A 112422-nucleotide genomic window follows, 5' to 3' on the forward strand; every position below is an offset into this window, starting at 1 on the left:
GGCGGCAGCGTGCGGGACGCGGGCACCGAGGTGAACACCGAACAGGATGCCGCCTTCATCAATCAGACAGCGCCGAATACCGGCATCACCGAAGGCGGCGTGGTGACCGTGCATCCCGGCTTCAACGGCTCGCTCGGCAATCCCGGCGGCGATCAGATCATTCTGGGCGGCACCAATGCCTTTGGCGAAACGGTCGATCCCATCGCCGCCGATTTCACCCGCCCCGACAGTGATCTGGCCACCGTGCATGTGAACACCGTGGCGCGCCAGACCGGCAGCGATCGCTCGGACATCCTGATCGGCGGGCGGGATGATGACTTCATCGATGGCGGCGCGGGTCGCGATATCATTTTCGGCGGGCGCGGCTGGGACGTGCTCAATGGCGAGGATGGCCGCGACTTCATTCGCGGCGGTCGTGGTAATGACCTGATTGATGGCGGTTCGGGCCGCGACATCCTGCTTGGCGGCAGCGGCAATGACGACATCGCGGGCGGTTCGGGCCGCGATCTGATCAAGGGCGGAGCCGATGATGACAACCTGTTTGGCGGCGACGGGCGCGATGTGATCGCTGGCGGTACCGGGAATGACCTGATCGCTGGCGGCACTGGCCGTGACACGCTCAAGGGCAATGCCGGTGACGACATCTTTGTCTTTGCCACCGGAGACGGGCGCGACGTGATCGGAGATTTCGACAGTCGCGGTGACGACCGGCTGGCGCTGAATGTGGAAGCCATCGAGGATTTCGATTCCGTGTTGCACAGCGCGCGCGACAGCTATTACGGCGTCGCGCTGAACTTTGGCGGCGGCGATTCGCTGTTTCTGGCCGGTGTACATTCCGAGGATCTGACGCAGGAAGACTTCCTGTTCCAGTAATTTCGGTCCTGACGGCCTCCCCCGGGCCGCAGGCCACCCAAGAATCGCGTCGGGTCATTCTTCCGGCGCGATTCAGTTTTTGTTCACCAATGGCCGCCAAGATGCTCCTGCAAGGCTGGAGGTGAGCATGACGAAGTCCGATGTGCTAAAGCAATGGTATGATCAGGTCTGGGTGCAGGGGGATCTGGACGCGATAGATCAGTTTTTTGCCCCTGAAACCGCGGCTGAGGGGATCATTCCCGAGATGCAGGTGGGGGCCGACGATTTTCGCGATCTGGTCACCGCGTTCCGGTTCCATGTGGGGGACATCCGTGTAGACATGCCCAAAACCATCGAAAATGGCGACTGGGTGGCCGCGATCCTGCATGTGAACACCTCGCGGGCGGATAATGGCGCGCCGATCGAGGTGACCGGTCAGGTGATGGCGCGATTCAAGGACGATAAGGTGGTCGAAGCCTATAACCAGTTCGACTTCGTCTCGCTGTTCGAACAATTGGGGCAGTTCCCCGCCGATACGCTGCCGGTTTGCATGACGGGTCAACGGCTCGACTGGGCCTGAGGCGCGGGCAGCGGGCGGATCGCTTGACAAGGATGGGCCAATTGCCTTTTGCTATGCGCAGGGGGCCGGCGAACGCCCCGTGAGGCGCCAGCTCAAGTTTCGCATGTTTCCAGAAGCGCAAGGATACATGCCATGGCTGCACCCAATGAAATCACCGTCCCGCAACTTCTGCGCCTGATTGGCACGCCTCAGGCCCCGGTGATCGTGGATATCTGCCTCGATCCTGATTTCGAGGCTGATCCCTACCTGATCCCCGGCGCGATCCGCCATCCCCACGATGATATCGAGGGGTTGAAACAGCGCCTGAACGGGCGTCCTTGCGTTATCCTCTGCCAGAAGGGGCTAAAACTCAGCCAGGGGCTGGCAGCCTGGCTGCGCAATGACGGCTTGGCTGCCGAATACCTCAAGGGCGGCATGTTTGCCTGGCGCGATCACGACGGCGCACCACGTATCCCGGCGGGCAAATGCCCGGATCCGGTGGGGGGCAGCACGCTCTGGGTGACCCGTCACCGGCCCAAGATCGACCGCATCGCCTGCCCCTGGCTGATCCGCCGCTTCATCGACGCCCAGGCAAGGTTCCTCTTTGTTGCACCAAGCGAGGTTGCGGGCGTGGCCCAACGCTTTGGCGCGACGCCCTTCGATATGGAGGATGTGTTCTGGAGCCATCGCGGCCCCAACTGCACCTTCGACACGATGCTGGACGAATTCCAGCTTCGCACCGACGCGCTGGATCGCCTCGCAACCGTGGTGCGCGGGGCCGATACAAACCGCCATGACCTCGCGCCCGAGGCGGCGGGGCTGCTGGCGCTGTCGGTGGGCCTGTCGCGCCAGTATCGCGACGATCACCAGCAGCTTAATGCGGGAATGGCGTTTTATGACGCGCTCTATCGCTGGGCGCGGGATGGTCAGGGCGAAAGCCATGACTGGCCTGCGGACCGCCGCTCATGACATTGCCGACATATGCTGAAATGGTCCGGGTGTTTGGCCGCATCGGCGTGCTGTCCTTCGGCGGTCCCGCCGCACAGATCGCTCTGATGGAACGCGAACTGGTCGAGGAACGCCCCTGGCTGGAAGAACGCAGTTTTCTGCGCGCGCTTTCGCTCTGCATGCTGCTGCCGGGGCCGGAAGCGATGCAGCTTGCCACTTATTGCGGCTGGCGGCTGCGCGGCGTGCCGGGCGGGCTGCTGGCCGGGTTGCTGTTCGTGCTGCCCGGCGCGCTCGTCATCGCCTGCCTGGTCGGGCTTTATGCGGCATATGGCGACTTGCCACTGGTGCAGTCGGTCTTTCTGGGCGTGAAAGCAGCGGTGGTGGTGATCGTGCTGCAGGCGCTGCGCAATCTGGCGCGGCGGGCGCTGTCGGGCCGGACAGATTACGTGATCGCCGGGCTGGGGTTTCTGGCACTTTTTGCGCTCAACCTGCCCTTCCCGCTTGTCATCGCCGCAGCCGCTCTTTGGGGGCTGGTGACGGCCAGAGCGGAGCCGCAGCCCGACCGGCCGCCCAGGCAGGCCGCACGCCCGCTGCAAACGCTTTGCCTCTGGTCCGCGATCTGGCTGCTGCCCCTGATCGCGCTCAGCCTCAGCGGTCAAATCCTGCTGTCTGAGATCGGCTGGTTCTTTGCAAAACTTGCGGTGGTCACCTTTGGCGGCGCTTATGCGGTGCTGGCCTATATGACCCAGGCTGTGGTGCAGGAGTTTAACTGGATTTCAACCGCGCAGATGATCGACGCGCTGGGGCTGGCGGAGACCACCCCCGGCCCCCTGATCCTGGTCACCCAGTTCGTGGCCATGCTGACCGGCCAGCTACAGGGCGGTGCGGGGCTGGCGCTGCTGGCGGGTCTGGTGGCGCTCTGGGCCACTTTTGCGCCCTGCTTCCTGTGGATATTCCTCGCCGCCCCTTATCTGGACCGGATTGCCGCACAGCCACGCCTTGCCTCTGCCCTGCGCGCCATCAGTGCGGCGGTGGTGGGCGTGATCCTGAACCTGTCGGTCTGGTTTGCGCTGCATGTCCTGTTCGACAACGTCAACACGGACAGCACGGCGCTGATCAGCCTGCCCCTGCCCGACCCCGCCACGTTCAACCCGCGCGCGGCGGTGATGATCCTTGCTGCGATGGCAATCATGTGGGGGTTGAAACAGGGATTGGGCCGCACCCTGTCGCTGCTCGCGCTGGCCGGGGCCGCAAGCCACTATATTTGATGGCTTAACACCGTGCATGCCCTTTTGTTTCCCTCCGAATCCCGTATGTTGGGCATAACACCAGTCGGGAATGGAACATGTCGCAAACCATTGACTATGGGAACCTGATGCACACCGCCATGCGCGGCCTCATCAAATCGGTGCTGGAGGACGTGGCCGAGCGGGGCCTGCCCGGCGCGCATCACTTCTTCATCACCTTCGACACCACCCATCCCGACGCACAGCTGGCCGACTGGCTCAGCGACCGCTATCCCGGTGAAATGACCGTTGTCATGCAGCATTGGTATGAGAACCTGCTGGTGGGGGATGAGGGGTTTGGCGTCACGCTGAATTTCGGCGACTCGCCCGAGCCGCTCTATATCCCCTATGACGCCATCAAGACCTTCGTTGATCCCTCGGTAGAGTTTGGCCTGCGCTTCGAATCGCCCTCTGACGAGGAAGACGAAGACGATGACGGAGAGATCGTGCTCGCCGCTGAGGAAGTGGAGGAGGCTGACGCGCCCGAGGTCAAGCCCGATGCAGAGATCGTCTCGCTGGACAGTTTCCGCAAATAACGACGCCCGGCGCTATTTCTTCTCCAGCATGGTGTTGATCGAGCGCTCGGGCACCCCGTCGCGCACCCGCGAGAAATTCAGGTCCAGCCCGTCCTTGGTCAGGGTGCGGTCAAACTGCTGCATCTCATAGCCGCCCGCGTCGTCGATGAACAGGGAATAGACCGTCAGCGTATCCCCCCAGATGCGGCCCCAGACAAAGGGTTCGCCTTTCATCGGGTCAAGCTGCACCTCATGGCCAAAGACATTGCGTTTCATAGCGGCGGAAAAGACGTCACTGCGGTCTGTCGGGATGAAATCGATGGAAAAGGTCTGCTCCTTGACCCGGCCATCATGTTTGAAGGCGATGGTTTTCCAGCTCACGTTGAAACCATTGCTGGTTTCGGAAATCGAAACGCTCATATCTCGGGATTCCAGCGTCCCATCGCTGCGCAGCATTTCCGCCGATCCGGTAAAATCTCCGACAAAATCAGCAATATCCGCCGCAAGCGCGGGGCGTGCCAGCAGCATCAGCACGACAAGCATGAAACCCGTCAGGGACAGCATTCGGGATAGGGCAGATACACGCATGACGGTCCTCCGGTCGCTCACCTGTTCATCTTACCGCTCTGCGCGCCTTCGGCAATCGAAAGCAGGGTTATTTTGGCTTAATCTGCAGCCAACGCCACCTATACCTCGGATCGGGTTACAACTAAGGTGCGCGCGACTGACCCGTTGTTTTTGGCCTCCGGGCCGGGTACACGGCATGCAACGGCATACAATACGGAGTGACGAGATGTCTCAAACGCGCACCGAAACCGACAGCTTTGGCCCGCTAGAGGTTCCCGCGGATAAGTACTGGGGCGCGCAGACGCAGCGGTCGATCATGAACTTCCCCATCGGCTGGGAACAGCAGCCCGTGGCCATCGTGCGGGCGCTGGGTGTGATCAAACAGGCCTGCGCCATGGCCAACAAGGCCAGCGGCAAGCTGGACGCGACGCGCGGTGTTGCCATCATTCAGGCCGCCGGAGAAGTCATCGAGGGCAAGTTTGACGACAACTTCCCGCTGGTCGTCTGGCAGACCGGTTCGGGCACGCAATCGAACATGAATTCCAACGAGGTCATCGCCAACCGCGCTATCGAAATCCTTGGCGGCGTGATCGGGTCGAAAGACCCGGTGCACCCGAACGATCATTGCAATATGGGGCAAAGCTCGAACGATACCTTCCCCACAGCGATGCATATCGCCACCGCGATGAGCGTGCGCGACGTGCTGCTTCCGGGGTTGAATAAACTCGCCGAAGGCCTTGAAAAGAAATCGGAAGAATTCCGCGACATCATCAAGATCGGCCGCACCCATACGCAGGATGCCACACCGCTGACGCTGGGCCAGGAATTTGGCGGTTACGCCCATCAGATCCGTCAGGGCATCGCCCGGGTCGAGGCCGCCATGCCTGGTATCTATGAGCTGGCGCAGGGCGGCACCGCCGTGGGCACCGGGCTGAATACCCAGAAAGGCTGGGGTGAAACAGTTGCGGCCAACATGGCCAAGATCACCGGCCTGCCCTTCGTCACCGCCCCCAACAAGTTCGAGGCGCTCGCCGCCCATGACGCGATGGTTTTCCTGTCGGGCGCCTTGGCGACCATCGCTGGGTCCTGCTACAAGATCGCCAACGATATTCGCTTTCTGGGCTCCGGCCCGCGCTCGGGTCTGGGTGAGTTGATCCTGCCGGAGAACGAGCCGGGTTCCTCGATCATGCCCGGCAAGGTGAACCCCACCCAGGCCGAGGCGCTGACGCAGGTGGCCGCCCATGTGATGGGCAATGACGCGGCGATCAAATTCGCAGGGTCTCAGGGCCATTTCGAACTGAACGTCTATAACCCGATGATGTCCTATAACCTGCTCCAATCCATCCAGCTTCTGGGCGACGCCACCGACAGCTTCACCGAACGGATGCTGAACGGCATTCAGGCCAACGAGCCCCGCATCGATAAGCTGATGAAGGAAAGCCTGATGCTGGTGACTGCTCTGGCCCCCACCATCGGCTACGACAACGCTACCACGGTGGCCAAGACCGCGCATAAGAACGGCACAACCCTCAAGGAAGAGGCCATCGCGCTTGGCTTTGTTGATGAAGCCACCTTTGATGCCGTCGTCCGCCCCGAGCAGATGATCGGCCCGGAAGACTAAGGGCCCAAAGGCAAGACCCGATCACATCGGGTCTTGCCGGATCGATCTGCCAAACGCGGCAGATCGATAAAACTCTCGTGAGTTGCCCCAATGCTGACAGGATTCAGTATTCCTCACCATAATTTGGCGATAATTCCCTGTTAGCGTCCGCGAAACGACGAATTTGTGCAGTTTAAAGAGTACATGTGATGCCCGTTACGACCTATGAAGTCTATACGCCTACCGATCTTGTCTTTGCCGGAAACACCGTGGCCCTTGTTGGCGGATATACCGGCGACAATGATGTGATCCTGACCGTTGACGATGATGACAATGTCCTGAACGGCGACCGTTTCCGCAACGAAGACGGTAATGACACCAACCAGTTCGGCACGGCGGTGCTGGCCGATGGTTCCGTTATCGGTGGACCCGCTGTTACGGTCTATTCCGAACAACAATTCTCGCTGACCGCCCCGGGTCAGGATTCGATCACGCTCTATCAGATCGAGATTGATTCGAACCCTGCCTCGACCGCTGGCGCCGGTATACTTGTTGGCTATTTGCCATCGGTGCCGCTAGTGCCGGGCGTGACCTACACCTTCACCACCTCCAACACGGTGGCAAGCAATGCGCCCGAATATCCCACGATTGACGGCGCAATCTGTTTCACCAGCGACAGCATGATCGACACCGACGCCGGCCCCTGCCGCGCCGGCGCGTTGACCCCTGGCACGAAGGTCAGAACCCGCGACAACGGCTATCAGCCGCTGCGCTGGATTGCCCGCCGCAAACTGGACCGCCGCGACCTCGAACAGGCCCCGGCGCTGCGCCCGATCCTGTTCGAACCGCATGCGCTGGGTCCGTTGCAGCCCGAGCGCGCCATGCACCTGTCGCCCCAGCACCGCGTGCTGGTCGACACCGCTGCAAATGAGCTGCTCTTCGGGTCCGGGCCGGTGCTGGTTCCGGCCAAGGGTCTAACCAACGGCACCACAGTCCGCGTTGATGACGCGGTGGACGGGGTCGAATACATACACCTGATGTTCGACCAGCATGAGATTGTCTTTGCCGACGGGGTCGAGGCTGAAAGCTTCGTGCCCGGCGCATGGGCTCTGCAGGTTCTGCCGCCCGAGGCACGCGCCGAATTCGACGCGCTTTTCCCGCAATTCAGCACCGATGGCGTCCCTGGCAGCTACAACGCCTATCCCGCGATCAGCGTCCGCGAGGCGGCGCTGCTGAGCCAGCCCGCCGCCTGTACAGACAGCCCGGCCTCGCCTAGGCTCTGAATGACCCCTCAAGCCGAGAGTCGTGACATGGCCAAAGTGATCAACCTGCGCCGCGCCCGCAAAGCCGCCGAACGCTCGGCCAAGAAGACCCGCGCAGAGCATAACGCCGCGAAATTCGGCCGCAGCAAGGCGGAGAAAGAGCTTGCACGGGCTGAGCAGGACAAGGCCAGACGCGATCTGGACGGTCACGAGATCGAGGAATGAATCCGCGCCCCGTCAAGCGGTCACTGACCCTGCAGGGCCATCGCACTTCGGTCTCTCTGGAAGATGCGTTCTGGCAGGCATTTCGCGAGATAGCGCGTGAAAAGGACAAACCGATCAACGTCTTGGCCTCGGAAATTGATGCTGAAAGAGACCCCGATACCGGCCTCGCCTCGGCCATTCGCCTCTATATTCTGGCCTGGTATCGCGACCGGTGCTGAGCGGCGGGCGTCATCGCGCTTGACCGAATTAGGACAAATGACCTAATCTCTAGGACAATTGTCCCAGAGGTGTCACATGAGTCAGCCCCCGACCGATCAGATCACCGCCAAAGACCGTCTCTCCACCAAAGAGCGGATCGTCGCCATGGCGGACGAGATGTTCTATCACCATGGTTTCGCGCAAACCTCTTTTGCCGATATCGCTGCCCGTGTCGGCATTTCGCGCGGCAATTTCTATCATCATTTCAAGACCAAGGATGACATCCTGCGTGCGGTGATCGCCCTGCGCCTGACGCGCACCCAGGCGATGCTGGATGCGTGGGAAAGCCGCGCCGCCACGCCCCGCGCGCGCATTGAGCGTTTCATAGATATCCTGATCATGAACCGGGCCAAGATCAGCCGCCATGGCTGCCCCGTCGGCACGCTCTGCACCGAACTTACCAAGCTGGATCATAGCGCGCAGGGTGAGGCAAATGCGCTGTTCACCCTGTTTCGCAACTGGCTGCGCATCCAGTTTGAGGGGCTTGGCCGGATCGAGGAGGCCGACGCGCTGGCCCTGCACCTTCTGGCCCGCAGCCAGGGGGCAGCGACGATGGCCCAAGCCTTCGGAGAGGAACGTTTCCTCTACCGCGAGGTCGACCACATGTGCGAGTGGCTGGATCAGATTGCCGCGTGAACTCACCCAAACAGAGGATCATATGTTTATAATATTGCTGAGGTTTTCCGAAAACCGCGCCCAGGCTGGTGACCATATGGACGGACATCGTGACTGGTTGAAACAAGGTTTTGACGAAGGGGTGTTCCTGCTGGCAGGGTCGCTGAAACAGGATCAGGGCGGCGGGATATTGGCCCAGGCCGGATCGCGGGAGGAGATCGTCGCGCGCGTGCAGGCCGACCCCTTTGTCGTGGCGAATGTCGTGACCGCGGAAATCCTGGAGCTCGACCCGGCCCACGCCGATGACCGCCTGTCCTTCCTGATGAAGTGAGCCTAGCCGATGACCCAGACGATCCCGGGCCCCGATGGCCTGCAGCGCTGCAAATGGTGTCAGTCGGCGCCGGAATTCTTCGACTATCATGACAATGAATGGGGCTATCCGGTCGACAATGACCAGCGCCTCTTTGAGAAGATTTGCCTGGAGAGTTTCCAGTCCGGGCTGAGCTGGCGCACCATTCTGGCCAAGCGCGAGAACTTCCGGGCGGCTTTTGCCGGGTTCGATTTCAACGAGATGGCCAAGTTTGACGCGGGCGATGTTGAACGTCTGCTGGGCGACAAAGGCATCATACGTCATCGCGGCAAGATCGAGGCGGTGATCAACAATGCCGCACGGGCGCAGGAATTGGTGGCCGAAAAAGGATCAATCGCCGCCCATGTCTGGAGCTTTGAACCTGATCCGATCACCCTGCCCGAACCGCAAACCGCGTCGACCTCACCCGAGTCGCATGCCTTGTCGAAGGACCTGCGCAAGCGGGGCTGGAAATTCGTCGGCCCCACCACGGTCTATGCGTTCATGCAGGCGATGGGGTTGATCAACGACCACGCGACGGGCTGCGTGATGCGCGAAAAAGCCGCCTCGGAGCGGCAATCCTTCACAAAACCCACCTGAGGCGCACGAAAAAACCGCGCCCTCTAGGGCGCGGTCAAAACGGTTTGCGAACCCGTTAAAGCGTTTCCAGATGCCTTGCCCGGTCTCAGACCGAGGCGCGGTAAATCTTGTCGATATTGCTGCCCAGGGCCGCGTTGAATTCCGCGTCCGACATTTGTTTCGACAAGCCTTCGGCCAGCGCGCGCGAGAACGACGCGATCATGTTGTCATTCTGGTCCAGAAGGTCACAGGCCTCATCGGTTGAATACCCGCCCGACAGCGCCACCACGCGCAGCACACGTGGATGGGCGGCCACGTCGGCATAGAGGTTGGACTTGCTCGGCAGGGTCAGCTTGAGCATCACCTCCTGCCCTTCACCCAGCGTATCAAGGTTTTTCAGCAGTTCCGCCTTCAGAATATCCTCGGACTCGGCCTTGGTTTCGGAGTGGATATTCACCTCGGGCTCGATGATCGGAACCATGCCAGCTTCAAGCACGGTGCGCCCAACCTCGAATTGCTGTGCAACAATGGCTGCAATGCCATCGGCATTGGCCTCGTGGATCACCGAGCGTTCCTTGGTGCCGAACACGCCCAGCGGCGCCGCCTTTGCCAGCGTGTCGGCCAGGCCGGCGATCGGTTTCATCATCTGAACGCCGTTGGCCTGATCCTCAAGCCCCTTGTCGATCTTCAGAAACGGCACCACGCCGCGCTCGGACCACATATACTCGGCCACCTTGCGGCCATCGATCTCTTCGCCCAGCGTGCGCTCGAACAGGATCGCGCCGATCACTTTCTCGCTGGTGAAGTCATCGGCCAGAATGATCCGCGCGCGCATGCGCTGGATCTCGTCGAACATCTCTTCTTCGGAGTCGTATTCCGCCGCGTCCACGCCATAGAGCGCCAGCGCTTTCGGGGTCGATCCCCCACTCTGGTCCAGCGCGGCAATGAAACCGGCACCTTTTGTCATCTGTTCGCGCTGCGCTTGATTGGACATGTCACTTACCCGTCATCTTGATTCCACTTACAAATCGCATACCCGATGAACTGCGTCGATGGTAGGTTGTTAGCGTCGGACAACCCGCAACCAGATGCCATCTTTCGCCCGAACGGTCAGATGCGCAACCGGAACCGGGTCTTTGCCCGGCACAATCTCAAACCGGAAGCGCTGCAGCAGCACCGACAGGATCAACGGCCCCTCGACCATGGCAAAGCCCGCCCCGGTGCAGACACGCGGCCCGGCAGAGAACGGGATATAGGCCTCGCGTTTGCAGGTCTTGCCGTTCTCTGTGGCCCATCGGGCCGGATCGAACCCGTCGGGATTGTCCCAGAGTCGGTTTTGGCGATGCAGATGCCAGGGGCTGATCACCACCTGCGCGCCTTTGGGCACATCGCGGTCGCGGAATTGATGCGGGCAGTGCGCCTCGCGCACCATCATCGGCACCGGTGGATATAGCCGCAGCGCCTCGCGGAACACATCGCGGCTGATTTTCAACTGCGATACGGTGCTGAAATCGCTGTTGCCGTCCAGCGCCTGCGCCTCTTCGGCCACCCTCTCCTGCCAGTCGGGATAGAGCGCCAGCAGGTAGAGCGCCCAAGCCAGCGCCGAGGCGCTGGTTTCGTGACCGGCGAGGAAAAAGATCGCCACCTGATCCACCATCTCAGCCATGTCAAAGCGCGCGCCGGTCTGCGGGTCCGCTGTGGTCATGATCTTGGTGGCCAGATCGTCAGGCGCGCTGCCCGCCTCGATCGCGCGCATCCGCTCTGCCGTCAACGCGGTGATCAGCGCCCGGATGCGCGCCGCATTGCGCCGTGTGGCGCGCGAATGGAAGCGGGGCAGCCAGCGCGGCAAGGGCACGAAAGCCGCAAGGTTCAGGATCGGCTGCGCACGCTGATAGGCGCGGAAGCGGGTGAATACCTCTGCCGCGATGTCATGTTCGATGGGGATCGAGAACAGCGTGCGAAAGATCACATCTGCGGCTGCATGGCTGGTCACTTCTTCGATCTCGGTCACCTGCCCAGCCTGCGCCTCCAGCCGCTGCGCTGCGGCCTGTGCTGCAGCCAGCATCGCCGGGAAGGTGTCGCGCAGACGTCCACCCTCGAAGGCCGGATCGATGATCCGGCGCTGCCGTTTCCAGGTCTCGCCATTGGTCAGAAACACCGAATTGCCCAGAAGCGGGCGCAGCCCTTCGCCGATCCGGTCGGATTTCGGGAAATCCTCGGGGCTTTCTTTCAGGACCCTGTTCACCAGTTCGGGCTGATTGATCAGGAAAGAGCGGAAAAACGGCGTGCGGAACTCGGCCATCCACGCGCGATAAAGCCGCTCGGGTTGGGCCGACAGAATATCACGCCGGAACAGCCGCAGATAACGCAGGAGCGAGACCTTGTCGGGCCGTGCGGGGGGCTTGGGCGGGATCATGCGGCGTCCATCGAGGTGTATTTGGACACAGGTATATCGATGCGTGATTTTGACGGCGCGCGGGCGGCATAACGCTCGGCCAATGTCAGCGGCCCGGCAGTGATGCGGAAATAGTCGTAATCGCCGGGTTGATCAAAAGCGCAGAGATACTGGAAATGCAGCCGGAAGAAGCGCCAGCGCAACGCCCGCCAGCGCTCGGGGCTGAGCGTCTGGCTGAAGGCCGCCGAGAAGACCAGCGGCCAGCGCTTGCCCTCCGGGGCCACGCCGCTCACCGTCACTGGGTCACAGAGCGCAAAGGCGCAGCCATCACCGGGGGCCGAAACATCGACCCAAGCCAGCGCGTCACTGGTGCTGAGCGCGTTCAGATCCGCCCGCAGACGCTGCGCGCGCGGCAGGAAAGACACCATCGGCACCACCTGCCCCAGGGAAAGAAACCCCAGCGCCGGGCCATCCTCGGGCACATCCTCCACGCGGATCAGATCGGCCAGAACCGACACGCCCAGATGCGCGCCGGAGCTATGGCCGACCACCAGAACCTCATCCACATCCGTGAATAGCGCCGCGCGAATCGTCGCCCTGAATTCGGCCATCCGCGCCTCAAGCTCGGGTGTGTTGGCCCCGCGAAGCTGCGCCGAATAGGCATAATCATGCATCAGATAATAGGCAAAGAATCGGCTATCCCGCGCCCGAAACCAGCGCAGCAGGGCTATGCCCGCCGCCATACCACCAACCGCCCCCAGCAGCGCGACAATCCCGCCGGGCAGCAAGGTGGCCGCCCGATAGACCAGCCAGCCCAGCCCCACCGCCAGCAGCAATTGCCCCAGCAGCATCACCACCGGATAGAGCGCCGCAATCACCGGTCCCTTGCGCAATCGCATCAGCCGCCAGAGGGTGCCAGACCCGATATAGATCCACGCCGTGCGCAGCATCTGCAGATAGGTCGCCGGGATCGTGTTTGACATGCTGTCGCGCACAATATCGGACCAGACCATCACCTCGACCTCAGCCTCGATCTCTCGCCCGTCCTGTGTCGAGCTCAGATTCCACCCATAGGGGCCGGTCCCGGTCTTGCCCGTCAGCGCGATCTCATACCCCGAGATCGCGGCCTGCGCCGCACCTTCCTTACGATACAGCTCGCGATAGCGGCGCGGATGGATAGGGTCATAACCGGGGATGTAGAACACCCGGCGTCGAAAGGGTTTATCTGGCCGTTCACTGCTCATATCGGACCTCTTGCGGTCAGATTAGCGCAGCGCGCGGGCAAGAGTAAGGCCCTGAAAGGGCGCTTGCTTTTGTGGCTCAGCCCAGATTGGCCAGCGGCGGGAAGGCCTCAAGCAGCCAATAGGAGAAATCCGAGAACCCACCCGTCAGCATCAGCAGCCCGATGGTCCAGAGCAGCAGGCCCATCACCCGTTCAATCCGGTCCATATGGCGCTTCATCCAGCCCATGAGCCCTTTCAGGCGCGGCAGGAAGGCGGCCACCAGCAGGAACGGAATGCCCAGCCCCAGCGCATAAATCGCCAGCAGCATCGTGCCCCGTGTCAGCGAGGCCTCGGAGGCGGCCAGGGACAGGATCGCACCAAGCTGCGGCCCGATGCAGGGCGTCCAGCCAAAGGCGAAGGCCAGACCCAGCACATAGGCGCCAAAAGAGCTGCCACCACGATCGCCCACGTCGATGCGTGCCTCACGGTCCAGAAACCCGATCCGGTAAACACCTACGAAATGCGCGCCAAACACCATTACGATCAGACCCGCGATCAGGTTGAACGTCTCCTGATGTTGCAAAAACACCGTTCCGATGGCCGAGGCCGTGAAGCCCAGAAAGAGGAAGACGGTCGACAGCCCCAGCACAAAGAACAGCGCCGGCAGCATCACCTTGTTGCGCCCTTCGCTCTCTTCGCTCAGATCGGTGACCGACACGCCGCTCATATAGGCCAGATAGGGTGGCACGATGGGCAGCACGCAGGGCGACAGAAAGCTGATCACCCCCGCCATGAGGGCAATGGTCATCGCCGGAATCAGACTGGCGTCTATGATGGAAAACTCGAACATGCCCGTGACATAGGCGATCTGACCCGGAAGGTCACGATGCCATTGGGTCACATCCTTGTGGTGTCCATCCGGACACGGGCTTGTGGTGATCTTCTGGACACGGACCACACGGCGCAATAAGTGCGTCGCATGAGCGATGATACCGATACGCTGGATGCGCTGGGGCTGCTCTGCCCCCTGCCCGTCCTCAAGGCCCGCAAACGGCTTAAATCCCTGCCCGCAGGGGCCACATTAAGGATATTGGCAGACGATCCCGCCGCAGTGGTGGATGTGCCGCATTTCTGCGCGGAGGCCGGTCACGCGCTGATTTCGCAGAGCGATGAGCAGGGGCATCAGATTTACGTGATCCGCAAGGGCGGATGAAAAAAGGCGGGCCCTGAGACCCGCCTTTATCGATTCTACAACCGGTTGCGTCTTAGCTGCCCAGCGACCACCAACCACGCCGTTTCGGCTTGGCAGGTTTCGCCTCTGGCTCCGGCGTCTCAGCGACCGCTTCCAGCACCGGCTCGGGCGCAGCTTCAACCACAGGCTCGGGCGCCGGTTCGGCAGTTTCGGGTTCGCCAACCTCTTCTGCAACTTCAGCAGCGACGCTGGGCGTTTCCGGCTCCGCCGCGGCCTCTCCGGGCGCAGCGGCGATCTCGGGCTCTGAGACAGGCGCATCATCATCGGCCACCGGGGCCTCCTCGGCCGCCTCAGTCACAACCTCTGCGGCGGGTGCGTCATCGCTCTGTTCGACCGGTGCCTCGTCCTTCTTGGCCGCCCGTTTGCGGGTGCGGCGCTTGGGCTTCTCGACCACGGCATCAGGCGTTTCCGCCTCCACAGCAACCGCATCATCGCTGACAGGGGCATCACCAGCGGCCTCCGCCGCGTCAGTTTCGGCGCCGGCCTCTGGTGCCGCCTCCTGCACCTCGTCATCGGTCTTTTTCTTGCGGCTACGCGATCTGCGGGTCCGCTTCGGCTTGGCACTTTCCTCGCCCTCACCCGCGTCAGGAGCCGTCTCTGCCTCCGCTTCGGCGGGTTCACCCTCAGCAGGCTGGTCGTCGCTCGAGTCCGCGCTGGCCTCCTGCGCCTCGGTGCTCTCTGCGCCGTCGTCGGACCGGTTGCCTTTCCGCTTGCGCCGACGCCGACGTTTGCGCTTGGGCTTGGCTTCGCTTTCAGCATCGACCGCCTCGGCATCGGATTGCGCCTCAGCCTCGGTCGGCGCTTCCGCCTCATCCGCGTCGATCTGATCCATCAGCGAGGTGTCGACCGACACAACGGGTGCCGCCACTTCGGCCACGATACGCGTCGCCGTCTTGAACTTCTCGATCGAGAAATCGGGGCTGACCAGATGGGCATCCCCCTCAAGACGGACCGACAGACCATAGCGGGACTCGATCTGGGCAATATGCTCGCGCTTCTGGTTCATCAGAAAGTTGGCGATATTGACCGGACAACGCACCAGAACCTCGCGGGTACGGCGGCGCGTGCCCTCTTCCTCGATCTGGCGCAGGATGGCCAGCGCCATGTTGTCGTCGGAGCGGATCAGGCCGGTGCCGTGACAGGACGGGCACGGCTGCGTCGTCGCCTCGATCATACCGGGGCGCAGGCGCTGGCGGCTCATCTCCATCAGGCCAAAGCCCGAGATGCGACCCACCTGAATGCGCGCGCGGTCGGTCTTGAGCCGGTCCTTCATGCGTTTTTCAACGGCCGAGTTGTTCTTGCGCTCGTCCATGTCGATGAAGTCGATGACGATCAGACCGGCCAGATCGCGCAGACGTAGCTGGCGTGCCACCTCATCGGCGGCTTCAAGGTTGGTCTTGAGCGCGGTTTCCTCGATCGAAGCCTCTTTGGTGGCCCGGCCGGAGTTCACGTCGATCGCTACCAGCGCCTCGGTCACGCCGATCACGATGTAACCGCCGGATTTCAGCTGCACCACCGGGTTGAACATGCCCGCCAGATAGGTTTCCACCTGATAGCGCGCAAAAAGCGGCAAGGCATCCTCATACCGCTGCACGTTCTTGGCGTGGCTCGGCATGATCATCTTCATGAAGTCCTTGGCGGTGCGATAGCCCGCCTCGCCCTCGACCAGAACCTCATCGATATCGCGATTATAGAGGTCGCGGATCGAGCGTTTGACCAGATCGCCCTCTTCATAGATCTTGGCGGGCGCGATGGATTTCAACGTCAGCTCGCGGATCTGCTCCCAGAGCCGCTGCAGATATTCATAGTCGCGCTTGATCTCGGCCTTGGTGCGTTTTGCACCTGCGGTGCGCACGATCAGACCGGCGCCGGACGGCACATCAATTTCGGCGGCGATATCCTTGAGTTTCTTGCGATCCGTGGCGTTGGTGATCTTGCGGCTGATGCCGCCGCCACGAGCGGTATTGGGCATCAAGACGCAGTAGCGACCCGCCAGCGACAGATAGGTTGTCAGCGCCGCACCCTTGTTGCCACGCTCTTCCTTGACCACCTGCACCAGCATGACCTGACGCACCTTGACCACTTCCTGGATCTTGTAGCGGCGCGGGCGCGGTTTGCGCGGCGGGCGAATATCCTCGCTGTCATCGTCATCAGCGACGGATTCGATGCTCTCGTCTTTCTTGGACGCGTCGGAGCCTTTTGCCTTTGGCGTGTCGTCAGCCTCATCGTCGGCATCATCCGTATCCTCAGACGCATCATCGGCGGCTGCCTCGGGCGCGGCCTCCGGTGTTTCATCTACCGGAGTTTCATCCGCTGGGTTTTCGCCCTCAGAAACATCCGCTTCCGCTGCTGCTTCTTCTACCTCAGCAGTCTCTTCCGTTGCGATTTCGGCCTCTGCCGCTTCAGCAGCGTCGGCGCCGTCATCCTCGGCCTCCGGTTCAGGCTCGGCAACCGGCGTTTCCGCAACCGTCTCCATCGGAGAGCTGCCTTCGGGAACGATATCGGCGTCCGTCTCGGTCTCGTCGCTCAGATCGATGGTTTCCATCCCGTCGATCTCGACCTCCTTGGTCTCGACGGCATCCTCGCTCACAACGTCCTCGGCCTTGGTTTTTGAGCGCGAGCGGCGGCGCGGTTTCGACGATTTCGCCACTTCGGCCTCGTCGCGGGCGCGCAGCGCCTCGGCATAGGCGCGCTCTTCCTCCATCAGCGCCTCACGGTCAGCGACGGGGATCTGGTAATAGTCAGGATGAATTTCAGAGAACGCCAGAAAGCCATGGCGATTGCCGCCATAATCCACAAAGGCGGCCTGCAGCGAGGGTTCGACCCGCGTTACCTTGGCGAGATAGATATTGCCGGCAAGCTGCCGGCGGCTTTCGGCCTCGAAATCAAATTCCTCGACCTTGTTTCCGTCAACCACCACGACGCGGGTCTCTTCCGCGTGGGTGGCATCGATAAGCATTTTCTTTCCCATGTTTCCTTGGTGCACCGCGCCAATGGCACGCGTCGCCTGAGACCAGGCGGTCCGGCATGTCTGGGGGGGTGTCTTGTCAGGGCGATTTCAGACGCAGCGCGGCAGGGTCCGGCCAACTGGCCCCCTGCCCGATTTCTCAATCCTTGCGCGCGCGTCATCGCGGTTCTTCTCCGACAGACGCGGGTGTTCCGCCGCCTGCCCACTTATTTCCTTTCTTCCAACGCATCGGAAGAAGGCACTCCACTGCCCCTCATGCGGGGCAATTATCTATCTGCAATGTCCTGCGGGTATCTCGTCCAACCTGGACAAAGCAGCGAATCTCTAAACGGGGTTTAAGGACCAAAATTGGGGTCCGACCCGTTCGGTTAGCATAAAGGCAGTCCTGCGGAAAAGACAATGGGCAAACGTGGCACGCCTGGGTCAATGCTGCTCAGAGGCCGATTTTGCACCGTCATCTCGCGCCCGTATATGAAAATCCAAGATCATCGCCCGATGATCCGAGACGATGGGTACAGCAGGCAGATCAAAGCGCGCGACGCCAATTTCCGCCCCGACCAGGGTATAGTCGGCAAACCGTTGCGCCTTCTCATAAAGGCGCGTTCTGGTGTCAGTATGTCCATTGGCCATGACCAAGTCGGTCAGACCAAGACCGGACAAATCCGCAAAGAACGGATTGTCGGGCAACAAGTTGAAATCTCCGGCCAGAATCATTCGATCTATCGGCTGAAAGACCGAGAGCGCAGAAACCACGGCCTGCGTCTGCGCCGCACGGGCTGGTGTTTGGCCCTTGCCGGACGGGTCGCGCAGACCGTGAAAATGCCCAAAGACAAAGCTGTCGCCAGCCTCGGGGGGCGTAACGCGCGCCATTTGTATGGCACGCGGCACCGGTTCCGCGCCCCATCCCTTCGGCCTGTATTGGCCATGAATGAAGCCTTGCCGCAGTTCCGTGACAGCCAGACGCCGGTGCACCCAGATGGCAATCCCGTGTTCGGACTGAACCTCTCGCCGCTGGTCATCCCATAAAGGACCGCGCGCGGCGGCGGCGAAATAGCCAATATGATCCGGCAGCAGTGCTGAGATATCCCGGAACAGGTCCGCGCGCTGATCCAAGCGGCGATAGGCATCCTCGTAGATCAGCCAATCGGAGCCGGGCACTGGCGCGCGTGTTACTTCCTGCAGGCAGAGAATATCCGCGCCGACCTCAGGCACCCAGCCCGCCATGGCATCCCAGAGCTTACCGCCCCAAGCGTTGAGCGAGACAAAACGCAAGATCCTAGAGGTAATCCGACCGCTGCAGGCCGTATTTGGCCATCTTTTCGTTCAGCGTCCGGCGCGGCAGGCACAGCTCGTCCATGACGGATGCGATCGAGCCCTTGTGGCGGCGCATGGTGTTGTCGATCAGCATCCGTTCGAACGCTTCGACATACTCCTTGAGCGGCTTGCCCTCGGTGGTCATCACCGGCTGCATCTCTTCGTGATCCGACATCAGCAGGGATGCGATCGTGCCCGAGCCGCGCCGCGCCTGCAGCACCGCGCGTTCGGCGATATTGATCAGTTGACGCACATTGCCCGGCCAGGGTGCCTGCAGCAGCTGCGCGGCCTCCTGCGCGCTGACTTGCGGCGCGTCGCAGCCATATTCCTCTGCAAACTGTTCGCTAAGACGCGTGAACAGCGTTAGGATATCCTCGCCGCGCTGGCGCAGCGGTGGCATGGTGATGCGCAAGGCGGCCAGCCGGTAGAACAGGTCGGGCCGCAGCGCGTCCTCGCAGGTCTTGCCCGCCTCTTGCAGGTTCGAGATCGCCACGATCCGGGTCTCGGCGGGCGTGCCCTGCTGGTTCATCACGCTCAGAAGCTTGGCCTGCAACGTGTCGCTCAGCGCTTCGATATCCTCCAGCACCAGCGTGCCGCCCCGCGCCTCTTCGATGGCGGGCAGTTCAGCATCCTCGGGGTTCATCGGACCAAAGAGCCGCTTGGCCAGCGCCTCTTCCTCAAGTGCGGCGCAGGAGATCAGCACGAACTTCTTGCCCGCCCGACTGCCCACCGCATGCAGCGCATGGGCCGCCAGCGTCTTACCGGTGCCGGTTTCGCCATCGATCAGCACGTGACCGTCGGCCTGGCCCAGATCGAGAATATCCTCGCGCAACCGCTCCATCACCGGGCTGGCGCCGATCAGCTTCTTCATCAGTTGGGAGCCATCGCTCAACTCGCGCCGCAGCGCCCGGTTGTCCAGCGTCAGGCGGCGGTTCACCGTGGCGCGTTTGGCCAGTTCCGACATCCGGTCCGGGTTGAATGGCTTTTCGAGGAAATCGAACGCCCCTACCCGCATTGCCTCGACCGCCATGGGCACATCGCCATGGCCGGTGATCATGATCACCGGCAGCGTGCTGTCCGATCCCATCAGCTTCTTCAGGAACTGCATCCCGTCCATGCCGGGCATCCGGATGTCAGAGATCACGATACCGGGATATTCCGGCCCCAAAACCTTGAGCGCATCCTCGGCGCTGGCAAATGTTTCGGTGTCATAACCGGACAGAGCCAGCCACTGGCTGATCGACTGCCGCATGTCCTGTTCGTCATCCACAATCGCAATTTTCATGGCCTGTGCCATTGATGTACCTCTTACTCTGCGGCCTCTATGCCGTCTTCCAGTATGGGCAGGCGCATTTCGAACACCGCGCCCCCGTGTTGTCCGTTGCGCGCCGTCAGACGCCCGCCATGGTCGTTGACGATCCCCGACGAGATGGCAAGCCCCAGCCCGACACCATCCCCCGGCCGCTTGGTGGTGTAGAACGGCTCGAACAGCGCATCGAAATCCTCGATCCCGTCGCCATTGTCGCGCACCGTCAGGATCGCGGTTTCGCCCGCCGCGAGGATAATCTCGACCTCGGGATCCGCCACCGTTTTGGTGGCATCCAGCGCATTTCTGAGCAAGTTTACCATAACCTGTTCAATTCGCATACGATCCCCCATCACAAGGACCGGAGTGTCGGGCAGAATTTGGGTGATCTTAACCTGCCGATGGCGCAGCTGCGGCTCCATCATCGCCAGCGACGCGGCCAGCGCATCGCCCATATTTACGGGCGAAAACGCATCCGCGCCTTTACGTGCATAAGATTTCAGCTGCCGCGTGATCGCGCCCATCCGCTCGATCAGATCGTCGATCCGCCCGAAAGACGACAGCGCCTCCTCCGGACGGTTGCGGCGCAGCAGAAGCCGCGCACCGGCCAGATAGGTTTTCATCGCCGCCAGCGGTTGGTTCAACTCGTGGCTCACCGCCGCCGACATCTCGCCCAAAGCCGCCAGTTTCGAGCTTTGCTCCAGCGTCTGTTCGGCCACGGCAAGCGTTTCCTGCACCCGCTGACGCTCAGCAATTTCCCGCTGTAGCCTGCTGTTCAATGCGCGAAGCTCTGCCGACTCGCGCTGGAACAGCGCCATGCGCAACGCGGTTTTCCGGCTCAGCCCATAGAAGACCAGCGCCAGCAGAATCGCGAATCCCATGATTTCCAACGCCAAAACACCGTTCACACGTTCGCGGACCGAGGCGTATGTGGTGAAGGATGTCATCTGCCAGCCGCGGAACGGGATGCGGTTTTCCATCCGGATCACCGCCTCGCCCTGCAGATAGGCATCGGCGGGCAATGCGGTCCAACCGGCGGTGGCGCGGATGGCGCGTTCGATCGCCCCTTGCGGGGTCTGGCGCTGCAGCGCCTCTTCCTCGTTCAGCCCGCGCCAGCGCGGCTCGGTTGACAGGATGATCGTGCCGGTGCTGTCAGTCACCAGAACCGCATCTGATATCCCCGCCCAGGCGCGCTCGAATTTCTGCAGATCGACCTCGACCACGATGACGCCCAGCAGCTCGCCATTGGCTTCGATCTTACGCGAATAGCTGAAACTGTACCCGCCAGACTCGCGCCGGATGACCGTGAAGATGGTGGCGTTGGAACGGATCGCCTCAATAAAATTAGGGGCTGTTCGGTGTTGTTCACCGATCCGGTTGCGGTCAGTTGCGGCCACCGCGCGCCCGTCCTGATCCAGCAGCATCAGCGAGGCCGCGCCGATTTCCTCGACAAATGAGATCAGCCGCTGGGTCGACAGCGAAAAGTCATTCGATTGCAGCGCTGAGATCAGCGTCGGATCGCGCGCAAGCAATTGCGGCACAATCGCGTTACGGCGAAGCTCGCTCAGCAGGTTGCCAGAATAGAGCGCCAGCCGCAGCTCGGCACGATTGCGCGTGCTCTGGGTAAAGCGGTCGGTAAGCAGCCGGTTGGTTACCCAGACCGTGGCCGCCACCGCAACCAGCAGCACCAGCAAAATACCGCGAACCCGCCAGGACACCGCCCCCGAGTCAGACACCGCCGGGGCAGAGTCCCGCGCATTGGAAATGTCACCATTCATGAGGCAACGCTACTTGGGCGCGGAGTTCTGCTCAAGTCATGCTGGCGTGAGCACACCCGCCAATGCGCGGAAGAGCGCCACCCCGTCCGTGCCGCCATGGCCTTCATCAGCGGCGCGCTCGGGATGGGGCATCATCCCCAACACCCTGCGGTTCTCCGACAGGATCCCCGCAATATCGGCCACCGAGCCGTTGGGGTTCTGGTCATAGGTAAAGGCCACGCGATCCTGATCGTGCAGCATCGCCACGGTGTCGTCATCGGCGAAATAATTGCCGTCGTGATGGGCAATCGGGATGCCGATCACGTCGCCTGCGTTATAGCCTTCGGTGAAGGCGCTGTCGCTGGTGGCAACTTTCAGCCCAACGGTCTTGCAGATATATTTCAGCCCCGCGTTGCGCAACAATGCGCCGGGCAGAATGCCGGTCTCGGTCAGAATCTGGAAGCCGTTGCAGATGCCCATCGCATAGCCGCCGCGCTCGGTATGCGCCTTAACCGCGCGCACGATGGGCGACTGTGCCGCAATCGCGCCACAGCGCAGATAGTCACCATAAGAAAAGCCACCGGGCACGCCGACGATATCGACGCCCTCGGGCAGGTCCGCATCCTTGTGCCAGACCATGGCAACATCAAACCCCGCGCGCTCGAACGCTACCGCCAGATCGCGGTCGCAATTGGAGCCAGGAAAGACAATGACCGCCGCCTTCATCCCTGCATCTCGATGCTGTAGGATTCGATCACGGTGTTGGCCAGCAGCTTTTCGCACATGGCGGTGACATCCGCCTCGCTGGCGCCCTCGGCCAGTTGCAGATCGATCACCTTGCCCTGGCGCACGCCCTCGACCTTGTCGAAGCCCATCGCGCCAAGCGCGTGGCGCACCGCCTCGCCCTGCGGATCGAGAACCCCGTTCTTGAGCATCACATGCACCCGTGCCTTCATCTGTCGCAACTCCCAGCGCGGCCCGGACTGTCCGAGGCCCTTGTTCCGTTGCGCGTCGCAATAGCGCGCCTGCCGGATTTGAACAACCCTTCCCGCACAGTGATCTCAACTGCCAGCCGCACCGGACATCAGTTGCGGGTAATGCGCGTCGATGGACGAGAATATGCCGGTCAGCACCATCTCGACCGAGATGGCGACCAGAATGATTGCCATGATCCGGGTGATCACGCTGATCATCGTCTTTCCCAGAAGGTTCGAGATCTGATCGGCGAAGATCAGCCCCACCCCCACAATCGCGCAGGCGATCAGCGCGGCCGACCCAAGCGTCACAACCTCGGCTCCGTCCGACAACTGATGAGAGAACACGATCGTCGTGGTGATCATGCCCGGCCCGATGGTCAGTGGAATAGCTAGTGGCACCACTGCAAAGTTCATCTTGCGTTCATGCCCGTCCGCAGCAGCGGTCTGATCGCCTTTCGCCCGGTCTTCGGCATTGAGCATCGACATTCCGATCCCAAAGATGATGATCCCGCCGGCGACCCGGAACGAGGGTACATCAATGCCGAAAATCGCGAGTATCTCTTCACCCGTCACCACAGCAATCATTGCGATGATGGTGATCGCAATGGTCACAATGATCGCAACACGAAGCCGCTCGGCCTTCGTACAGCCCGATGTCATGCTCAGAAAGATCGGGATGTTGAACAACGGGTTGAAGATCGCCAGCGCCGCGCCGAGAAATTTCAGAAACACCGCCTGATCAAAAAGCTCCGCCATTGTTCCCTGCCCTTCGCGCCGCCCCGCTGCGCCTATGAGAACAATAGTTCAGGACAAAAATAAAGGCCGCTCTGGAACGATCCGGAGCGGCCATATTTCTATAAGCGTTCTTTTAGTTGATCAGCGTCGGCTTGCTCACCGGGGCCGATTTCGGCATCACGCCCAGACGGCGGGCCACTTCGGAATATGCGTCGGTCAGATTGCCCAGATCACGGCGGAACACGTCCTTGTCCAGCTTCTGGCCGGTCTCGATATCCCACAGGCGGCAGCTGTCGGGGCTGATCTCGTCAGCGATGATCAGGCGCTGGAAATCGCCATCATAGACCCGCCCGATCTCGATCTTGAAATCGATCAGCTTGATGCCGACGCCATACATAAGCCCCGACATGTAATCGTTGACCCGCAAAGCAAGGCTCAGGATATCGTCCATGTCCTGCTGGCTGGCCCAGCCGAAGGCGGCGATATGCTCCTCGGTGACCAGCGGGTCGCCCAGCCCATCATCCTTGTAGCAATATTCCACGATCGGGCGCGGCAGTTGCGTGCCCTCTTCGATGCCCAGCCGTTTCGACATGGTCCCGGCGGCAAAGTTGCGCACGATCACTTCCAGCGGCACGATCTCGCAGGCGCGCACCAGTTGCTCGCGCATGTTCAGCCGCTTGAGGAAATGGGTCGGCACGCCAATATGGTTGAGGCCGGTCATGAAGAACTCGGACAGGCGGTTGTTCAGCACCCCCTTGCCTTCGATCACGTCCTTCTTTTCGGCGTTGAAGGCGGTGGCGTCATCCTTGAAGTATTGCACGATGGTGCCCGGCTCGGGGCCTTCATACAGAATCTTCGCCTTGCCTTCGTATATTTTCTTGCGACGTGCCATTGCCGACCTTTCGGGGTGAGGACGGAGGATCGACCCTCCACCGCGCCCTCATAGTGCAAGTGCGTCGGTGCCGCAAGCGAGCTGCTTAACAGCCGAGAAACAGTAATCGGAAACCGAAACCAACCCGCGTCTCACGCTGCGATGCAAGACTGTTACAGTGTCACTGCCGTTCAGTTAACCGCACCCAAAAGGTTCTCCTCTACCATGATGATGCGCACCCGCACCGGATCGTTCAGACCAAACAGACTGCGTGTGGTTTGATCAAGGGTCTCGGCCAGCGCCTGTAGTATCTCGGGCGTTCGGTTCGCCTTGTGCCGACAAGTAAGTTCGACATAACAGCCGGAGAGGTTCACTTTTGCATCGGGAATAACGGCAACCACTGCGTGTTCGCCATGTGCCTCCAACCCTTTGATGACCACATCATTCAGCGTTTCCAGAACCGCGTCCGAGACCGGATCTTTCGTATCTACAAAAACTTTCAAGCTGGGCATCGGCTCACTCCGGCTTTATCGCGCGAAAAATGCGATTTGGGACTTTCATCGAAATACTGTCGCCCTCGTCCTTGTAGTCGACTTCGGTTCGGATGGCGTCGGGCGTGCAGCGCCGTACAAACGCATTGAGGTCATCAAGCTTGTGGTGATCGCCACCAAGTTCGCTATCCAGACGGCCAAGGGTGCTTTGGTGGAAGTTGGCCTCAAAAACCTGCTTCACCCCAGCAAACCCGGCCTCTTCGTAAAGCCACGGCATCTGCTCGCCACGGGTAAAGTAACGGTCAACAACGATGGATTCGTATCCGGCCAGCTCATTCTTCTTCTGCATCTGCTCGGTAAACGCATCCTGCTGCTCGCCGGTATCCGGCATGACCTCCCAGATGACAAATCGCCCGCCGGGTTTCAGCACCCGAAAAACCTGCTGAAACACCAGAGGCTGGTCGATATGAGGCACCTCATGCAGCCCCATTTTGATGACCACGGCGTCAAAACTGGCATCCTCGTAGGGAAGGTTGCGTGCATCACCAACTGTCACATCGGCCGCCGCCTCGCGCACCTCATCTGGTATCCGGTCAAGCTGGACCTTGTGCAGATCGCACATGCTGAGTTCGATGCTATGCCCCTCATTTGCTGCCCGATTCAATATGTGTGCGCTCACGGCGCCATATCCGCACATCAGGTCAAGCACGCGGGCGCCATCGGGTATCTCCATGGCGTCAGCAAGTTTGCCGAGGTCGTTTCCGGCGACGCCGTGTATCTTTGAGAAATCGACTTTGCGGATGTTGTAGCCATCCGCAATTAGCTCGCCCCGGAACTGCAGCTTCATCGCTTGGGAAAGTTCAAGCAATTCTGGATCAGCCTCCAGTGTCGAAGACAGCACGCCTTGATCATCTACTTCGATCACCACGCGCATCTTCTTGCCCGCCCCTCCTACTTCTGCAAGGAACTTCTGCGCCTGTTCACTGACGGAAAGCAGAGTGGGTATCTTGTCGGCGTGTTCTTCAGCAAAGTTCGCAGACAGCATCTTACGGGCTTGTCTCATATGGTCGATCTCCCTCGGTCTTTAGTTACAGGCTGCCAGCTCATTTTCTGGTCGCGCCGTCTGGTTATCTGTGACGCGGCTCCAACAAATCAAATTTGATCGCAGGCGCCCTTCAGTTTTTCATAACCCGCGCAGGCAGGCGGAACCTGCATCCCTCGCTTTTCCTCATCACTGGGCGCACAACGATCAATCGCTCGATGTTGACCTGCAAACCCTGCAGGCTACGGTCAGAGGAGTGGCGATAGAGGACATATCTATGAAACACTTGACCCTTGGCTTGCTCGCCTGCCTGCTGGCGGCACCCTCGGTGCAGGCACAGATGACAGCGGATGTGAAATTCGCACCGGGCAATTACGGGACGATGGTCAATGGCACCATCACCGGCGACGAGTATTTCGACTACAGGCTCGGGGCGAATGCTGGTCAGAAGATGTTTGTTGAACTGCAAGCGACCGACACCAATGGCAATGGCACGATCTATTTCAACATTCTGCCGCCGGGCAGCGACGGAGAGGCCATCTATATCGGCTCGATCAACGGCAATTCGACAACGATCGACCTGCCCGACAGCGGAGATTACACGATCCGCGTCTACCTGATGGGCAATGATCGGGATACCGATAAAACCGTGGGCTACAATATCGACCTGTCGATTCAATAAGCTTCGAGACCGCCGATCCGATCCGGGACAGACATAAAGGCGCAAAAGCGTGGCTTTGCCGCATGCCAACCCTCTTGCGAACGGGGTTTTGCGGGGGCATATCACTGGTAACAGTCTCAACCTGATAAGGGTCCCCATCCATGACCACGTTCGATGAACGCGAAAACGCATTTGAAGCCAAGTTTGCTCATGACGAGGAAATGCAGTTCAAGGCAGAAGCCCGTTGCAACAAGATGCTGGGGCTTTGGGCCGCAGAATTCTTGGGCAAGACCGGTGCCGCCGCAGACGAATACGCCCAAACCGTCGTGAAGGCCGATTTCGAGGAACCCGGCCACGAGGATGTCCTGCGCAAGGTCACCGCTGATCTGGAAGGCCGTGTGCCCACCGATGAGATCCGCGCCAAACGCGCCGAGTTGATGGTCGAGGCAAGAAGGCAGATTCTGAACGAAGCCGCTGGCTGACCGGAGCCTGCTGCGACCCTCATGATCTTCATGAGTTTTATGAATTTGATTTGACACCCCGCTCGTGAGAGACGGGGTGTCTCAGCTCAAGACCGCCCTTTTGGCGGCAAGACCGGTATGACCCCATGACAAATGCTTTGACCCGCCTGCTCACCACCAAGGACACTCTATTGGCCGACGGGGCCACGGGTACCAACCTGTTTGCCATGGGCCTGCAATCGGGTGATGCGCCCGAGCTGTGGAACGCCGATGCGCCCGAGAAGATCACTGCACTCTATCAGGGCGCGGTTGATGCGGGTAGCGATCTATTCCTGACCAACACATTCGGCGGCACCGCCGCCCGCCTGAAACTGCACGAGGCGCAGAATCGCGTGGGTGAGTTGAACCGCCTGGGGGCTGAGATCGGCCGCGAGGTGGCCGACAAGTCGGGGCGTGAGGTCGTGGTCGCAGGCTCGGTCGGCCCCACGGGTGAGATTTTCGAGCCCGTCGGCACGTTCAGCCATGCCGAGGCGGTCGAGATGTTTCACGAACAGGCCGACGCCCTGAAAGCGGGCGGTGCAGATGTGCTCTGGCTGGAAACCATCAGTGCGCCCGAGGAATTCCGCGCCGCTGCTGATGGTTTCGCGCTGGCCGATATGCCCTGGTGCGGCACGATGAGCTTTGACACTGCCGGGCGGACCATGATGGGTGTGACCTCCTCCGATCTGGCGCAGCTGGTCGAGACGCTCCCCAACCCGCCGATTGCCTTTGGCGCCAATTGCGGCACCGGCGCGTCCGATATCCTGCGCACCGTGCTGGGCTTTGTCGCACAAGGAACAGAGCGGCCCATCATCTCCAAGGGCAATGCGGGCATCCCGAAATATGTCGATGGCCATATCCATTATGACGGCACGCCGGAACTGATGGGGCAATATGCCGGGATGGCGCGGGATGCGGGCGCGCGTATCGTTGGTGGCTGCTGCGGCACCATGCCCGAGCATCTGCGCCACATGCGTGCCATACTGGATCAGGGCACGCGCGGCGCACCTCCGACGCTTGACCAGATCACCGCAGCGCTTGGCCCCTTCACCTCGGCTTCGGACGGCACCGGGGACGAGGCGGTGCCCGAGCGTCGCATGCGCCGCCGCCGCCGCGCCTGAGCGCCCGGCCCGCGGGGCTGTTTCGAATTGACATGAGCGGCATATTCGCCGACCTGTCGGGGTGGGCGGAGTTGCATTGGGCAGGTGCCGCGACAATATCGGGCATTTCGTGGCACCCCTGATCGCAACCGACCGTCGGGCCAATCTGATCGGCAGTCTCTGGATGGTTGCGGCCATGGCCGGGTTTGCCATCGAGGACGCGCTGCTCAAGGCCTCTCACAGCAGCCTGCCCATTGGCCTAATCATGATCTATTTTGGTCTGGGCGGCACCTGCGTCTTTGCCGCTCTTGCGGGGATCCGGAACGAGCCGATCTTCACCCGCGACGTGGTCTCGCGCCCGATGTGCATCCGCGCTGTCTTTGAGGTGTTCGGGCGATTATTCTACGTGCTAGCCATCACGCTCACGCCGCTTTCTTCGGCGACCGTGATCCTGCAGGCGACCCCGATCGTGGTCGTTGCGGGCGCAGCGCTGGTCTTTGGCGAGCAGGTGGGCTGGCGCAGATGGGCGGCGATCCTGATCGGGCTGGCGGGGGTTGTCGTCATCATCCAGCCCGGTGCCGAGAGCTTTTCGGCGCTCTCCATCCTCGCGGTGCTGGGCATGTTGGGCTTTGCCGGACGAGACCTCGCCAGCCGCGCCGCCCCGGCCACATTGGGCACGGCGGTTCTCGGCTTCTACGGCTTCCTCTCCATTATTCTGGCGGGTGTGATCTATTCGATGTGGGAAGGCACGCGCCTCCAACTGCCGGATGCGGTTACGACGCTTATTCTCGGTGGCGCGGTGCTGGCCGGGGTTCTGGCCTATTCGAGCCTCATGAAGGCGATGCGCACCGGTGAGGTTTCGGCGGTCACGCCGTTCCGCTATACGCGGCTGTTATTCGGCATCGGTCTGGGTGTGTTCGTCTTTGCCGAACAGCTCAACGCGGCGACGCTGCTGGGCTGCGGGCTGATTGTGCTGTCAGGGTTGTTCATCCTGTGGCGAGGACAACAGAAAGCCAACTGAGGCTCAGTCCGTCATAACAAACAGGGAATCATCCGGTGTTTCGGCCACGAAACCCGGTCAGGCGGCAATAGGCTGTTTCAGTTGCCGCTTTTGATCTTCAGATCATTATGCACCCGGTGATAGGGTGCCGATTTCACGATGTCGCTGACATCAGCGTTCTCGGTCGCGGGTCGAGCCCGATAGAACATATAGGCCCCTGCCCCTAGGCCGAGCGCACTGAACCCGATCGCTGCCCAGAGCATCGTTGTGTCCAGTCCAATCCCTTCCAGCATGACAGTCTCCTTTCACATCCCCAATATAGGCCCATTGGGATAAAATTTCCACATCAGAGCGACATTAGAGCGATGGCGCGGTCTTTATTGCCTCCAGAAGGTGCCGCGACAGGGCTTCGGCCTCCTCCCGGTTGCGGGCGATCTGGTTACGTTTGGACCGTCCGCGCAGCCGACCCGCCGCGGCAAAAGCGCCCGCTGACATGGCCAGAAGCACCAGCGCGATCGCAACGCCGCCGCTCAACGTGCCCGGAATCGCCGCGCCCATCGCCGCCAGCATCGCGCCAACGGTCAGGCGCTGGCCCCAGACGCCAGTCACCTGATCGGCATCGAGCAGCCCGTTTTCCTGCTGGCGCAGCTCGGCCACATGGGCCGCAAGCAGATGCGAGACGATCAACGCGGTATGGGGGTTGTTGGTCAGCCCCAGACCGGTGATCAGCGCGGCCTGTTCGGCCTTTTTGCTCAGCACCGCGCGGATCAGGCGGCGCAGCACTTCTTCGTCGACATCGTCATCCATCGCCATGGAACTGGCAAAGGCGATCAATGCCGTCGCCGGGCGGCGGCTGAGTTCGGGAGGCTCTTCGAGCCCGTTGTTTCCGCTCTTTACCAAACCGGTCAGCGCCCTTCGAAGACCGCCGGGCGTTTTTCCATGAAGGCCACGACACCTTCCTTGAAATCCCGGCTGCGGCCACATTCGCCCTGCAGATGCGCCTCGGTGGCAAGCTGATCCGGCAGGGTAGCGCTATAGGTGCCCCGGATCGCCTTCTTGATTGCGCCGAAAGCCTGGGTCGGACCATTTACCAGATAGGCAGCCCGGTCGCGCCAATGGGTCTCGAAGGCGTCATCCGACACGGCTTCCCAGATCATGCCCCATTGCTCGGCCTGGGTGGCGGTGATCTTGTCGGCGAAAAGCGCCGCGCCCATCGCTTTGGCCATGCCCATCTGGCGCGGCAGGAACCAGGTACCGCCCGCATCGGGCAGCAGGCCGATCCGGGCAAAAGCCTGCAGGAAATAGGCACTTTCGGTCGCGATCACCACATCGGCGGCCAGTGCCAGATTGGCCCCGGCCCCCGCCGCCGGGCCATTCACCGCTGCGATGGTGGGCAGCGGGCAATCATAGATCGCCTCCAGCATGGGGCCATATTCGTCGCGCAGCGTGCGTTCCAGATCGATCCGCCCGGCACCGCCCGCATCACCCAGATCCTGCCCGGTACAGAACGCGTTACCTGCACCGGTCAGCACAATGGCGCGCGCTGATTTGGCGGCTTCGTGCATCGCATAAGGAATCTCGGCCCGCATCTGGCTGTTCAGCGCGTTCATCTTCTCTGGGCGGTTCAGGGTAAGAACCGCGAGATTGTCCGCAATCTCAAGCGTGATGGTGTCGTATTCCATGAAAGGCTCCGGTCAGAGGGTTTGGCGCATAGAACACCGGTCAGGGCCGGTTGGCAAAGGCAAATGGCAGGTCCCGTGGCGACAAGCGCCAGATCAGACGGGGCTCATTCGTCCAGCAACTCGCTCAGCCGCTTGCGCTCTGCCGGTGTCAGCGCCGTCTCTTCGGGTGCGGTGGCGGTCGCGCGTTTTCGCAGGTAGAAGAACCCGGTCAGCGCCGCCAGCAACAGCATGAGCGGCCCCGCCGCCCAGAGCATCAGATTGGCCCCATCCGCCGTAGGGCGCAGCAGCACATACTCGCCATAGCGGTCGACCACAAAGGCGATCACCTCATCATCGCTATCGCCCGCCACCAGCCGTTCACGCACCAGAATGCGCAGGTCGCGGGCCAGCCCCGCGTTGCTTTCATCGATGCTCTCATTGCGGCAGACAAGGCAGCGCAGCCCCTTGCTCAACTCGCGGGCGCGTTCTTCGAGCACCGGATCATCCAGAACCTCATCGGGTTGCACCGCCGCGACGGGCAGCGCCATCAGAAACATCAGCACAACAAGTTTCACGCGTCTGAGGATAGCCATCATTCTGCCGGCACCCCACCCGCAGGCGCCTTGCGCGCACCTGCCGCGACCCGGAAACGCCGGTCGCTCAGGCTCAGCGCCCCCCCCAGCGACATCAACAGGCATCCGGCCCAGATCCAGTTGGCGAAGGGCTTGATATAGGTGCGTACCGTCCAGCCGCCATTCGCCTGCTCATCGCCCAGCACCACATAGACGTCGCGCATGATCCGGTAGTCGATCGCCGCCTCGGTGGTGGGCATCCGCGCCACCGGATAGTCGCGTTTTTCGGGGTGCAACATGGCAATCTCACGCCCGTCGCGCGACAATTGCACCGAACCCATCGTGGAGAAGTAATTAGGCCCGGCCAGACGCTCGACCTTGTCCAGCCTTACGGTAAAGGCCCCGACCTCAAAAGGCTCGCCAAATTGCGCAACCCGGATATCCTCATGCTCCCAAGCGGTCAGACCCGCAACGGCGAAGATTGTGATACCCAGACCCGAATGCGCCACCGCCTTGCCCCAATCAGCACGCGGCAGGCGGAACAGGCGGCCAAGGCTGCCTTTGCGCCCCGTCCGGCTCCACAGATCGACAATCGCGCCGGAGGTGACCCAGACGCCGAGGAACACGCCAGCTGGACCCAGCGCGCTGCGCCCGGTCTGCATCGCCCAGACCAGCAGCGTCACCGCCACCGCCAGCCCGAACGCATAGCGCATCGACCAGGTAGCGCGGCCCAGCTTGCCACGCTTCCACGGCAGGATCGACCCAAGCGGCAGCGCCAGCCCCAGAGCCACCATGAACGGCGTGAAGGCCGCGTTGAAGAAGGGCGGCCCGACCGAGAGTTTCCGGTCGAAGAACATCTCGGCCACCATCGGCCACATGGTGCCGAAGAAGACCACGAAACAACTGACCGCCAGCAGGATATTGTTCAGCACCAGCGCGCTTTCGCGGCTGACCATGCCAAAGACGCCCTTGGCCTCCATCGCTTGCGCGCGCGCAGCGTAAAGCGTCAGCGCCCCGCCGGTGAAAAACGCCAGAATGGCCAGAATGAACACGCCGCGCTCAGGGTCATTGGCAAAGGCATGGACCGAGGTCAGCAGGCCCGAGCGCACGATAAACGTCCCGATCAGCGAAAAGCCGAAGGCCAGGATCGCCAAAAGGATGGTCCAGCTTTTTAAGGCTTCGCGTTTTTCCACCACGATAGCGGAATGCAACAAGGCGGCGGCCAGCAGCCAGGGCATGAAACTGGCATTCTCAACCGGATCCCAGAACCAGAAGCCGCCCCAGCCAAGCTCGTAATAGGCCCACCAGGACCCCAGCGCGATGCCGATGGTCAGGAAAATCCACGCCGCCAGCGTCCAGGGCCGCACCCAACGACCCCAAGCGGCATTCACGCGCCCTTCGATCAGGGCGGCAACGGCGAAGCTGAACGCCATGCTCAGTCCCACGTAGCCGAGATAAAGAAACGGCGGATGGAAGGCCAAGCCTGGATCCTGCAACAGCGGGTTCAGGTCCTGTCCGTCAAAGGGCGGCACGGCCAGCCGGATGAACGGATTCGAGGTAAAGAGGATGAAGGCAAAAAACGCCACCGCGATCGCCGATTGAACCGCCAGCACCCGCGCTTTCAAGGTGGGCGGCAACCCACCGCCAAACCACGCCGCCATAGCGCCGAACAGAGTCACGATCAGCACCCATAGCAACATCGAGCCCTCGTGGTTTCCCCATGTGCCGCTGATCTTGTAGAGCATGGGCTTGGCCGAGTGACTGTTGACCGTCACCAGCTTCAGCGAGAAATCCGAGGTGACAAAGGCCCACATCAGCGCGCCGAAGGAAAAAGCCGTCAGCAGGAACTGCGCTGTGGCCGCCGGTTCGGCCATGGCCATCCAGCCAGGCCAGCGCCGATGCGCGCCAACCAGCGGAACAACCATCTGCACAATGGCCACCAGAAAGGCGAGGATGAGGGCGAAATGTCCAAGTTCTGCTGTCATGGGCCTTGGTATAAACCCGGCCCTGTCCGCGTCCAATCACAATCGACTGGGCGCGGCGCGCATAGTGTCGCGGATCAGGCCCTTTGCAGCTGCCGCCAATCCTCCAACGCCGGGTTCGGATCGGTGGTTTCAAGCTCCAAGGCGAGCGCCGCATCAGGTCCGGGATCGGCACTACCGGGGTTGTCGGCGCGCAAATCCCGCAGCCTATCGATATTGGCTTTGAACTGCGGCGCGCGGGTAAGGGTACGGGCCAGATCGCGCTGCAAATCCTGGGTCTTGGCCTGATAGCGCGCCCCGAAATAGAACGACACGATCACGCCCAGAAGCCACCAGAGCGGCTCGGGCACCAGCGCGATGCCCTGCATGCGTTCGGCAAACCACAAAGGGTCGACCATCGCCGCCACAAACAGGCCCAGCGTGCCAAAAGCCAGCGCCGGGCGCGGCAAGCGGTTGAGCCCGTCGACAAAGCGGTCAAAGCCCCCCTGCCGGGGTTGCGCAAATTCCGCCCGGAACTGCGTCAAGGCCTGCTGCCGGGCTTCCGCCCCGCGCACTGCACCAGCCTCGGCGTTTTCGCGAAACACCTCCGCCGTTTCACGCACCACATTGCGCCCGCCTCCAAACAGCAGGGCCATCACCCCGTCGATCAACCCCATGTCGCCACCCTTTGCTGAAATGCCGCCTGATCCAGATGATAGCGTTGCGACAGAAACTCTTCGGCGCGCTTGATCCAGCCGCCCTTGCCGCCTGCCCGCGTGCGCGCATATTTGCGGCTGGCGGGGCGGCGATCCGCGAGCCGGAAGTAATAATTCCGCCGCGCCACGCCATAAGCGTCGCGCAAGGCAAGCGCATCCGGCTCCGCCGCCCGATGCGCAGCGCCTGCGGTTTTTGGACCGATCACGCCATCCACCGCCACCCCAAACCCCATTTCGCGCAACAGGCGCTGCAGGATTTTCACCGCCTGCGCGCCGGCATTCACATACATATCGAATACCGTTGCGTGCAGGATCTGCGGCAGATCGTCGATCCGGGGACGTTCGAAATAATGGGCGACGAAAATCTCCACTGCGCGCGCCCGGCTCAGCGCCCGCACATCGCTTGTGTCCACATCGCCGTCGCGATCCAGATCGAGGCCGAGACGGCGCATCGTGTGAATGGTGACGCCATATTTGGTGGCCCCGCCCGGATCGTCCGGATCATCCACGAAGCCGCCCTCGCGCGCTACAATGCCTTGTGCAATTTGTTTGACTGTCTGCATCACCTACCCTCTGCAATCTCAAGCAAACGGTGCGGCTCAGGTCTTTAAGCGGCGCAAACAAGAAGGGCGCTGCCTGCGCAACGCCCCGCTTTCCTTCTTCCTGAATACGCACCGTGCAAGCGGATCAGCTTTCGCCCGGCTCCTGATAAACGCCCTGTTCCTTCAGCGCGTCCACCACTTCCTTGGGCATGTAGGTCTCATCATGTTTGGCAAGAATTTCAGAGGCTTCGAAGACGCCATTCACGTAGCTTCCGGTCCCCACCATCCCCTGGTTCTCGGCAAAGAGATCGGGCAGCACTCCAGCAAATACCACCTTCACGCTCTCACCACCATCGGTCACCAGAAACTCAACCGTCTCGCCTTGTCCACGGATCAGGCTGCCTTCTTCGACCAGCCCGCCAATGCGGAAAACCTCGCTGGGCTGGGGCGGTTCGGCGACCACCTGGCTGGGGGAGCGGAAGAAATTGATGCCGTCGCGCATCGCATAACCGATCAGCCCGGTAGCGATGACCAAAGCAACCGTGGCCAGCACGATCACCTGTATGCGACGACGTTTCTTCAGCGACTTCATGTCATCCTCACGGGAACAGGGGGGCCATCATCAGCCCCGTTGTTTCAGGTTCACCTAACATCAGGTTGGCGTTCTGCAAGGCCTGCCCGCTGCTACCTTTTGTCAGGTTATCCAGCGCGCCGATCACAATAGCGCGCCGTTCGATCCTGTCGGCAGACACGCCGATATGGCAGAAATTCGAGCCGCGCACATGATGGGTTGAGGGGGCCTCGCCGAAGGGCAGAACCTCAACAAACGGCTCGTTTTCATAGGCCCAGCAGAGCGCCTCATAAACGCTTTGCGGATCGCCCTTCACATATGTGGTGGCCAGAATGCCTCGGTTGGCCGGGATCAGATGCGGGGTGAACTGCACGTGGACGGGCCGCCCGGCGAGCTTGGTGAATTCCTGATCGAACTCGCCCAGATGCCGGTGGGTGCCGCCAATGGCATAGGCGTTGTAGCCTTCGCTCAACTCGGCATGCAGCAGGTTCTCTTTGAGCGAGCGCCCTGCACCAGAAACCGCGCATTTCAGATCCATGATGATATCATCTAGATCGATCACCCCGGAGGTGATCAGCGGGCGTAGCACATATTGGCCGGTGGCCGCATTGCAGCCCGTGCCTGCCACCAACCGCGCCGCCTTGATCTCTTCACGGTAGAACTCAGTCAGGCCATAGACCGCCTCTTCCTGATGGGTAAGCGCCGCATGCGCATTACCATACCATTTCTCGTAATCCTCGGGATCGCGCAGCCGGAAATCCGCCGATAGGTCAACGATTTTGAGCGTATTCGGCAACTCCCGGATTACTTCCTGCGAAGTCTTGTGCGGTAAGGCGCAGAAACACAGATCGATCTGGCTGAAATCGATCTCGGAAATCTTGCAGAGCTCGGGCAGGTCAAGATGCCGCAAATGCGGAAAGACCTGCGCCATGCTCTGGCCCGCCTTGCGTTCAGCCGCCAGCGCCACGATCTCCAGCGCGGGGTGTTCGGCGATCAGCCGCACCAGTTCCGCGCCGGTATAGCCGCTGGCGCCAAGGATTGCGATTTTATGGGTCATGTCAGACCTCTTTCATTCGATGTCATGGGGTCGGGCCGCCCATGGACGGCCAATTTACTACAAATCAGGGAGGTTGCCGACATTGACTTATGTCAGGCTGCCTGAAAGCTGATCTGTCGTCGGAGGAACTGCGTCGCCCGGTCGCTGACGCTCGACGGATTGCCGGTGGTCAGATATCCACCGCCGCCATCACCCAGCATATCAGGGTGCCGCGCCAGGTAGTCGGCAAGGCTTTCGGCCACCAAATCGCCTTGCGAATAAACCTTGACCTCCGGGCCCAGCGCCGCCTGAAACGCCTCTTCCATCAGCGGGTAATGGGTGCAGCCCAGAATGGCAGCCTGCGGCTCCGGCATCTTACGTTTCAGCGCATCCACATGAGAGCGCACCAGCGCCTCGGCCAGGATCATGTCGCCATCCTCGATCGCATCGACCACGCCGCCACAGGCCTGCGCCTCGACATCGACACCGATAGCGCGGAATGCAAGCTCGCGCTGAAAGGCACGGCTGGAGACGGTGGCAGGCGTGGCAAACAGCGCCACATGTTTGACCTCGACCTCGCGCGGCGGAGAGTTATCGCCCCATTGCCGTTCGGTCAGCGCCTCGATCAGCGGCACGAAGACGCCCAGCACGCGCTTGCCCTGTGGCACGCCCTCTTCCTGCATCCGGCGCAGAGCGGCGGCGCTGGCGGTATTGCAGGCCAGAATCACCAGGTTGCAGCCCGCACCCCACAGCTCATTCACGGCTTTGCGGGTCAGTTGATAGATATCTTCGGCATCCCGCACCCCGTAAGGCGCATGGGCGCTGTCGGCGAAATACAGGAAATCCAGCTCCGGCAGACGGGTCTGCGCGGCGTTGAGGACGGTCAGGCCGCCCAATCCGGAATCAAAAATACCTACTGCCATGGTCCCTGTCAGGCGCGATGCTGTTCCTCGAACTCGAAGCCGTAGTCATAAGACTTCAACGGCTTTGGGGAAAGCTCATATGTGGCTTTGCGCAGGAAATCCATCATCTTGCGCGTATCCGTCGCCATCGGGTTCAGAACGTCGCGCTTTATGGGCTCTCCGATCACGACGCGCACGGGCGTGTCGACGCGCTTCTTGAACTCCTTGATCAGCAGCCCCATGCGCAGAGTAACATGCAGATGGCTGGCAATCTGGAACAGGCGCGAGGTATGGCCGTCGAAGAAAACCGGCACCACAACAGCGTTCGACTTGCCCACCATCCGCGCGGTGAAGCCCCGCCAGCCCGGGTCCATCGGGTGGGCGAACGGCTTTGCCGCGGTGCTGACAGTGCCGCCCGGAAAGATGCCGATCGCGCCGCCATCATCGAGATAGGAAAGTGCGGTCTTGCGGGTCTCGATATTCAGGCGCATCGCCTCTTTGGTTTGATCGAACGAGATCGGCAGCACGATCCGGTTGATATCATCGGCCTTGCGAAACACCTGATTGGCAAGAATACGGAAATCGCCACGTGTTTTCGACAGGATATGCCCCATCATCAACCCATCAAGGATGCCATAGGGATGGTTGGCAATCAGGATCAGCGGGCCGTCCTGCGGGATGTTCGAGAGCGATCCCCCCACCACATCCAGGGTCAGCCCGTAGCGTTCGACCATGACCTCCCAGAAATCGCGCCCTGCGGCCACTTCTTTTTCATAGCCATCCGCCCGTTTGATCAGCCGCATCCGCCCGGTGGTGTTTTCCATCAGCCGGATCAGCGCGCGCCCGCCCTTGGTTTCGGCGGAATAGGCATAGCTGATGTCACGGGCGATATGACGGCGGGCAGGCATTGGGGTCTCCGGGCTCAATGCGCGCTAGATAAGCGCGAACACTGATTCTGCATAGGTCTGGTTACACCAATGTGACGCCTATTCCGCAGCTTCGCGCACCTCAGGGCCGCCCTGACGGATCGTGGCCAGCAATTCCTCTCGCCGCTTGGCGGCCTTGACTTCATTGGCCTGTTTGACCGGACCAAAGCCACGAATGTCGAGTGGCAGCCGCGCCAGTGCGATCACCGCATCCCGCGTTTCCGGGCCGGTTTTGGGCAGCACCTCTTTGAGATCCTTCTCATATTGCCGGATCAGCGCCCGCTCCATCCGGCGCTCGGCGCTATAGCCGAAAATGTCCAGCGGCGTGCCGCGCAGGCTCTTGAAACGCGTTAGCAGTTTCAGCGGCCCAAGCATCCACTCGCTGAATTCCCGCTTCGTCGGGCGCCCGTCCGAGCCGGTGCCGCCCAGGATCGGCGGCGCCAGATGGAAGGTCATTTTCAGATCCCCATCAAACTCGGCGGCGGCCTTCTCCCGGCTGTCCAGCAACAACCGCGCGACCTCATATTCGTCCTTATAGGCCAGCAGCTTGTGGTACCCCTTCGCAACCGCCTCTTTCAGATCGGCATCTTCGATCCCCTCAAGCAGCTTCAGATAACGCTTCGCCAGTCGCTGCCCCTGATAGGCCACCAGATGCGCCGCGCGGTAGGAGATCTTCTCGTCCAGCGTCCGGGGCATCTCGACCACATTCGGCTGCAGGATTCCAGCCACCTCGGAGGGATGCAGCACCGCCCAGCGGCCAATCTCAAAGGCGCGCTTGTTGCGTTCCACCGCCGTGCCGTTCAACTCGATAGCCTGCGTAATGGCCTCATGGGTGATCGGCAGCAACCCGCGCTGCCAGGCCGCGCCAAAGACCATCATATTGGAATAGATCGCATCCCCCATCACCGCGCGGGCCAGATCATAGGCATCAAACAGGTCGAGCCGATCTTTCAGCCGCGCCTGAAGCGCCAGTTCAAGTCGGTCCGAGGGGATCTGGAACTCGGTATCACGGGTGAAATCGCCGGTGATGATTTCATGATTGTTGACCACTGCGCCGGTCTGGCCGGTGCGCGTCAGACCCAGCGTCTTGGCCCCGGCGCTCACCACCAGATCGCCACCGATCAGCGCATGCGCCTCGCCGGTTGCTACGCGGATCGCGCTGATATCCTCGGGATCATTGGCAAGACGACAATGGATATGCACCGCGCCGCCCTTCTGGGCCAGCCCCGCCATCTCCATCATGCCCGCGCCCTTACCGTCGATCTGCGCCGCCTGCGCCAGCACCGCGCCGATGGTGACAACGCCGGTGCCGCCCACGCCGGTAATGACCACGTTATGGGTGCCGGTGATCTCGGGCAGGTCGGGCATCGGCAGGTCGGGCAAATCGATCTCGGTCGTCGCTTCCTTGCGAATCTGCGCGCCTTCCAAGGTTACAAACGACGGGCAAAACCCTTTGAGGCAAGAGAAATCCTTGTTGCAGCTTGACTGGTCAATCGCCCGTTTGCGGCCCAGCTCGGTCTCTTTCGGTACGATCGATACGCAGTTCGACTGCACCCCGCAATCTCCACACCCTTCGCAGATATCGGTGTTGATGAAGACCCGCTTGTCAGGGTCCGGGAAGCTGCCGCGCTTGCGGCGACGGCGTTTCTCGGCAGCGCAGGTCTGGATATAGACAATGGCCGAGACACCCTCGATCTCGCGATAGCGTTCCTGCACCGCCATCAGGTCGGAGCGCTCATGGGTTTCGACGCCCGCAGGCAGCACCTTGAAATTCACGTCTTCCTTTTCGTCATAGACGACCGCAACCTGCTGCACGCCCATCGCCTTCAACTCATTGACGATGCGTTCTGCCGTCAGATCGCCCTCATTGCCCTGCCCGCCGGTCATCGCGACGGCGTCATTGTAGAGGATCTTGTAGGTGATGTTTGTCCCGGCAGCCAAAGCCGCCCGGATCGCCTGCACGCCGGAATGGTTATAGGTGCCGTCGCCCAGATTCTGGAACACATGCTTGGTGGTAGAAAAGGGCGCTTCACCGATCCAGTTGGCCCCTTCCCCGCCCATATGGGTGTAGCCATCGGTTTCACGGTCCATCCATTTGACCATGAAGTGACAGCCAATCCCGGCATAGGCGATGCTGCCATCGGGCAGTTTGGTGCTGGTGTTATGTGGACAACCGGAACAGAAATAGGGCAGCCGCGCCGCAATCTCCTGCGCGTTATCAGCGCGACGCGCCTCTGAAAGTGCGGCCAGACCAGCGCGGACACCCTCGGTCTCGCGCCCTTCCTCGATCAGAATCTCGCCCAGTTTCTCCGCGATCATGATCGGGTCCAGCGCGCCACGGGTCGGGAACAGTTCCTCGCGGTGCATCGCACCAGCCCCGCCCTTGTACCAGCCATAGACCCGGCGGCCCCGCCGGTCGTCAAAGATCGCCTCCTTGACCTGCACCTCGATCAGCTTGCGCTTTTCCTCAACGATGACGATCAGGTCCAGCCCTTCGGCCCAGTCATGGAAGCCCTGCATGTCGAGCGGAAAGACCTGCCCGATCTTGTAGGTGGTGATGCCCAGCCGCTCGGCCTCTTCACCGTCGATATTCAAGAGTGACATCGCATGCGCCAGATCAAGCCAGTTCTTGCCCGCGGCCACGAAGCCGATCTTGGCGCCGCGCTTGCCCCAAATACGCTTGTCAATCTTGTTGGCGCGGGAAAACGCCTCAGCGGCGAAGCGTTTGTAGTCGATGATGCGCGCCTCCTGCGGGGTGCGGTCATCCATCAGCCGGATATTCAGCCCGCCCTCGGGCATGTCGAATTCGGGCGTGACGATGTTCATCCGGTCAGTGCGGCCATCGACGACCGAGGTCACCTCAATGGTGTCCTTCATAGTCTTGAGGCCGACCCAGAGCCCGGAAAACCGCGATAGCGCAAAGCCATAAAGCCCGTAGTCGAGGATTTCCTGCACACCTGCCGGGCTGACAATCGGCATATAGGCATCCATCAGCGCCCATTCCGACTGATGCAGTACGGTCGAGCTTTCGCCGGTATGATCATCGCCCATCGCCATGACGACACCCCCATGGGCCGCAGTGCCCGCCATATTGGCATGGCGGATCGCATCGCCAGAGCGGTCCACCCCCGGCCCCTTGCCATACCAGAGGCCAAAGACGCCGTCATATTTGCCATCGCCGCGCAACCCGGCCTGCTGACTGCCCCACAGCGCCGTGGCGGCGAGATCCTCGTTCAATCCATATTGAAACGTGACATCAGCAGCGGCCAGTTCCTTGGCGGCGCGGTTCATCTGCATGTCCACCGCACCCAGGGGCGAGCCGCGATAGCCGGTGACCAGCCCCGCCGTGTTCAGCCCGGCAGCCTCATCGCGCGCCTTTTGCATCAGCATCAGGCGCACCAATGCCTGCGTCCCGTTCAGCAGAACAGGGCTTTTGTCCAGATCGAACCGGTCGTTGAGCGAGATCATGTGCTTACTCATCAGACGCCTCCCACGTCAGATTAGTTTGCGAATTATATAAGCAATATTAGGTCAAAATTACTGACCTTACTAGGTGTTTTTTCCCGCTCCCTGCGGCGAAGCGTCCAATACTAATGGAGCTTTTGCATTCTTTCATATAGGTCGTACCCAAAAGAACGGAAGTTTCGGGGATGGATTGGGATAAACTCAGAATATTTCATGCGGTGGCCGATGCGGGCAGCCTGACCCATGCGGGCGACAAGCTGAATCTGTCGCAATCGGCGGTCAGCCGACAGATCAGGGCGCTTGAGGAATCGCTGAATGCGACCCTGTTTCACCGCCATGCGCGGGGACTGATTCTCACCGAACAGGGCGAGTTGCTGTTTGACGCCACCTCGTCGATGTCCAAACGTCTGGACGCGGCGGCTGCGCGCATCCGCGACAGCGAAGAAGAGGTGTTTGGCGAGTTGCGGGTGACCACCACCTTCGGCTTCGGCACGCTCTGGCTCGCCCCGCGCCTGCCCAAACTTTATGAAAAATACCCCGACCTCAAGATCGATCTGATGCTGGAGGAACGCGTGCTGGACCTGCCCATGCGCGAGGCGGATGTGGCGATCCGGATGAAGGAGCCCAGTCAGGCAGACCTGATCCGCAAACGGCTGATGACAATCCGGATGCAGCTTTTCGTCTCGGATGCCTATTACAAAGCGCATGATGCACCGGTAACTCCTCCCGATCTGTCCCAGCACCGTCTGATCTGCCAGAACACCACGGCTGCGCAGGTCGGCGCGGGCGCGTCGCTGGTTGTGCAGCTGATGGAACACAACCCGGCATCGCTTCTGACGGTGAACAATTACTTCGGTGTACTCCAGGGCGTGCTGCACAACCTAGGGATCGGCGTATTGCCCGATTACGTCGCGCAGGAAGTGCCCGATCTGGTGCATGTCCTGCCCGAGATCGAGTCCTCCGACGTGCCCGTCTATCTCGCCTATCCGGAAGAATTGCGCCATTCGCAACGTATTGCAGCGTTTCGTGATTTCGTGCAGGAGGAAATCACCGCAAGCCGCAAACAGCTGAAAATGCAAGGCAAAGTATGAGATATGCGGCATTCGCATAGCGGCAATACCAAAAATGCGACATTATTAACCTTGATAACTCATGAAGCGCTGATTAAATCAACTCTCGAAGGAGGCGACGCCTTCTTCATACCTCCCTGTTGGACTTCGGCCGAGCTTATTGCTCGGCCTTTTTTTTCGCGCCACACGCGGGGCGTGCCAACCAATGGTGGAATATACCAGATCGCTATCGCGAATAACATGAGTTCACCCTGAGACTCCGAACCGGATTACGCGGTCAATCCTCTCGCTGCGTATCTTTGGTCGGCAACATGATCTGGCGGATGGCGGCATCGGGGATCGCGTCTCCGGCATAGGTAAAGGTGCCGTGCTGCCGTACCTCGCGCGCCGCGCGCACCATCGCGCCGATTGCCGCACGCGCAAATGACCCGCCAACGCTGATCCGGGCAACGCCCGCCTCAGAGAGGTCGGCAACCGAACAGGTAAGGCTGCTCAGCCCCATCACAACATTGACCGGCTTGCTTACCGCCCGGCAAACCGTGCGGATCGCCTCAAGGTCGGGCAGACCCGGTGCATAGAGCACGTCGGCGCCCGCCGCCTCGAACGCCTGCAGGCGTCGGATCGTGTCCGCAAGATCCGTTCGCCCACAGATGAAGTTCTCGGCCCGTGCCGTCAGCAGGAAATTCCGGTCGCGCGCGGCCTCAACGGCGGCCTCGATGCGCTCAACGGCATGGGACATCTCGAAGATCGGCGCATCAGTATTGCCGGTTGCATCCTCGATCGTGCCACCGACCAGCCCGATCTGCGATGCCATCTCAATGGTCTTGGCGCAGGCCTCGGGGCTGGCCCCGAACCCATCCTCCAGATCGCCGGATACTGGCAGATCGGTAACCGCAACGATCTGCGAAGCGTTTTCCAGAATCTCGTCGCGGCTGAGCCCGGTGGACGAATCGCGCTTGCCAACGGAAAAAGCATAGCCCGCGCTGGTGGTGGCCAGCGCCTCAAAGCCCAGACTGGCCAGCAAAAGCGCCGACCCCGCATCCCAGGCGTTGGGAAGAACGAAGGCCTCACTGCTGGTATGAAGCGCTCTGAGGCGCTGAAACTTCTCCGTTTGGTTCATGATGTCAGCCCCGATCTGTTTCACCCAACTCTAGCCATGCGAGGGCGCAAGGAAAGCGTCGTGGTGCCGGATGGCTCATCGCGTGCCCAGCAGATCGCGCGCGATGCGTTCGAATATCGCAGTGCCCAACGGGATCAGATCATCAGGGAAATCATAGCCGGGGCTGTGCAGCACCGGGTGATCCTCGCCTGGCCCCAGACACAACATCGCAGCCTTTGCCCCCCAGCCAAAGACACCAAAATCTTCCGACGCACGCATCGGCAGGCCTGTGTCACCATGGGGCACATTGATCGCCTCCATCGCCCGAACCGCCACTGCGGTTGCTTCCGCATCGTTGATTGAGGCGGCGAATTCATCCTGCACCTCGAACTGCACGGTCAGGCCCGCCTCCTCGGCCGCCGCGCGCGCCAGCGCTTGCGCCGACGCAACCAGTTCTGCCATCATGTCGTCCCGCGTGGTGCGCAGCGTGGCGTGGATCACACCCTCGCCCGGCGCGATGCCAAAGACCGGCTCGCCCATGCGCAGATGGGTGAGCGTCACCAATCGAAACCCGTCATCCAGATTACCGCCCTGCCCCAGCGCCTCCAGCGCCGGGACCAGATGGGCGATGGCGCGCCCGGGTGAGACGCCTTCCTCGGGCTCTGCCGCATGGGCGGTCCGCCCGGTCAGCGTGATCTTTAGCCCCTGAGAGGCGCAGTTGATCAGGCCCGCACGGGTCGAGACATAGCCGAAGGGCCGCCCAGGCTCATTATGGATCGCAAAGGCCCAATTGGGCCGGAGCGACTCAAAGCCCGGGTCCGCGACCACAGCGCGCGCGCCGCTGCCATCCTCTTCGGCGGGCTGGAACATCAGCACCACCCGCCCGCGCGCCACCGGCTTGCGCGACAACAAGCGCCCCAGCCCCAGCAACATGGTCATATGCCCATCATGGCCGCAAAGATGCCCTTTGCCCGGCACCTGCGAGGACCAGGGAACACCGGACAGCTCTTCGATGGGCAAAGCGTCCAGTTCGGCCCGAAACAGCACGGTGTCGCCCGGCGTACCGCTGTCAAACACTGCCGCGACACCATACCCGCCCAGCCCGGTCACGATGCGGGTCGGAGTCAGCGCCTCAAGCGCCGCAGTGACAGTAAGCGCGGTTTCCACCTCTTCGCCGGACACTTCCGGGTGCCGGTGCAGGTCGCGGCGAAAAGCGGTCAAGGCAACCAGATCCGAGTTCGTGAGCATTGCAATTCCGTTGCTGAAGACAGGCTTGTCAGCTCTTAGCCGAACCCAACACGGTTTTGCAGCCCCCTCACCACCAACGCCAGCGATCCCACATCTCACAGAGCGGCACGCAAGACACATGCAGGCACCGAACCCGTGCCATAATCCAAGACACCTAGCGCAAGGGCACAACCTCCAGTAAGTTCAGGAAAAACAAGACTCATATATTGACGAGGGTTTCTCATGCTCCGGTTGACGCAACTGGTTTTAGTGCTTTGCTCAGCAATTCTGTTCAGTTCCCCCACATTCGCACAAACGTCCTCCTCACCCTCAAGTGGTAGCACCGCTGCCGCCCCTGTGGTTCCGACCGATCTGACACCGGAACAGGTGGACGACCTGGTGGCCCGCATGAGTGACGATCAGGTCCGCGCCCTGCTGCTGGAGCGTCTGGATGCCGTGGCCGAGGCCCATGCCGCCAAGACCGAGGGCCAGGAAGACCCGCTGACGGAAATCAATGAAATCTGGGCCGAGATGGTGGCCTCCTGGACGCATGTTCTGGTGACATTGCCCAATATTTTCAGCGCACAGGCTGAGGCATTCGGCAATTTCGGATCAACCTTCGGCACCACCGGCGTATTTGTCCTGCTGGGGCTGGTCCTGACCGTTTTGGTCTTGGGATATGCCGCGGAAAAGCTCTTTGGCCTGCTCACCCGCAAATGGCATGCCCAGTCCAGCGAGGGAGAGGATGGCGATCTTTGGGGTGCAGTGCGATATCTGTTCACCCGCTTCTGCCATGAGATTGCCGGGCTTATCGTCTTTTATGTCGTCATTCGTGCCGCCGGGCGCGCCATCCTGACGACAGAACAGATCACCTATGCGGCGCCATTCGTGTTCTTCCTGATCTGGATTCCGCGCCTGGGCGCGGCGGTATCGCGATTTGTTCTCGCCCCAAACAAGCCCCGCCTGCGGCTGGTCAATGTCGACGATCACTGGGCAAAATACCTGCATCGCAACCTGATCGGCCTGCTTATCCTGATCGGGCTCACATTGTTCACGTTGCGCTTCAATGCGCTCAACGGCATCACCGGCGGTGAAACACGCATCGGTTTCTGGCTCAATACCGCGATCCACATTTACATCGGCTTCATTGCCTGGACGGCCCGCGAAGGTCTCACACAAATGATGCTGGGCACCGATCCCGATCGCACCAAGTTCGACGAAGAGGTCGCCCGATACTATCCCTATTTCGCCATCGCAGTCTCGGCTGTGATCTGGCTTCTGGTGGAATTCCTCGCCGCACAGCGCGATCCATCGATCCGCGCTCTGCTGGTCAAGGGACCGCATTTCACAACCATGTTCTGGCTGTTGATCGCACCGGCCCTGGACACGTTGATACGTGGGCTGGTGCGCCACCTGCAGCCGCCAATGTCCGGCGAAGGCCCACTGGCCGAAAAAGCCTATAAATCAACCAAGCGCAGCTATATCCGCATCGGTCGCGTGTTGGCCGGGCTGTTTGTGGTGATGATGATCGCGCGGGCCTGGGAGCTTGATCTGCGCCATGTCGCCTCTGCCGGTATCGGTGCCGAGGTTGGCGGTGCGGTGATCGAATTCCTGCTGATTGTCGCGGCAGGCTATATCATCAACGAAGTCGTCTCTCTCTGGATCAACCGCAGACTCGCAAAAGAGCAGACCGCAGCAGAATCGGTAGACGAAGAGGCCGGTGGTGAAGGCGGAGGATCAGGCGGATCGCGCCTTGCAACCGTGTTGCCGCTGATCCGGGTTACCGCGCAGATCACCATCGCGGTGCTGTTTGGCCTGCTGGCGCTCAGCTCTTTGGGCATCAACATCACGCCCCTTCTGGCTGGTGCCGGTGTTCTGGGTCTGGCCATTGGCTTTGGCGCGCAGAAACTGGTGGCCGATATCGTGGGTGGTGTGTTCTTCCTGATCGACGATGCGTTCCGCGTGGGCGAATATGTTGATGTAGGCGGCACCACCGGCACGGTCGAAAAGATCTCGATCCGGTCGATGCAGCTGCGCCACCATCGCGGTCCGGTGCATACGATCCCCTATGGCGAGATTCAGAAGCTGACCAATTACAGCCGCGACTGGGTCATCATGAAGCTGAAATTCACCGTGCCCTTTGACACCGACCCCAACAAGGTGAAGAAGATTTTCAAAAAGATTGGCGCCGAGATGATGGCCGACGAAATCCACAAGGACGGTTTCCTGGAGCCCTTCAAGTCACAGGGCGTGTTTGATTTCGATGATGTCGGCATGATCATCCGGGGCAAGTTCATGGCGATCCCCGGCAAGCAATTCACCCTGCGCAAGGAGATCTATAACCGCGTCAAGGCTGCCTTCAAGGAGAACGGCATCGACTTTGCCCGCCGCGAGGTGCGCGTCGCGATCCCTGGTTTGGACGAGGCCGAACACGTCACCGACGAGCAGAAAGCCACCATTGGCGCTGCGGCGGGCGAAGCGGTGAACCAGCAACTGGCCAAAGATCAGGGCGGCCAATAGTCCTAAGAAGCCGGGTAGCCTGAGCCTATGGTCAGGCTACCCGTGCTGTTCTCAAATCTCGCGCAATGCGGCGATATCCGCCTCAACACCGGATGACAGACTTGGCGAAACATGCGCGAGTATCTTCTCCCGGTTGGCAAAGAGATCAATACCCCCGTCATTGAACATGACCCCTTCGGGATGGTCCGACCGCCACTGCGCCACCACACTCTCCATCTCGGAAAAGTAAGCGGCCTGCGCTGCGTCAGAGCGGAACTTCACCCCGCGCACCAGCGTGATGTGAAACGGGTTGCCATAGTCTCCGCAGGGACAGGCCAGCGCGGTGCTGAATATGCCCAGAAGTTGACCAATCACCGAGCCCGGATCGTATTCCAGCAGCAGTTCCAGCTCGTTTGACGGCGTCAGATTCACCCGCGATGGTATGACCCGGATCGGTGCAAATTTGATCGCGCGCATAACAGCCTCAACATAATCGAAGGGCAGCCCCCCATCCGCCTTGTTGTCCGGTCCGAACCGCCAAATCTCCGCATGCGCGGTGTCGGGACGCTCCAGCTTGGTGTTGTCCCCGCCCCCGATCAGCCAGCCATCATCGCTCGTCTCGCATAAATGAGTATAGCTGCGGTCGGTCAACAGGTTCAGGTCGATCTGAGGGCTGACCTCCGCCCGGCAATCAAGTCCGATATTGGCAAGCCGGTTCAACTTGCACGCCGGATGCATATGCCCGCTGGGGGTCAGATGATCATATCTCGCCATGAACTCAGGCGTGACAACGTTGGGGCGATCCGCTTCATCTTGCATCCGGTCCTCCAGGGTTTGTTACAAATCTAGCGTATTTACATCTGCTCAATACGAAGGTCGCAATTGTCGTTAGTGCCCTCACCAACCGGAGGTAGACCAGTAGGTACATGACGATCAGAAGTATCGCAACGTCACTCTCTCCAACCCAAAGTTCTGACCGAATGGTGCATCTTACTTGCCCCATACGATATTCACATCTTCGGCGAGCGATATGGCCGCGACGATTGCAATGGCGCTGCAGGTTAGGCCTACCAAGTCAAACGCGAATACTTCAGTAACACCTCAAGTCCGGAAAGTTGTGAACCGTTCTTCCGCACAACCAACATCAATTCAGCTGATAGCGACCCTACGCCACGGCTTTGTCCGATCAATATCAGACGTCTACCGAGGGGAAGAGCATCCTTCGCTTCGCCCTTCTTAAACGTCCGATTGCAAATGAATAGGCTGTATGGCATCTGCGGCTGATGATCAGGAGACCCAGCCTTGAATACCGGCAAAAGAGAATACCTTTGGACAGTTGCCCCGTTGGCTTTGGGTGCTTTGTTGGCGATTCCCGTTTTTCTGGCCGGGCTCGTTGACGACGCCTATATCCACGCCCGGATCGTAGAGGCCCTGGTCCAAACCGGCCAACCAACTTTCAACCTTGGCGATACTTTCAAGGCCAGTTCTTCGACCGGGTATATCTTTCTACTGGCTGCTATGGGAACTGTGTTTGATACAATCTTCGCGATGCGTTTGGTCGAAGCAGCAGTGATCGTATCAGTATTCGTGCTCGGCGCACAACTTGTCCGGCAGCTTGAGGCCCACCAAGCGTTCGCTGCATTCGCGCTGTTGTCAGGAGTTCCGTTTGTTTTGCTGGCGGCATACGGGGGCATGGAAACGCCTATCTTCGTAGCGCTCATGTTGGGGACAGCTCTTGCGTTGCGCCAAGATCGTTTCGGACTGGCGGTATTCTTGGTAGCTGTGGCCGTCTGGTTTCGAATTGAGACCCTGCTACTTCTATTGCTGCTGTTGGTTTGGGTCCTCAGGCAAGGGCAACGCATTGCGGTTCTCTGGAATGCCTGGCCAATACTGGTCCTGTTTGCGATCGAATTTGTGCTCTATGGAAGCATCTTGCCTCACGCGGCGGGAGCTAAGTCCCTTGCCTACGGTCATTCTTACGAGGCCTCGGCCAAGTTGGCCTTGCGATTCGGGACCGGAAAGTTGTGGGCTGGAATTCTACTATTCGGACTGTTGATCGCGAGACTTGTCGGGGTGCTGAAATCGCGCGATTTCAACGGTTATGCTGACGTCTTTTTCGCTTTCTCCGGTGGAGTACTTTGCGCCTGGATGATTGGACGGTCGAATTTATTCACGTGGTACTATCCACTTGTATTTATACCATTCGCAATTGGGCTCGCGACCATGCCCTCTGCAGGCCGCGTGTTTCGTGGTGTCGCGCTATTGGTTTTGGCAACATATCTGGTTTTGGGTGGGCGCACGCTTCTGAACGGTCTGGGCGTTACGGATACGACAGCAAACTTCAGGGTGGCCAAATATCTCGACATTGGCCGTACCCTCTACACAGCCTGTCCCGATTGCAGCCTGGTGACATCCGAAATCGGCGGGTTGGGCTATGGATTTCGTGGTCGGGTCTATGATGGCTTCGGGTTGGCTGACCCTGAGGCCCTGCAGTTTCACCCCATGAGCGTGCCCAAGCAGCGCGCGTCTGCCTTCATTGGTGCAATCCCACCAGAGTATATTAAGTTCCGCAATCCAGATTTCGTCGTGTCAATGCCAGTCTTCACCGCTGCTGCCCGCGAGTCAGGCGTACTCGGCGGGTATACAAAACATCATTGCCCGTTCAGCGCGGACGGCTCGATTTCGATCTTTGGTGATGAGGGAATCGACATCTTTTCGAAACAGCCACTCCCGGCTTTGACAATCACTCAGCTGAACTGCTCAGGCGACTCCCCGACATAAACGAAGGGCCAAGCTTGGCGAAGAACACTACTCAGGTCGCCAAGTGCTCTCATACGCACTTGCAGAGCCTTCCCTCTTTCCCCCGCGCGCGGCTTCCCCTAAAAGGCGCGAAACTTTGCCATCTCGGGGACCCAGACAGGATGCAAGAGCCAGCCATCACGCCGGAACTGATCGAAAGCCACGGGCTGAAACCCGACGAATACGATATGATCCTCGACATCATTGGCCGCGAACCGAGCTTTACCGAGTTGGGTATTTTCTCGGCCATGTGGAACGAACATTGCTCCTACAAATCCTCCAAGAAGTGGCTGCGCACCCTGCCCACCTCCGGCCCGCAGGTGATTTGCGGCCCCGGCGAGAATGCCGGTGTGGTCGATATCGGTGACGGTCAGGCGGTCGTGTTCAAGATGGAGAGCCACAACCACCCCTCTTATATCGAGCCCTATCAGGGCGCGGCGACCGGCGTGGGCGGCATCCTGCGCGATGTGTTCACCATGGGCGCGCGTCCCATCGCCTCGATGAATGCGCTGAGCTTCGGCGAGCCTGATCACCCAAAGACGCGGCAACTGGTCAATGGCGTGGTTGAAGGCATCGGCGGCTATGGCAACTGTTTCGGCGTGCCTTGCGTGGGTGGCGAGGTGCGGTTCCACCCTGCCTATAACGGCAACTGCCTCGTGAACGCCTTTGCCGCAGGTCTTGCTGACAGCGACAAGATTTTCTACTCGGCGGCCTCCGGCGTCGGCATGCCGGTGGTTTACCTGGGCGCAAAGACCGGGCGCGACGGCGTCGGTGGTGCAACCATGGCCAGCGCGGAATTCGACGAAACGATCGAGGAAAAGCGCCCCACCGTTCAGGTTGGTGACCCCTTCACCGAGAAGCGCCTGATGGAGGCGACGCTGGAACTGATGCAGACCGGGGCCGTGATCTCGATCCAGGATATGGGCGCGGCCGGCCTGACCTGCTCGGCCGTTGAAATGGGCGACAAGGGCGGTCTGGGCGTGCGGCTCGATCTGGAAAACGTGCCCCAGCGCGAAGACAACATGACCGCCTATGAGATGATGCTGTCGGAATCCCAGGAACGCATGCTGATGGTGCTCAAGCCCGAGCTTGAGGCCGAGGCCCGCGCCGTGTTCGAGAAATGGGATCTGGATTTCGCCATCGTCGGTGAAACAATCGCCGAGGACCGCTTCCTGATCGTCCATAACGGCGAGGTCAAAGCTGATCTGGTTCTGTCCAAACTCTCCTCGACCGCCCCGGAATATGACCGCCCGTGGGAACCGACCCCCGAGGCCGAAACCTTGGCCGAGGTGCCCCAGATTGACCCGATCGACGGGCTGCGCGCCCTGCTCGCCTCGCCCAATTACGCGGGCAAGCAGTGGGTTTATGAGCAATACGACACCATGGTCATGGCGGACAGCGCCCGCACACCGGGGCTGGGGGCTGGCATGATCCGGGTGCATGGCACCGACAAGCTGCTGGCCTTCACCTCTGACGTGACCCCGCGCTATGTGCGCGCCAACCCGGTTGAGGGCGGCAAACAGGCGGTGGCCGAGGCCTATCGCAACCTGACCGCCGTGGGCGCGACGCCGCTGGCCTCGACCGACAACCTAAATTTCGGCAACCCCGAAAAGCCCGAAATCATGGGTCAGTTCGTCGGCGCGATCAAAGGCATCGGGGCCGCCTGCGCCGCCCTCGACATGCCGATCGTCTCGGGCAATGTCTCGCTTTATAATGAAACCGATGGTCAGGGCATCCTGCCCACCCCTACCATGGGCGCGGTCGGGTTGCTCAGCCATACCGACGATATCATCGGCAACGAGGTACGTGAGGGCCATGTGGCGCTGCTGATCGGCGAGACCGCAGGCCATCTGGGCCAATCCGCCCTGCTGGCCGAGGTGTTCAACCGCGAAGACGGTGACGCACCCCATGTCGATCTGGAAGCGGAAAAGCGTAACGGCGATTTCATCCGCGCCAATCGCGCCCTGATTAAGACCTGCACCGATCTCAGCGATGGCGGGCTGGCCCTGGCCGCGTTTGAACTGGCCGAGGCTGCTGGCGTCGGCGTGCAACTTGATGATGCGCCCACCGAGAAACTGTTTGGCGAGGATCAGGCGCGCTATCTGGTGGCCTGCAATTTCGATCAGGTCGAGGCGCTGATGATCGCCGCCGGACAGGCGGGTGTGGCCATCGAAACCGTGGGCCGCTTCACCGGCAGCAGCGTGCGTATCGGCGGCGCTGAGGCGGCGCTGGACGATCTGGCCGGCACCTATCGCGAGAGCTTTGCCGCAGCGGTCGCCTGAGATTGGGAAAACAGGCAAATCCGGCACCCCGGATGGGTGCCGTGTTTTGCGCGATCCGGCTGCGTGCCTCCCTTGCACGCGCCCGCACTCCGCTCTACTTCTTGAATAGTGACCATCAGGAGACGACCCACATGCCAATGAGCGCCCATGAAATCGAACATCTGCTGCGCGAGGCGTTCCCGGATGCCGACATCCAGGTCGGCGGCAGCGACGGCGTTCACATGTCCGCCATGGTGGTGGATGAGAGCTTTCGCGGCAAGAACCGCGTTCAGCAGCAACGCGCCGTCTATGCCGCGCTGAAGGGCAAAATGGACGGGCCGGATGGCGAATTGCACGCGCTGGCGCTGACGACCAAAGCGCCGGAGTGACTATCTCGGGCTGGATATGGGCTGTAGCGTTCATTCTGATCGTAGTCGGAGCGTTCCTCGCAATCAGATTGAGCTTTTCAAAGCGCCAGCCGAAGTCGCGACAAGGTGTGAAACCCGGTCAGGGCGATACGTTAGTAACTGGCGGAGAAACCGCCGGGCGTGGTCACACGACACCTGTAAGGATAAGCAAAGATCCGCAACTCTACGCTAAATCAATGGCGCCGAAGAAATGACACCCTGGTTCATCTGGACCGCAGGCGGAATTGCCGCTCTTGTGGTTGCCGCCGCACTGACAGAGGCCTATGTGAAGCGGAACAGAAAACGACGCCTGTCGGATATGCGCCCCGATCCGGACAAGATCAGCAAGATCGCGGGTATCGAACGACACGGGCTTGATCCGGTGGCTCTGGCGCAGGCCGAACATCGGCGATTGGAAGAAGAAGGCTGGGTCAAGGACCAGCCGAACACGGACATAACACGCGCGCGCGCGCGAAGAGGGAAAGCAAGATGAGCGACGTTAAGACCCAGATCGACGAAACCGTCAAAGCCAATGATGTGGTGCTCTATATGAAAGGCACCAAAGAGATGCCGCAATGCGGGTTCTCGTCCCGTGTGGCGGGGGTGCTGAATTATATGGGCGTGGATTACTCCGACGTGAACGTGCTGGCCGATGAAGCGATCCGTCAGGGCATCAAGGACTATTCCGACTGGCCCACCGTCCCCCAGCTTTATGTCAAAGGCGAATTCGTCGGTGGTTGCGACATCATCACCGAGATGACGCTGTCGGGCGAATTGGACACGCTTTTTGACGAAAACGGCGTCACCTATGACAAGGACGCCGCCGACAAGATCCGCGAAGCCAACGCCTGATCCAAGGCTACGGCGCGGGATACTCCGACTGACAGTCCGAATAGATCGCCTGGGTGGTGTCCCCCTCCTCCCAGAGCAGCAGCGCGCTGCGGCCTTTTTCGTGCCAGACATATCCGCCACCGGGTTCGGCATAGCGCACGCCCGAGCCTGAGCGGGTCACCGGCAGGCCGATCTGGTTGCCTTCGATCAGCAACACCACCGCCGCGTCGGAATCCTTGCCGACATGGGTGGCCGTGACCTCGGCACCCCGCTCACAGGTATAATAGGACGTCTCGATCCAGACCTCTGCAACGGCGGGCGCTGCCAGCATCGCAAGCGCGCAGACAAGTGATACGCGCCTCAAGAGGCCTGCGCCTTTTCCTCAACCTCAGCGGCCAGGGATTCCGCGCGCGCGGCAAGCTCGGCCAGCGTGTCGGTGACAAAGGGCGGCACCACGGCCACCTCGATCTGTTCCGGTTCCGGCAGAGGCATGTTGCGCAGTTGCGCCAATTCGTGCCCTTGCTCGGCCAGTTGCGCCTCAAGCTCTTTGACCCGGTCGCCCAGCCCGGCGGTCTTGTCCGCCAGCATCAGCCCCGCCATCAGCAGCATCCGCCCCTCGGGCATGCGACCGATCTGATCCGACAGCACCTGAGCCTCGTCATCCAGCATCGCGGCGGCGGAGTGCAGGAACTGCTCTTCACCGGGCTGGCAGGCAACCTCGAAGGCGCGACTGCCGATGGTGATGGTAATATTGGGCATTACGCTTCCTCTCCCTCGACCAGTTCCGCTTTCGCCAGCAGCGGCTCAAGTAGCGCCAGCACCGCCTGCGCCTCGGCCATGTCGGTGGCGCGCGCCGAGCGCAGCGCCTCAAGCTCGGCCTGCAGTGCCTGATTGATCAGGGATGGATCGCCAATCCCGGCGGCATTGGCCTCGCGCAGCGCGCCATTGACCTCACGCAATTGCGCATTGGCCTTGCGCAACCGCTGCAGATCATCGTCCAGCCGCGCCATCGCCGCGCCGTGGCTGACCCGCTCGGCGCGCAGCATGTCATTTTCAGAGCGCAGATCACCCGCCTGCTCGGTTTCGTTCAGGGCCGCGCGCAGCCTGTCGATCTCGGCTCTCAGCGGCTCGGCATCCTCAACGCTCTGCAACCGGACCCGCATCACTTCATTCTCTGCACGCAGCTCTTCGACCGTGTTTGCAGCAAATGCGGCGGCCTCTTCGGCCCCGGCCCGCTCACCCAGCAGCGCCTGCGCATCATCCAGCTGCGCGCGCAGGGCAGCAATCTCTTCATCGCCGCCGCCGGCCCGTTGCGCCATCTCGACCTCGTGGCGCGCCTTCAGGGTCTTGATCCGCTCCTCAAGCTGGGCGTTGGCCAGCTTTTCGTCCTCCAGAGCGGCCAGCAGATCCGTATCGAGCGCGCCCTCTGCCTCGGCATATCCTGCCGCCGGTTCGGGCAATCTTGACAATGTTTCAACTCCGGCACCGATCCGATCCATCGCGGCGGCAATACGGCGTTGCAATTCCTCAATCTGGCTCATGCCCCTCACCCAATCTTCCTGCGGTTCTTGTTCTTCATCCCGGCTGCCCCCGCATCAAAAACCACACGAATCGGGCACCGGTTCGATTGAAATTACTCTAGCGAAAGCGGGGCGAAAATACCCCCCTTTTGCTTTCAACCACTTGAGACCTGCTCTTCATGCGCGGAAAGACGCAAATCCCGGTTCTGCTTGCACTTCGGGGGCTGGATGGTATTGAGCCCCGCAACCGCCCGTAACCCAAAGGAACAAGCCTCGTGGACCTGACTGCGCTGCGCAAAGCGAACCCTGAACATTGGGCCAAGGCAACGGCCATCCGGACCCTGACCCTCGATGCCGTCGCCGCCGCCAATTCCGGCCATTCCGGCATGCCCATGGGGATGGCCGATGTCGCGACCGTGCTGTTTGAAAAGCACCTGAAATTCGACGCCGCCAACCCGACCTGGCCCGACCGCGACCGGTTCATCCTGTCGGCAGGCCATGGCTCGATGCTGATCTATTCGCTGCTCTATCTCACCGGCAACGTGCATATCACGCTGGAAGAGATCAAGAACTTCCGCCAGTTGGGCGCCAAGACCGCAGGCCATCCGGAAAACTTCCTGGCCGACGGGATCGAAACCACCACCGGCCCGCTGGGCCAGGGCATCGCCAATGCGGTGGGTTTCGCCATCGCCGAAGAGGTGCAGCGGGCTCACTATGGCAAGAAGGTCGTCGATCACTACACCTATGTGATCGCGGGCGACGGCTGCCTGATGGAAGGCGTCAGCCAGGAGGCGATCGGCCTCGCGGGTCGTCTGGAACTGAGCAAGCTGATCGTGTTCTGGGATGACAACAACATCACCATCGATGGCACCGTCGATATGGCCGACCGCACCGATCAGGTCGAACGCTTCCGCGCCTCGAACTGGCATGTGATTGAGATTGACGGCCATGATCCCGCCGCCATCGACGCCGCGATCATCGGGGCCAAGAAATCCGACCTGCCCACCATGATCGCCTGCGAAAGCCATATCGCACTGGGACATGCGGCGCAGGACACCTCCAAAGGCCATGGCGCGCTGACCGATCAGGAACAGCTTGAAGCAGCAAAAGAGGCTTATGGCTGGCCGCACGGGTCGTTCGAAATCCCGGCGGATGTGAAATCGGCGTGGGAAGAGATCGGCGCGCGCGGCGCAGAGGCGCGTGCGGAATGGGAAGACCGCTTCGCCCAGCTTTCCGAGCGCAAACAGGGCGAGTTCACCCGCGCCTATGCCGGGGACGCCCCCAAGAAACTGACCAGCGCCATCCGCGCGCTGAAGAAACAGATCTCCGAGGATCAACCCAAACTCGCCACCCGCGCCGCCTCCGAAAAGGTGCTGGGTGTCGTAAACCCGATCGTGACTGAGACCGTGGGCGGCTCGGCGGACCTGACCGGCTCGAACAACACCAAGACCGCCGATCTGGGCGTGTTCTTGCCGGAAAACCGCAAGGGCCGGTATATCCATTACGGCATCCGCGAACACGGTATGGCCTCGGCGATGAACGGTATGGCGCTGCATGGCGGCATCCGCCCCTATGGCGGCACCTTCATGGCCTTCACCGACTATGCCCGCCCGGCCATGCGCCTGGCCGCGCTGATGAAGATCCCGACCACCTTCGTGATGACTCACGATTCCATCGGTCTGGGCGAGGATGGCCCGACCCACCAGCCGGTCGAGCATCTGGCGATTTCCCGTGCGACCCCCAACACCCATGTGTTCCGCCCCGCCGATATGGTGGAAACGGCCGAGGCCTGGGAACTGGCGCTTTCATCGAAGGAGACGCCCTCGGTCTTGTCCCTGACCCGTCAGGGCCTGCCCACCGTGCGGACCGAGCACAAGACCAAGAACCTGACCGCCCAGGGCGCCTATGTGCTGGCTGATGCCGACGCCAAACGCCAGGCCATCCTGATCGCCACCGGCTCCGAGGTCGCCATCGCGCTGGAGGCCAAGGCCAAGCTGGAAGCCGAAGGCATCGGCACCCGCGTCGTCTCCATGCCTTGTATGGAGCTGTTTGCAGCCCAAGACGAAGCCTATCGCAAGCGAGTCCTGCCCGGCGGGCCAGTCCGCGTCGGCATCGAAGCCGCCGTGCGTCTGGGCGGCTGGGACCGTTGGCTGCTGGGCGAGCGCGGTCGCGAGGCCAAGGCCGGTTTCATCGGCATGTCCAGCTTCGGCGCCTCCGCCCCCGCCGGCCACCTCTACGAACATTTCGGCATCACGGCGGAGGCCACCGTGGCGAAGGTCAAGGAATTGCTGGGCTGATCCAAACTCCGATCAGAACGGCAGAAAGGGCGCTCTGATGAGCGCCCTTTGTTGTTCGGGTGTATCGAAGTTGTTCGGGTGTATCGAAACTCGATTGACCGAATTGCAGACCTTCTTGCGGTTCGTCTTACGACCGCAAAGTCAGGTTTCGACAGTATGCAAATTCCATGACAATGGCGATGGTAACTCAGATGACGAAAAGTCAATTCGCAATACCCTTCGTCCAGATTGGATTAGCGCGGGTTTTGATGAATGCAGTGTCAACATTTTGAGCACTAGAATGTCGCCACGCTTTGCCTCGCACACCTCAATTGGATATGCGAGTGCCGTCTTTTCAGCCATTGCCGTTGGAACAATCCCTTCCTTGTGGCTACCAACAGCAATTTCCATAGCACCATTAGTTTGATCGGTGTCATCTAAGTGCAAGCGAACAAAGAGCATTTCATCCAAGATGGACTGGCGTGGTTCACAATGCCAAGTCCCTGACTTTTTGGTCCAATTGTGAAAGCCAGTAACTTCAACCTTATCTGCAACTGCGATGACCCTATCTTGGTGCCATGGCACCCCCCAGTTTGCCTTCTCCGACTTGTTGAACGCAACTATGCGGACGGGCACCGCCTTTGGGTCGAGCCTCCGGATGACTTCCAGCAACGAGCTGTCATTCGAAATCGCGGCAGCCAAGGCCATCGAAGAGCTCAACCTTTGTCCTGCTTTCGTTGTGTCTACAGCGGCCTTGTCAAACAGTTCTAGGTCAGCATTCGACACGGCTCCTCGAATCCAAACGCGTCCGCATTTTTCGAGCTCATTCTTTAGGGTCTCATCGGTTCCATTGCTGTCCATATCCTTGTCACCCAGCCAAGCGACACTAGCTGAGTCGCGAAAAGAAGCCACTCTGCGCCCTATGCGGACTTTCCAGAAAGCGCCCCAAGCACCGGCCCGATCACCTTCGTCGCCAGCGGTATCAGCACAAAGCCCCAGGCCAGACCAAGGATGCCGTCCATCGTGGCCTTGGACATCCATTCCACCGCGCCAATCCACTGCTCCGACACCATATGCCCCACCACATAAGCCCAGTCGTGGATGTGGTGACCCAGCCAGCCGAAGCCCAGCACCTCCAGCCCGTGGATCACGATCGAGCCACCGACCCAGAGCATGGCGGCGGTGCCGACGATGGACAGCGTCCTCATCACGCCGGGCATCGCCTTGACCAGCCCCCGCCCCAGCCCGCGCCCGATGGGCGTTGGCGCGTTTTTTGCCATGTAGAGACCCACATCGTCCATTTTCACGATCAGCGCGACAGAGCCATAGACCGCAACCGTCACGCCAAGACCCACAACCGCCAGTGTCGCACCCTGCATCCAGACATTCGGGGCTTCAATGGCGGCCAAAGCGATGGTCATGATCTCAGCCGAAAGGATGAAGTCGGTCTTGATCGCGCCCCTGACCTTTTGTTCCTCCAGATGGCCGGGGTCGCGCTCTTTCAGGTCCTCGTGAACGCTGTGACTGCCATGCGGGAACAGCAGATGGAAGATCTTCTCGGCCCCTTCGAAGCACAGATAAGACCCGCCGATCATCAGCAGGGGTGTGATCAGCCAGGGCGCGAAATTGGCCAGCAGCAGCGCCACCGGCAGCAGCAGAACGAGCTTGTTGAACACGGATCCGCGCGCGATGCGCCAGATGATCGGCAACTCGCGCGCAGGCGCAAAGCCCTGCACGTATTTCGGCGTCACGGCGGCATCGTCGATGATCACACCCGCCGTTTTTGCCCCCGCCTTTCCCGCCGCCGCGACCACATCATCGACCGAGGTCGCCGCCACTTTGGCGATGCCCGCTACGTCATCCAGCAAGGCCAGTAAGCCGCTCATACCCGATTCTCCTGATCAATCCGACCGCAGGCAGGTTATCTGTTCACACTGTTAGCACAAGCGTTAGCGCAATCGGTGCAGGTTTGCGCTAACAGCTTCGTTTTACTGACTTTTTTCACTTCACCTAAGAGCGACGGCTGGCTATATGGCAGCAAGTTACATGTCGCTGGAGTTCCATATGACCATTAAAGTAGGTATCAACGGGTTCGGTCGCATCGGCCGCTGCACCCTGTCCCATATCGCGGCATCGGGCCGCAACGATATCGAAGTGATCAAGGTCAATGCAACCGGCCCGCTGGAGACCTCGGCGCATCTGCTGAAATATGACAGCATCCATGGCCGCTTCCCCCGCGACATCATCGTCGACGAGAAGACCATGGATTTGGGCCGCGGCCCGATGCAGATGTTTTCGACCTATGACATGGGCCAGTTGGACTGGGAAGGCTGCGACGTGGTGCTGGAATGCACCGGCAAGTTCAATGACGGGCTCAAAGCCAACACCCATTTCGAGCGCGGCGCGCAGAAAGTGCTGCTGTCGGCGCCTGGCAAGAATGTGGACAAGACCATCGTCTACGGTGTGAACGACGAAACGCTGACGCCCGAGGATCGGATGATCTCGAACGGGTCCTGCACCACCAACTGCCTCGCGCCACTGGCCAAGGTGCTGGACCGCGCGATCGGGATCGAGCATGGCATCATGACCACGATCCACGCCTATACCGGCGACCAGCCGACGCTGGATCGCCGTCACGACGACCTCTACCGCGCCCGCGCCGCCGCAATGGCGATGATCCCGACCTCGACCGGGGCCGCCAAGGCGCTGGGTGAGGTTCTGCCAAACCTCAAGGGGCGCTTGGACGGCTCGGCCATTCGCGTGCCGACCCCGAATGTCTCGGCCGTTGATCTGACTTTCCGCGCCTCGCGCGATGTGACCCGCGAAGAGGTGAACGCCATCGTGGCCGAAGCCGCACAGGGCCCGATGTCGCGGGTGTTGGGCTATGAGCCAGCGCCGCTGGTTTCGGTCGATTTCAACCATTCCGAGGAAAGCTCGATCTTTGCGCCCGATCTGACCCGCGTGGTCGATGACCGCATGGTGCGGGTGCTGGCTTGGTATGACAATGAATGGGGTTTCTCGGTCCGGATGGCAGACGTCGCGGTCGCCATGGGTCGCTTGAATTGAACCTATTAAGCGCTTGAGAAAAAACGCCCGCTCAGGTTATCTGAGCGGGCGTTTTTCATTTCTCCCGAGGGCTGGATGACAAATCAGATTGCCATTTGGCTTGCCGGTCTGCTGCTGGTCGCCGTGGTCGGAGATGTCATGCTGTTCGGGACCGAGCATCTTCTGTTTCTGGGCCGCAAACTGTATGATCTGCTGCAATGGCTGGCCTTTTGGCGCTGAGGGTCAGAGCGGGACCTTTCGAACCACGCTGGTACTGCCCTGCCCCCGGGCGCGCGTATAGCGCATCTGATCGCCGCAAATCTCGATGATTTCGCAATCGGTTTCGGGGGGCTCGTCGTCGAAGATCAACGTGCGGCAAAAACAACTGTCTTTCCAGACCCAGCGGCCCTCGAATGTCTCGCCCTCCGCAGTACCGGAAAAACCGCCATCCGCACGGATCACGAAGCGCAGCCCGTCGCCCTCGAACCGGCTCTGGGCGACATAGCGGCAGAAGGCCTCGCGGGTGCGGATGCGGGTCCAACTATCGGTCACAGACACCAGCCGGGTCGATCAGCGCGCCAGCCGTTCGAGCAGCGCGGCCTTGACCCGTGGCGGCACGAATTTCGACACATCCCCACCCAGCCGTGCGATTTCCTTGACCAGTTTCGAGGCGATCGCCTGATGCCGCAGATCCGCCATCAGGAACACGGTCTCGATCGTGTCATCCAATGCCCGGTTCATGCCAACCATCTGATATTCATACTCGAAATCAGCCACGGCGCGCAGCCCGCGCACGATGGTCTGCGCGCCGACGTCGCGCGCGCAATCGATCAGCAGGTTTTCAAACGGATGCGCGACGATTTCGGTGCCCGTCTCCTGGCTGAGCGCGGCACATTCCGCCTCGATCATGGCGACGCGCTCTTCCAGCGTGAATAACGGCCCTTTGTCGCGATTGATTGCAACCCCGATCACCAGCCGGTCCACCATCAGAGCCGCCCGGCGGATGATATCGACATGGCCTAGCGTGATAGGGTCAAATGTTCCGGGATATAAAGCAGTTCTCATGGCAGACCTCTGCGCAACAAAATTGCGCGGCAAGGAACCACATGCGGCCCCCGAGCGCAATATGGCAAATCAGTGCCCCATGATCATGCCCTGAAGCGCGTCCTTTTCCATCGCAAGTTCAGACAATTGCGCCTTGACCACATCCCCCAGCGTCACGATGCCGATCAGCTTGCCATCCTCGACAACCGGCATGTGGCGGAACCGCCCTTCGGTCATCTGCTCCAGGATATCCTGAACGCTGGAATCTCGGGTACAGGTGACGAGGTCGCTGGTCATGTATTCACTCACCGGCTGGTTCAGGCAGCCGCTGCCGCTGGCGCCAAGCTCGCGCACGATGTCGCGCTCAGACAGGATGCCGTCCGGTGTTTCCCCGTCATCAGAGACCATCACGGTGCCGATGCGTTTCTCGGCCAGAACCTGTGCCGCTTCGGACACCAATGTCGATGCCTTCACGGTCACCACGCCGGAATCGGCCTTGGATTTCAGGATTGCCTGGACAAGCATTTGCAGCACCTCGGTATTATTCCTGTATCCCCAGAGCGTTGCCCCTTGGCCGCGTTCTGTCAAGTCAGCCCTTCCAACCGGGCCACTTCGTCGCGTATCCCGGCGCTCAGCGCGGCGGCAAAGCGGTTCAGGCGCGCGCTGCGCCGGTCCCCCTGATGGCGGACCAGATAGAAACTGCGCGTCAGGCTGATCTGATCCGGCAGCACCTTGGCCAACCGCCCATGCGAAGGCAGCGTGAAATCATGCGCCACACACAGGCCGGTAGCCTGCGCCACCAGACGCAATTGCACCGAAACCGCATTTGAGGCCAGCGCGACACGCTTGACGCCAAGGTCAGTCAGGTAGTCCAACTCGCGGTCAAAGATCATGTCCGGAATATAACCGATCATCGGGTGCCCGCCCAGATCTTCAATCGCCTTTATGTCCGGGTAGCGGCGCAGATAACGACGATGGGCGACCAGATGCAGCTTATAGTCTGTGATCTTCTGCACCAGCAATTGCCCTGCCGTGGGCGGGCTGACCGTGATCGCCATATCCGCTTCGCGCCGCGACAGGTTGATGACCCGAGGCAAGGCGAGGATTTGAATGTCGAGATCGGGGTTGGTGGCGCTGATCCGGGTACAAACCTGCGGCAGAAGGTAGTTGGCGCAGCCATCCGGAGCGCCGATGCGAATCTGCCCGCTCAGCCGATCTGCCGGACCGGTCAGCGCCTCTGCTGCAGCTCGCATCGCCTCTTCGGCCTGTTCGCCATGGCTCAGCAACCGCTCGCCCGCCGCGCTCAGCGCATAGCCCTGGGGCGATTTCACAAAAAGTGATGCGTCCAGCGCCGCCTCCAGCCGGGCAATGCGGCGGCCCACAGTGGCCGGGTCCATCTTGAGGATACGCCCCGCCGCTGACAGGCTTTCCTCGCGCGCCACCGCCAGAAACACCTTCATATCGTCCCAATGCGGCTCCATCACCTGCCCTTCTGCAAATTTGCAAAACCTTTTTGAAATCTTGCCTCTGTTCAGTGGATTTTTGCAAGCCTATCCTGCCCCCAAATCTGATCGGAGGAGACCCCATGCAGGAGCTGACCCATTATCTGAACGGTGAACATGTCAAAGGCGGCTCGGGCCGTTTTGCGGATGTGTTCAACCCCGCCACCGGCGACGTGCAGGCGAAAGTGCCGCTGGCCAGCGCTGACGAGGTCGCCAGGGCCGTCGAAATCGCCGCCGCAGCGCAGCCTGCCTGGGGCGCAACCAACCCGCAACGCCGCGCGCGGGTGATGATGAAATTTGTCGATCTGCTGAACCGCGATATGGACAAGCTGGCCGAGGCGCTCAGCCGCGAGCATGGCAAAACCGTCCCCGATGCCAAGGGTGACGTGCAGCGTGGGCTTGAAGTGGTAGAATACTGCATCGGCGCGCCGCAACTGCTGAAAGGCGAATTCACCGACAGCGCGGGCCCCGGAATCGACATGTATTCCATGCGTCAGGCGCTGGGTGTCACGGCCGGCATCACGCCCTTCAACTTCCCCGCCATGATCCCGATGTGGATGTTCGCCCCCGCCATCGTCTGCGGTAACGCCTTCATCCTGAAACCCTCCGAGCGCGACCCCTCCGTGCCGCTGATGCTGGCCGAATTGCTGGAAGAGGCCGGGCTGCCCAAGGGCATCCTGCAGGTGGTCAACGGCGACAAGGAGGCGGTGGATGCTATCCTGCACCATCCGGTGATCCAATCGGTGGGTTTCGTGGGCTCCACCCCCATCGCCGAATATATCTACGGCACCGGCTGCGCCCAGGGCAAACGCGTGCAGTGTTTCGGCGGCGCCAAGAACCACATGATCGTGATGCCCGATGCCGACATGGATCAGGCCGCCGACGCGCTGGTCGGCGCGGGGTATGGCGCAGCGGGCGAGCGCTGCATGGCAATCTCGGTCGCGGTCCCGGTGGGTGACGAGACCGCCGACCGGCTGATCGACAAGCTTGTGCCGCGCATCGAGAAGCTGAAAGTGGGGCCTTACATGGCGGGAAATGACGTGGATTACGGCCCGGTCGTGACCGCCGCCGCCAAGGCCAATATCGAACGTCTGGTACAATCCGGGGTCGATCAGGGTGCGAAACTGGTGGTCGATGGGCGCGATTTCAGCCTGCAAGGCTATGAGGACGGCTTCTTTGTCGGCCCGCACCTCTTCGACAACGTGACCAAAGATATGGACATCTACAAAACCGAGATCTTCGGCCCCGTCCTCTCCACCGTGCGTGCGCAAAGCTATGAAGAGGCGATCGGGCTGGCCATGGACCACGAATATGGCAATGGCACGGCGATCTTCACCCGCGACGGCGACACCGCCCGCGATTTCGCCAACCGGATCAATATCGGCATGGTCGGCATCAACGTCCCGATCCCGGTGCCGCTGGCCTATCACACGTTCGGCGGCTGGAAGAAATCGGTCTTTGGCGATCTGAACCAGCACGGACCGGACGCGTTCAAATTCTACACCCGCACCAAAACCATCACCTCGCGCTGGCCCAGCGGGATCAAGGAAGGCGGCGAGTTCAACTTCAAAGCCATGGACTGACCCGCATAACACATGCTGTCCGGCCCCAAAGCCGGGCAGCATCCTGCCGGATTGCGCGAAACAGGCCCCAATCACGCAGTTTTCAACAGCCCCCTCTGGTCAGACGCCCCGCGAACCCCTATTTTCGCGGCGAAGAATTGAGCAGATGATGGAGGCACCCTTGCCCAACTCCAAGATCACCCGCCGTGGCACCCTGTTGGGCGTTGCCGCCACACTTGCGACCCCGGCGCTGCTGCGCGCCCAGAGCAGTGACGCCTTCCCCCAGACCGAGCAACCCATCAGCACCCAGGTGCCGGTGAACCGCAATGTCTCGTCCTTCCGTCGCCAGAACTGGCAGGATCATTTCGACACGCTTGGCAAGGGCGCGCTCTTGGCCGATATCACCAGCCGGGCGGTGCATTACTGGGGACCAGATGGCGAAACCTATCGCCTCTTCCCCTCATCCGTGCCGATGAGCGAGGAACTGACCAAGCGCGGCTATACCAAAGTGGTGCGCAAGACCGAATTCCCAAGCTGGACGCCCACCGCCAACATGCGCGAGCGCGACCCGACCCTGCCCATCCGCATGGAAGGCGGCGATCCCGGCAACCCGCTGGGCACCCGGGCCATGTATCTCGGCTGGCCCGCCTATCTGGTCCATGGCACCCACGATACCCGCAAGATCGGACGGATGAGCTCGTCGGGCTGCATCGGCCTCTATAACGAGCATGTGGAACAGCTCTACCCGCTGGTGCAGGTCGGCACCCAGGTCCGCCTGATCTAAAACATTCCGGCGCTCGGAAACGCTGCGGGGTCTGGGGCAAAGCCCCAGCGCCTGCGTGGCGTGAACGCAAACAAAATCTGCGCGCCGCAGGCGCTCCTTTGGATCAGACCTAGCGCTTGCGCACCCACAGGCTCTGCGCCCGCCCGCCCTGCAGGAACGGCAGCGCCTGCACCGCATCGGGTCGGTCCTGCTGCAGATGATATCCGGGCCAGAGAATCTCATACCCCCCACCCTGCAACAGCGCATGCAGCATGTATTGCTCGCCCCAGGAGGGGCAGTCATAGAAGAACCGCTTGGGGTATTCATAGGGCAAAAAGACATCATGCACATGGATCACCACGCCCGGCGCCAGCTGCGGAATGATATTGCAGAACAGATGTGCCACGTCATTGCCCAGACGCACCTGATGGCTGGAATCGATAAACAGCACATCGCCAGCCTCCAGCGTTGAAAACAGCGCCGGATCAACCTCTTCCACCCGCTTCTGTTCAAACGCATCCACCACATGGGCGATATCGGCGCGCGGATAAGGGTCGATGGCGGTAATCTGCGTCTCCAGCCCGCCATCCAGCACCGCCTGCCGGCTCACGCGGGTCGAGTTGCCACAGCCCACCTCGATCACCCGCTTGGGCGCATAACGGCGGATCATCAGATAGAGCGCATCCGCATCCGGGCGGTCATAATAGCCGTTGTGAGGCAGATAGCCGGTCTGGTTCCGGTCGGGATCCTGCAAAGCGTGCAGGCTCTCGGCGTGGGTGTCATATTCCGCCGCCAGAGGTGCGATATCAAACCCCTCCATCCCCGGAGACAGCGCATAGGCAGGCCGGGTCAACCCGCCGCGCCGCTCGAAGGCGACCAGCCGCTCGGTCTCGGCCATCTCATCCATCCGGTCGATGAGTTTCACATCAAACGGGTCGAGCAAAGCATTGAGTTTCGGGAATTTCCGCTTTTTCTTCTTCACGCCCTGCTCCTGATCCTGCGGGTTTCCGGCTCAATAGCGGGATTTGCCGGGATTTCAAACCCACCCCGTCAGGGCGCGCCTCCAGAGACGTGTTATGCCCTCAGCAGCGCCCCTTCCGCGTGGCGCACGAACGGGCGGGCGGGCGCGATGGGGTCCCCATCGGCGATTTCAGGGAAAATCCCTATCAGTTCATCGTAACACGCGTGATCAGCCTGCAGGATATGTTTGCCCGCATAAAAGCTCTCCATTGGCGCATCTTCGCAGAACACGATTTCGTGCCGGTCGAACATCAGGTGGATATAGGTGACCTGATCGCAGAGTGCGGCGTGAATGCGATCGCCGTCACATAGATGCCGGGCTGCGCACAGCACTTCTGGTGCATGAAACAGCAGCTCGCATCTCCAGCCCGAAAGCAGCACGCGATGCTGGGGCGAGACCCGGACAGGCCGGTCATTTCCGATGGTACCGGGCGCAAAACGGATCGGTGCATGCCGACCCCGCCCGGCCACCCTGCGCCTGCCGATCCATCGGATGGGTTGCGGGCCATGATCCAGCGTCTCCACCAGATCGCCGACCTGCAGCGTTTCAATCGCGCGCTCACCAACCGGCGTTCGCATCATCGTGCCTTCGGTGAAACAGGCAATTTCGACATTCTCGATATTTGTGTAGGTAAAGCTGTTTGCACCACCTGGCAAATCAACCGTGCCGCCGGTGGCGCCCGGAAAGAAGGGCGTGACGGTCGAGCCCCTGGGCACAATCAGCGTGTCGTTCCCGTTGCCGCCATTCACAAAACTGGTATTCAATCCGGCATGGATTTCGTCGGCGCCGCCGCCGCCTTCTAGGTTGCCGCTGCCATCCTCGGCAAAAAGTGTGTCGCGTCCTCCGCCGCCGTTGAGATTGTTGTTCCCCGATCCGCCCCGCAAGACGTCGCGACCCTGACGGCCAAAGATGTTGTTGTCACCCGTTCCGCCCTGCAACGTGTCATTGTCGCGCCCGCCATCGATGGTACCACCGCTGCTGCCACTATCGGTGAACGAATCGTCGCCGCGATCGCCGAAATAGCCACTCGCATCCAACCCGACCGAGCCGCTGACATTGTCGTCATTGTTGTTGCCGGTGTATTCGACAAATTCACTGAACGAGCCCGAAGCGATATCGGCGTTGGTGTAGGTGGTCACCGCCCCAGTATTGGTATTGGTGAAGGTGATCGAGCTACCGGTCATGGTGACCTGGAACGCGTTACTGATCCCGGACACATCGATGGTGCTGTCCGGCCCGATATCCAACCCGGCCCAGAAGGCCGCGTTGTTGATATCGGCATTGGTCAACGTCAGAAAAACAGGCATCTCGCGTCCAGCCCTGCAATCATTAAGTGTATGGGCCTAGCCCACACCAGTCAGAATAGCTTGCCCGCTGGATTGAAGCCACCGGAATGCGCAGACATCACCAATCCGGGCAAAAAGCCCCCGACGTTGGATTGCTGGCGATCCCAGCAGCTAGGTCGCTGGCCTATTCGACCTGTGTTTCGATGGTATCGAACGCCGCGCTCAAATTGCTGAGATCGATCGATGACAATCCCAGATAGGGGTTGCTCATCTCGATGATGAAGAAAAGGGTAAGCCCGGTATAAATGCTGTAAAGCGCGACAAGACCCGAGCGAATCCAGGAAAACGGCGTTACGAAAAACACCAGCAGCAGAAAGACATACCCGACAACGGATAGGGTCCAAAACAAGTTGGATACACCCCGCGCAGTCGCAGCCACACGTTCCAGCCGCAGGCTGAAAGCCTGATCGAGCTTGCTGACAATCCGGTCAAGCGTGATGCTCTGTTGTTCTTCCTCTGGCTCGATCGCAAGCAGAGCCTGATAGATCTCGCTAGAGACTTGCGACGCCTCGCGGAAGATAAGGTCCGAATTGCCGATGTTGTGAACGTCCATCGCAGGTGTGTCATCTTGCTCCAGCACGTCGATATACTCGAAAAACTTGGCACGCACCGGATCAATATCCTGGTTGCGCAGCCGGGCAATTTCATGTGCCGCTTCGGACAAGATAATAACTTCGGCCGCAATGGTTTCCCGGGCCTGTTCGTATTGTTCCTGAGCGCCGGAAAAGATCAGCGCCAGGATCAGCGCATGCAGCGTACCGATGCGGAACCCGATATTGACGGCCATTTCCCTGGTTGCGTCCGAGGGTGGACGCTGCCTGAACCGGTGTATGAAATAGTAGGGCAGCACGCTGATCGCTGACATCACGAGGATGATCAAGGCAATGCTGGCCCAGGGATGATACAGCATCCAATCAAGCGCCTGTCCGCTTTCTTGCTCGCTCATGAAACTGCCATTCTCCAAAATGACAGGCCTCAAAAAGCCTGTCCTGTGGAGAGCTTAACAGGGTCTGGCCGGATTTTTCCAGATGCTTGCACAACCCGGCATTGCAGCCTCGTTGGCGAACGCTGTATGCGACGCTACCCTTGCCCACGGAACAGTCTTGTGGATGAGAACATGGCCTCCAACTCCTCGATCCGTTCCTTGCTCTGCTCCCAGCGGGCATCCTGAACCTCGGCGATCAGCGCCTCGACGATCAGCATCAGCGCGATGGTACTGTCCCAGCTTGACGGCGCCTCGACCAGCGAGTTGAACGTATATCGGGCCGAGCGCGCGATGGGTGAGCCCCATTGGTCGGTGAACAACACCACCGTCACCCCGCGATCCGAGGCGATCTGCGCAAGCTTGGCCAGATGCGCCTCATACCGGCGGATGTCGAAGATCACCAGCACCGAGGTTTCATCCATATCCAGCAGATATTGCGGCCAGACATTCGCGGAATTGCCCAGCATGGTCACGTTGGGCCGGATGATCTGCATGTGATTGTAGAGGTAGTCGGCATTGGACCGGGTGATGCGCCCCCCGACCACATAAAGCGGGCGCGCGGTATCGGCGAGCAGCCTGGCCACCGCGTCGAACATGTCTGTGTCGATGCGGTCAAGCGTGTGGCGCATATTGGTCCAGGCGGTCTGGGCAAACCGTGTCAGCGGGTGTTCGGCCCCCTCATCCACCACCCAGGCGTCGCGCTTGGCGATGGGTTTCTTGATTTGCGCGGCCACCTCGTCCCGCAGCGCATCCTGCAGCGCCGGAAACCCGTCGAACCCCAGCTTGCGCGCCATGCGGATCACCGTGGGGGTCGAGACGCTGGCCGCATTGGCGAGCTTGGTGATCGATTGCAGCCCACCCATCGGATAATCCTGCAGCAGAATCGAGGCCAGTTGCCGCTCGGACGGCGTCAGCGCCTCCATCTCTTCCTGTATCTGCTGTTTGACAAGCTTGGTGGTCGGGGTCACGAGACGCTACCTGATTACGATTTCTACAGCCTATGCGGTTTTGTAATCATGTCTACAGAAAAATTGTTGACAGAGGATGCGAAGCTGTAACCAATGTTTCACATGGCAATCGATCCCGAGTCACCCCTGCTGTCCGCGTCGGAAGGTCCGGCGGCGCGCGTGTTGAACGCGCGAGGCGTGGGCGCTGCGGTGCTGGTTTGTGAACATGCGAGCCGGTTCATTCCGGCATCGCTCGAAGGGTTGGGGTTGGAGGATGAGGCTGCGGGCTCACACGCCGCCTGGGATGTGGGCGCGATGGAGCTGGCGGTGGAGCTGATGGGCGCGCTGGATGCACCGCTGGTACACTCACGGGTGAGCCGGCTGGTCTATGATTGCAACCGCCCGCCCGAAGCGACGGGCGCGGTATTGGCGCGCAGCGAGCGGTTTGAGATACCCGGCAATCAGGGCCTCAGCGCCGCACATCACGCCCAGCGGGTGCGCGATGTCTATGCGCCGTTCCGCGACCTTCTGGCAGATGCGGTTGCGGGGCGCAACGACCCACCTTTGATGATCACCATCCACAGCTTTACGCCCGTTTACAACGGCATACATCGTGATATTGATCTTGGAATTCTGCACGATACGGATAATCGGGCAGCCCGTGCTCTTCTCGGCAAGGTCTCACCTTGCGGGCTGCGCGTGGCGCTGAACCAGCCCTATTCGGCCCGCGATGGCGTCACCCACACGCTGCGCGAACATGGCGTCCGCAACGGTCTGCACAATGTGATGCTGGAGGTTCGCAACGATCTGATTGATACCCCCACCGGCGTCAATCGCATTGCCGGGCTGCTGTCGCCCATGCTGGCAGAACTGGTCGCCGACCTGACACCCGAGGCAGCATCCTCATGACAAAAGGGGCTGGGGGTTTGCATTTTCTGAGGCAATATGTCCGCGTCATCGACCGGCTGAACCGCTGGATCGGACGGGTGGTGATGTATGGCATCTTTGTCATGATGGGCATCCTGCTCTGGTCGTCGGTGTCCAAGACCTTCTTCCTGCCCTCGCTCTGGACTTTGGAAATGGCGCAGTTCGCCATGGTGGCCTACTACATCCTCGGCGGGCCGTATTCGATCCAGATGGGCAGCAATGTGCGGATGGACCTGCTCTATGGAGAATGGTCGAACCGGCGCAAGGCGTGGACCGATGCAATCACTGTCCTCTTCCTGATCGTCTATCTGATCGTGATGCTCTATGGCGGCTACGACTCGCTGAGCTATTCGCTGCAATATGGCGAGCGCAGCCCGACCGCCTGGCGACCCTATCTTTGGCCGATCAAGGTGATCATGATCACGGGGTTGTTCCTGATGCTGCTGCAGGCAATCTCGGAACTCTTCAAGGACATCCTGCGCCTCAAGGGCGATGACATCCCGCGCGAGGTGATCTGATGCCTTATGAGCTGATCGCCATCCTGATGTTTTCCACCATGATGCTGATGCTGCTGACCGGGCAGCGGGTGTTTGGGGCGATCGGGTTCGTGGCCGTGGTGGCGGCGCTGCTGCTCTGGGGTGACCGGGGCGGGTACGATCTGGGTTTCTCGGCGGCGATGAAGCTGATGAAATGGTACCCGCTGCTGACCCTGCCCATGTTCATCTTCATGGGCTATGTCCTGTCGGAATCGAAGATCGCCGATGACCTCTACAAGATGTTCCATGTCTGGATGGGCGGGCTGAATGGCGGGCTGGCCATCGGCACGATTGGCCTGATGGTGCTGATTTCGGCCATGAATGGCCTGAGCGTGGCGGGCATGGCCATCGGGGCCACCATCGCCCTGCCCGAGTTGCTGAAACGCGGCTATGACAAGCGGATGGTGACCGGCGTCATTCAGGCCGGATCGTCGCTGGGCATTCTGGTGCCGCCCTCGGTGGTGCTGGTGCTTTATGCGATGATCGCGCGCCAGCCGGTGGGGCAGCTGTGGCTGGCGGGTGTGGTGCCGGGATTGATGATGGCGGCGATGTTCATCCTCTATATCGCGATCCGGTGTCGGCTGAACCCGTCGCTTGGGCCGGTTCTGCCTGCTGAAGACCGCCAGATTCCGATGGGCGAAAAGCTGGCGCTGCTGCGCGCGGGGCTGCTGCCTATCGGAATCTTCGCGGCGATGATGGTGCCTTTTGTCAATGGCTGGACCTCACTGGTGGAAAGTTCGGCCATCGGCGCGCTGACCGCCTTTGCCGCCGCTGTCTTGAAGGGCCGGATGACGCGTCAGGTGTTCGAAACCTCGGTACGCTCCACCCTGGGCATCACCTGCATGTTCATGTGGATCATCCTGGCCGCCTTGGCCTTTGGTGCGGTCTTCGACGGGCTGGGCGCAGTCAAGGCCATCGAGAACCTGTTTACCGAGCGTCTGGGCCTGAACCCCTGGATGATCCTGATCCTGATGCAGCTCAGCTTCATCCTGATGGGCACGTTTCTGGATGACACCGCCATGCTGGTGATCGTCGCCCCGCTCTATGTGCCATTGGTGGGCGCGCTGGGGTTCGACCTGATCTGGTACGGGGTGCTTTATACAATCACCACCCAGATCGCCTATATGACGCCGCCCTTCGGTTATAACCTGTTCCTGATGCGGGCCATGGCCCCACCCGAGATCACGCTGCGCGACATCTATGGCTCGATCCTGCCTTTCGTGCTGGTGATGGTGCTGGCGCTGAGCATCATCATGAGTTTCCCGCAGATCGCGCTATGGCTGCCCGAGTATATCTACAACAAGTGACCCCGGCCAAACCGGGGCGGAGACGACCGTTCGAGTAACAACACAGACCAACGGAGAGAGAGTATGACCAACAGACGTACATTCCTGAAAGGTGCCGCCGCTGCCCCGGCCGCCGCTGCGCTGGCCACACCCGCGCTCGCGCAGAGCCAGATCAAATGGCGGATGCAGACCTATGCGGGCGCGGCCCTGGCCGAGCATGTGATCGACCCGGCCATCAAGATGTTTAACCAGATCGCCGGCGACCGGATGCAGATCGAGCTGTTCTATGCCGATCAGCTGGTACCCACCGGGGAACTCTTCCGCGCCATGCAGCGCGGCACGATTGACGCGGTGCAGTCGGATGATGACTCGATGGCCTCGCCCACCGAAGTCACTGTCTTTGGCGGCTATTTCCCCTTCGCCTCGCGCTACAGCCTCGACGTGCCGGTGCTGTTCAACCAATACGGCCTGAACGAGATCTGGGATGAGGAATACTCCAAGGTCGGCGTTAAACACATCAGCGCCGGTGCCTGGGACCCCTGCCACTTCGCCACCAAGGACCCGATCAACTCGCTGGAGGATATGAAGGGCAAGCGTATCTTCACCTTCCCGACCGCAGGCCGGTTCCTCAGCCAGTTCGGCGTGGTGCCCGTCACCCTGCCCTGGGAAGATATCGAGGTCGCGGTGCAGACCGGCGAGCTGGATGGCATCGCCTGGTCCGGCATCACAGAGGATTACACCGTCGGCTGGGCGGATGTGACCAACTACTTCCTGACCAACAATGTCTCCGGCGCTTGGGCGGGGCATTTCTTTGCCAATATGGACCGCTGGAACGAGCTGCCCGAGGATCTGCAGACGCTCTTCAAGGTCTGCTGTGATCAGTCGCATTACTACCGCCAGTGGTGGTATTGGGGTGGTGAGGCCAATCTGCGGGTCAATGGCGACAAGCTCAAACTGACCACCATCCCGGATGAGGAATGGGCGCAGGTCGAACAGGCCGCCGTCAAGTTTTGGGACGAGATCGCCGCCGAGAGCGAGACCAAGGCCAAGGTGGTCAACATCTTCAAGCAGTACAATGAAGTCATGCAAAAGGCCGGACGGCCCTATCGCTACGGCTGATCCGTCGGGATTGGCACCTGCCCCGGCGCAGATAAGATCGCGCCGGGGCGCTTCGCTTCCGAAACTCGGAACGCGTGTTGAAAGGAACGAGAACTGGCCATCGCGGGTTTCATAGTCGAGATTTTCGCAGCAACAATGTTGCTGCTTTTTGCCGTGCGCTTCGTGCGCACCGGCATTGAGCGGCGCTTTGGCGCCATGTTCGAACGGCTGCTCACCGGCCATACCAGCACGGTGCTGGCGGGTCTGTCGGGCACTGCACTGGCGGTGGTGATCCAGAGCTCGGCTGCGGTGGCGCTGCTGCTGACCGGCTTTGCGGCGGCGGGTATGGTGGGGTTCGGCTTTGCCTTGGCCGGTGTGCTGGGGGCTGATCTGGGCTCGGCGCTGGTGGTGCAGCTTCTGTCCTTTGACCTGCGCTGGCTTATGCCGTTCCTGCTGGCACTTGGCGGCTGGCTCTATCTGAAATCCGATCGCAACCACACGCGGCTGAACGGGCGCATCCTGCTGGGGATCGCCTTCATCCTGATTTCGCTGCAACTCCTGCGCGACGCGGTCGACCCGATCCGCGAAAGCGCCTTTCTTCCGGCGGTCGCGGGCTATCTCAGTACCGATTATTTCGCCGCTTTCCTGGTTGGCGCAGCGCTGGCCTTCGTGATGCATTCCAGCGTGGCCGCGATCCTGATGTGCGTCGCGCTTGTGCAGGTCGACGCCCTGCCTTTTGCCGCTGGCCTGTCGCTGATGCTGGGGGCCAATCTGGGTGGCGCGCTGATCCCGATCTGGCTGACCCGCGATCTGGAGCCTGCGCCAAAACGCATCCCGCTGGCCAATTTCCTGCTGCGTGGCAGCGCGGCCCTTGCCTGCCTGATGGGGATCAACCTGTTTGGCCTTTCCGATATGCTATTACTGGGGCAGCCGGGCCAGTCACTGGTCACCGCCCATATCGCCTTCAACATGGCTTTGGTTCTGATCGCGCTTGCCTTCGTCGCCGCGATGGAACGCCCGATGACATGGCTGTTGCCCGACCGTGAAGAGCCACCTGCCAGGATCGCTGACCTTTTTGAGCCGCTCAGCCCGCTGGACGCACCAAATGGATCACGCGCTGGTCTGGCGATGTCCTCGATCCGGCAGGAACTGTTGCAGATGGTCACGCGGGTTGAACGGATGCTGCGCCCCGCGCTCGACCTCTATGAGCGGGACGACTCCGAAGCCATCGCCAGCCTGTGGCAGGAAGACGAGAAGGTGAATGTCCAGCTGACCCAGATCCGGCAATTTGTCGCGCGGATGCCGCGGCAGAACATGGCGAAATCCGATGTGAAAACCGCGCGCGCGCTGGTCGAATATGCGATCCGGGTCGAAGCGGCAGGCGATATTGCATCCAAACGCATGACCCGTTGTGCGCAGGACAAACATGAAGAGCGCGTGAGTTTTTCGCCCGCCGGATGGAAAGAGCTATCCGACCTGCACATGGCGGTTCTGGAGAGCTTTGCGCTGGCGCGTCACATCATCCTGGTGGACGACCTGGAATGCGCGCGCCGTCTGGTGCTGGACAAGGCCGAGATCAAGCGCTTGGAACGCGCCAGCCGCAAGGCGCATCTGAAACGTCTGGAACGCGGCACCACGGAAAGCTTCCAGTCCAGCGACCTGCATCTGGAAACCCTGCGGGCGCTGCGCGACCTGCACGGCCATATCGCCTCGGTCGCTTACCCGATCCTTTACCGTTCGGGCCAGATTCTGGAAACCCGATTGGTGACCGAAATGAAAAGCGAGCGGGTCAGTGACTGATCCCTGGAAACGATAGAAAACGGAATGACGCGATGAATGATGCATCTGCTCTGAAAGAGCTTTCGGCCCAGGTGGCCAGTGGCGCGGTGGATACGGTTCTGGTCTGCCTTGTGGACATGCAGGGCCGCTTGATGGGCAAGCGGTTTCACGCGCAGAACTTCCTCGACTCTGCGTGGCAGGAAACCCATTGCTGTAACTATCTGCTGGCCACCGATCTGGAGATGGCGACACCCGACGGCTATGCGGCCACCTCGTGGGAGGCGGGCTATGGCGACTATGTCATGAAGCCCGATCTGTCCACGCTGCGCCCGATGCCCTGGCTTGAAGGCACGGTGATGGTGCTGTGTGATGTACTGGATCATCACAGCCACGAACCAGTTCCGCATTCCCCGCGCGAGGTGCTGAAACGCCAGATCGCCCGCGCTGAGGCGCTGGGGCTGACCCCAATGATGGCAACCGAGCTGGAATTCTTCCTGTTCGAGCAGACCTATGACGCGATCCGCGCCGGGGGCTTTCGCGATCTGACCCCGATCTCGGGCTATAATGAGGATTACCACATCCTGCAGACCACCAAGGAAGAGCATGTGATGCGCCCCCTGCGCAATCACCTCTTTGCCGCCGGTATCCCGGTGGAAAACACCAAGGGTGAGGCCGAGGCCGGACAGGAGGAATTGAACATTCGCTATGCAGATGCTCTGGCCTGCGCCGATCATCATACGATTGCCAAACATGCCACCAAGGAAATCGCGCATCTTCAAGGGCATGCGGCTAGTTTCTTACCTAAATGGCATGCCTCGCGCGTTGGCTCGGCCAGCCATGTTCATCTGTCGCTCTGGCGCGGGGATGAACCCGCGTTTCATGACCCGGACGCGCCCCATGGGCTGAGCGAGATGGGGCGGCAATTCTGCGCTGGCATGATCGCTTATGCGCCCGACTACACCGCGTTTCTTGCGCCTTACGTGAACAGTTACAAACGCTTCATGAAGGGGACCTTTGCGCCGACCAAGACGGTCTGGTCGGTGGATAACCGCACCGCCGGGTTCCGTTTATGCGGTGAAGGCACCAAGGCGGTACGGATGGAGTGTCGGATCGGGGGCTCGGATCTCAACCCCTATCTGGCACAGGCGGCGCTGCTGGCGGCGGGCCTTAAGGGGATCGAGGACAAGATGGAGCTGGCCGCGCCCACCTCGGGCGACCTCTATGAAGATACTGAGGCCCGTGAAATCCCCCGCACCCTGCGTGATGCGGTCGAGACGCTGCGCGGCTCGGCCATGCTGCGCGCGGCGATGGGGGATTGGGTGGTTGACCACTACACCCGCTGCGCGGAATGGGAGCAGGAAGAGTTTGACCGGGTGGTGACCGATTGGGAAATCGCCCGAGGGTTCGAAAAGGCCTGAGGCATGACAAAGACAACGCAATGTATCTCTCCGATCGACGGGTCACTCTATCTGGAACGTCCGGTTCTGACCCCCGATGCGGCTCGCGCCACTGCCGCAAGCGCGCGGCAGACGCAGCGTGATTGGGCCGCGCGTCCCCTCGCGGAGCGGATCGCGCTGGTTCAGGCCGGCGTGGCGAAGGTCGGCAAGACCACCGGCCGCATGGCCGTGGAACTGGCCCATCAGATGGGCCGCCCCGTGCGCTATGGCGGTGAGTTCGGCGGGTTCGAAGAGCGAGCGCTGCATATGGCAAAGATAGCCGAGGAGGCCCTCGCGCCGATAATCGTTGAAGACAGCGACGCGTTCCTGCGCAAAATCACCCGAGAGCCACATGGTGTCGTACTGGTGGTGGCCCCGTGGAACTACCCCTACATGACGGCGATCAACACCGTGGCCCCGGCCCTGATCGCGGGCAATACGGTGTTGCTGAAACATGCCGCCCAGACCCTGCAGGTGGGCGAACGGCTGGCCGAGGCGTTTCACCTTGCGGGCGTGCCGGAGGATGTGTTCCAGAACCTGGTACTGGATCACGACGCCACCACCGACCTGATCGCGGGGCGGCACGTGGATTTCGTCAACTTCACCGGCTCGGTCACCGGTGGCCAGGCGATGGAGCGCGCAGCGGCTGGCACTTTCATTCCGGTCTCAACCGAGCTGGGCGGCAAAGACCCGGGCTATGTGCGGGCCGATGCCGATCTGGACGCGGCAATCGAAACGCTGATCGACGGGGCGATGTTCAACTCCGGCCAATGCTGCTGCGGGATCGAACGGATTTATGTGCATGGCACGCTGTTCAACGATTTCGTGGAAAAGGCCGTGGCACTGGTCAATGGCTACAAGCTGGGCAATCCGCTGGACCCCGAGACCACGCTGGGCCCCATGGCGCATATACGCTTCGCCCGCGTGGTCCGCGACCAGATCGAGGACGCGATGGCCAAGGGCGCGACCGCCCATATCGACCGCTTCGCCGAAGATGATGGCGGTGCTTATCTGACACCGCAGATCCTGACCAATGTGACCCACGACATGGACGTGATGCGCGAGGAGAGCTTTGGCCCGGTCGTGGGCATCATGCCGGTGAACGATGACGAAGAGGCGATTGAATTGATGAATGACAGCCGGTTCGGGTTGACCGCGTCCATCTGGACCCAAGACGCCGCCAAGGCGGACGAAATCGGCGCGCGGCTGGAAACCGGCACCGTGTTCCTGAACCGCTGCGACTATCTTGACCCCGGCCTGTGCTGGACCGGTTGCAAGGATACCGGGCGCGGCGCGGGCCTGTCGGTGTTGGGCTTTCACGCCCTGACCCGTCCGAAATCCTACCATCTGAAGAAGGCGTGAGCCCATGAAACTTGTTGGAACCTGGTCCTACCCCACCTCAATCCGCTTCGGCGCGGGACGTATTTCTGAAATTGGCGAGGCCTGTGCCGCCGCCGGGATCACCAAGCCGCTGCTGGTCACCGACAAGGGCTTGGCCGATCTGCCGGTGACCCAAACCACGCTCGACCTGATGGAGGCGGCGGGGCTGGGCCGGGCCATGTTCTCGGATGTGGACCCGAACCCGAATGAAAAGAACGTCGCTGCCGGGCTGGCCGTCTACCGCGAGGGCGCGTTCGACGGGGTGATCGCCTTTGGCGGCGGCTCAGGGCTGGATCTGGGCAAGGTGCTGGCCTTCATGGCAGGCCAGACACGCCCCCTGTGGGATTTCGAGGATATCGGCGACTGGTGGACCCGCGCCGACCCGGCGGGCATACATCCGGTCGTGGCGGTGCCCACAACTGCCGGAACCGGGTCCGAAGTGGGGCGTGCAGGTGTGATCACCAATTCCGAGAGCCACGAGAAGAAGATCATCTTTCATCCCAGGATGCTGCCCCTTCAGGTGATCTGCGACCCGGAACTGACCGTCGGCATGCCCAAGGCCATCACGGCGGGAACCGGCCTCGATGCCTTTGCCCATTGTGTCGAGGCCTATTGCTCGCCGCATTATCACCCCATGTCCCAGGGGATGGCGCTGGAAGGCATGCGACTGGTCAAGGAGTATCTGCCTCGCGCCTACGCCGATGGCAGCGATCTTGAGGCGCGCGCGCATATGATGTCAGCGGCGGCCATGGGCGCAACCGCGTTCCAGAAGGGCTTGGGTGCGATCCACGCGTTGAGCCATCCCATCGGCGCGCATCACCACACCCATCACGGCACCACCAACGCAGTCTGCATGCCCGCCGTGCTGCAATTCAATCGCCCTGCCGTGGAAGACGTTCTGGCGCAAGCCGCCGGCTATCTCGGCATCGAGGGCGGGTTCGACGGGTTCTGTGCCTATGTCGGCGGCTTGAACGCCGAGTTGGGTATCCCCCGCAGGCTGAGCGATCTGGACGTGCGCGACCCCGATATCGACACTCTGGTGCGGGACGCGCTTAACGACCCCTCAACCGGCGGCAACCCGGTGGAAATGACGGCTGAAAACACCCGCAAACTTTTCGAAGCCGTATTGTAGACCCCCGGCGCAATCACCGCTGATGTCCTCAGGCTGGGCATTGGCGGTGTTCTGCCTTGAGTTGAACAAATCTCATTCGGTGACGGTTTTGCACTTCTTAATCCGTTGCGAAGCCCCTATTATTGACGCCAGAGCGCAATAGCGCCGAACGCGGACAAAACGCCCGCAAACAGGAGCAGTTTGATGAAAAACATCATCGTAGCCGGGGCATTGGCCTCGGGTGTTTGTGCTGGTGCAGCCAGTGCGGCAGAATTCACCGGTGGCTATCTTGATCTTGGGTATTCCACCTTCACTGACAGCGACGACGGTTCCAAGATCTACGGGGCCGGTTCCGGGGAGCTCGGATTCACACGCAATTTCAGCATCCAAGCGGATGTCGGCGTCTACCGTTACCGCGAAATTGAGGAAACTGGCTATAACGGGACGCTTCACTTCATCTATCACACCAATGACGCCCTATCCGTTGGCGCTTACTACACCCGCGACGATCTGGACGGTGACAACGACGCCAACACCTACGGGATCGAAGCCGGTTATGAAATCGGCAATGTCGGGCTCGAAGGCTATGTCTCTCGGATTGATTTTGTTGATGCGGGGGATGCGGATGGCACGCTGCTCGGCGTCAAACTGGACACAGAAGTTGCACCTCAGATCACATTGTCCGCCTCGGTGGATTACCTTGATGCCTCCGGTGATGTTGACCTGACCCGATACAGCATCGGCGCTGATTACGATCTCGGCAGCGGGGCCCATATCTATGGCGAGGTTGGCGGCGCCCGCGCTGGTATCGACAGCTTCAGTAGAACCGAAGCCTATATCGGCGCCGGCTTGCGCATCAATTTTGGCAACGAACGTGGCACGACCTTCGGTCGCCGCGGTCTTCTTGACAAGCTGCCAGGTCTTTGATCAGCACGCGCCCGGCAGCCAAGCTGCCGGGCGCTCAAAACAACTACCTGCGACTGGCATCCGGCACCACGAGTTTCCGTGAAAACCTCGTGCCAAGCTTAAACTAGCTATGGGGAAATGGTGGGTGATAAGAGATTTGAACTCCTGACATCTTCGATGTGAACGAAGCGCTCTACCACTGAGCTAATCACCCGTGCGCGCGGTATTAGCGCTAGTCGGCAGGCTGTGCAAGAGGTTCTTTTTCCTTCTCCGCAACCGCTGCGGATTGCCGCAAACGGCAGATCACGACGCGACCATTTGCCTTTTCCTCGCTGCGATTGATCTTGAGCTTTCCGAATGGCTGCAGGTTCAGCTCGCGCCCTTCCGCGACCGTTTCACCGAGGATGGCGAGCAGCGCCTCAATCGCCGGTTTGGCATCCTTCTTCTTGACGCCGGAACGCACAACCACCTGATCGATCAGTTCTTTCTTGCGCAGCTCGGGCGCCGCCACAACCGGGGTCGAGGCGACCACTTTCGGCTTTGGTGCAGCCGCGTCAGCCGGTTTGGGTGCTGCGGGTGTCTTGCTTGCGTCGCCGGGTGTTTTGGTGGATTTCCGTGCCATTGCCTGCCTCACTGAGTGAATTTTGAGGCAAGTCTAGAGGGCGACACCCGTAATTGCCACAACCACTGGTGATTGAGCCATCTTTGTGGATCTCTGGTCCCCAAGTGCAACATGGAGACCGCAAACAACGCCGGGCGGGCCGCATGGCCCGCCCCGTTATTGGTAAACTGGTGCCGCGTTAATGCGCAGTCGCAATCGGCCCCTGCCCCGACGCAGCGGTCGCGGCGCGGGCTGCAGCAGCTTCTTCCTCGGCAGCTTCGTCCCATTCGATGGGCTCAGGCTCTGCGATCAGCGCATGTTTCAGCACTTCCGAGACATGCGCCACGGGGATGATCTCCAGCCCTTCTTTCACGTTGTCCGGGATCTCGGGCAGGTCTTTCTCGTTTTCCTGCGGGATCAGCACCGTCTTGATGCCGCCGCGCAGGGCCGCGAGCAGTTTCTCCTTGAGCCCGCCAATGGCCAGCGCATTGCCGCGCAAGGTAACCTCGCCGGTCATGGCGATATCCTTGCGCACCGGAATACCGGTCAGCACCGAGACGATCGAGGTCACCATGGCCAGGCCAGCACTGGGGCCGTCCTTGGGCGTGGCGCCTTCGGGCACGTGCACATGGATGTCCCAATTGTCGAACCGTGTCGGCTTGATCCCAAGCTGCGGGCTGACCGAGCGCACATAGCTCGACGCTGCCTCGATGGATTCTTTCATTACATCGCCCAGCTTGCCGGTGGTCTTCATCCGGCCCTTGCCCGGCAGGCGCAACGCCTCGATCGACAGCAGTTCACCGCCAACTGACGTATAGGCCAGCCCGGTCACAACACCGACCTGATCCTCTTTCTCGGCCAGACCATAGCGGAACTTCGGCACACCCAGGAAATCATCCAGATTGTCTGGCGTCACCTCGATTGAGTCGGCCTCTTTCTTGATGATCTTCGTCAACGATTTCCGTGCCACCTTCGCGATTTCGCGCTCAAGGTTCCGCACCCCGGCCTCGCGGGTATAGGTGCGGATCATCTCGGTCAGCGCGGCGTCGGTCAGCGCGAACTCCTTGTTCTTGAGCCCGTGGTTCTTGACCTGCTTGCTGATCAGATGCTGCTTGGCGATCTCGCGCTTTTCATCCTCGGTATAGCCCGCCAGCGGAATGATCTCCATCCGGTCGAGCAGCGGCCCGGGCATGTTGTAGCTGTTGGACGTGGTCAGGAACATCACGTTGCTGAGGTCGTATTCAACCTCCAGATAGTGGTCCATAAACGTGTTGTTCTGTTCCGGGTCCAGCACCTCCAGCATGGCCGAGGCCGGGTCGCCCCGGAAATCCTGCCCCATCTTGTCGATCTCATCCAACAAGATCAGCGGGTTGGTGGTTTTCGCCTTTTTCAGCGCCTGAATGATCTTGCCGGGCATGGAGCCAATGTAAGTCCGGCGGTGGCCCCTGATTTCACTTTCGTCGCGCACGCCGCCCAAGCTGATGCGAATAAACTCGCGCCCCGTGGCCTTGGCAACCGATTTGCCAAGCGAGGTTTTCCCCACACCCGGAGGCCCGACCAGACACAGGATCGGGCCTTTCAGCTTTTTCGAGCGCTGCTGCACGGCAAGATATTCGACAATCCGTTCCTTGACCTTCTCAAGCCCGTAATGGTCGTTGTCGAGGATTTCCTGCGCGCGGCCCAGATCCTTTTTGACGCGCGACTTGGTGCCCCATGGGATCGACAGGATCCAGTCAAGGTAGTTGCGCACCACAGTGGCCTCTGCCGACATCGGGCTCATATTCTTGAGCTTTTTCAGCTCGCCCTCAGCCTTTTCGCGGGCTTCCTTGCTGAGCTTGGTCTCGGCGATCTTGGCTTCCAGCTCGGCGACCTCATTGCCGCCATCCTCGCTATCGCCCAATTCCTTCTGAATGGCCTTCATCTGCTCATTCAGATAGTATTCACGCTGGGTCTTCTCCATCTGGGATTTAACCCGCGTCTTGATCTTCTTCTCGACCTGTAGAACAGACATTTCGCCCTGCATCAGGCCATAGACCTTCTCCAGCCGCTCGCTAACACTGAGTGTTTCCAGCAAGTCCTGCTTCTGATCCACCTCGATGCCCAGATGGCCCGCCACAAGATCGGCCAGCTTCGCCGGTTCCGAGGATTCACCCACAGCGGCCAACGCCTCTTCGGGAATGTTCTTGCGCACCTTGGCGTAACGTTCGAATTCATCGCCGACCGAGCGCAGCAGCGCCTCAGTGGTAGTCACATCGCCAGGGATTTCGGTCAGATATTCAGCCCGCGCCTCAAAGAAATCCTCGTTTTCCAGAAACTCGGTGATCCGCACCCGCGCCTGCCCCTCGACCAGCACCTTCACGGTGCCATCGGGCAGTTTCAGCAATTGCAGCACATTGGCCAGAACACCTGCGGTAAAAATGCCATCACTATCCGGGTCGTCCACCGCCGGGTCAATCTGACTGGACAGCAAAATCTGCTTGTCATCCTGCATCACCTCTTCCAGCGCGCGGACGGATTTCTCACGACCCACAAAAAGCGGCACGATCATATGCGGAAACACCACGATGTCGCGCAAAGGCAGGACGGGGTAGGACGAGTTGAGAGGCTCTTGCATGCTCTTTCCTTATCGTTAGCAAGACGGCGCGGGTCCCTGATGCAGGCAACCTGTGGCCATCTCCGGTCTAAGAGAGGTGAAATGGGGCGTGAGCGCTCACATTTCAACCTTACCTGTACGCCCGCCACAATGGCGCGAAGCCCGGAGGGCCGCAAGGCGATAACGTGTCACAACCGGGCAAAACCCCGCGAGACGGGACGATAACGGGACGGCGGGCGGGGCGATCCGCGCAACGCGCGGGAGCGGCGTCCCGCAGTCCCTAAAATCAAAACACCGACTGCACCGCGCGTGACAGGAAAAACCCGTGACCATCCAGATTGCGGCAATCAAGCCCTTTGGTCGAGGAATGACACGTAAATCCGCCAAATCGACCGGTAACGCCATACTCGGCCCGACTGTAGCCGCCCCTATTGTGGTTCACGGGCGCGCAGAGCATCTGGACCGGTCCCCTGTCATACATCAGAAAACTATGCCCCCAATCCGACGCGCAGCTTGCCGGGCGCGGCAAGGCAGGCGGTCCATAGCGCTCGATGATCGTGCATTCCAGATCAGAGGAGTTGGGCCCCTCACCAACCGTACACTGAATATTCTCGGACGGGGTCTCAAAGGTCCAGACATCCGCCAGAACTGGCGCGGCAACAAGAAGAAAACAAAAAAGAAAAATACGAAACACGCGACCTCTCCAAAGCAATAGGAAATTAGACAAAACAGGCTGATATCCTCAACAAGACTAACCCAGGGGCATCCGATTGTCACTTTGGCGCCACGGCACCTGTCAGATCGGGGACGCGCGGTAAAGGACGTCGCGCAATTGAGCCCATATCAATGGCTCACGAGCAGCGCCGGCAACGAGCAAAAGAAACAACCCGACGCACGAGTTTAAGTCCAAGAGGCTCACTGTCTTATGCTCCCAAAGCATTGGTCATGTAGTAGTTTTTCTTGGCTTTGCGGGCGACTTCAAGCTCGTGATGTCCCGTAGACGCCCGCGCGGCTGTTCGCCTTCACAAAATTTCGACTCTGGTGCTTGCCGATGGTCCCTATCGCACTCTTTTTGGCGCGCGCGAGAGAATTGGTCCGGCCACCTCGAACAGTGCGGCCGACAGGATCAGGGCCGTACCTATCGCCTGCGGCAGACCAAAGGGCTCGCCGCTGAACAGGAAGGCGGTGATGACGGCAACCACCACCTCGCTCATCAGCAAAAGCCCGACCCGACCGGGGGACAGCAGCCGCGCGGGCCAGATCGTCAGGAACAGCATAGGCAGCGCATAAAATGCCGTTGCCAGCACCAAAGGCGCGGCGGATGTGATCTGGTCTACGGACGGAACCGGTCCCATTGCCGAGCCAAAGATAAGTACTGAGGCGGCGGTGACGATCAGGCTGCCCCACACAAAGCCGAGGATTTGGCTGCGAACCGGAACCCCGCTGTATTTGTTCAGTTGCAGCGTCCCAACCGCCCAGAGGATGCCGGAAATCAATGCAAGCCAGTCACCGGTGTTCTTTGGCCAAGGGATCGCGCCGCCATCACCCAGCACGACAACCAGCCCCAGTAGGCCGGAAACAAGGGCAAGAACACGCCAGAGTGTCAGCCGCTCTCCCAGAAACACGATACCAAGGACCGTTCCCCAGACGGGTGTGATGTAGAACAGCAGGATGGCGCGCACCACGTCCGTAAAGAACAGGCTGGTGATATAGAAGCTGAAGGCCGCCCCGGTGAGCAGGCCGCAGGACATCATCCCCCACAGATTTAAGCGGATTTCCCGGTGGTTCCGGATCGCGAGCGGCATGAGCAGGACAGTCAGACAGGCGTAGATCAGCAGGCCCGGCCAGGCCAGTTGCGGCCCGGTCTCACCAATGGCGCGCAGCGGAATCCAGATCGCGCCCCACATGGCCCCGCCAAGACATAGTCCCAGGCTGGGCAGGAGGAGGTTTTGCTGCGGCTTGATCATGGGTGTCCTCGATCGGTGCGGTGACTATTCAGATCGGTTCAATGTCGCCTTGGGCACGTTGCGCGTGGAATTCAGCCTGCCAGGCCTCGAAGCTGCCCGCCGCGATGGCGCCGCGCATGCCGGCCATGATGTCCTGAAAGTAATGCAGGTTGTGCCAGGTCAGCAGCATGCCCGAAATCATCTCATTGGCGCGGAAGACATGGTGCAGATAGGCGCGCGAATAATGCGAACAGGCCGGGCAGGTGCAGGCCTCATCCAGCGGGCGCGGGTCGTCGGCGTGGCGGGCGTTCTTGATGTTCACCACGCCGTGGCGTGTGAAAACCTGCCCGGTGCGGCCCGAGCGCGATGGCAGCACGCAATCCATCATGTCGATACCGCGCGCCACCGCGCCCACGATGTCGTCGGGCTTGCCCACCCCCATCAGATAGCGCGGCTTGTCCTCGGGCAGCATGTCGGGCGCGTAGTCGAGGCAACCGAACATGGCCTCCTGCCCCTCACCCACCGCCAGACCGCCTACCGCATAGCCATCAAAACCGATTTCGCGCAGCGCCTCGGCGCTTTCCGCGCGAAAATCCTGCTCCAGCCCGCCCTGCTGGATACCGAACAGAGCATGGCTGGGCCGGTCGCCAAAGGCATCGCGCGAGCGCTGCGCCCACCGCATCGACAGCCGCATGCTTTGTGCGATCCGGTCCCGGTCGGCGGGCAATGCCGGGCATTCGTCAAAACACATCACGATATCCGAACCCAGAAGGCGCTGGATCTCCATCGACCGTTCGGGTGTCAATTCGTGCTTCGACCCGTCGATGTGAGATTTGAAGGTCACGCCCTTTTCGGTCAGCTTGCGCAACCCGGCGAGGCTCATCACCTGAAACCCGCCTGAATCGGTCAGGATGGGACGTTCCCAATTCATGAACTTGTGCAGCCCGCCCAGCCGGTCGATCCGCTCGGCGGTGGGGCGCAGCATCAGGTGATAGGTGTTGCCGAGCAGAATATCGGCCCCGGTGGCGCGTACACTTTCCGGCATCATCGCCTTGACCGTCGCCGCCGTGCCAACCGGCATGAAAGCAGGCGTGCGGATGTCCCCGCGCGGTGTCGCGATCACACCGGTGCGCGCCTTGCCGTCAGTGGCACTCAACTGAAAGGAAATTCTGTCGGTCATACTGCGCTCCGGCTCGCTCAACCGGGCAGGATTTGCCTGATCATACGCGGCAATGCAAGAGTGCCGATCAGTGCAGCGAGGCGATCCGGCTGGTGAGCACCTGCATCACAGCCTGCGTCTCCATATCCCGGCAGACGGTGACCGGCGGGCGGTCAGGATCGGGAACCGTGGCGCCGCTGCGCGCGCCTTCGGTGAGGGCGCGCAGGCCAGTTTCTACCGTCTCGAAAAGCTGCGGATGGCTGCAGGCCACCACAGCGGTCGGGTCCTGCAACCCACAGCCGTCGATCCCAAGGGTGACACAAAAGAAATTCAGATGGGATTGCACCGCCCGGTTCAGAAACCCGCCAACCCTGGGTGATGCCGCCGACAGAACGGCAAAATCCGCGATGCCATAGAGCGGCTTGAGCGTGACATCCAGCCCGACAAGCGTGATCGGCAGGCCCGAGGCGAACACCGCATCCGCGGCCAGCGGATCACGCGCCATATTGTCCTCTGCGGTATCGCTCGCATCATTGGTCTCTCCGAGCGCACCGCCCAGCACGATCACCCGGCCCGGCATCTGGGCAAATTCAGGGTCCAAAGCCAGCGCGTTGGCAATATTGGTGAGCGGCCCCAGCGTGCAGATGGTCAGGTCATCCCCATGCTCTCGCGCCATCTGAACGAGGAATTCGGCGGCGGATTGCGGATGGTCGACGCCAAGGTCGGGGATTTCGATCACATCGCCAAAGCCTTCGCTGCCATGCGCAATCCCGGCTGGCTGAAAGTCCGAAGCACCCAGCGGTGCTTCCGCCCCGCGCGCCACCGGTATATCCAATTGCAGCAGATCGACCAGATAGCGCGCGTTGCGGCTGGCCTGGTGAATGCTGGTATTGCCGTAAATCGTTGTCAGCCCGACCAGATCAATCTCAGGCGCGGCGGCGGCATAGGCGATGGCCAGCGCGTCATCAATGCCGGGATCAGTGTCGAGAATGACCTTCATGCCGCAAACCTACGACAGGATATGTGACTCTCAAACCCCGATTTTGGGCATTCTGTACAAAAAACCTCTATATGTAGATGCAGCACAGGTCATTTGCGAAACGCGGTTAGGGCTTGAAGCAACCGCGAAACCCGCCATACCTGTCTTGAAACTGGGCGACTCAACCCCCAAATGTATACAATAGTACACAAAGATTAGGAGCCTCAATGTCAGAAGATCTGATCCTCGAATTGATATCGTCCAACATTCTTTACCTGCTGGCTGCAGCCCTGATCATCCTGGTGATTTTCAAGGGCATCAAGATTGTGCCGCAATCCGAGAAATACGTGATCGAACGGTTCGGTCGGCTGCATTCGGTGCTTGGACCGGGGATCAACTTTATCGTGCCATTTCTGGATGTTGCACGGCACAAGATATCTATCCTGGAACGCCAGCTGCCCAATGCCACCCAGGATGCGATCACCAAGGACAACGTGCTGGTACAAATCGACACCTCGGTCTTTTACCGCATCCTAGAGCCGGAAAAGACCGTCTATCGCATCCGCGAAGTGGACGGCGCCATCGCCACCACCGTGGCCGGGATCGTGCGGGCCGAGATCGGCAAGATGGATCTGGATGAGGTGCAGTCGAACCGCGCTCAGCTAATTTCACGCATTCAGGAAAGCGTGGAATCTGCCGTGGATGACTGGGGCATCGAAGTGACAAGGGCAGAAATTCTCGACGTAAATCTCGATCAGGCCACTCGTGACGCGATGCTGCAGCAGCTCAACGCCGAACGCGCCCGTCGCGCTCAGGTGACCGAGGCTGAGGGCCAGAAACGCGCGGTCGAATTGCAGGCCGATGCCGAGCTTTATGCCGCCGAACAAAGCGCCAAGGCCCGCCGGGTTCAGGCCGATGCCGAGGCTTACGCGACCGAGGTCGTGGCCCGTGCGATCAAGGATAACGGCCTTGAGGCGGCGCAGTATCAGGTTGCCCTGAAGCAGGTCGAGGCGCTGAACGCGCTCGGACATGGCGATGGCAAACAGACGATCGTTCTGCCGGCAAACGCGCTGGAGGCCTTTGGCGACGCGTTCAAGATGCTGAAAGGAGGCCGCGCATGATACTTGACCTGGTCCTGCTCTGGTGGGTCTGGATGGCCTTTGCGCTGGTGCTGGTGATCCTGGAGGTCGCCATACCCGGCTTCATCTTCCTGGGCTTCGCCATCGGTGCGGCAATCACCGGGCTGCTAGTCCTGTTCTCAATCTTCACGATGGGGGCCGCAATTCTGCTGCTGATCTTTGCAGGACTGTCGCTGGCGGCCTGGCTTGGCCTGCGTCATTTCTTTGCCCTGCCCGGCGGGCAGGTCAAGAAATTCGACCGCGATATCAACGACTGAGGAAGGCTGCGGCATTTGATGCCGCAGCCCTCGCTGCAATCATAGGCTGTGTCGAGAGCTAGCCTTGATGCGGGCCGCGCATGCTGATGATGGCGCGACGCACCGCTTTCCAATCCTGCGCCTCGGCATCCTGACCCTTATCCTTGCAATCCTGTATTTTCCGGGCGATCTCGGCCTCGGCCTTGGGGCCCTGCGCGGTATAAAGCGCGCGTGCATATTCCGTGGTCTTGATCATATCCATCGCAGTTTGTCCTCCCGCTTTGGTTCTGCGCTACATGAGTCATCCCTCGCGCAGGAACCACCATAACACGAAAATCGCCCGGCTTGCATACGGCGAATTCCGCAGGAATTGACGATGCGCCGCTCTGGACGCCCCGCCTTGCTTTCCCTATATAATCACTCAAGTAAAAAACCGAGGCCCGAATGACCAACACCAACGAACATATGGAAGGGACACCGCTGATTGCGCCCTCTTCCGTTGGCCACCCGCTGTATGAGCCGGTGGTCGAGGCCTGCCGTTCCGTCTATGACCCTGAAATTCCGGTCAATATCTATGAACTGGGGCTGATCTACACGATCGATATCAGTGATCAGAACGAGGTGAAGGTGATCATGAGCCTGACTGCGCCGGGTTGTCCGGTGGCAGGTGAGATGCCGGGCTGGGTGGCCGAGGCCATCGAACCGCTGGCTGGCGTCAAACAGGTAGATGTGGAACTGACCTGGGAGCCACCCTGGGGCATGGAGATGATGTCGGATGAGGCCCGGCTGGAACTTGGCTTTATGTGAAGCCGGGCGACACCCGCTGCCACGGCGCGCCGTTACAAAACGGTAATGCCGCCTTCATGCCCTTGTTGCGCGCCTGTCCAAGAAGACCAGTCTATTCCAACCGGACCAGCACCAAGAGGCCCACCATGCGACGGATATTTGCCAGCGCCCTGCTCGCGCTTTCCCCAACCCTTGTTGCCGCCGACGTAGTACCGCATGTCAGCTACGGACCCCGCCCCGCCTATCTGATCGACAAGCTGCCAGAAGGCACACTGAAATCAACGCTGCAAGCCTGCGCAGCGCAGACCCCGGCGGCGAGCACGTTTTCCATCGGCCATCGTGGCGCGCCGCTTCTCTTCCCGGAACACACGGTCGAGTCCAATGTCGCGGCGGCGCGGATGGGGGCTGGCATTCTGGAATGTGACGTGACCTTTACCAAAGATCTGGAACTGGTGTGCCGCCATGCCCAGAATGATCTGCACACAACAACCGACATCCTAACCAGCGATCTGGCCGCGACCTGCGCCACCCCCTTCGCTCCGGCGACCGGCGGCACGCCCGCAACCGCCGAGTGCCGCACCTCGGAACTGACCCTGGCCGAATTCCGGACGCTGACCCCCAAGATGGACAGCTCCGACAAATCCGCAACCACGCCAGAGGAGTATCAGGGCGGCGTTGCCGGGTACCGGACCACGCTCTATGCCGATCAGGCCCAGACGATGACCCACGCCGAGTCGATCGCGCTGTTCAAATCGCTTGGCACCAAGTTCACGCCAGAGCTGAAATCGCCGGCCGTAGAAATGCCCTTCAACGGGTTCACCCAGGCCGACTATGCGCAAAAGCTCATCGATGAATACAAAGCCGCCGGTATCCCTCCCAGCGATGTCTGGCCGCAGAGCTTTGACTTGCAAGACGTCCTCTACTGGATTGAAAACGAGCCTGAATTCGGGAAACAGGCCGTGCTTCTGGATGCAAGCTACAGGGCTGCAGGATTCGATCACACCAACCCCGAGACCTTCCCGCTCGATTTTGCGGAACTGCGTGCCAAAGGCGTCAACTATCTCGCCCCGCCGACCTGGATGCTCTTGACGGTCGAGGATGGCAGGATCGTCCCATCCCCCTATGCGACCGAAGCCAGCGCGGCGGGTCTGAACCTGATCACCTGGACGCTGGAGCGGTCCGGGCCACTGAGTTCCGGCGGCGATTGGTACTTCCAATCGGTCGCGGATCTGACGCGTGATGACAGCATGTATTACCAGATGCTGGATGTTCTGGCCCAGGATGTGGGGGTGAAAGGCGTGTTTTCCGACTGGCCCGCGACGGTCACCTATTACGCCAATTGCATGGGGCTTTGATCTCGTATTGCCTTTGCGCGGTCTACCCCTTGAGCCGACCGCGCGGGCGAACTAGATTACCCACAAGGGCGCGAGACGCGCGAAGGAGTTCGTAAATGTTCGGTATTCCCGGCAAACAGGCGGTGACGATGACACCGCGCGCTGCAGCGCAGATCGCCAAACTGATGGCCAAGGGCGGGCATTCGGGCCTGCGCATCGGCGTCAAGAAAGGCGGCTGCGCTGGCATGGAATACACCATGGACTATGTCGATGCTGCCGAATCCCATGACGAGGTGGTGGAGCAGGACGGCGCGCGCATTCTGATCGCGCCGATGGCGCAGATGTTCCTTTTTGGCACCGAGATCGACTATGAGGTCTCGCTGCTGGAGGCTGGTTTCAAGTTCAAGAACCCCAACGTGGTCGATGCCTGCGGCTGCGGCGAGTCGATCAAGTTCGATGAAAGCCTGCCCGCGACCAAGTAACGCTTAGGGGAACGCAGCAACCGGCGGCGCTTCGGCCAGAACCGGGCGTCGGGTCGTCAGACTGCGGCGCGCCTCGTCGATCTGCCCGAGTTTCAGCAGAACATTCACATAGGTCAGTTCCAGCAGATCCCGCTGCGCCCGGCTGCCGCCCAGCCGTTCGGTACGCGCCATGGTCTGTGACAGGTCAGCCAGTGCGCCCGCCCAGTCCTCGCGCGCGATCGCGCCCCAGGCGCGGGCGACCGGGCGCACCAGATCGCCCGCGAAGCCCTTGGCCGTTTCGGCGATCTTTGCCAGACGTGCGCCCTCACCCGCCATCGCATGGGCCAGAGCCGCGTGGATATCAGCAAAGCTCTGCCCGGTTTCGGGGAAATTCTGCGCGGCATAGTCACTCAGGACCGACCAGCGGCGCGGTTCCACCGCTATCCCCGCAAGCTCGGCGCGATAGAGAATCGCCGCCGTATCGGTCAGAACATTGATCGGCAGCCCCTTCGCCGCCCCCGGTGCGACACCGCTATCGACCGCCTGCCACATGGCCTCCTCATCACCCGCATGCAGCGCCCACAAAGCGCAATGCCAACTCAGATGGCCATGCAGCACGGAGCGGTTATCGTACTCGGCCAACCACGTCTCAAGATAGGCGCGTCCCCCTTGGGTGTCGCCCGCCTCATATTGCGCGTGGGCCTTGAAATGCGACCCGTTTGCGTTTCTTGGGTTCAGCGCCAGCGCCTTCTCCATCAACCGCATGGAGGCGTCGATCTGACCAGTCTCGCAGAGCGACAGCGCGTGCATCGACATCATCCACCAATCCTCGCCATACTGCGGCAACAGGGCCGAGGTATAGGCCAGCAGCTCAGCCTCGCGCCCGACCTCGCCGGAAAACCCGATCAGGCCAAAGACATTGGTACAAAGCTGCGCCACAAGCGCATCACGCGGATAGGTCTGTACATGTTCCAGCACGGCCTTGCGCGCCTCGTCCGGTTTGCCCGCAAGCAGCAGGCCAAGCGCCGCGATATGCTGGCGTTCCCTTTCGGTGCCACGCCCGGCCAATTCTGTGGCCCGTGCCAGCGCGGCTTTGGCATCCGCCATCCGAGCCTCCATCATCAGCGCCCGTGCCAGCGCCGCATGACCAAGCGCGAAATCTGGATCGACCGCGACCGCCTCTGCAAACGCATCCGAAGCGCCGAAATTGCCCCCCAAAAACAGCGCAACGCCCCTGTCGTAGTGATCCCGCGCCGCTGGTTGATCGGTCGAAAGCCCGTTGCCGTATCTGTCTTTCATCCCCATTGCGCATGCCCCCTCGGCGTTGGTCCCAAGCGCCACATTAGGCGCTGTGGCCTCATTTGCACACTCCCCCCAATCGGCGGGGTCACCCAATCACCATCCGTCAATTGTTTCGCCGCGCCGGGGGTGCTATCGGATGGGGGACAAGGTTCAACAGGATATCGGGGACAGGCATGCGGCGGAAACTGGCGGCGGGAAACTGGAAAATGAATGGCACGGGCGAGAGCCTGAGCGAGCTGACCGCATTGGGCGCGGCCTACCCGTCTGCCAACGTGGACATCCTGATTTGCCCGCCCGCCGCCTTGCTGTCGCGCGCGGCGGAGGCCGCCTCGGGCAGTGCCGTCACGATTGGCGGTCAGGATTGCCACGCCGCCGCGTCAGGTGCGCATACCGGCGATATCAGTGCAGCGATGCTGATGGATGCGGGGGCCGGATCGGTGATCCTTGGTCATTCCGAACGGCGCCAGGATCATGGGGAAAGTGACGCCAATGTGCGGGCCAAAACAGAGGCCGCGGTGGCCGCCGGTCTGATCGCCATCGTCTGTGTCGGTGAAAGCCTGGAGCAACGCGAGGCCGGACAGACGCTGGATGTGATCGGTGCGCAGATGGAGGGCTCGGTGCCCGATGGGGTGACGGCAGAGACGCTGGTGATCGCCTATGAGCCGATCTGGGCCATCGGCACCGGCAAGGTGCCAACGCTGGAGCAGATCGGCGAGGTGCATGATTTCATGCGCGCGCGCTTGGCGGCACGGTTCGGCGAGGCCACGGCATCCGGCATCCGCCTGCTTTATGGCGGGTCGGTCAAACCGGGCAACGCAGCCGAGATTTTTGCCGTTAGCAATGTGGACGGCGCGCTGGTCGGCGGCGCGAGCCTGAAATCCGCCGATTTCTCACCCATCATCGCGGCGCTTGAGAGCGCCTGACGCGCAACTCCTGCGGGGCGGGTCCGCAGGAGCGGTCTAGCAATGGCAGCAGCCCCGCGCTGAACTCGCCGCTAGACCTGCGTCGGATTCGGGGCATATGCTGCGGCATCCGAATGATGCGGAACAGTCGTGCCCCCTGCCCTTGCCCGCCCGAGCCTCTCTCAACTTTATGCGCGCCACGCGGCGCGCTGGCATGAGTCTATCACCCATCTCGGCTATCCCGAGGCCTATGCCCTGCTTGCGGAAACCGACATGGCCGCGCGCCAAGAACCACCGCGCTACGTGTTGGACGCGGGATGCGGCTCCGGAGCTTTTGCAGAGCAGGTCATAGCGCGGTGCCCCTCGCAGGCGCATCTAACACTGCTCGATCCATCGGAAGAAATGCTTGCGCAGGCCCGAAAGCGCGACTGGCGCGAAGCACCAGAGACCGTGTCGGGGCGGCTGCAGGACATCAGCGCATTGCCAAGACGGTTCGATACCGTCCTCTGCGCACATGTTCTCGAACATACCGCTGATCTTGAAGCCTCGCTAAGACAGCTTGCACAGGCGTTGACGCCTGGTGGCAGCCTGCTGCTTGCCGTCAGCAAGCCACATTGGTGTACGGCGATTTTGCGTTGGCGCTGGGGGCACAAGGCCTACCAGCCAGATGACATATGCGCAGCGCTCGCACGGGCCGGGCTGACCGGGATCAACGCAATCCGGTTCATCAAAGGCCCGCCCTCCCGCACCAGTTGCGGATATCGGGCGATAAAACCGGGCTGAGGATCACTCGGCCTTCTCGCGGCTGGTCAGGATCACCGCCAACACGATCATCGCCGCCCCGATCAGGCCCGCTCCGGTGATCTCGGCCCCCAGAAGCAGCCCAGCATTCACGAAGGTGAAGACCACCGACAACGCAAACATCAGCGTGGCCGACAGGGTCGAAACGCGGGCAGCGGCCTCGTACCAGAGGTAATAGGCCAGCGCCGTGGGCAACACGCCCAGCAGGATCAGGAACGCGCCATCCCGGACGCTTGGCATCACCGGGTCAATCAGGGCGAGCGGGGCCATCAGAATGCCCGCGCAGAGGAAAATGCCGAAGAGAAAGTTCAACCGCTCGGGCGTGGAGTTTGTCCCCTGCATCGCCCGGCTGCTGGAAATCAGGAACACCGCCCAGCTGAGCCCGGCGGCGATCTCCAGCAGATCGCCGATAAAGCGGGTGCCGCCGGTCTGGAAATCCGGCAGAACGGTCAGAGCCACGCCGGTGACCGCGATGGCCGTGGCCAGCAGATCGCGCCAGCCCACCGGAGCCTTGACGAAGAAATAGAGAAAGATCAGCACGAAGATCGGCGCGGTGTTTTCCAGTACCATCGCATTGGCCGCGCCAGTGCGCTCCAGTCCTATATGGAAGAAGATGTAATTTACCACGGTGGACAGCACTGCCAGCCGGAAATTCCAGTCGCGCAGATTGATTGACACACCCGCACCCAACACCCGCAGAATGACATAGATCGCGGCTGCGGCGATGAAGAGGCGTATCGCAGCGATCTGCAATCCGCCCATATCGCTGGTCAGATAGCGCACGATGACGCTGTGCATGCCCCAGAAAAAGGCGGCCAGAAGACCAAAGATCAGACCCCGATTAAGACTTTGTCCCGACATCACATCCCGATCCCCAAGTGTTTCGCGCAGTGCAAGCCTGTTCAGCATAGCAGCGTCTGCCACAACATGGAGTTCATATCTGGGGTTCGGGTAATCAGCAAAACCAAGGGATGCTGGCCAATAGGCATCAGGCAAACGCATTTATGCGCGCGGCAAAAGCCCGAGCCTATGCAGTCCCCTCCGCTTACCCTATCAAGACCCGCAGAACATGATCTTTCCAGTTGATCGGATGGGACCAATGGGGGCGGCGGGCAAACTCTTTTTCAGGCTGTTCATGCTGTTGCTGCCGCCGCAGGTCGCTTATGCGCAGACCGCCGGTGAGGACCTGTTCAAATCCCTCCAACGCGAAAACGCCGCCGGGTCTCTGGCTATTCTAAGCCTTGTAGGCATCCCCGACGACTCGGCCAGCACGATCTTTCTGCAATCGGGGCAAAGCAACCGGAGCTACGATTTCAGGTCTGCGCAATTCGGTGGGGGTTTCCGGGTTGCTGAGGGCTTTCCGCTCTATCTTGAGGGATATGCCGGCTACGCGCGCTACGATCCGGTTCTCGTCTTTGAGCAAGGCGGCGAAACCAGCCGTCTGCCGCTGAAATGGACCAGTTTCGCCGCGACCGGCGGGATCGGCTGGGAGTTTGACATTCGGGAGCATTGGAAGTTCAGACCGCTGGCGCATATCTCGGTCGGGCGCACGCAATCGGATGCCTCTATCGGGGCGCAGGCCATTGCCAACAGGCTCGGACTGGACCGGGAGTTCTTGGAGAGTGGCGGTATCTGGGCTGGCGGCCTGGGCGGATCGGCGACGCTGGCTTATGACCGGCGGCGCGAAAGCGGTCACCAGTTGGAGGCCAGCCTGCGCTATACGCATATCGAGTATAAACCGATCGGTGATGACGAGGACCTGCTGGTGACCTCAACAGCGGCAAATACCGTGCTCTGGAGCCGCTATCGCTGGCCGATCCGGGCGCAGGCCTTTGGCAAGCCGATGCGCGGTGTGACCGACCTCTCGCTGTCTTATCTGATCGGGGATCAGGCGAAGGTGCTGGGCACGGATTGGCTGGCCCGTGTTGGCGTCGGGATGGAGGTCGATGTGTCGGAAACGAAGCTGCCCTGGGTCACCAGCGCGCGGCTTATGGTCCGGTATTATGGCAGCGATACGGTGGATGGGTTCAGCGCCGGAATTGGCATCAGCTTCTGATTTGAACCGGCGGGCGGCCTTGCACACGACGGATAGGCAGCCCTTCGAACATTCAGAAGCCCCCGCCATCGGCAGGGGCTCTTGATCCTGTTACGTGCCATTACTGGGTGACGATCTCCGGTCCCATGAAGGTGTTGGGCAGGAAGGTCGAAATCCACGGAATATAGGTCACCATGATCAGGAAGACGAAGAGCACCGCGAGGAACGGCAAGGCCGCCCGTACCACCGCCATCATCGGCATCCCCGCCACGCCTGAGGTGACGAAGAGGTTCAGACCAACGGGCGGGGTGATCATCCCGATCTCCATGTTGACCACCATGATGATGCCCAGATGGATCGGGTCGATGCCCAGCTCGATCGCGATGGGGAAGACCAGTGGCGCGACGATGACCAGCAGGCCCGAAGGCTCCATGAACTGACCACCAATCAGCAGGATTACGTTCACAACGATCAGGAACATGACCGGCCCAAAGCCCGCCGACAGCATGGCAGACGCGATCTGCTGGGGCACCTGCTCGTCGGTCAGCACGTGTTTCAGGATCAGCGCGTTGGCAATCACGAAGAGCAGCGTGACCGTCAGCTTGCCTGCCTCAAACAGCGTGTGCTTGGTGTCGGGGTGGAACAAGGCCGTTACCAGCGCAATTGGTTTGCGCATCAGCGACAGGTTCTGCGCCTCTCCTTCCGTGCTGAGCGGCCCCATGTCCTTGTAAACGAAGCTCGCGATGAAGAAGGCATAGACGGCGGCCACGGCGGCGGCTTCGGTCGGGGTGAAAATCCCGCCATAGATGCCGCCCAGAATGATCACGATCAGGAACAGGCCCCAGCCCGCCTCACGCGCCGAAGCAAAGATCTCGCCCCAGCCCAGCCAGTCGCCCTTGGGCAGGTTCTTGACCTTGGCCATCACATAGATCGTAACCATCAGCATCAGACCTGCCATCAGACCGGGAATGACACCAGCCAGGAACATCCGGCCCACCGAGACCTCAACCGCGGCGGCATAGACCACCATCACGATGGAGGGCGGGATCAGGATGCCCAAGGTACCTGCGTTACAAATGACACCGGCGGCGAAATCCTTGGAGTAGCCCACCTGCCGCATCCCGGCGATCACGATGGAACCGATGGCGACCACGGTGGCCGGGCTGGACCCGGAAAGCGCGGCAAACAGCATACAGGCAAAGACACCCGCGATCGCCAGACCGCCCGGTAGGTGCCCCACGCACGCGATGGAAAAGCGGATGATCCGTCGCGCCACGCCGCCAGTGGTCATGAAGGACGAGGCCAGAATGAAGAACGGGATCGCCAGCAGGGTGAAATGGCCCTCGAAGGCTTCGAACAGCGTGCCTGCGACCGAGGCAAGCGAGCTGTCGGAATAGATCAGCAGGAAGATGGTGGAACTTAGGCCCAGTGAGATCGCGATGGGAACACCGATCAGCAGCAGGCCAATGACCATGCCGAAGAGAATGACAACTTCCATCAGTTGTGCCCTCCCTGCTGCTGGCGTACCTCTTCCAGTTCATCCTCAACCTCATGGCTGGCCACGATCCGGTCGGTCTCACCCTTCCAGATCGCAATGGCCGCCTGAACGAAGCGGATTACGAGTAGCAGCATGGAGATCGGCAGCACGATATAAGGGACGACCTTGGGCAGCTTCTCATAGGCCTCGTCGTAGTTGATCGCGCCTTCCAGCCAGCGCAGCCATTCGACCATCGGGACGTCCTGCACCTCATAGAAACTCTGTGAGCGCGCTTTCAGGTCAAGGCCGGTGGGGAACCAGCGGCCCGAGGTCGGAGGCAGATCGGCAAACACGGCCCAGTAGTCATAGGCGCCCTTGAGCATCAGCAGCGAGAACAGCAGGCAGCAGGCGACCGAGATCAGCGCCAGCACCCTGCGCGGCGCGGGGCTGAGCATGTTCAGGATCGCATCGACGCCCAGATGCGCATGTTTCTTGACCGCATAAGACGCGCCCAGCAGCACCAGCCAGGCGAACATGAACACGGTCAGTTCCAGCGCCCAGAGGATGTTGGAGTTGAATACGAAGCGCGCAATCACATTGGCGAATGTCACCGCCGTCATCAGACCAAGAAGCACCGCGATCACGGTCTCCTCGATCTGGTCGATGAAACCGGACGGACCGGCAGTCGAACCAGACATGTTACTGTCCCCGATTGTTTGTGTGTTTTGTGGCAGGTCCGTCCACAGACCCGCTAGGGCGCGGCGCCGATCACTCCCCAGTACCGGCGCCGCGCGTAATGCGCCGGATCAGAACCCGGCGTTGATTGCCTGTGCGGCGTCGATCTTGTCCTGACCGACGTCATCCGAGAACTTGTCCCAGACAGGCTTCATCGCATCGACCCAGGCCTGACGCTGTGCAGGCTCCAGCACGCGGATGGTGCCGCCCGCGTCAATGATCGATTGCTTGGCGGCATCGTTCACAGCGGTCGCTTCCTTGTTGCGCGTATCGCTGACCTCGCCAAGGATGGTCAGGAATTGCTCGCGCACCTCCGGCTCAAGACTGTCGAGCCAGTCCACCGAGGTCACGACCAGATAGTCGATGATGCCATGGTTGGTCTCGGTGATGCCGTCCTGCACCTCAAAGAACTTCTTGCCATAGATGTTGGACCAGGTGTTCTCCTGACCGTCCACAACGCCCTGCTGCAGCGCGCCATAGACCTCGGAAAAGGCCATTTTCTGCGGGCTGCCCCCGATCGCTTCCATCTGGGCGACCAGCACGTCCGAGCTTTGGACGCGGAATTTCAGACCATCTGCATCGGTGGGCTCCACCAAAGGCTTATTGGCCGACATCTGCTTCATGCCGTTGTGCCAGAAGGCCAGCCCCTGCAGGCCACGGCGCTGCATGCTGTCTTTCATCGCCTGACCCTGCTCAGAGGCCTGGAACGCATCAACGGCATCGATATTGACGAACATAAAGGGCAGGTCGAACAGGCGGAACTGCTTGGTGAATTTCTCGAATTTCGACAGCGAGGGCGCGGCCAGTTGCACATCGCCCTGCAGCATCGCCTCCAGCACCTTGTTGTCATTATAGAGCGTGGAGTTCGGATAGACCTCCATGCACATGGTGCCGTTCATCTCGTCATTGACGCGGCTCTCCAGCAGCGAGGCGGCAATGCCCTTGGGGTGTTTGTCGGTGTTGGTCACGTGGGCGAATTTCACCACGATCTCGCCATCGTCGCAGGCCGCAAATGCGGCGGTGGCGGTCAGTGCCAGCGCGGTGGCAGCGGTTGCCAGGAATTTCATCGGTATCCTCCCGTATATTTTCCGATTCAGAGGCTCAGCCCTGATCGCATTCGAGTGAAGCCAATCCCGGGGCCCCGCTCAACCCTGTGAAATGCGGGAATGAGTGAAATGTCTTTCCTGAATAAATTCAGAGTATTGCGTGATGTTCCGAAGGTGTCTCAAAGATGGGCATTTGCCGGATGTGCGGATTTTCGCACAGGCCAGACCCCACTTGTGCGGATTTCCGCACAGTCCTGACATCCGCCTTGGCCCCGCGATTCGACCCCTGCGCGCAGGACGGGCCCATCAGTCTTCGTCGTCCTCATCGGGGATCGGGTACGGGCCATCTTCAAACAGGAACGCCTGAAGCGCGGTCAGATAGTCGCGCCATTCGGCCTCATCCTCGAACTCATCATCGGTCAGCTCTTCCCAGTCGCTCCGCCCGATACCGCTGCCACTCAGGGTTTCGGCGAGGGCGGACTGGAAGGCCGTGCGCGCATCGGCGTTATGGGCCTCGTCCAGAAACTCCTTCAACTCCTCAACATCATAAGCTTGCGGGTTGAGGTAGCCGCTGGCCATATCGCTCAGGACCTGCTGCGGGGTGCGGTCAGCCATGTCTGGGGTCTCCATCAATTGGTTTCACGGCCGGTCCTTTCGGCGGGACCAGCTATGCGATCGGGTTGGGGTAAAGCGTCACCAGACGCAAGGTGCCATCGTCAAGCAGATCATAAATGGCCTTGCAGTTGCTATCGGGCCCCCAGGTCGCATCGACGCAGGTGTCTTTCTGACCTTTCTGCTTTTTGCGTTTCACACCCTGCACCGCGCTCTGCCAATTCGGGCCCAGCACATCGACCAGCTTGGCCTTCATCGGGGGTAGCCTGACGGGCTTGCCGCCTTCGGGCGGCGGCTTGATGCCGTTATCGTCGATATGATCCAGCGCCTGGGTCCGCAACGCCATCTGGCTTTCGACAAACGCCGCCTTGTCGAGGAAGTTCGACGCCTTGTGCACCGGCTTTCCCTTGAATTTCTTGCCGGTGCGCGGGTTCTGCTTTTTAAGGATGCGGTCTTCCTGCTGCTGAATGGTCAGCCCCGGACCGTGGCATTCAGGCCCATGTGCGCGCGGCGGTTTGTCGACATGATCGTAGAACATCGTGTCCAGCGTCTCTTTCATCGCCTTGAGTTCGGCGATGTTGGAGGGCGGCGGTTTCTTGTTCATAGCGGTTTTCAGCGCCGTGCGCATGTCGCGCATTTCGGGAAAGGCGCGGTCCATGAAAGCCGGGTCGCTGGTCACCTGCGCCGCGCAGGTCTTGACCAACCCGTCGAGCTTGCCCAGCGCCTCCGCGTCGTCGCCCGCGCTGGAGAGACGATCGGTGATGATCACCGGCGAGGGCGTTGCGGCCACCAGTTTGCGCAGCGCCGCCAGCGCCTTGAGCGCGGTATCCGGGCTTTTGGCCTTCATGGCCTTCTTGTAGAGTTCGACCGCCTTCACCACCCGTTCGCGGTAATCAGCGGGGGCAGAGTTCAAACAGCGCAGCAGCGGGGTTTTCATCGCCTCGAAGTGCTTTGCAATCTTTTCCAGCACCTGTTCGATATCATCGCCCAGTTCGGGCGGTGTATCTGCGCTGTCTTCGTCCTCCTCCTCCCCATCATCGATGACGTCGCCGTCTTCGGATAGCAGGCGGACTTTCATCTTCTGCCCGCGGGCTGAAAGGTATTTGCGGAAGGTCTTGCCAAAGTTGGCGGGTGTCGAATCCGGGTCCTCGACGAAGAGGTTGGCGATCTTGCCATCGACCTCCAGCGCGCCGACCGCGCCCTTGGCCCCGGCGCCCTCATCCTTGGCCATCTTCCGGCAGGCGGATTTGTTCTTGGATTTGTGGGCCTTGAAAATCAGGTCATCCTTGCCGTGAAACAGCGCGAAATTGTGCCGGACCTTGCGCGCGGCAGCAATGATGGTCGCCACCTCTTTTGCCTCCGCCGCAAGTTCGGATTTGGATTTCTTCGCCACGCCAACCTCTCTGAGATAACCGGGTCCAAGGCGCTGTCACGGCCTCCTTGCCGGGTCACAATAGCCAAAACCCGGATCAAAGCCACCCTGCATATCGGGGGTTTCAACGCCGGAAAGTTTCAGGGCGGATCGCGTATTTGGCCAGCTTGTCATAGAAGGTCTTGCGCGGCAGTTTTAGGGCCTGCGCCGCCTGCGCCGCCTTGCCATTATGCCGCCCAAGGGCCGCGACCAGCAAAGAGCGTTCCACCCGCGCCATCTGTTCAGCCAGACCAAGCTCTGCGGCCTGGGCCACATCCTCTGGCATGCCCAGCACAAAGCGCATCGCCGCTGACATCAGCGAGCGTGCATTGCCCGGCCAGTCCTGCGCCATCAGCGCTGCCAGATGGTCCGGCGTGACCTCGGGCGGCTCGATCCCGGCTTGTTCAGCGGCTTGCGCCAAATAATGGCGAAAGATCACCGGGATATCGTCGGGCCGTTCCGACAGCGCAGGGATACGGACGCGCATCCCGTCGAGCCGGTAGAAAAGTTCGGGGTTGAAGCGGCCCTCCTCGGCCAAAGCGGCCAGATCGGCGGTGCTGCCCGCAATCAGCCGGGTGCCTATCCCCTGCTCGATCATCTCAAGCGCGGCATATTGCGTCGGTCCCGGCAGGGCTGAAACCTCATCCAGAAACAGCGATCCACCCGCCGCATTACTTATTGCGGCACCAAGGTCGGTGGGTGTCATATCCGCGGCTGAGCGTTTTACGAATGGCCCCTGCGCGGCGGCGGACATCAGGTGCACCACCTCGGCCACTTTCGAAACCCCGCTGCCCGGCGGGCCAGTCACCAGAACCTCGGCGTCAGTCCCCGCGACGGCACGCACACGGGTGCGCAATGCCTCGGCCTGCTGTGACGAACCAAAGAGCATCCGCGCCGCCGGATCGCCGGTCTCCAGCTGCTGCTTCAAGGCGCGGTTCTCCAGCACCAGCGCCCGGGTTTTCAAAGCCCGCTGCAGCACCGCCACCAGATCAGCGGGCGCGCAGGGTTTTTCCAGAAAGTCGAACGCCCCCTGCCCCATGGCGCTGACGGCGGTCGGGATATCCCCTTCGCCGGTCAACAGGATCACCGGCAGTTCCGCATCGATTTCTCGCGCATAATTCAGCAAGTGAAACCCGTCGCGACCGGGCATCCGGATGTCCGAGACAATGACCCCCTGGAACCCGGGTGTGATGTGATCCTTGGCCGCCACGAAGGAGCCTGCCGTGATGGCCTGAAAATCGCTGAGTTCCAGCGTCTGGCCCAGCGCCTCGCGCACGGCGGCATCGTCATCGACCAGCAACACAGTACGGATCATGCGGCCTCTTCCTCTCTGAACCGGTCAAGCTGAACCGTGAACATGGCACCGCTATCGGTGTTGCTGCCCCGGATATTGCCGCCAAAGCTCTGCACCAGACCATATGAGATCGACAGGCCCAGCCCCATCCCCTCGGACGACCCCACCGCCTTGGTCGAATAAAACGGCTCGAATATCTTTTCCGGGTCTTCAATCCCCGGGCCGGTATCGCGGACGGTGACGGTCAGCTTGTCGCCCTGTTGGATTTCAATGCTGATCCGGCGCATATCCTGCCCGGTCATGGCATCGGCGGCGTTGTTGATGAGATTTACAAAAACCTGCACCAGCCGCACCTCACCACCCCAGGCCGGGATCGGCGCAGAGGGCGCTGCCCAAGTCAGTTCCACCCCGTCATTGGTCAGCCGCGCGGCGGTCAGTTCCACGGCGGTGTCGATAACCTGAACCAGATCAACCCGGCCCATTGGTTCGCTTTCATTGCGGGCAAAGGCGCGCAGGTTCTTGATGATCCGCGCCATGCGCTTGGCCATTTGTGAGATCCGGCCCAGGTTTTCGCCCGCCTTCTCTGACTTGCCGCGCTCCATAAAGGCGCTGCCATTGTCGGCGAACTGCTGGATCGCCATCAGCGGCTGGTTCAACTCGTGACTGATCCCCGCCGACATCTGGCCCAGCGCGCTGAGCTTGCCCGCCTGCACCAGTTCCGCCTGTGCCCGTTTCAACGCGGCTTCGGCCTCTTGTCGTTCGACCACCTCGCGGCGCAATTGGGTATTGGCCTCGGACAGCGCTTGGGTGCGCTCGGCCACCCGGCTTTCCAGCACTGCGTTGGCCTCGGCCAGGGTGCGGCGGCGTTCTGTGGCCAGAAACAGCAGCGCCCCAAAGGCCAGACAGATCGCCGCCACGGTTGCGGCCTGCAGCCAGGCAAGGCGTCGCGCCGGAGCCAGGTCGACCACTACCTCACCGCTCATGCCGATGACGGGCAAGTCCTGTACCAGATGCAGCGCGTGGCGCGGCAGGTACGGCCCCCAATCCAGCGTCCAGATCTCGAAATTGCCCAGCAAGTCAGTTTCGAACGGGCGCGGCGGTCCTTGGGCAGGTTGCAGCCCTGCGTCAACCCCATCGCGACGCCAGAACACCATCTCGGGCCGGTTGGACATGAAAACCTCGCCCGCCCCATCCACGAACAGAACCGCCGGAGAGCTACCGCGCCAGTCGAACTCGGTATTGTCGATATCCACCACGACAATCAACGCGCCCCGAACCTTGCCATCGGGTCCGAAATCCGGCGCGGCATAGTAGAATGCGCGCTGATCAAAGGGCGCAATCACACCGTGATCGCTGCCCAGCGCGCCTTGCATGGCCCGTTCGAAATAAGGCGCCCCGCTGAGCGAATGCGCCGTCTCGTCGCGCGCGGCCACCAGCACACGGCCCGAACGATCCGCATACATCACATCCAGCGCCGAGGTCTTGTCGGCCACATCCAGCAGCAGATCGCGCGCGGCGGCGCGACCTCCGGGCAGGTCGAGATATTCCAGCGCCGGATGCTCGGCCAGCAGAACGGCGGTTTCCTGATAGCGCAGCAATTGCGCGCTGAGCCGGTCGCTGGCCAGTTTCAGATCGGCCTCGGCCCGCTCGGCCAACTGCCCGACAGCCTGCCGATAGCCATAGGTCCAGAGCCCGGCGGCCAGCAAGCCCACCAGAACGAGGAAACCAACGATGATCCACAGCCTTCGCATTGTCCATAGGGTCTTGCATTGCGCGCGGCGCAAGGCAAGGGTGCGCGCGATGAAGACATGCCGCCAGAGCCCCACCGAGCCCGCCTTTGTGCAAGACCCCTACCCGTTTTACACCCGGATGCGCGCGGGCGGCCCCCTGGCCTATTGGGAGGAGTATGGCAAGGTTGCAGCCTTCAGCCACGAGGCCGTGCAGACCCTGCTGAAAGACCGCCGCTTCGGGCGCGAAGTGCCCCCGGAACTGGTGACCGAAGGCCCGAGCCATCTGGCCCCCTGGCTGGCGGTTGAGGCACACTCACTGCTTGATGCTGAACCGCCGCGCCACACAAGGCTGCGCGCGCTGGTGCTGCGCGCCTTCACCTCCCGCGCGATCAGCGACCTGGCACCGGGAATCGAAGCGCTGTGCCATGAGTTGATTGACGCCTTCCCGGAGGGTGAGTTCGACCTGCTAGACGCCTATTGCTCGCAGGTGCCGGTGATCACCATTTGCCGCTTGCTGGGCGTGCCCGAGGATATGGCCCCGGACCTGCTGCGCTGGTCGCATGCGATGGTGGCGATGTATCAGGCGGGCCGCACCCGCGCGACCGAAGATGCGGCGGCACAGGCGGCGACAGAATTCACCACATTCCTGCGTGGTTATATCGAGAAGCGCCGCAACGATCCGCGCGACGATCTGATCACCCGGCTGATTGCTGCGGAAGAAGAAGGCACAAAGCTTTCGACCGACGAGTTAATCGGCACCTGTATTCTGTTGCTGAATGCCGGGCACGAGGCAACGGTGCATGCCATCGCCAATGGGGTGAAGACGCTGCTGGAAACCGGCACCTCCCCTGCGGCCTTGGCGCCCGATACAATCGACCGCACCATCGAAGAGATCATGCGCTTTGATCCGCCGCTGCATATGTTCTCGCGCTATGCCTATGAGGATGTCACGCTCTTTGATCATATGTTCCGGCGCGGCGATGAGGTGGCGCTGCTGCTGGGCGCGGCCAACCGTGACCCTTCTGTCTGGGCACATCCCGACAGGTTTGATCCGACGCGCGCCACCCTGACCAATACTAGCTTTGGCGGCGGGCTGCATTTCTGCGTCGGCGCACCGCTGGCCCGGCTGGAGATGCGCATCGCCCTGCCGAACCTGTTTGCGCGCTGCCCGGCGCTACGGCTCGCCAAACCGCCGAGCTATTCCGACAGCTACCATTTCCATGGTCTCGCCAAGCTGTTGGTTTGCCACTGAAGCGCGATCAAAGCGGTAGCATCGTCGTTGATTTGATCTCTTCCATCGACAGCAGCGCGGTGACGTTATGCACCCGCACCTCCGAAATCAGCGCCTGATAGAAGGCGTCATAAGCGCGGGCATTCCTCACGCGCACCTTCAGGATGTAGTCGATATCGCCCGCTAGCCGGTGTGCCTCCTGCACTTCGGGGCGATCCTGCAGGGCCTTCAGGAAAGCGTTCTGCCATTCCGCCTCATGCTCGGAGGTGCGGATCAGCACAAAAAAACAGGCCTCATAACCCAGCGCCTCGGCATCCAGCAGAACCGTCTGCTGGCCGATCACCCCGGCCCCGCGCAGTTTGCGGATTCGATTCCAGACCGGCGTCTTGGAACTGCCCACCTGGCTGGCAATCTCGTCCAGCGACTGGCTGGCATCGCGCTGCAGTTCAGCCAGAATTTTCCGATCTGTATCGTCTATGCGCACTGACATTCCTGTTTTTTCCTTCAATCGAAACCCACATCCCGGTTATTTGCAAAGACAGAACAAACGTCCTTATTTGTCGCGCCATATGGCGATTATGCGGGATTATTTCCTATATTGGGGGTCACGTCAAACAGAACAGACATGACCCATGACCACGCAACACGTAGACAACACAACCGGCCAGATCGACTTTGTCGGCGCAGGACCCGGTGATCCGGAGCTGCTGACCGTCGCGGCCCTGCGCGCCTTTGAGGCGGCGGATGTGGTTCTGCATGACCGTCTGATTTCGGACGAGGTGCTCATCCTTGCAGGCGCATCTGCAAAGCTGGTTGATGTGGGCAAGGCCGGTTTTGGCCCCTCCTGGGATCAGGGTGATATCAATGACCTGCTGGTGGCCCATGGCCAGAACGGCAACCGTGTCGTGCGCCTGAAATCAGGCGACCCGACTGTCTTTGGTCGGCTGGACGAAGAAATCGAGGCCGTCGAGGCCGCCGGGTTGAGCTGGAGCATCGTGCCGGGCATCACCGCCGCCTCTGCCGCAGTTGCCGGTATCGGCCAGAGCCTGACCCGGCGCGGGCGCAATTCGTCGATCCGCTTCCTGACCGGCCATGACATGAAAGGCTTTGCCGATCACGACTGGGCCGCGCTGGCGCGCCGGGGCGAGGTTGCTGCGATCTATATGGGCAAGAAATCAGCCCGCTTCATTCAGGGCCGTCTGATCATGCATGGTGCTGTACGAAACACGCCGATCACATTGGTCGAAAACGCCTCACGCCCCGATCAACGCGTGCTGGCCACGACCCTGGACCGCCTGCCCGCCGATCTGGCGCAGGCCGATATGAACGGCCCTGCGCTCACACTTTATGGCCTTGCCCCGCGGGAGGCGGTGCAGGCCCTGACAGAATTCAACAAGGAGCATGCCTGATGGCCCGCGCTTTTACCCCTAAAGTCGTCACCGCCAATGACCTGCTGGAAGGTGATGTGATCTATCTGACCGCCGATGACCGCTGGTCGCGTGACCTGACCGAGGCCGAACTGATCACTGACGAGGCGCATGCACAGCTGCGCCTACTTGATGCCGAAAGCCAGCCGAGCAAGATCGTCGGCGCTTATCTGGCAGATGCGGTCGCCGGAAACAACGGTCCGGAGCCAACACATTTTCGGGAAGATTTCCGCCGTACCGGTCCCTCCAACTACCGGCACGGCAAGCAGGAAACTTCCCCGCAGCCCCAGGTCTGAACAAAGGCCCCTTCTCTCCCCCTAAAAGGCCCCAGATCCGGGGCTGCACCAAGGACAGCAAACGATGTATCGCTACTCCGAGTTTGACACCGCCTTCCTCACCGAACGCAACGCGCAGTTCCGCGCCCAGGTCGAGCGCCGCATTGACGGATCGCTGACCGAGGATGAATTCAAGCCTCTGCGCCTGATGAACGGGCTCTATCTGCAGCTGCATGCCTATATGCTGCGGGTGGCGATCCCCTATGGCACGCTAAACCCTGACCAGATGCGGCAACTGGCGCTGCTGGCCGAGAAGTGGGACAAGGGCTATGGCCATTTCACCACCCGTCAGAACATCCAGTATAACTGGCCCAAGCTGAACGATGTGCCCGACATGCTGGACGCGCTGGCCGAGGTTGGCCTGCACGCGATCCAGACAAGCGGCAACACCATCCGCAACGTGACCGCCGACCATTTCGCCGGTGCCGCCGCTGATGAGGTCGCCGATCCGCGCCCCTACGCGGAACTGCTACGCCAGTGGTCGACCGATCACCCGGAATTCCAGTTCATGCCGCGCAAGTTCAAGATCGCGATCACTGGCTCGGAAAACGACCGCGCCGTGATCAAGGCGCATGATATCGGTCTGCAACTGGTCGAACGCGACGGCGTGCTGGGCGCCCGCGTGCTGGTTGGCGGCGGCTTGGGCCGGACCCCGATGATCGGTAAGGAGTTGAGCCCGTTTGTGGCCTTTGACGATCTGCTGGCTTATCTGGAGGCAACCGTCAGCGTCTGGAACCAGATCGGTCGCCGCGACAATAAGTACAAGGCGCGCATCAAGATCACCGTTCACGAGCATGGTATCGACGCCATCCGCGCCAAGGTGAACGAGCGCTTACTGCAAGTACGCCCGCAATTCAAGGGCGCCGATATGGCGCTGCTGGAAGAGATCAAGACCCACTTTGCGCCGCCCGCCTTCCGGGACGGCTCGGTCGCGGGCTTCAAGGACGCCTATCACCATGATCCGGTCTTCCGGTCCTGGGTGGACACCAACATCGCCGCCCATAAGAAGGACGATCATGCGATTGTCACCATCTCGCTCAAGAAACAGGGCGAGACGCCCGGCGACGCCACGGCTGAACAAATGCGCGTAATGGCTGATCTGGCCGAAGAGTTCGCCTATGGCGAGCTGCGTATCAGCCACGAGCAGAACGTGATCCTGCCGCATGTCCATAAATCGGACCTGCCCGCGATCCATGCGCGCCTGAAAGAGCATGCGCTGGCCACCGCCAATATCGGGCTGATCAGCGATATCATCGCCTGCCCCGGCATGGATTATTGCGCGCTTGCAACGGCCCGCTCGATCCCCGTGGCGCAGCAGATCGCGACACGCTTCGAAGAGCTGAAGCTGGAAAACGACATTGGCGAGCTGAAGATCAAGATCTCGGGCTGCATCAACGCCTGCGGGCATCACCATGTGGGCCATATCGGTATCCTGGGCCTCGACCGCGCGGGGGTGGAAAACTACCAGATCACCCTGGGCGGCGACGGCACCGAAACCGCGGCCATTGGTGATCGCACCGGACCGGGCTTTGCCTATGACGAGATTGTGCCAGCGATCGAACGACTGGTCGCGGCCTATCTCGACCTGCGGGAAGGGAAGGAGAAGACCTTCCTGCAGACCTATCGCCGTCTTGGGATGGCGCCGTTCAAAGCGGCCCTCTACCCCGAGGCACAGGCCAATGCCGCTTGACGAAATCCAGACCGAGCTGGGGGCTGAGCGCAGCGCACTGACCGAAAAGGTCGAGGCGCTCAACGCCCGGTTCCGCCACCACAGCGCCCATGACGTGATGCATGGTGCGTTGGAGGAGGCCGGGCGTCTGGCGCTTGTGTCCAGCTTTGGCGCGGAGTCGGTGGTGTTGCTGCATATGGCCGCTGTGATCGACAAGAGCACGCCGGTGCTCTTTGTGGACACTCAGATGCTGTTCACCGAGACGCTGGTCTATCAGCAGGAGGTCAGCGAGCGGCTGGGTCTGCGCAACGTGCAGATCATCCGGGCAACGGATGAGGATCTGGCCCGCGACGATCCCTATGGCGCCTTGCGCCTGCGCGACACGGATGCCTGCTGCACGCTGCGCAAGACGATCCCGCTGCAACGCGCGCTCAAGGGCTATGACGGTTGGATCACCGGGCGCAAACGGTTTCAGGCGGGCACCCGCGCCGCGCTCGACTTCTTTGAGGTCGAGGACGGCACCGGGCGCATAAAGGTCAACCCGCTGGCCCATTGGGCGCCGGAAGATGTGCGCGCCTATATGGACGAAAACCGCCTGCCCCGGCATCCGCTGGTGGCCAAAGGATACCCTTCGATCGGCTGTGCGCCCTGCACCTCGCCAGTCAAAGAGGGCGAAGACCCCCGCGCCGGACGCTGGCGCGATCAGAACAAGGAAGAATGCGGCATCCATTTTGTCGATGGCAAGATGGTGCGCGCAGGAGAGAAAACATGAATGTAATCGTAACGGATGAGGGGTTCTCCCCCGATGACTGGACCGATGGCTATGTCCCGCTGGAAGACGCGGCCAATGACGTGGTCGCGCTGGATGTGGCCTCGGACGCGGACCCGGATGAGTTGATTGACCGCCTGGGCAGCACGCAGATGGTGCGCGTGGATTTTCCGTCCTCGGCGGATGGTCGCGGCTTTACCATCGCGCGCATTCTGCGCCTGAAGGGCTATACAGGCCGTCTGCGCGCCAAAGGCCATGTGCTGGCCGACCAATATGCCATGGCGCGCCGCAGCGGCTTTGACGAGGTCGAGATCGACCAGGCCCTCGCCAACCGTCAGCCCGAGGATCAGTGGCTGGCACGCGCCGACTGGCAGGACCACAATTACCAGGCCCGCCTGCGCGGCTGACCCCGCCTATCGCCAGCTTGTGACCACAAAGGGGCAAGAAGCCCCTTTTCCTGACTTGGATCAAAGATTAAACGGAGATGCCGGTTTAGCAGACCGGAGAGTGAAACGATGACAGAGATGAAATCCGTGACTGAAGCAACCGCCGTAAAGGCCCCTGTTCTGCCCGACGCGCAAACCGTGCTGGACGTGAAGCATTGGACGGACAGCCTGTTCTCGTTCAAGGTGTCGCGCCCCGCCTCTTTGCGCTTCCGCTCGGGCGAGTTCGTGATGATCGGCCTGCTCGGTGACAATGGTAAGCCGCTGCTGCGGGCTTATTCCATCGCCTCACCCAGCTGGGACGACGAGTTAGAATTCTACTCGATCAAGGTGCAGGATGGTCCGCTGACCTCAAAGCTGCAGCATATCAAGCCCGGCGATCAGATCATCCTGCGGCCCAAGCCCGTGGGCACGCTGGTGCATGACGCGCTGTTGCCGGGCAAGCGGCTGTGGTTCTTCGCCACCGGCACCGGCTTTGCCCCCTTCGCCTCGCTGCTGCGCGAGCCTCAGACCTATGAGGATTATGACGAGGTCATCATCACCCATACCTGCCGCGAAGTGGCCGAGCTGGAATATGGCCGCCGCCTGATCGAGGGCATCAAGCAGGATGAGATGCTGGCCGAGTTGATGGGCGCGGATTTCCACAAAAAGATCCGCTATTACCCCACCACCACCCGCGAAGAGAGCCCCAAGATGGGCCGCATCACCACCCTGCTGAAGGACGGCACGGTGTTTGCCGATCTGGGCATCGAAGGTATTGCGCCGGAAAGTGATCGCGCCATGGTCTGCGGCAGCCTCGCCTTCAACCATGACATCAAGGCAATCCTCGAAGAGTTCGGCCTGCGCGAAGGTGCCAATTCCGAGCCCAAGGAATTTGTGGTCGAGAAGGCCTTTGTCGGCTGACCGGCCCCAACACGGGATTCAAGAGAAGCCGCGCCATGATGCGCGGCTTTATCTATTTCAACCCTAACGGGTCATAAATTCGCCTGATTTCCTCTGTTTCTAGCGAAATAGACGCGGTTTAGCATCAGGGGATTTAAGGGTGGCATTGGTAACCGGAACGACATTGGGCGAAACACTTGCCGGAACCAACGGTAATGACACAATTCTCGGACTGGGTGGGAATGACAGCATACTGGGATCGGCCGGCGATGATCTGATCCGGGGCGGCACTGGAAACGACACGATACAATCGGGTACCGGTCGTGACACCCTTGAGGGTGGCGGGGGAGATGATCGGTTCGAGGTGAGCCTCATTGCACCGCCCGGGTTTGCCTCTTGGACGACGACAAGTATCCTAGACATCGAAACACCGCCCGATGCCGTTCTCAACGATCCGATCCGCATTGTGGGGGGCGCAGGTCATGATGTGCTCGAACTCGACTTCTCCAAATCCGGCTCAAACAACATTTATCTGAAATGGGCTCGGGAAGAGGATTTGATCGTAACCGAGGGGTCCGTTGCCTTGGAACTGGAAGGCAACGAAGATGGCCAAGGAATAATCGACATAGAGTCATTTCACATCTTTGGCGCTGAGGGCGATGACGTCATCTGGGGAGGCGAAGGCCACGACCTGCTCGTCGGCAACGGAGGTGATGATGCCCTGATCGGGACATTTGGGAACGACACACTGATCGGTGGCGCGGGCGACGATGTTCTTGCCGGCGGGTGGATGGGTCAGCAGTGGCTATCGGCAGGATCCGGGAATGACTCCGTCTCCTTGTGGCATGAAGCCTTCGAAGACCCC

114 protein-coding genes and 1 tRNA gene (2 of these 115 only partly in view) are annotated in these 112422 nt (G+C 61.0%); 54 read left to right on the forward strand and 61 right to left on the reverse strand.

All coding sequences use genetic code 11. From position 1 onward, the window contains the following. From Q5Y75_RS04455 to Q5Y75_RS04475, 5 genes are all read left to right on the forward strand, one after another. Positions 1-873, forward strand: the 3' portion of a protein-coding gene (locus Q5Y75_RS04455; RefSeq protein ID WP_306194716.1) for a spondin domain-containing protein. 414 nt of this gene lie to the left of the window's left edge; the window shows 873 of its 1287 coding nt (coding positions 415-1287); the start codon falls outside the window, past its left edge; it ends in the stop codon at positions 871-873. A gap of 127 nt (positions 874-1000) precedes the next feature. Next, the gene (locus Q5Y75_RS04460) at positions 1001-1432 is read left to right on the forward strand and encodes an ester cyclase (protein WP_306194718.1); all 432 of its coding nucleotides are present in this window, start codon (positions 1001-1003) and stop codon (positions 1430-1432) included. Between the two features lie 132 nt (positions 1433-1564). After that, complete coding sequence (locus tag Q5Y75_RS04465) at positions 1565-2380, forward strand: chromate resistance protein ChrB domain-containing protein (protein ID WP_306194720.1); 816 nt, start codon at positions 1565-1567, stop codon at positions 2378-2380. Next, positions 2377-3627, forward strand: a complete 1251-nt coding sequence (gene chrA, locus Q5Y75_RS04470) for a chromate efflux transporter (RefSeq protein WP_306194722.1) — start codon at positions 2377-2379, stop codon at positions 3625-3627. The genes Q5Y75_RS04465 and chrA overlap by 4 nt, the downstream gene beginning before the upstream one ends. A gap of 77 nt (positions 3628-3704) precedes the next feature. After that, complete coding sequence (locus tag Q5Y75_RS04475; protein ID WP_306194724.1) at positions 3705-4181, forward strand: SspB family protein; 477 nt, start codon at positions 3705-3707, stop codon at positions 4179-4181. 12 nt (positions 4182-4193) lie between these two features. On the opposite strand, the gene Q5Y75_RS04480 is transcribed toward Q5Y75_RS04475, so the two are convergent. Beyond that, positions 4194-4748: a hypothetical protein gene (locus Q5Y75_RS04480; RefSeq protein ID WP_306194725.1), complete on the reverse strand. Its 555-nt coding sequence runs from the start codon at positions 4746-4748 to the stop codon at positions 4194-4196. Between the two features lie 205 nt (positions 4749-4953). Between Q5Y75_RS04480 and fumC the strand changes: the two genes are divergently transcribed. The 7 genes from fumC (at position 4954) to Q5Y75_RS04515 (ending at position 9636) form a co-directional block, all read left to right on the forward strand. Then, positions 4954-6348 (forward strand): class II fumarate hydratase, encoded by a 1395-nt coding sequence (gene fumC / locus Q5Y75_RS04485; RefSeq protein ID WP_306194728.1) that lies wholly within the window; start codon positions 4954-4956, stop codon positions 6346-6348. 188 nt (positions 6349-6536) lie between these two features. Next, positions 6537-7610: a Hint domain-containing protein gene (locus Q5Y75_RS04490; RefSeq protein WP_306194730.1), complete on the forward strand. Its 1074-nt coding sequence runs from the start codon at positions 6537-6539 to the stop codon at positions 7608-7610. Positions 7611-7637: 27 nt separating this feature from the next. Next, positions 7638-7814 carry a DUF4169 family protein gene (locus tag Q5Y75_RS04495; RefSeq protein ID WP_306194732.1) on the forward strand — a complete coding sequence of 59 codons (177 nt, stop codon included), beginning with the start codon at positions 7638-7640 and terminating at the stop codon, positions 7812-7814. Then, positions 7811-8032, forward strand: coding sequence for a ribbon-helix-helix domain-containing protein (locus Q5Y75_RS04500; RefSeq protein ID WP_306194735.1), 222 nt, complete (start codon positions 7811-7813; stop codon positions 8030-8032). Before Q5Y75_RS04495 ends, Q5Y75_RS04500 begins: the two co-directional genes overlap by 4 nt. Before the next feature lie 76 nt (positions 8033-8108). Further along, positions 8109-8708: a TetR/AcrR family transcriptional regulator gene (locus Q5Y75_RS04505; RefSeq protein ID WP_306194737.1), complete on the forward strand. Its 600-nt coding sequence runs from the start codon at positions 8109-8111 to the stop codon at positions 8706-8708. Between the two features lie 22 nt (positions 8709-8730). Beyond that, positions 8731-9018 (forward strand): YciI family protein, encoded by a 288-nt coding sequence (locus tag Q5Y75_RS04510; RefSeq protein WP_306194739.1) that lies wholly within the window; start codon positions 8731-8733, stop codon positions 9016-9018. Between the two features lie 9 nt (positions 9019-9027). Continuing rightward, complete coding sequence (locus Q5Y75_RS04515; protein WP_306194741.1) at positions 9028-9636, forward strand: DNA-3-methyladenine glycosylase I; 609 nt, start codon at positions 9028-9030, stop codon at positions 9634-9636. Positions 9637-9721: 85 nt separating this feature from the next. On the opposite strand, the gene Q5Y75_RS04520 is transcribed toward Q5Y75_RS04515, so the two are convergent. The 4 genes from Q5Y75_RS04520 to Q5Y75_RS04535 all read right to left on the reverse strand — a co-directional run bounded on the left by Q5Y75_RS04520 (position 9722) and on the right by Q5Y75_RS04535 (position 14083). Continuing rightward, positions 9722-10609, reverse strand: a complete 888-nt coding sequence (locus Q5Y75_RS04520; protein WP_306194742.1) for a fructose bisphosphate aldolase — start codon at positions 10607-10609, stop codon at positions 9722-9724. A gap of 69 nt (positions 10610-10678) precedes the next feature. Then, entirely contained in the window at positions 10679-12031 is a 1353-nt protein-coding gene (locus Q5Y75_RS04525; RefSeq protein ID WP_306194744.1) for a cytochrome P450, read from the reverse strand. Next, positions 12028-13254, reverse strand: a complete 1227-nt coding sequence (locus tag Q5Y75_RS04530; protein WP_306194746.1) for a hypothetical protein — start codon at positions 13252-13254, stop codon at positions 12028-12030. Before Q5Y75_RS04530 ends, Q5Y75_RS04525 begins: the two co-directional genes overlap by 4 nt. Positions 13255-13330: 76 nt before the next feature. Beyond that, entirely contained in the window at positions 13331-14083 is a 753-nt protein-coding gene (locus tag Q5Y75_RS04535) for a cytochrome c biogenesis CcdA family protein (protein WP_306195696.1), read from the reverse strand. Between the two features lie 129 nt (positions 14084-14212). On the opposite strand from Q5Y75_RS04535, the gene Q5Y75_RS04540 reads away from it, so the two are divergent. Next, the gene (locus Q5Y75_RS04540; RefSeq protein WP_306194747.1) at positions 14213-14446 is read left to right on the forward strand and encodes a sulfurtransferase TusA family protein; all 234 of its coding nucleotides are present in this window, start codon (positions 14213-14215) and stop codon (positions 14444-14446) included. A gap of 52 nt (positions 14447-14498) precedes the next feature. Here the strand turns inward: Q5Y75_RS04540 and Q5Y75_RS04545 are convergent, their stop codons facing one another. The 10 genes from Q5Y75_RS04545 to Q5Y75_RS04590 form a co-directional block, all read right to left on the reverse strand. Then, positions 14499-17456, reverse strand: a complete 2958-nt coding sequence (locus Q5Y75_RS04545) for an Rne/Rng family ribonuclease (RefSeq protein WP_306194748.1) — start codon at positions 17454-17456, stop codon at positions 14499-14501. A gap of 420 nt (positions 17457-17876) precedes the next feature. Next, entirely contained in the window at positions 17877-18725 is an 849-nt protein-coding gene (locus Q5Y75_RS04550; RefSeq protein WP_306194750.1) for an endonuclease/exonuclease/phosphatase family protein, read from the reverse strand. Positions 18726-18729: 4 nt separating this feature from the next. Beyond that, positions 18730-20064 (reverse strand): sigma-54-dependent transcriptional regulator, encoded by a 1335-nt coding sequence (locus Q5Y75_RS04555; protein WP_306194752.1) that lies wholly within the window; start codon positions 20062-20064, stop codon positions 18730-18732. Between the two features lie 11 nt (positions 20065-20075). Next, positions 20076-21851: a sensor histidine kinase gene (locus Q5Y75_RS04560; protein WP_306194753.1), complete on the reverse strand. Its 1776-nt coding sequence runs from the start codon at positions 21849-21851 to the stop codon at positions 20076-20078. Positions 21852-21887: 36 nt separating this feature from the next. Beyond that, entirely contained in the window at positions 21888-22556 is a 669-nt protein-coding gene (purQ, locus tag Q5Y75_RS04565; protein ID WP_306194754.1) for a phosphoribosylformylglycinamidine synthase subunit PurQ, read from the reverse strand. Continuing rightward, entirely contained in the window at positions 22553-22786 is a 234-nt protein-coding gene (purS, locus tag Q5Y75_RS04570; protein ID WP_306194755.1) for a phosphoribosylformylglycinamidine synthase subunit PurS, read from the reverse strand. Before purS ends, purQ begins: the two co-directional genes overlap by 4 nt. A 105-nt stretch (positions 22787-22891) precedes the next feature. Beyond that, positions 22892-23563, reverse strand: a complete 672-nt coding sequence (locus tag Q5Y75_RS04575; protein WP_306194757.1) for a MarC family protein — start codon at positions 23561-23563, stop codon at positions 22892-22894. Positions 23564-23675: 112 nt separating this feature from the next. Next, complete coding sequence (gene purC, locus Q5Y75_RS04580; RefSeq protein WP_306194759.1) at positions 23676-24434, reverse strand: phosphoribosylaminoimidazolesuccinocarboxamide synthase; 759 nt, start codon at positions 24432-24434, stop codon at positions 23676-23678. Between the two features lie 170 nt (positions 24435-24604). Further along, the gene (locus Q5Y75_RS04585) at positions 24605-24925 is read right to left on the reverse strand and encodes a hypothetical protein (RefSeq protein WP_306194761.1); all 321 of its coding nucleotides are present in this window, start codon (positions 24923-24925) and stop codon (positions 24605-24607) included. Between the two features lie 4 nt (positions 24926-24929). After that, positions 24930-25967, reverse strand: a complete 1038-nt coding sequence (locus tag Q5Y75_RS04590; protein ID WP_306194763.1) for a class I SAM-dependent methyltransferase — start codon at positions 25965-25967, stop codon at positions 24930-24932. Between the two features lie 256 nt (positions 25968-26223). Here Q5Y75_RS04590 and Q5Y75_RS04595 point away from each other — a divergent pair, with 256 nt between their 5' ends. The 4 genes from Q5Y75_RS04595 to Q5Y75_RS04610 all read left to right on the forward strand — a co-directional run bounded on the left by Q5Y75_RS04595 (position 26224) and on the right by Q5Y75_RS04610 (position 29228). Then, a complete protein-coding gene (locus Q5Y75_RS04595; RefSeq protein ID WP_306194765.1) occupies positions 26224-26628 on the forward strand; it encodes a hypothetical protein in 405 nt (134 codons plus the stop codon). A gap of 140 nt (positions 26629-26768) precedes the next feature. Then, positions 26769-27089 (forward strand): DUF1476 domain-containing protein, encoded by a 321-nt coding sequence (locus tag Q5Y75_RS04600; RefSeq protein WP_306194767.1) that lies wholly within the window; start codon positions 26769-26771, stop codon positions 27087-27089. A gap of 125 nt (positions 27090-27214) precedes the next feature. Further along, positions 27215-28228, forward strand: coding sequence for a betaine--homocysteine S-methyltransferase (bmt, locus tag Q5Y75_RS04605; RefSeq protein WP_306194769.1), 1014 nt, complete (start codon positions 27215-27217; stop codon positions 28226-28228). A gap of 109 nt (positions 28229-28337) precedes the next feature. Beyond that, positions 28338-29228, forward strand: a complete 891-nt coding sequence (locus tag Q5Y75_RS04610) for a DMT family transporter (RefSeq protein WP_306195698.1) — start codon at positions 28338-28340, stop codon at positions 29226-29228. A 77-nt stretch (positions 29229-29305) separates the two neighbouring features. Here the strand turns inward: Q5Y75_RS04610 and Q5Y75_RS04615 are convergent, their stop codons facing one another. The 12 genes from Q5Y75_RS04615 to Q5Y75_RS04670 form a co-directional block, all read right to left on the reverse strand. Beyond that, positions 29306-29500, reverse strand: a complete 195-nt coding sequence (locus tag Q5Y75_RS04615) for a hypothetical protein (RefSeq protein WP_306194771.1) — start codon at positions 29498-29500, stop codon at positions 29306-29308. A gap of 64 nt (positions 29501-29564) precedes the next feature. Further along, complete coding sequence (locus tag Q5Y75_RS04620) at positions 29565-30107, reverse strand: hypothetical protein (protein ID WP_306194773.1); 543 nt, start codon at positions 30105-30107, stop codon at positions 29565-29567. 5 nt (positions 30108-30112) lie between these two features. Then, positions 30113-30889: an enoyl-CoA hydratase-related protein gene (locus Q5Y75_RS04625; RefSeq protein ID WP_306194775.1), complete on the reverse strand. Its 777-nt coding sequence runs from the start codon at positions 30887-30889 to the stop codon at positions 30113-30115. Positions 30890-30993: 104 nt separating this feature from the next. Next, complete coding sequence (locus tag Q5Y75_RS04630) at positions 30994-31464, reverse strand: cytochrome c-type biogenesis protein (RefSeq protein ID WP_306194777.1); 471 nt, start codon at positions 31462-31464, stop codon at positions 30994-30996. Further along, positions 31461-33425: a heme lyase CcmF/NrfE family subunit gene (locus Q5Y75_RS04635; protein WP_306194779.1), complete on the reverse strand. Its 1965-nt coding sequence runs from the start codon at positions 33423-33425 to the stop codon at positions 31461-31463. Before Q5Y75_RS04635 ends, Q5Y75_RS04630 begins: the two co-directional genes overlap by 4 nt. A 74-nt stretch (positions 33426-33499) precedes the next feature. Beyond that, on the reverse strand, positions 33500-34078 hold the full coding sequence (locus tag Q5Y75_RS04640; RefSeq protein ID WP_306194781.1) for a holin family protein: 579 nt from the start codon (positions 34076-34078) through the stop codon (positions 33500-33502). Next, the gene (locus tag Q5Y75_RS04645) at positions 34069-34680 is read right to left on the reverse strand and encodes a holin-associated N-acetylmuramidase (RefSeq protein WP_306194783.1); all 612 of its coding nucleotides are present in this window, start codon (positions 34678-34680) and stop codon (positions 34069-34071) included. The genes Q5Y75_RS04640 and Q5Y75_RS04645 overlap by 10 nt, the downstream gene beginning before the upstream one ends. A 124-nt stretch (positions 34681-34804) precedes the next feature. After that, on the reverse strand, positions 34805-35251 hold the full coding sequence (gene ccmE / locus Q5Y75_RS04650) for a cytochrome c maturation protein CcmE (RefSeq protein WP_306194785.1): 447 nt from the start codon (positions 35249-35251) through the stop codon (positions 34805-34807). A 7-nt stretch (positions 35252-35258) separates the two neighbouring features. After that, positions 35259-36287: an N-acetyl-gamma-glutamyl-phosphate reductase gene (gene argC / locus Q5Y75_RS04655; protein ID WP_306194787.1), complete on the reverse strand. Its 1029-nt coding sequence runs from the start codon at positions 36285-36287 to the stop codon at positions 35259-35261. Between the two features lie 92 nt (positions 36288-36379). Then, on the reverse strand, positions 36380-37189 hold the full coding sequence (locus tag Q5Y75_RS04660) for a glutamate racemase (protein ID WP_306194789.1): 810 nt from the start codon (positions 37187-37189) through the stop codon (positions 36380-36382). 8 nt (positions 37190-37197) lie between these two features. Beyond that, the gene (locus tag Q5Y75_RS04665) at positions 37198-38076 is read right to left on the reverse strand and encodes a lysophospholipid acyltransferase family protein (protein WP_306194792.1); all 879 of its coding nucleotides are present in this window, start codon (positions 38074-38076) and stop codon (positions 37198-37200) included. A gap of 78 nt (positions 38077-38154) precedes the next feature. Then, on the reverse strand, positions 38155-41574 hold the full coding sequence (locus Q5Y75_RS04670; RefSeq protein WP_306194794.1) for an indolepyruvate ferredoxin oxidoreductase family protein: 3420 nt from the start codon (positions 41572-41574) through the stop codon (positions 38155-38157). Positions 41575-41744: 170 nt separating this feature from the next. Between Q5Y75_RS04670 and Q5Y75_RS04675 the strand changes: the two genes are divergently transcribed. Continuing rightward, entirely contained in the window at positions 41745-42650 is a 906-nt protein-coding gene (locus Q5Y75_RS04675; RefSeq protein ID WP_306194796.1) for a LysR family transcriptional regulator, read from the forward strand. Positions 42651-42906: 256 nt separating this feature from the next. Here Q5Y75_RS04675 and Q5Y75_RS04680 read toward each other — a convergent pair whose 3' ends face one another. Both Q5Y75_RS04680 and Q5Y75_RS04685 read right to left on the reverse strand, forming a co-directional pair. After that, entirely contained in the window at positions 42907-43749 is an 843-nt protein-coding gene (locus tag Q5Y75_RS04680; RefSeq protein ID WP_306194798.1) for an isocitrate lyase/PEP mutase family protein, read from the reverse strand. Between the two features lie 75 nt (positions 43750-43824). After that, entirely contained in the window at positions 43825-44976 is a 1152-nt protein-coding gene (locus Q5Y75_RS04685) for an amidohydrolase (protein WP_306194800.1), read from the reverse strand. 222 nt (positions 44977-45198) lie between these two features. Between Q5Y75_RS04685 and Q5Y75_RS04690 the strand changes: the two genes are divergently transcribed. Then, positions 45199-47475 carry a mechanosensitive ion channel family protein gene (locus Q5Y75_RS04690; RefSeq protein WP_306194802.1) on the forward strand — a complete coding sequence of 759 codons (2277 nt, stop codon included), beginning with the start codon at positions 45199-45201 and terminating at the stop codon, positions 47473-47475. 51 nt (positions 47476-47526) lie between these two features. Here the strand turns inward: Q5Y75_RS04690 and Q5Y75_RS04695 are convergent, their stop codons facing one another. After that, positions 47527-48273, reverse strand: a complete 747-nt coding sequence (locus tag Q5Y75_RS04695; RefSeq protein ID WP_306194804.1) for a hypothetical protein — start codon at positions 48271-48273, stop codon at positions 47527-47529. Positions 48274-48756: 483 nt separating this feature from the next. Between Q5Y75_RS04695 and Q5Y75_RS04700 the strand changes: the two genes are divergently transcribed. The 5 genes from Q5Y75_RS04700 (at position 48757) to grxD (ending at position 53773) form a co-directional block, all read left to right on the forward strand. Then, positions 48757-50235 carry a hypothetical protein gene (locus tag Q5Y75_RS04700; protein ID WP_306194806.1) on the forward strand — a complete coding sequence of 493 codons (1479 nt, stop codon included), beginning with the start codon at positions 48757-48759 and terminating at the stop codon, positions 50233-50235. 140 nt (positions 50236-50375) lie between these two features. Continuing rightward, the gene (gene purL / locus Q5Y75_RS04705; RefSeq protein WP_306194808.1) at positions 50376-52535 is read left to right on the forward strand and encodes a phosphoribosylformylglycinamidine synthase subunit PurL; all 2160 of its coding nucleotides are present in this window, start codon (positions 50376-50378) and stop codon (positions 52533-52535) included. A 131-nt stretch (positions 52536-52666) separates the two neighbouring features. Then, the gene (locus tag Q5Y75_RS04710) at positions 52667-52903 is read left to right on the forward strand and encodes a BolA/IbaG family iron-sulfur metabolism protein (protein ID WP_306194810.1); all 237 of its coding nucleotides are present in this window, start codon (positions 52667-52669) and stop codon (positions 52901-52903) included. A gap of 229 nt (positions 52904-53132) precedes the next feature. Further along, positions 53133-53414, forward strand: a complete 282-nt coding sequence (locus tag Q5Y75_RS04715) for a hypothetical protein (protein WP_306194812.1) — start codon at positions 53133-53135, stop codon at positions 53412-53414. Continuing rightward, the gene (gene grxD, locus Q5Y75_RS04720; RefSeq protein ID WP_306194814.1) at positions 53411-53773 is read left to right on the forward strand and encodes a Grx4 family monothiol glutaredoxin; all 363 of its coding nucleotides are present in this window, start codon (positions 53411-53413) and stop codon (positions 53771-53773) included. Before Q5Y75_RS04715 ends, grxD begins: the two co-directional genes overlap by 4 nt. A 7-nt stretch (positions 53774-53780) precedes the next feature. Here grxD and Q5Y75_RS04725 read toward each other — a convergent pair whose 3' ends face one another. From Q5Y75_RS04725 to Q5Y75_RS04735, 3 genes are read right to left on the reverse strand one after another with little or no spacing between them, the layout of a single operon-like run. Further along, positions 53781-54116 carry an MliC family protein gene (locus Q5Y75_RS04725; RefSeq protein WP_306194816.1) on the reverse strand — a complete coding sequence of 112 codons (336 nt, stop codon included), beginning with the start codon at positions 54114-54116 and terminating at the stop codon, positions 53781-53783. Next, entirely contained in the window at positions 54113-54511 is a 399-nt protein-coding gene (locus Q5Y75_RS04730) for a cell division protein ZapA (RefSeq protein ID WP_306194817.1), read from the reverse strand. Before Q5Y75_RS04730 ends, Q5Y75_RS04725 begins: the two co-directional genes overlap by 4 nt. Then, entirely contained in the window at positions 54511-55293 is a 783-nt protein-coding gene (locus Q5Y75_RS04735; protein ID WP_306194819.1) for a hypothetical protein, read from the reverse strand. Before Q5Y75_RS04735 ends, Q5Y75_RS04730 begins: the two co-directional genes overlap by 1 nt. A 254-nt stretch (positions 55294-55547) precedes the next feature. On the opposite strand from Q5Y75_RS04735, the gene tkt reads away from it, so the two are divergent. Continuing rightward, a complete protein-coding gene (gene tkt, locus Q5Y75_RS04740) occupies positions 55548-57569 on the forward strand; it encodes a transketolase (RefSeq protein ID WP_306194821.1) in 2022 nt (673 codons plus the stop codon). 141 nt (positions 57570-57710) lie between these two features. Here the strand turns inward: tkt and Q5Y75_RS04745 are convergent, their stop codons facing one another. Together Q5Y75_RS04745 and Q5Y75_RS04750 are read right to left on the reverse strand one after the other, a co-directional pair. After that, a complete protein-coding gene (locus tag Q5Y75_RS04745) occupies positions 57711-58409 on the reverse strand; it encodes a phytanoyl-CoA dioxygenase family protein (protein ID WP_306194823.1) in 699 nt (232 codons plus the stop codon). A gap of 59 nt (positions 58410-58468) precedes the next feature. After that, on the reverse strand, positions 58469-59434 hold the full coding sequence (locus tag Q5Y75_RS04750; RefSeq protein WP_306194825.1) for a DUF808 domain-containing protein: 966 nt from the start codon (positions 59432-59434) through the stop codon (positions 58469-58471). A 178-nt stretch (positions 59435-59612) separates the two neighbouring features. Here Q5Y75_RS04750 and gap point away from each other — a divergent pair, with 178 nt between their 5' ends. Both gap and Q5Y75_RS04760 read left to right on the forward strand, forming a co-directional pair. Beyond that, positions 59613-60614 carry a type I glyceraldehyde-3-phosphate dehydrogenase gene (gene gap / locus Q5Y75_RS04755; protein WP_306194828.1) on the forward strand — a complete coding sequence of 334 codons (1002 nt, stop codon included), beginning with the start codon at positions 59613-59615 and terminating at the stop codon, positions 60612-60614. A 75-nt stretch (positions 60615-60689) separates the two neighbouring features. Beyond that, positions 60690-60833, forward strand: a complete 144-nt coding sequence (locus Q5Y75_RS04760) for a hypothetical protein (protein ID WP_306194830.1) — start codon at positions 60690-60692, stop codon at positions 60831-60833. Positions 60834-60836: 3 nt separating this feature from the next. On the opposite strand, the gene Q5Y75_RS04765 is transcribed toward Q5Y75_RS04760, so the two are convergent. The 4 genes from Q5Y75_RS04765 to Q5Y75_RS04780 all read right to left on the reverse strand — a co-directional run bounded on the left by Q5Y75_RS04765 (position 60837) and on the right by Q5Y75_RS04780 (position 63118). Further along, entirely contained in the window at positions 60837-61145 is a 309-nt protein-coding gene (locus tag Q5Y75_RS04765) for a hypothetical protein (RefSeq protein WP_306194833.1), read from the reverse strand. A gap of 18 nt (positions 61146-61163) precedes the next feature. Then, on the reverse strand, positions 61164-61658 hold the full coding sequence (gene coaD / locus Q5Y75_RS04770) for a pantetheine-phosphate adenylyltransferase (RefSeq protein WP_306194835.1): 495 nt from the start codon (positions 61656-61658) through the stop codon (positions 61164-61166). Positions 61659-61727: 69 nt separating this feature from the next. Then, positions 61728-62162, reverse strand: coding sequence for a CBS domain-containing protein (locus tag Q5Y75_RS04775; RefSeq protein WP_306194837.1), 435 nt, complete (start codon positions 62160-62162; stop codon positions 61728-61730). A gap of 59 nt (positions 62163-62221) precedes the next feature. After that, positions 62222-63118, reverse strand: coding sequence for a LysR family transcriptional regulator (locus Q5Y75_RS04780; RefSeq protein WP_306194839.1), 897 nt, complete (start codon positions 63116-63118; stop codon positions 62222-62224). 104 nt (positions 63119-63222) lie between these two features. Between Q5Y75_RS04780 and Q5Y75_RS04785 the strand changes: the two genes are divergently transcribed. Then, complete coding sequence (locus tag Q5Y75_RS04785; RefSeq protein WP_306194841.1) at positions 63223-64722, forward strand: CoA-acylating methylmalonate-semialdehyde dehydrogenase; 1500 nt, start codon at positions 63223-63225, stop codon at positions 64720-64722. A gap of 145 nt (positions 64723-64867) precedes the next feature. After that, positions 64868-65485 carry a L,D-transpeptidase gene (locus Q5Y75_RS04790; protein ID WP_306194843.1) on the forward strand — a complete coding sequence of 206 codons (618 nt, stop codon included), beginning with the start codon at positions 64868-64870 and terminating at the stop codon, positions 65483-65485. A gap of 109 nt (positions 65486-65594) precedes the next feature. Here the strand turns inward: Q5Y75_RS04790 and Q5Y75_RS04795 are convergent, their stop codons facing one another. From Q5Y75_RS04795 to Q5Y75_RS04810, 4 genes are all read right to left on the reverse strand, one after another. Continuing rightward, entirely contained in the window at positions 65595-66446 is an 852-nt protein-coding gene (locus Q5Y75_RS04795; protein ID WP_306194845.1) for a class I SAM-dependent methyltransferase, read from the reverse strand. A 92-nt stretch (positions 66447-66538) separates the two neighbouring features. After that, on the reverse strand, positions 66539-67792 hold the full coding sequence (locus Q5Y75_RS04800) for a Hint domain-containing protein (RefSeq protein ID WP_306194847.1): 1254 nt from the start codon (positions 67790-67792) through the stop codon (positions 66539-66541). Between the two features lie 163 nt (positions 67793-67955). Next, positions 67956-68777 carry a bestrophin-like domain gene (locus Q5Y75_RS04805; protein WP_306194849.1) on the reverse strand — a complete coding sequence of 274 codons (822 nt, stop codon included), beginning with the start codon at positions 68775-68777 and terminating at the stop codon, positions 67956-67958. A gap of 134 nt (positions 68778-68911) precedes the next feature. After that, a complete protein-coding gene (locus Q5Y75_RS04810) occupies positions 68912-69784 on the reverse strand; it encodes a MurR/RpiR family transcriptional regulator (protein WP_306194851.1) in 873 nt (290 codons plus the stop codon). 93 nt (positions 69785-69877) lie between these two features. On the opposite strand from Q5Y75_RS04810, the gene Q5Y75_RS04815 reads away from it, so the two are divergent. The 9 genes from Q5Y75_RS04815 to Q5Y75_RS04855 all read left to right on the forward strand — a co-directional run bounded on the left by Q5Y75_RS04815 (position 69878) and on the right by Q5Y75_RS04855 (position 80243). Next, positions 69878-70672, forward strand: a complete 795-nt coding sequence (locus Q5Y75_RS04815; RefSeq protein WP_306194853.1) for an N-formylglutamate amidohydrolase — start codon at positions 69878-69880, stop codon at positions 70670-70672. Then, complete coding sequence (locus Q5Y75_RS04820; RefSeq protein WP_306194854.1) at positions 70669-71208, forward strand: TRAP transporter small permease subunit; 540 nt, start codon at positions 70669-70671, stop codon at positions 71206-71208. Before Q5Y75_RS04815 ends, Q5Y75_RS04820 begins: the two co-directional genes overlap by 4 nt. Beyond that, positions 71208-72533, forward strand: a complete 1326-nt coding sequence (locus Q5Y75_RS04825; RefSeq protein WP_306194856.1) for a TRAP transporter large permease — start codon at positions 71208-71210, stop codon at positions 72531-72533. Before Q5Y75_RS04820 ends, Q5Y75_RS04825 begins: the two co-directional genes overlap by 1 nt. 63 nt (positions 72534-72596) lie before the next feature. Then, positions 72597-73631, forward strand: coding sequence for a TRAP transporter substrate-binding protein (locus Q5Y75_RS04830; protein ID WP_306194857.1), 1035 nt, complete (start codon positions 72597-72599; stop codon positions 73629-73631). A 135-nt stretch (positions 73632-73766) separates the two neighbouring features. Further along, positions 73767-75410: a Na/Pi cotransporter family protein gene (locus tag Q5Y75_RS04835; RefSeq protein WP_306194859.1), complete on the forward strand. Its 1644-nt coding sequence runs from the start codon at positions 73767-73769 to the stop codon at positions 75408-75410. Positions 75411-75442: 32 nt separating this feature from the next. After that, positions 75443-76807 carry a glutamine synthetase family protein gene (locus Q5Y75_RS04840; protein WP_306194860.1) on the forward strand — a complete coding sequence of 455 codons (1365 nt, stop codon included), beginning with the start codon at positions 75443-75445 and terminating at the stop codon, positions 76805-76807. Between the two features lie 3 nt (positions 76808-76810). Continuing rightward, positions 76811-78187 (forward strand): aldehyde dehydrogenase family protein, encoded by a 1377-nt coding sequence (locus Q5Y75_RS04845; RefSeq protein WP_306194862.1) that lies wholly within the window; start codon positions 76811-76813, stop codon positions 78185-78187. 4 nt (positions 78188-78191) lie between these two features. Then, the gene (locus tag Q5Y75_RS04850; protein WP_306194864.1) at positions 78192-79337 is read left to right on the forward strand and encodes an iron-containing alcohol dehydrogenase; all 1146 of its coding nucleotides are present in this window, start codon (positions 78192-78194) and stop codon (positions 79335-79337) included. 183 nt (positions 79338-79520) lie between these two features. Continuing rightward, the gene (locus Q5Y75_RS04855; protein ID WP_306194866.1) at positions 79521-80243 is read left to right on the forward strand and encodes a porin; all 723 of its coding nucleotides are present in this window, start codon (positions 79521-79523) and stop codon (positions 80241-80243) included. A gap of 118 nt (positions 80244-80361) precedes the next feature. On the opposite strand, the gene Q5Y75_RS04860 is transcribed toward Q5Y75_RS04855, so the two are convergent. The 7 genes from Q5Y75_RS04860 to Q5Y75_RS04890 all read right to left on the reverse strand — a co-directional run bounded on the left by Q5Y75_RS04860 (position 80362) and on the right by Q5Y75_RS04890 (position 87521). Beyond that, positions 80362-80436 (reverse strand) — tRNA-Val (locus tag Q5Y75_RS04860). An 18-nt stretch (positions 80437-80454) separates the two neighbouring features. After that, on the reverse strand, positions 80455-80844 hold the full coding sequence (locus tag Q5Y75_RS04865; RefSeq protein ID WP_306194868.1) for an HU family DNA-binding protein: 390 nt from the start codon (positions 80842-80844) through the stop codon (positions 80455-80457). Between the two features lie 178 nt (positions 80845-81022). Continuing rightward, positions 81023-83437 (reverse strand): endopeptidase La, encoded by a 2415-nt coding sequence (lon, locus tag Q5Y75_RS04870; protein ID WP_306194871.1) that lies wholly within the window; start codon positions 83435-83437, stop codon positions 81023-81025. Between the two features lie 265 nt (positions 83438-83702). Next, complete coding sequence (locus Q5Y75_RS04875) at positions 83703-84110, reverse strand: DUF6636 domain-containing protein (protein WP_306194873.1); 408 nt, start codon at positions 84108-84110, stop codon at positions 83703-83705. A 364-nt stretch (positions 84111-84474) separates the two neighbouring features. Further along, complete coding sequence (locus Q5Y75_RS04880) at positions 84475-85383, reverse strand: DMT family transporter (protein WP_306194875.1); 909 nt, start codon at positions 85381-85383, stop codon at positions 84475-84477. A 28-nt stretch (positions 85384-85411) separates the two neighbouring features. Then, positions 85412-86542, reverse strand: coding sequence for a tRNA guanosine(34) transglycosylase Tgt (gene tgt, locus Q5Y75_RS04885; protein ID WP_306194877.1), 1131 nt, complete (start codon positions 86540-86542; stop codon positions 85412-85414). A 67-nt stretch (positions 86543-86609) separates the two neighbouring features. Then, complete coding sequence (locus Q5Y75_RS04890; protein WP_306194879.1) at positions 86610-87521, reverse strand: nucleoside hydrolase; 912 nt, start codon at positions 87519-87521, stop codon at positions 86610-86612. Between the two features lie 206 nt (positions 87522-87727). Between Q5Y75_RS04890 and Q5Y75_RS04895 the strand changes: the two genes are divergently transcribed. Both Q5Y75_RS04895 and Q5Y75_RS04900 read left to right on the forward strand, forming a co-directional pair. Beyond that, positions 87728-88621 (forward strand): SPFH domain-containing protein, encoded by an 894-nt coding sequence (locus Q5Y75_RS04895; RefSeq protein WP_306194881.1) that lies wholly within the window; start codon positions 87728-87730, stop codon positions 88619-88621. Further along, positions 88618-88896, forward strand: a complete 279-nt coding sequence (locus Q5Y75_RS04900) for an NfeD family protein (protein ID WP_306194883.1) — start codon at positions 88618-88620, stop codon at positions 88894-88896. The genes Q5Y75_RS04895 and Q5Y75_RS04900 overlap by 4 nt, the downstream gene beginning before the upstream one ends. 58 nt (positions 88897-88954) lie before the next feature. On the opposite strand, the gene Q5Y75_RS04905 is transcribed toward Q5Y75_RS04900, so the two are convergent. Next, positions 88955-89137, reverse strand: a complete 183-nt coding sequence (locus tag Q5Y75_RS04905; protein ID WP_306194884.1) for a hypothetical protein — start codon at positions 89135-89137, stop codon at positions 88955-88957. A 182-nt stretch (positions 89138-89319) separates the two neighbouring features. On the opposite strand from Q5Y75_RS04905, the gene Q5Y75_RS04910 reads away from it, so the two are divergent. From Q5Y75_RS04910 to Q5Y75_RS04920, 3 genes are all read left to right on the forward strand, one after another. Beyond that, positions 89320-89682: an SUF system Fe-S cluster assembly protein gene (locus Q5Y75_RS04910; RefSeq protein ID WP_306194886.1), complete on the forward strand. Its 363-nt coding sequence runs from the start codon at positions 89320-89322 to the stop codon at positions 89680-89682. A 125-nt stretch (positions 89683-89807) separates the two neighbouring features. Continuing rightward, positions 89808-91016 carry a glycerophosphodiester phosphodiesterase family protein gene (locus tag Q5Y75_RS04915; RefSeq protein WP_306194888.1) on the forward strand — a complete coding sequence of 403 codons (1209 nt, stop codon included), beginning with the start codon at positions 89808-89810 and terminating at the stop codon, positions 91014-91016. Between the two features lie 95 nt (positions 91017-91111). Next, positions 91112-91477, forward strand: coding sequence for a HesB/IscA family protein (locus Q5Y75_RS04920; RefSeq protein WP_306194890.1), 366 nt, complete (start codon positions 91112-91114; stop codon positions 91475-91477). A gap of 3 nt (positions 91478-91480) precedes the next feature. Here Q5Y75_RS04920 and Q5Y75_RS04925 read toward each other — a convergent pair whose 3' ends face one another. Further along, positions 91481-92755, reverse strand: a complete 1275-nt coding sequence (locus Q5Y75_RS04925; RefSeq protein ID WP_306194892.1) for a tetratricopeptide repeat protein — start codon at positions 92753-92755, stop codon at positions 91481-91483. 176 nt (positions 92756-92931) lie between these two features. Between Q5Y75_RS04925 and tpiA the strand changes: the two genes are divergently transcribed. Beyond that, entirely contained in the window at positions 92932-93681 is a 750-nt protein-coding gene (gene tpiA / locus Q5Y75_RS04930) for a triose-phosphate isomerase (RefSeq protein ID WP_306194893.1), read from the forward strand. A 129-nt stretch (positions 93682-93810) separates the two neighbouring features. After that, positions 93811-94443: a class I SAM-dependent methyltransferase gene (locus Q5Y75_RS04935; RefSeq protein ID WP_306194895.1), complete on the forward strand. Its 633-nt coding sequence runs from the start codon at positions 93811-93813 to the stop codon at positions 94441-94443. 3 nt (positions 94444-94446) lie between these two features. Here Q5Y75_RS04935 and Q5Y75_RS04940 read toward each other — a convergent pair whose 3' ends face one another. Then, entirely contained in the window at positions 94447-95370 is a 924-nt protein-coding gene (locus Q5Y75_RS04940) for a DMT family transporter (RefSeq protein WP_306194897.1), read from the reverse strand. A 160-nt stretch (positions 95371-95530) separates the two neighbouring features. Between Q5Y75_RS04940 and Q5Y75_RS04945 the strand changes: the two genes are divergently transcribed. Further along, positions 95531-96517 (forward strand): autotransporter outer membrane beta-barrel domain-containing protein, encoded by a 987-nt coding sequence (locus Q5Y75_RS04945; protein WP_306194899.1) that lies wholly within the window; start codon positions 95531-95533, stop codon positions 96515-96517. A 100-nt stretch (positions 96518-96617) separates the two neighbouring features. On the opposite strand, the gene Q5Y75_RS04950 is transcribed toward Q5Y75_RS04945, so the two are convergent. From Q5Y75_RS04950 to Q5Y75_RS04980, 7 genes are all read right to left on the reverse strand, one after another. Then, entirely contained in the window at positions 96618-97994 is a 1377-nt protein-coding gene (locus Q5Y75_RS04950) for a TRAP transporter large permease (RefSeq protein WP_306194901.1), read from the reverse strand. Next, positions 97994-98671, reverse strand: coding sequence for a TRAP transporter small permease (locus Q5Y75_RS04955; RefSeq protein WP_306194902.1), 678 nt, complete (start codon positions 98669-98671; stop codon positions 97994-97996). Before Q5Y75_RS04955 ends, Q5Y75_RS04950 begins: the two co-directional genes overlap by 1 nt. 108 nt (positions 98672-98779) lie before the next feature. Then, positions 98780-99775, reverse strand: a complete 996-nt coding sequence (locus Q5Y75_RS04960; protein ID WP_306194905.1) for a DctP family TRAP transporter solute-binding subunit — start codon at positions 99773-99775, stop codon at positions 98780-98782. A 285-nt stretch (positions 99776-100060) separates the two neighbouring features. Then, positions 100061-100369, reverse strand: coding sequence for a hypothetical protein (locus Q5Y75_RS04965; protein ID WP_306194906.1), 309 nt, complete (start codon positions 100367-100369; stop codon positions 100061-100063). Positions 100370-100421: 52 nt separating this feature from the next. After that, the gene (locus Q5Y75_RS04970; RefSeq protein ID WP_306194907.1) at positions 100422-101759 is read right to left on the reverse strand and encodes a hypothetical protein; all 1338 of its coding nucleotides are present in this window, start codon (positions 101757-101759) and stop codon (positions 100422-100424) included. A gap of 103 nt (positions 101760-101862) precedes the next feature. Further along, positions 101863-103092, reverse strand: coding sequence for a sigma-54-dependent transcriptional regulator (locus Q5Y75_RS04975; RefSeq protein ID WP_306194908.1), 1230 nt, complete (start codon positions 103090-103092; stop codon positions 101863-101865). Next, entirely contained in the window at positions 103089-104822 is a 1734-nt protein-coding gene (locus tag Q5Y75_RS04980) for a sensor histidine kinase (RefSeq protein ID WP_306194910.1), read from the reverse strand. The genes Q5Y75_RS04975 and Q5Y75_RS04980 overlap by 4 nt, the downstream gene beginning before the upstream one ends. A 49-nt stretch (positions 104823-104871) precedes the next feature. Here Q5Y75_RS04980 and Q5Y75_RS04985 point away from each other — a divergent pair, with 49 nt between their 5' ends. Next, entirely contained in the window at positions 104872-106053 is a 1182-nt protein-coding gene (locus Q5Y75_RS04985) for a cytochrome P450 (RefSeq protein ID WP_306195700.1), read from the forward strand. Positions 106054-106060: 7 nt separating this feature from the next. On the opposite strand, the gene Q5Y75_RS04990 is transcribed toward Q5Y75_RS04985, so the two are convergent. Next, positions 106061-106522, reverse strand: a complete 462-nt coding sequence (locus Q5Y75_RS04990; protein WP_249712470.1) for an Lrp/AsnC family transcriptional regulator — start codon at positions 106520-106522, stop codon at positions 106061-106063. Between the two features lie 142 nt (positions 106523-106664). Between Q5Y75_RS04990 and cobA the strand changes: the two genes are divergently transcribed. From cobA to Q5Y75_RS05025, 7 genes are all read left to right on the forward strand, one after another. Further along, positions 106665-107441 (forward strand): uroporphyrinogen-III C-methyltransferase, encoded by a 777-nt coding sequence (gene cobA / locus Q5Y75_RS04995; RefSeq protein ID WP_306194914.1) that lies wholly within the window; start codon positions 106665-106667, stop codon positions 107439-107441. Beyond that, a complete protein-coding gene (locus Q5Y75_RS05000) occupies positions 107441-107755 on the forward strand; it encodes a DUF2849 domain-containing protein (protein WP_306194916.1) in 315 nt (104 codons plus the stop codon). The genes cobA and Q5Y75_RS05000 overlap by 1 nt, the downstream gene beginning before the upstream one ends. A 64-nt stretch (positions 107756-107819) precedes the next feature. Next, positions 107820-109484 carry a nitrite/sulfite reductase gene (locus tag Q5Y75_RS05005; protein WP_306194918.1) on the forward strand — a complete coding sequence of 555 codons (1665 nt, stop codon included), beginning with the start codon at positions 107820-107822 and terminating at the stop codon, positions 109482-109484. Next, entirely contained in the window at positions 109474-110235 is a 762-nt protein-coding gene (locus Q5Y75_RS05010; RefSeq protein WP_306194920.1) for a phosphoadenylyl-sulfate reductase, read from the forward strand. Before Q5Y75_RS05005 ends, Q5Y75_RS05010 begins: the two co-directional genes overlap by 11 nt. After that, positions 110232-110639 carry a DUF934 domain-containing protein gene (locus tag Q5Y75_RS05015; RefSeq protein WP_306194922.1) on the forward strand — a complete coding sequence of 136 codons (408 nt, stop codon included), beginning with the start codon at positions 110232-110234 and terminating at the stop codon, positions 110637-110639. The genes Q5Y75_RS05010 and Q5Y75_RS05015 overlap by 4 nt, the downstream gene beginning before the upstream one ends. 108 nt (positions 110640-110747) lie before the next feature. Then, positions 110748-111578 (forward strand): ferredoxin--NADP reductase, encoded by an 831-nt coding sequence (locus Q5Y75_RS05020; protein ID WP_306194924.1) that lies wholly within the window; start codon positions 110748-110750, stop codon positions 111576-111578. A 139-nt stretch (positions 111579-111717) separates the two neighbouring features. Then, positions 111718-112422, forward strand: the beginning of a protein-coding gene (locus Q5Y75_RS05025; RefSeq protein ID WP_306194926.1) for a calcium-binding protein. 1206 nt of this gene lie beyond the right edge of the window; 705 of the gene's 1911 nt are visible here — the first part of the coding sequence; the start codon lies at positions 111718-111720; its stop codon lies beyond the right edge, outside the window.

Origin of the sequence: Ruegeria discodermiae, from assembly GCF_030758345.1 — a bacterium.
GTDB lineage: Bacteria > Pseudomonadota > Alphaproteobacteria > Rhodobacterales > Rhodobacteraceae > Ruegeria_C.

Excerpts from the sequence above, each read along its gene's own strand:
- Q5Y75_RS04880 (WP_306194875.1), bottom strand. The coding sequence starts at position 85,383 with ATGATCAAGCCGCAGCAAAACCTCCTCCTGCCCAGCCTGGGACTATGT.
- purQ (WP_306194754.1), bottom strand. The coding sequence starts at position 22,556 with ATGAAGGCGGCGGTCATTGTCTTTCCTGGCTCCAATTGCGACCGCGAT.
- Q5Y75_RS04790 (WP_306194843.1), top strand. The coding sequence starts at position 64,868 with ATGATGGAGGCACCCTTGCCCAACTCCAAGATCACCCGCCGTGGCACC.
- Q5Y75_RS04950 (WP_306194901.1), bottom strand. The coding sequence starts at position 97,994 with ATGGAAGTTGTCATTCTCTTCGGCATGGTCATTGGCCTGCTGCTGATC.
- Q5Y75_RS04460 (WP_306194718.1), top strand. The coding sequence starts at position 1,001 with ATGACGAAGTCCGATGTGCTAAAGCAATGGTATGATCAGGTCTGGGTG.
- Q5Y75_RS04525 (WP_306194744.1), bottom strand. The coding sequence starts at position 12,031 with ATGATCCCGCCCAAGCCCCCCGCACGGCCCGACAAGGTCTCGCTCCTG.
- Q5Y75_RS04915 (WP_306194888.1), top strand. The coding sequence starts at position 89,808 with ATGCGACGGATATTTGCCAGCGCCCTGCTCGCGCTTTCCCCAACCCTT.
- Q5Y75_RS04505 (WP_306194737.1), top strand. The coding sequence starts at position 8,109 with ATGAGTCAGCCCCCGACCGATCAGATCACCGCCAAAGACCGTCTCTCC.
- Q5Y75_RS04555 (WP_306194752.1), bottom strand. The coding sequence starts at position 20,064 with ATGGCACAGGCCATGAAAATTGCGATTGTGGATGACGAACAGGACATG.
- Q5Y75_RS04710 (WP_306194810.1), top strand. The coding sequence starts at position 52,667 with ATGCCAATGAGCGCCCATGAAATCGAACATCTGCTGCGCGAGGCGTTC.
- Q5Y75_RS04775 (WP_306194837.1), bottom strand. The coding sequence starts at position 62,162 with ATGCTTGTCCAGGCAATCCTGAAATCCAAGGCCGATTCCGGCGTGGTG.
- Q5Y75_RS04685 (WP_306194800.1), bottom strand. The coding sequence starts at position 44,976 with ATGCTCACGAACTCGGATCTGGTTGCCTTGACCGCTTTTCGCCGCGAC.
- Q5Y75_RS04540 (WP_306194747.1), top strand. The coding sequence starts at position 14,213 with ATGAGCGATGATACCGATACGCTGGATGCGCTGGGGCTGCTCTGCCCC.
- purL (WP_306194808.1), top strand. The coding sequence starts at position 50,376 with ATGCAAGAGCCAGCCATCACGCCGGAACTGATCGAAAGCCACGGGCTG.
- Q5Y75_RS04715 (WP_306194812.1), top strand. The coding sequence starts at position 53,133 with ATGACACCCTGGTTCATCTGGACCGCAGGCGGAATTGCCGCTCTTGTG.
- Q5Y75_RS04625 (WP_306194775.1), bottom strand. The coding sequence starts at position 30,889 with ATGGAATACGACACCATCACGCTTGAGATTGCGGACAATCTCGCGGTT.
- Q5Y75_RS04490 (WP_306194730.1), top strand. The coding sequence starts at position 6,537 with ATGCCCGTTACGACCTATGAAGTCTATACGCCTACCGATCTTGTCTTT.
- Q5Y75_RS04980 (WP_306194910.1), bottom strand. The coding sequence starts at position 104,822 with ATGCGAAGGCTGTGGATCATCGTTGGTTTCCTCGTTCTGGTGGGCTTG.
- Q5Y75_RS04805 (WP_306194849.1), bottom strand. The coding sequence starts at position 68,777 with ATGAGCGAGCAAGAAAGCGGACAGGCGCTTGATTGGATGCTGTATCAT.
- Q5Y75_RS04475 (WP_306194724.1), top strand. The coding sequence starts at position 3,705 with ATGTCGCAAACCATTGACTATGGGAACCTGATGCACACCGCCATGCGC.
- coaD (WP_306194835.1), bottom strand. The coding sequence starts at position 61,658 with ATGAGAACTGCTTTATATCCCGGAACATTTGACCCTATCACGCTAGGC.
- Q5Y75_RS04830 (WP_306194857.1), top strand. The coding sequence starts at position 72,597 with ATGACCAACAGACGTACATTCCTGAAAGGTGCCGCCGCTGCCCCGGCC.
- Q5Y75_RS04965 (WP_306194906.1), bottom strand. The coding sequence starts at position 100,369 with ATGGCTGACCGCACCCCGCAGCAGGTCCTGAGCGATATGGCCAGCGGC.
- Q5Y75_RS04750 (WP_306194825.1), bottom strand. The coding sequence starts at position 59,434 with ATGAGCGGCTTACTGGCCTTGCTGGATGACGTAGCGGGCATCGCCAAA.
- Q5Y75_RS04985 (WP_306195700.1), top strand. The coding sequence starts at position 104,872 with ATGAAGACATGCCGCCAGAGCCCCACCGAGCCCGCCTTTGTGCAAGAC.
- Q5Y75_RS04825 (WP_306194856.1), top strand. The coding sequence starts at position 71,208 with ATGCCTTATGAGCTGATCGCCATCCTGATGTTTTCCACCATGATGCTG.
- tgt (WP_306194877.1), bottom strand. The coding sequence starts at position 86,542 with ATGACCGACAGAATTTCCTTTCAGTTGAGTGCCACTGACGGCAAGGCG.
- Q5Y75_RS04690 (WP_306194802.1), top strand. The coding sequence starts at position 45,199 with ATGCTCCGGTTGACGCAACTGGTTTTAGTGCTTTGCTCAGCAATTCTG.
- Q5Y75_RS04890 (WP_306194879.1), bottom strand. The coding sequence starts at position 87,521 with ATGAAGGTCATTCTCGACACTGATCCCGGCATTGATGACGCGCTGGCC.
- Q5Y75_RS04645 (WP_306194783.1), bottom strand. The coding sequence starts at position 34,680 with ATGCAGACAGTCAAACAAATTGCACAAGGCATTGTAGCGCGCGAGGGC.
- ccmE (WP_306194785.1), bottom strand. The coding sequence starts at position 35,251 with ATGAAGTCGCTGAAGAAACGTCGTCGCATACAGGTGATCGTGCTGGCC.
- Q5Y75_RS04660 (WP_306194789.1), bottom strand. The coding sequence starts at position 37,189 with ATGGCAGTAGGTATTTTTGATTCCGGATTGGGCGGCCTGACCGTCCTC.
- Q5Y75_RS04520 (WP_306194742.1), bottom strand. The coding sequence starts at position 10,609 with ATGTCCAATCAAGCGCAGCGCGAACAGATGACAAAAGGTGCCGGTTTC.
- Q5Y75_RS04975 (WP_306194908.1), bottom strand. The coding sequence starts at position 103,092 with ATGATCCGTACTGTGTTGCTGGTCGATGACGATGCCGCCGTGCGCGAG.
- purS (WP_306194755.1), bottom strand. The coding sequence starts at position 22,786 with ATGAAGGCACGGGTGCATGTGATGCTCAAGAACGGGGTTCTCGATCCG.
- Q5Y75_RS04835 (WP_306194859.1), top strand. The coding sequence starts at position 73,767 with ATGTTGCTGCTTTTTGCCGTGCGCTTCGTGCGCACCGGCATTGAGCGG.
- Q5Y75_RS04535 (WP_306195696.1), bottom strand. The coding sequence starts at position 14,083 with ATGTTCGAGTTTTCCATCATAGACGCCAGTCTGATTCCGGCGATGACC.
- Q5Y75_RS04990 (WP_249712470.1), bottom strand. The coding sequence starts at position 106,522 with ATGTCAGTGCGCATAGACGATACAGATCGGAAAATTCTGGCTGAACTG.
- chrA (WP_306194722.1), top strand. The coding sequence starts at position 2,377 with ATGACATTGCCGACATATGCTGAAATGGTCCGGGTGTTTGGCCGCATC.
- grxD (WP_306194814.1), top strand. The coding sequence starts at position 53,411 with ATGAGCGACGTTAAGACCCAGATCGACGAAACCGTCAAAGCCAATGAT.
- Q5Y75_RS04545 (WP_306194748.1), bottom strand. The coding sequence starts at position 17,456 with ATGGGAAAGAAAATGCTTATCGATGCCACCCACGCGGAAGAGACCCGC.
- Q5Y75_RS04560 (WP_306194753.1), bottom strand. The coding sequence starts at position 21,851 with ATGAATGGTGACATTTCCAATGCGCGGGACTCTGCCCCGGCGGTGTCT.
- Q5Y75_RS04910 (WP_306194886.1), top strand. The coding sequence starts at position 89,320 with ATGACCAACACCAACGAACATATGGAAGGGACACCGCTGATTGCGCCC.
- argC (WP_306194787.1), bottom strand. The coding sequence starts at position 36,287 with ATGACCCATAAAATCGCAATCCTTGGCGCCAGCGGCTATACCGGCGCG.
- Q5Y75_RS04895 (WP_306194881.1), top strand. The coding sequence starts at position 87,728 with ATGTCAGAAGATCTGATCCTCGAATTGATATCGTCCAACATTCTTTAC.
- Q5Y75_RS04465 (WP_306194720.1), top strand. The coding sequence starts at position 1,565 with ATGGCTGCACCCAATGAAATCACCGTCCCGCAACTTCTGCGCCTGATT.
- Q5Y75_RS04840 (WP_306194860.1), top strand. The coding sequence starts at position 75,443 with ATGAATGATGCATCTGCTCTGAAAGAGCTTTCGGCCCAGGTGGCCAGT.
- purC (WP_306194759.1), bottom strand. The coding sequence starts at position 24,434 with ATGGCACGTCGCAAGAAAATATACGAAGGCAAGGCGAAGATTCTGTAT.
- Q5Y75_RS04500 (WP_306194735.1), top strand. The coding sequence starts at position 7,811 with ATGAATCCGCGCCCCGTCAAGCGGTCACTGACCCTGCAGGGCCATCGC.
- Q5Y75_RS04730 (WP_306194817.1), bottom strand. The coding sequence starts at position 54,511 with ATGCCCAATATTACCATCACCATCGGCAGTCGCGCCTTCGAGGTTGCC.
- fumC (WP_306194728.1), top strand. The coding sequence starts at position 4,954 with ATGTCTCAAACGCGCACCGAAACCGACAGCTTTGGCCCGCTAGAGGTT.
- Q5Y75_RS04855 (WP_306194866.1), top strand. The coding sequence starts at position 79,521 with ATGAAAAACATCATCGTAGCCGGGGCATTGGCCTCGGGTGTTTGTGCT.
- Q5Y75_RS04800 (WP_306194847.1), bottom strand. The coding sequence starts at position 67,792 with ATGCCTGTTTTTCTGACGTTGACCAATGCCGATATCAACAACGCGGCC.
- Q5Y75_RS04955 (WP_306194902.1), bottom strand. The coding sequence starts at position 98,671 with ATGTCTGGTTCGACTGCCGGTCCGTCCGGTTTCATCGACCAGATCGAG.
- Q5Y75_RS04945 (WP_306194899.1), top strand. The coding sequence starts at position 95,531 with ATGATCTTTCCAGTTGATCGGATGGGACCAATGGGGGCGGCGGGCAAA.
- Q5Y75_RS04925 (WP_306194892.1), bottom strand. The coding sequence starts at position 92,755 with ATGAAAGACAGATACGGCAACGGGCTTTCGACCGATCAACCAGCGGCG.
- Q5Y75_RS04865 (WP_306194868.1), bottom strand. The coding sequence starts at position 80,844 with ATGGCACGGAAATCCACCAAAACACCCGGCGACGCAAGCAAGACACCC.
- Q5Y75_RS04760 (WP_306194830.1), top strand. The coding sequence starts at position 60,690 with ATGACAAATCAGATTGCCATTTGGCTTGCCGGTCTGCTGCTGGTCGCC.
- Q5Y75_RS04695 (WP_306194804.1), bottom strand. The coding sequence starts at position 48,273 with ATGCAAGATGAAGCGGATCGCCCCAACGTTGTCACGCCTGAGTTCATG.
- Q5Y75_RS04850 (WP_306194864.1), top strand. The coding sequence starts at position 78,192 with ATGAAACTTGTTGGAACCTGGTCCTACCCCACCTCAATCCGCTTCGGC.
- Q5Y75_RS04515 (WP_306194741.1), top strand. The coding sequence starts at position 9,028 with ATGACCCAGACGATCCCGGGCCCCGATGGCCTGCAGCGCTGCAAATGG.
- Q5Y75_RS04780 (WP_306194839.1), bottom strand. The coding sequence starts at position 63,118 with ATGGAGCCGCATTGGGACGATATGAAGGTGTTTCTGGCGGTGGCGCGC.
- Q5Y75_RS05015 (WP_306194922.1), top strand. The coding sequence starts at position 110,232 with ATGAATGTAATCGTAACGGATGAGGGGTTCTCCCCCGATGACTGGACC.
- Q5Y75_RS04675 (WP_306194796.1), top strand. The coding sequence starts at position 41,745 with ATGGATTGGGATAAACTCAGAATATTTCATGCGGTGGCCGATGCGGGC.
- Q5Y75_RS04595 (WP_306194765.1), top strand. The coding sequence starts at position 26,224 with ATGAAACACTTGACCCTTGGCTTGCTCGCCTGCCTGCTGGCGGCACCC.
- Q5Y75_RS04670 (WP_306194794.1), bottom strand. The coding sequence starts at position 41,574 with ATGAGTAAGCACATGATCTCGCTCAACGACCGGTTCGATCTGGACAAA.
- Q5Y75_RS04585 (WP_306194761.1), bottom strand. The coding sequence starts at position 24,925 with ATGCCCAGCTTGAAAGTTTTTGTAGATACGAAAGATCCGGTCTCGGAC.
- Q5Y75_RS04590 (WP_306194763.1), bottom strand. The coding sequence starts at position 25,967 with ATGAGACAAGCCCGTAAGATGCTGTCTGCGAACTTTGCTGAAGAACAC.
- Q5Y75_RS04900 (WP_306194883.1), top strand. The coding sequence starts at position 88,618 with ATGATACTTGACCTGGTCCTGCTCTGGTGGGTCTGGATGGCCTTTGCG.
- Q5Y75_RS04510 (WP_306194739.1), top strand. The coding sequence starts at position 8,731 with ATGTTTATAATATTGCTGAGGTTTTCCGAAAACCGCGCCCAGGCTGGT.
- Q5Y75_RS04495 (WP_306194732.1), top strand. The coding sequence starts at position 7,638 with ATGGCCAAAGTGATCAACCTGCGCCGCGCCCGCAAAGCCGCCGAACGC.
- Q5Y75_RS04640 (WP_306194781.1), bottom strand. The coding sequence starts at position 34,078 with ATGGGGTTGATCGACGGGGTGATGGCCCTGCTGTTTGGAGGCGGGCGC.
- bmt (WP_306194769.1), top strand. The coding sequence starts at position 27,215 with ATGACAAATGCTTTGACCCGCCTGCTCACCACCAAGGACACTCTATTG.
- Q5Y75_RS04665 (WP_306194792.1), bottom strand. The coding sequence starts at position 38,076 with ATGCCTGCCCGCCGTCATATCGCCCGTGACATCAGCTATGCCTATTCC.
- Q5Y75_RS04815 (WP_306194853.1), top strand. The coding sequence starts at position 69,878 with ATGTTTCACATGGCAATCGATCCCGAGTCACCCCTGCTGTCCGCGTCG.
- gap (WP_306194828.1), top strand. The coding sequence starts at position 59,613 with ATGACCATTAAAGTAGGTATCAACGGGTTCGGTCGCATCGGCCGCTGC.
- Q5Y75_RS05000 (WP_306194916.1), top strand. The coding sequence starts at position 107,441 with ATGGCCCGCGCTTTTACCCCTAAAGTCGTCACCGCCAATGACCTGCTG.
- Q5Y75_RS04940 (WP_306194897.1), bottom strand. The coding sequence starts at position 95,370 with ATGCTGAACAGGCTTGCACTGCGCGAAACACTTGGGGATCGGGATGTG.
- Q5Y75_RS04905 (WP_306194884.1), bottom strand. The coding sequence starts at position 89,137 with ATGGATATGATCAAGACCACGGAATATGCACGCGCGCTTTATACCGCG.
- Q5Y75_RS04745 (WP_306194823.1), bottom strand. The coding sequence starts at position 58,409 with ATGGACAGCAATGGAACCGATGAGACCCTAAAGAATGAGCTCGAAAAA.
- Q5Y75_RS04920 (WP_306194890.1), top strand. The coding sequence starts at position 91,112 with ATGTTCGGTATTCCCGGCAAACAGGCGGTGACGATGACACCGCGCGCT.
- Q5Y75_RS04480 (WP_306194725.1), bottom strand. The coding sequence starts at position 4,748 with ATGCGTGTATCTGCCCTATCCCGAATGCTGTCCCTGACGGGTTTCATG.
- Q5Y75_RS04680 (WP_306194798.1), bottom strand. The coding sequence starts at position 43,749 with ATGAACCAAACGGAGAAGTTTCAGCGCCTCAGAGCGCTTCATACCAGC.
- Q5Y75_RS04960 (WP_306194905.1), bottom strand. The coding sequence starts at position 99,775 with ATGAAATTCCTGGCAACCGCTGCCACCGCGCTGGCACTGACCGCCACC.
- Q5Y75_RS04615 (WP_306194771.1), bottom strand. The coding sequence starts at position 29,500 with ATGCTGGAAGGGATTGGACTGGACACAACGATGCTCTGGGCAGCGATC.
- tpiA (WP_306194893.1), top strand. The coding sequence starts at position 92,932 with ATGCGGCGGAAACTGGCGGCGGGAAACTGGAAAATGAATGGCACGGGC.
- Q5Y75_RS04600 (WP_306194767.1), top strand. The coding sequence starts at position 26,769 with ATGACCACGTTCGATGAACGCGAAAACGCATTTGAAGCCAAGTTTGCT.
- Q5Y75_RS04735 (WP_306194819.1), bottom strand. The coding sequence starts at position 55,293 with ATGAGCCAGATTGAGGAATTGCAACGCCGTATTGCCGCCGCGATGGAT.
- Q5Y75_RS04785 (WP_306194841.1), top strand. The coding sequence starts at position 63,223 with ATGCAGGAGCTGACCCATTATCTGAACGGTGAACATGTCAAAGGCGGC.
- cobA (WP_306194914.1), top strand. The coding sequence starts at position 106,665 with ATGACCACGCAACACGTAGACAACACAACCGGCCAGATCGACTTTGTC.
- lon (WP_306194871.1), bottom strand. The coding sequence starts at position 83,437 with ATGCAAGAGCCTCTCAACTCGTCCTACCCCGTCCTGCCTTTGCGCGAC.
- Q5Y75_RS05020 (WP_306194924.1), top strand. The coding sequence starts at position 110,748 with ATGACAGAGATGAAATCCGTGACTGAAGCAACCGCCGTAAAGGCCCCT.
- Q5Y75_RS05005 (WP_306194918.1), top strand. The coding sequence starts at position 107,820 with ATGTATCGCTACTCCGAGTTTGACACCGCCTTCCTCACCGAACGCAAC.
- Q5Y75_RS04635 (WP_306194779.1), bottom strand. The coding sequence starts at position 33,425 with ATGACAGCAGAACTTGGACATTTCGCCCTCATCCTCGCCTTTCTGGTG.
- Q5Y75_RS04575 (WP_306194757.1), bottom strand. The coding sequence starts at position 23,563 with ATGGCGGAGCTTTTTGATCAGGCGGTGTTTCTGAAATTTCTCGGCGCG.
- Q5Y75_RS04530 (WP_306194746.1), bottom strand. The coding sequence starts at position 13,254 with ATGAGCAGTGAACGGCCAGATAAACCCTTTCGACGCCGGGTGTTCTAC.
- Q5Y75_RS04845 (WP_306194862.1), top strand. The coding sequence starts at position 76,811 with ATGACAAAGACAACGCAATGTATCTCTCCGATCGACGGGTCACTCTAT.
- Q5Y75_RS04820 (WP_306194854.1), top strand. The coding sequence starts at position 70,669 with ATGACAAAAGGGGCTGGGGGTTTGCATTTTCTGAGGCAATATGTCCGC.
- Q5Y75_RS04630 (WP_306194777.1), bottom strand. The coding sequence starts at position 31,464 with ATGATGGCTATCCTCAGACGCGTGAAACTTGTTGTGCTGATGTTTCTG.
- Q5Y75_RS05010 (WP_306194920.1), top strand. The coding sequence starts at position 109,474 with ATGCCGCTTGACGAAATCCAGACCGAGCTGGGGGCTGAGCGCAGCGCA.